At 52.9% G+C, this 113,353-nt stretch carries 123 protein-coding genes, 2 tRNA genes and 1 pseudogene (1 of these 126 cut by a window edge); 51 read left to right on the top strand and 75 right to left on the bottom strand.

The window, feature by feature from the left end; genetic code table 11:
- Positions 1–199, top strand: the final stretch of a protein-coding gene (locus G523_RS0115455) for a LysR family transcriptional regulator (RefSeq protein WP_022695972.1). The gene continues 740 nt to the left of window position 1, outside the view; the window shows 199 of its 939 coding nt (coding positions 741–939); the start codon falls outside the window, past its left edge; it ends in the stop codon at positions 197–199.
- A gap of 87 nt (positions 200–286) precedes the next feature.
- Complete coding sequence (locus G523_RS0115450) at positions 287–592, top strand: hypothetical protein (protein WP_022695971.1); 306 nt, start codon at positions 287–289, stop codon at positions 590–592.
- 44 nt (positions 593–636) lie between these two features.
- Here G523_RS0115450 and G523_RS0115445 read toward each other — a convergent pair whose 3' ends face one another.
- The 5 genes from G523_RS0115445 to G523_RS19605 form a co-directional block, all read right to left on the bottom strand.
- Positions 637–1,242 (bottom strand): hypothetical protein, encoded by a 606-nt coding sequence (locus tag G523_RS0115445; RefSeq protein WP_022695970.1) that lies wholly within the window; start codon positions 1,240–1,242, stop codon positions 637–639.
- Positions 1,243–1,330: 88 nt separating this feature from the next.
- Entirely contained in the window at positions 1,331–1,849 is a 519-nt protein-coding gene (locus G523_RS0115440; RefSeq protein ID WP_022695969.1) for a hypothetical protein, read from the bottom strand.
- The gene (locus G523_RS0115435; RefSeq protein WP_022695968.1) at positions 1,833–2,186 is read right to left on the bottom strand and encodes a DUF1428 domain-containing protein; all 354 of its coding nucleotides are present in this window, start codon (positions 2,184–2,186) and stop codon (positions 1,833–1,835) included. Before G523_RS0115435 ends, G523_RS0115440 begins: the two co-directional genes overlap by 17 nt.
- Positions 2,187–2,266: 80 nt before the next feature.
- The gene (locus G523_RS0115430; protein ID WP_022695967.1) at positions 2,267–2,770 is read right to left on the bottom strand and encodes a type III secretion system chaperone family protein; all 504 of its coding nucleotides are present in this window, start codon (positions 2,768–2,770) and stop codon (positions 2,267–2,269) included.
- Positions 2,771–2,890: 120 nt separating this feature from the next.
- Positions 2,891–3,136, bottom strand: coding sequence for an accessory factor UbiK family protein (locus G523_RS19605; RefSeq protein WP_022695966.1), 246 nt, complete (start codon positions 3,134–3,136; stop codon positions 2,891–2,893).
- 91 nt (positions 3,137–3,227) lie between these two features.
- Here G523_RS19605 and lgt point away from each other — a divergent pair, with 91 nt between their 5' ends.
- The 3 genes from lgt (at position 3,228) to G523_RS0115410 (ending at position 7,045) form a co-directional block, all read left to right on the top strand.
- Positions 3,228–4,250, top strand: a complete 1,023-nt coding sequence (gene lgt / locus G523_RS19600; protein ID WP_022695965.1) for a prolipoprotein diacylglyceryl transferase — start codon at positions 3,228–3,230, stop codon at positions 4,248–4,250.
- 4 nt (positions 4,251–4,254) lie between these two features.
- On the top strand, positions 4,255–5,322 hold the full coding sequence (locus G523_RS0115415) for a class I SAM-dependent methyltransferase (RefSeq protein WP_022695964.1): 1,068 nt from the start codon (positions 4,255–4,257) through the stop codon (positions 5,320–5,322).
- 115 nt (positions 5,323–5,437) lie between these two features.
- Positions 5,438–7,045 (top strand): SulP family inorganic anion transporter, encoded by a 1,608-nt coding sequence (locus G523_RS0115410; RefSeq protein ID WP_022695963.1) that lies wholly within the window; start codon positions 5,438–5,440, stop codon positions 7,043–7,045.
- A 57-nt stretch (positions 7,046–7,102) separates the two neighbouring features.
- On the opposite strand, the gene G523_RS0115405 is transcribed toward G523_RS0115410, so the two are convergent.
- On the bottom strand, positions 7,103–7,414 hold the full coding sequence (locus G523_RS0115405) for a hypothetical protein (protein ID WP_022695962.1): 312 nt from the start codon (positions 7,412–7,414) through the stop codon (positions 7,103–7,105).
- Between the two features lie 157 nt (positions 7,415–7,571).
- On the opposite strand from G523_RS0115405, the gene pgeF reads away from it, so the two are divergent.
- The 4 genes from pgeF (at position 7,572) to G523_RS19590 (ending at position 10,623) form a co-directional block, all read left to right on the top strand.
- Complete coding sequence (pgeF, locus tag G523_RS0115400; RefSeq protein WP_022695961.1) at positions 7,572–8,363, top strand: peptidoglycan editing factor PgeF; 792 nt, start codon at positions 7,572–7,574, stop codon at positions 8,361–8,363.
- Positions 8,364–8,462: 99 nt separating this feature from the next.
- The gene (locus tag G523_RS0115395) at positions 8,463–9,395 is read left to right on the top strand and encodes a ribose-phosphate pyrophosphokinase (RefSeq protein ID WP_022695960.1); all 933 of its coding nucleotides are present in this window, start codon (positions 8,463–8,465) and stop codon (positions 9,393–9,395) included.
- A 25-nt stretch (positions 9,396–9,420) separates the two neighbouring features.
- A complete protein-coding gene (locus G523_RS19595; RefSeq protein WP_022695959.1) occupies positions 9,421–9,996 on the top strand; it encodes a GNAT family N-acetyltransferase in 576 nt (191 codons plus the stop codon).
- Between the two features lie 51 nt (positions 9,997–10,047).
- Positions 10,048–10,623, top strand: a complete 576-nt coding sequence (locus G523_RS19590; protein ID WP_022695958.1) for an NnrU family protein — start codon at positions 10,048–10,050, stop codon at positions 10,621–10,623.
- A 3-nt stretch (positions 10,624–10,626) separates the two neighbouring features.
- Here the strand turns inward: G523_RS19590 and G523_RS0115380 are convergent, their stop codons facing one another.
- Positions 10,627–11,187 (bottom strand): TetR/AcrR family transcriptional regulator, encoded by a 561-nt coding sequence (locus tag G523_RS0115380; protein ID WP_022695957.1) that lies wholly within the window; start codon positions 11,185–11,187, stop codon positions 10,627–10,629.
- An 82-nt stretch (positions 11,188–11,269) separates the two neighbouring features.
- On the opposite strand from G523_RS0115380, the gene G523_RS0115375 reads away from it, so the two are divergent.
- The 3 genes from G523_RS0115375 (at position 11,270) to pth (ending at position 13,226) form a co-directional block, all read left to right on the top strand.
- Complete coding sequence (locus G523_RS0115375) at positions 11,270–11,734, top strand: SRPBCC family protein (protein ID WP_022695956.1); 465 nt, start codon at positions 11,270–11,272, stop codon at positions 11,732–11,734.
- A 131-nt stretch (positions 11,735–11,865) separates the two neighbouring features.
- A complete protein-coding gene (locus G523_RS0115370) occupies positions 11,866–12,486 on the top strand; it encodes a 50S ribosomal protein L25/general stress protein Ctc (RefSeq protein ID WP_027441807.1) in 621 nt (206 codons plus the stop codon).
- 131 nt (positions 12,487–12,617) lie between these two features.
- The gene (gene pth, locus G523_RS0115365) at positions 12,618–13,226 is read left to right on the top strand and encodes an aminoacyl-tRNA hydrolase (RefSeq protein ID WP_022695954.1); all 609 of its coding nucleotides are present in this window, start codon (positions 12,618–12,620) and stop codon (positions 13,224–13,226) included.
- Between the two features lie 419 nt (positions 13,227–13,645).
- Here pth and G523_RS0115350 read toward each other — a convergent pair.
- Positions 13,646–13,721, bottom strand: a tRNA-Ala gene (locus tag G523_RS0115350).
- A gap of 81 nt (positions 13,722–13,802) precedes the next feature.
- Complete coding sequence (locus G523_RS0115345; protein ID WP_022695952.1) at positions 13,803–14,306, bottom strand: TIGR02300 family protein; 504 nt, start codon at positions 14,304–14,306, stop codon at positions 13,803–13,805.
- A gap of 107 nt (positions 14,307–14,413) precedes the next feature.
- Between G523_RS0115345 and aroA the strand changes: the two genes are divergently transcribed.
- The 3 genes from aroA to G523_RS0115330 all read left to right on the top strand — a co-directional run bounded on the left by aroA (position 14,414) and on the right by G523_RS0115330 (position 17,051).
- On the top strand, positions 14,414–15,733 hold the full coding sequence (gene aroA / locus G523_RS0115340) for a 3-phosphoshikimate 1-carboxyvinyltransferase (RefSeq protein WP_022695951.1): 1,320 nt from the start codon (positions 14,414–14,416) through the stop codon (positions 15,731–15,733).
- A 4-nt stretch (positions 15,734–15,737) separates the two neighbouring features.
- Positions 15,738–16,325 carry a YfbM family protein gene (locus tag G523_RS0115335; protein ID WP_081648854.1) on the top strand — a complete coding sequence of 196 codons (588 nt, stop codon included), beginning with the start codon at positions 15,738–15,740 and terminating at the stop codon, positions 16,323–16,325.
- Between the two features lie 135 nt (positions 16,326–16,460).
- Positions 16,461–17,051 (top strand): glutathione S-transferase family protein, encoded by a 591-nt coding sequence (locus G523_RS0115330; protein WP_022695949.1) that lies wholly within the window; start codon positions 16,461–16,463, stop codon positions 17,049–17,051.
- A gap of 73 nt (positions 17,052–17,124) precedes the next feature.
- Here the strand turns inward: G523_RS0115330 and G523_RS0115325 are convergent, their stop codons facing one another.
- Positions 17,125–17,919 carry a crotonase/enoyl-CoA hydratase family protein gene (locus G523_RS0115325; protein WP_022695948.1) on the bottom strand — a complete coding sequence of 265 codons (795 nt, stop codon included), beginning with the start codon at positions 17,917–17,919 and terminating at the stop codon, positions 17,125–17,127.
- A gap of 162 nt (positions 17,920–18,081) precedes the next feature.
- Between G523_RS0115325 and G523_RS0115320 the strand changes: the two genes are divergently transcribed.
- Both G523_RS0115320 and G523_RS0115315 read left to right on the top strand, forming a co-directional pair.
- Positions 18,082–18,684 (top strand): TetR/AcrR family transcriptional regulator, encoded by a 603-nt coding sequence (locus tag G523_RS0115320; protein ID WP_081648853.1) that lies wholly within the window; start codon positions 18,082–18,084, stop codon positions 18,682–18,684.
- A gap of 91 nt (positions 18,685–18,775) precedes the next feature.
- A complete protein-coding gene (locus G523_RS0115315; RefSeq protein WP_022695946.1) occupies positions 18,776–19,360 on the top strand; it encodes a carboxymuconolactone decarboxylase family protein in 585 nt (194 codons plus the stop codon).
- Between the two features lie 85 nt (positions 19,361–19,445).
- Here the strand turns inward: G523_RS0115315 and G523_RS0115310 are convergent, their stop codons facing one another.
- The gene (locus G523_RS0115310) at positions 19,446–20,114 is read right to left on the bottom strand and encodes a hypothetical protein (RefSeq protein ID WP_022695945.1); all 669 of its coding nucleotides are present in this window, start codon (positions 20,112–20,114) and stop codon (positions 19,446–19,448) included.
- Positions 20,115–20,216: 102 nt separating this feature from the next.
- Here G523_RS0115310 and cmk point away from each other — a divergent pair, with 102 nt between their 5' ends.
- From cmk to G523_RS0115280, 5 genes are all read left to right on the top strand, one after another.
- Positions 20,217–21,365: a (d)CMP kinase gene (cmk, locus tag G523_RS21235; RefSeq protein ID WP_022695944.1), complete on the top strand. Its 1,149-nt coding sequence runs from the start codon at positions 20,217–20,219 to the stop codon at positions 21,363–21,365.
- 134 nt (positions 21,366–21,499) lie between these two features.
- On the top strand, positions 21,500–23,191 hold the full coding sequence (gene rpsA / locus G523_RS0115295) for a 30S ribosomal protein S1 (RefSeq protein WP_022695943.1): 1,692 nt from the start codon (positions 21,500–21,502) through the stop codon (positions 23,189–23,191).
- 84 nt (positions 23,192–23,275) lie between these two features.
- Complete coding sequence (locus tag G523_RS0115290; RefSeq protein ID WP_022695942.1) at positions 23,276–23,575, top strand: integration host factor subunit beta; 300 nt, start codon at positions 23,276–23,278, stop codon at positions 23,573–23,575.
- 292 nt (positions 23,576–23,867) lie between these two features.
- Positions 23,868–24,641: a Crp/Fnr family transcriptional regulator gene (locus G523_RS19580; RefSeq protein WP_022695941.1), complete on the top strand. Its 774-nt coding sequence runs from the start codon at positions 23,868–23,870 to the stop codon at positions 24,639–24,641.
- Positions 24,642–24,762: 121 nt separating this feature from the next.
- The gene (locus G523_RS0115280; RefSeq protein ID WP_022695940.1) at positions 24,763–25,140 is read left to right on the top strand and encodes a response regulator; all 378 of its coding nucleotides are present in this window, start codon (positions 24,763–24,765) and stop codon (positions 25,138–25,140) included.
- Here G523_RS0115280 and G523_RS20470 read toward each other — a convergent pair.
- The 10 genes from G523_RS20470 to G523_RS0115230 form a co-directional block, all read right to left on the bottom strand.
- Positions 25,137–25,943 (bottom strand): response regulator transcription factor, encoded by an 807-nt coding sequence (locus G523_RS20470; protein WP_022695939.1) that lies wholly within the window; start codon positions 25,941–25,943, stop codon positions 25,137–25,139. The two genes, G523_RS0115280 and G523_RS20470, sit on opposite strands and share 4 nt — an antisense overlap.
- Positions 25,940–26,758 carry a sensor histidine kinase gene (locus G523_RS0115270; RefSeq protein ID WP_022695938.1) on the bottom strand — a complete coding sequence of 273 codons (819 nt, stop codon included), beginning with the start codon at positions 26,756–26,758 and terminating at the stop codon, positions 25,940–25,942. The genes G523_RS20470 and G523_RS0115270 overlap by 4 nt, the downstream gene beginning before the upstream one ends.
- Before the next feature lie 3 nt (positions 26,759–26,761).
- A complete protein-coding gene (locus G523_RS20465; protein ID WP_162141062.1) occupies positions 26,762–29,701 on the bottom strand; it encodes a PAS domain-containing protein in 2,940 nt (979 codons plus the stop codon).
- A gap of 193 nt (positions 29,702–29,894) precedes the next feature.
- Positions 29,895–30,365 carry a PTS sugar transporter subunit IIA gene (locus G523_RS0115260; RefSeq protein WP_022695936.1) on the bottom strand — a complete coding sequence of 157 codons (471 nt, stop codon included), beginning with the start codon at positions 30,363–30,365 and terminating at the stop codon, positions 29,895–29,897.
- A gap of 38 nt (positions 30,366–30,403) precedes the next feature.
- Positions 30,404–30,988 (bottom strand): ribosome hibernation-promoting factor, HPF/YfiA family, encoded by a 585-nt coding sequence (gene hpf / locus G523_RS0115255; protein ID WP_022695935.1) that lies wholly within the window; start codon positions 30,986–30,988, stop codon positions 30,404–30,406.
- 270 nt (positions 30,989–31,258) lie between these two features.
- Entirely contained in the window at positions 31,259–32,758 is a 1,500-nt protein-coding gene (gene rpoN, locus G523_RS0115250; protein WP_022695934.1) for an RNA polymerase factor sigma-54, read from the bottom strand.
- A 10-nt stretch (positions 32,759–32,768) separates the two neighbouring features.
- Positions 32,769–33,503 carry an LPS export ABC transporter ATP-binding protein gene (lptB, locus tag G523_RS0115245; RefSeq protein WP_022695933.1) on the bottom strand — a complete coding sequence of 245 codons (735 nt, stop codon included), beginning with the start codon at positions 33,501–33,503 and terminating at the stop codon, positions 32,769–32,771.
- 109 nt (positions 33,504–33,612) lie between these two features.
- Positions 33,613–34,143: a lipopolysaccharide transport periplasmic protein LptA gene (gene lptA / locus G523_RS0115240; protein WP_022695932.1), complete on the bottom strand. Its 531-nt coding sequence runs from the start codon at positions 34,141–34,143 to the stop codon at positions 33,613–33,615.
- A 2-nt stretch (positions 34,144–34,145) separates the two neighbouring features.
- Positions 34,146–34,787, bottom strand: coding sequence for an LPS export ABC transporter periplasmic protein LptC (gene lptC, locus G523_RS0115235; RefSeq protein WP_022695931.1), 642 nt, complete (start codon positions 34,785–34,787; stop codon positions 34,146–34,148).
- Positions 34,788–34,946: 159 nt separating this feature from the next.
- Entirely contained in the window at positions 34,947–35,564 is a 618-nt protein-coding gene (locus G523_RS0115230) for a ribonuclease D (RefSeq protein WP_022695930.1), read from the bottom strand.
- Positions 35,565–35,889: 325 nt separating this feature from the next.
- Here G523_RS0115230 and G523_RS0115225 point away from each other — a divergent pair, with 325 nt between their 5' ends.
- Positions 35,890–36,969: a hypothetical protein gene (locus G523_RS0115225; RefSeq protein WP_155802832.1), complete on the top strand. Its 1,080-nt coding sequence runs from the start codon at positions 35,890–35,892 to the stop codon at positions 36,967–36,969.
- Between the two features lie 2 nt (positions 36,970–36,971).
- Here the strand turns inward: G523_RS0115225 and G523_RS19565 are convergent, their stop codons facing one another.
- Both G523_RS19565 and G523_RS20735 read right to left on the bottom strand, forming a co-directional pair.
- Positions 36,972–37,721 (bottom strand): metallophosphoesterase, encoded by a 750-nt coding sequence (locus tag G523_RS19565; protein WP_022695928.1) that lies wholly within the window; start codon positions 37,719–37,721, stop codon positions 36,972–36,974.
- A 50-nt stretch (positions 37,722–37,771) separates the two neighbouring features.
- Positions 37,772–37,915, bottom strand: coding sequence for a DUF2256 domain-containing protein (locus tag G523_RS20735; RefSeq protein WP_081648851.1), 144 nt, complete (start codon positions 37,913–37,915; stop codon positions 37,772–37,774).
- A gap of 106 nt (positions 37,916–38,021) precedes the next feature.
- Between G523_RS20735 and rmuC the strand changes: the two genes are divergently transcribed.
- Genes rmuC through truA form a run of 6 tightly spaced genes read left to right on the top strand, consistent with a single transcriptional unit; the run spans position 38,022 to position 42,487 of the window.
- Positions 38,022–39,560, top strand: a complete 1,539-nt coding sequence (gene rmuC, locus G523_RS19560) for a DNA recombination protein RmuC (RefSeq protein ID WP_162141061.1) — start codon at positions 38,022–38,024, stop codon at positions 39,558–39,560.
- 31 nt (positions 39,561–39,591) lie between these two features.
- Positions 39,592–40,116 (top strand): peptide deformylase, encoded by a 525-nt coding sequence (gene def / locus G523_RS0115210; protein WP_022695926.1) that lies wholly within the window; start codon positions 39,592–39,594, stop codon positions 40,114–40,116.
- A gap of 4 nt (positions 40,117–40,120) precedes the next feature.
- On the top strand, positions 40,121–40,309 hold the full coding sequence (locus G523_RS0115205) for a hypothetical protein (RefSeq protein ID WP_022695925.1): 189 nt from the start codon (positions 40,121–40,123) through the stop codon (positions 40,307–40,309).
- 4 nt (positions 40,310–40,313) lie between these two features.
- Positions 40,314–41,243 (top strand): methionyl-tRNA formyltransferase, encoded by a 930-nt coding sequence (fmt, locus tag G523_RS0115200; protein ID WP_022695924.1) that lies wholly within the window; start codon positions 40,314–40,316, stop codon positions 41,241–41,243.
- Complete coding sequence (locus tag G523_RS0115195; RefSeq protein ID WP_022695923.1) at positions 41,243–41,749, top strand: GNAT family N-acetyltransferase; 507 nt, start codon at positions 41,243–41,245, stop codon at positions 41,747–41,749. Before fmt ends, G523_RS0115195 begins: the two co-directional genes overlap by 1 nt.
- Complete coding sequence (gene truA / locus G523_RS0115190; RefSeq protein WP_022695922.1) at positions 41,750–42,487, top strand: tRNA pseudouridine(38-40) synthase TruA; 738 nt, start codon at positions 41,750–41,752, stop codon at positions 42,485–42,487.
- Here the strand turns inward: truA and G523_RS0115185 are convergent.
- The 10 genes from G523_RS0115185 to rpmH form a co-directional block, all read right to left on the bottom strand.
- Complete coding sequence (locus G523_RS0115185; RefSeq protein WP_022695921.1) at positions 42,481–43,002, bottom strand: hypothetical protein; 522 nt, start codon at positions 43,000–43,002, stop codon at positions 42,481–42,483. The two genes, truA and G523_RS0115185, sit on opposite strands and share 7 nt — an antisense overlap.
- A gap of 159 nt (positions 43,003–43,161) precedes the next feature.
- Positions 43,162–44,307 carry a succinyl-diaminopimelate desuccinylase gene (dapE, locus tag G523_RS0115180; RefSeq protein ID WP_022695920.1) on the bottom strand — a complete coding sequence of 382 codons (1,146 nt, stop codon included), beginning with the start codon at positions 44,305–44,307 and terminating at the stop codon, positions 43,162–43,164.
- The gene (gene dapD, locus G523_RS0115175) at positions 44,300–45,130 is read right to left on the bottom strand and encodes a 2,3,4,5-tetrahydropyridine-2,6-dicarboxylate N-succinyltransferase (protein WP_022695919.1); all 831 of its coding nucleotides are present in this window, start codon (positions 45,128–45,130) and stop codon (positions 44,300–44,302) included. The genes dapE and dapD overlap by 8 nt, the downstream gene beginning before the upstream one ends.
- 23 nt (positions 45,131–45,153) lie before the next feature.
- A complete protein-coding gene (locus G523_RS0115170; protein ID WP_027441803.1) occupies positions 45,154–45,858 on the bottom strand; it encodes a pyrimidine 5'-nucleotidase in 705 nt (234 codons plus the stop codon).
- Positions 45,855–46,856: a DUF1036 domain-containing protein gene (locus G523_RS0115165; protein WP_022695918.1), complete on the bottom strand. Its 1,002-nt coding sequence runs from the start codon at positions 46,854–46,856 to the stop codon at positions 45,855–45,857. Before G523_RS0115165 ends, G523_RS0115170 begins: the two co-directional genes overlap by 4 nt.
- 10 nt (positions 46,857–46,866) lie before the next feature.
- Entirely contained in the window at positions 46,867–47,775 is a 909-nt protein-coding gene (gene argB / locus G523_RS0115160; RefSeq protein ID WP_022695917.1) for an acetylglutamate kinase, read from the bottom strand.
- Between the two features lie 15 nt (positions 47,776–47,790).
- A complete protein-coding gene (yihA, locus tag G523_RS0115155) occupies positions 47,791–48,426 on the bottom strand; it encodes a ribosome biogenesis GTP-binding protein YihA/YsxC (RefSeq protein WP_022695916.1) in 636 nt (211 codons plus the stop codon).
- Complete coding sequence (gene yidC / locus G523_RS0115150; protein WP_022695915.1) at positions 48,423–50,234, bottom strand: membrane protein insertase YidC; 1,812 nt, start codon at positions 50,232–50,234, stop codon at positions 48,423–48,425. The genes yihA and yidC overlap by 4 nt, the downstream gene beginning before the upstream one ends.
- A 45-nt stretch (positions 50,235–50,279) precedes the next feature.
- Positions 50,280–50,627 carry a ribonuclease P protein component gene (rnpA, locus tag G523_RS19555; RefSeq protein WP_022695914.1) on the bottom strand — a complete coding sequence of 116 codons (348 nt, stop codon included), beginning with the start codon at positions 50,625–50,627 and terminating at the stop codon, positions 50,280–50,282.
- A gap of 8 nt (positions 50,628–50,635) precedes the next feature.
- Positions 50,636–50,773: a 50S ribosomal protein L34 gene (gene rpmH / locus G523_RS20730; protein WP_081648850.1), complete on the bottom strand. Its 138-nt coding sequence runs from the start codon at positions 50,771–50,773 to the stop codon at positions 50,636–50,638.
- A 210-nt stretch (positions 50,774–50,983) separates the two neighbouring features.
- Between rpmH and G523_RS19550 the strand changes: the two genes are divergently transcribed.
- The 4 genes from G523_RS19550 to G523_RS19545 are packed head-to-tail and all read left to right on the top strand — an operon-like array spanning position 50,984 to position 55,500.
- A complete protein-coding gene (locus G523_RS19550; protein ID WP_162141060.1) occupies positions 50,984–51,799 on the top strand; it encodes a DUF547 domain-containing protein in 816 nt (271 codons plus the stop codon).
- Between the two features lie 23 nt (positions 51,800–51,822).
- On the top strand, positions 51,823–52,569 hold the full coding sequence (locus G523_RS0115135; protein WP_022695912.1) for a TVP38/TMEM64 family protein: 747 nt from the start codon (positions 51,823–51,825) through the stop codon (positions 52,567–52,569).
- An 18-nt stretch (positions 52,570–52,587) separates the two neighbouring features.
- Positions 52,588–54,021 (top strand): dihydrolipoyl dehydrogenase family protein, encoded by a 1,434-nt coding sequence (locus G523_RS0115130; protein ID WP_022695911.1) that lies wholly within the window; start codon positions 52,588–52,590, stop codon positions 54,019–54,021.
- Between the two features lie 30 nt (positions 54,022–54,051).
- Positions 54,052–55,500 carry a sensor histidine kinase gene (locus G523_RS19545; RefSeq protein WP_022695910.1) on the top strand — a complete coding sequence of 483 codons (1,449 nt, stop codon included), beginning with the start codon at positions 54,052–54,054 and terminating at the stop codon, positions 55,498–55,500.
- 3 nt (positions 55,501–55,503) lie between these two features.
- Here G523_RS19545 and ggt read toward each other — a convergent pair whose 3' ends face one another.
- Positions 55,504–57,282, bottom strand: a complete 1,779-nt coding sequence (gene ggt, locus G523_RS0115120) for a gamma-glutamyltransferase (protein ID WP_022695909.1) — start codon at positions 57,280–57,282, stop codon at positions 55,504–55,506.
- Between the two features lie 65 nt (positions 57,283–57,347).
- Between ggt and G523_RS0115115 the strand changes: the two genes are divergently transcribed.
- The 3 genes from G523_RS0115115 to G523_RS21015 all read left to right on the top strand — a co-directional run bounded on the left by G523_RS0115115 (position 57,348) and on the right by G523_RS21015 (position 58,984).
- On the top strand, positions 57,348–58,346 hold the full coding sequence (locus G523_RS0115115; RefSeq protein WP_022695908.1) for a P1 family peptidase: 999 nt from the start codon (positions 57,348–57,350) through the stop codon (positions 58,344–58,346).
- Positions 58,347–58,444: 98 nt separating this feature from the next.
- A tRNA-Arg gene (locus tag G523_RS0115110) sits at positions 58,445–58,521 on the top strand.
- A gap of 229 nt (positions 58,522–58,750) precedes the next feature.
- Positions 58,751–58,984, top strand: coding sequence for a hypothetical protein (locus G523_RS21015; protein ID WP_027441801.1), 234 nt, complete (start codon positions 58,751–58,753; stop codon positions 58,982–58,984).
- Between the two features lie 30 nt (positions 58,985–59,014).
- Here the strand turns inward: G523_RS21015 and G523_RS21360 are convergent.
- The 7 genes and pseudogenes from G523_RS21360 to G523_RS0115075 form a co-directional block, all read right to left on the bottom strand.
- Positions 59,015–60,046, bottom strand: a pseudogene (locus G523_RS21360) (recombinase family protein); the annotation flags it as partial.
- A complete protein-coding gene (locus G523_RS0115100; RefSeq protein ID WP_022695907.1) occupies positions 60,043–60,357 on the bottom strand; it encodes a hypothetical protein in 315 nt (104 codons plus the stop codon). The pseudogene G523_RS21360 and the gene G523_RS0115100, both read right to left, overlap by 4 nt.
- Before the next feature lie 5 nt (positions 60,358–60,362).
- Positions 60,363–60,698, bottom strand: a complete 336-nt coding sequence (locus G523_RS19540) for a hypothetical protein (RefSeq protein ID WP_022695906.1) — start codon at positions 60,696–60,698, stop codon at positions 60,363–60,365.
- Between the two features lie 86 nt (positions 60,699–60,784).
- Entirely contained in the window at positions 60,785–61,090 is a 306-nt protein-coding gene (locus tag G523_RS0115090; protein WP_022695905.1) for a hypothetical protein, read from the bottom strand.
- Positions 61,091–61,108: 18 nt separating this feature from the next.
- A complete protein-coding gene (locus G523_RS0115085) occupies positions 61,109–62,725 on the bottom strand; it encodes a type IV secretory system conjugative DNA transfer family protein (RefSeq protein WP_022695904.1) in 1,617 nt (538 codons plus the stop codon).
- 77 nt (positions 62,726–62,802) lie between these two features.
- Entirely contained in the window at positions 62,803–62,934 is a 132-nt protein-coding gene (locus G523_RS21305) for a hypothetical protein (RefSeq protein ID WP_022695903.1), read from the bottom strand.
- 18 nt (positions 62,935–62,952) lie between these two features.
- A complete protein-coding gene (locus G523_RS0115075) occupies positions 62,953–63,264 on the bottom strand; it encodes a hypothetical protein (RefSeq protein ID WP_155802829.1) in 312 nt (103 codons plus the stop codon).
- Positions 63,265–63,562: 298 nt separating this feature from the next.
- Here G523_RS0115075 and G523_RS0115070 point away from each other — a divergent pair, with 298 nt between their 5' ends.
- On the top strand, positions 63,563–64,255 hold the full coding sequence (locus tag G523_RS0115070) for a hypothetical protein (protein WP_022695901.1): 693 nt from the start codon (positions 63,563–63,565) through the stop codon (positions 64,253–64,255).
- On the opposite strand, the gene G523_RS0115065 is transcribed toward G523_RS0115070, so the two are convergent.
- The gene (locus G523_RS0115065; RefSeq protein WP_022695900.1) at positions 64,252–64,614 is read right to left on the bottom strand and encodes a hypothetical protein; all 363 of its coding nucleotides are present in this window, start codon (positions 64,612–64,614) and stop codon (positions 64,252–64,254) included. The genes G523_RS0115070 and G523_RS0115065 overlap by 4 nt on opposite strands.
- A gap of 177 nt (positions 64,615–64,791) precedes the next feature.
- On the opposite strand from G523_RS0115065, the gene G523_RS0115060 reads away from it, so the two are divergent.
- The 4 genes from G523_RS0115060 to G523_RS0115045 all read left to right on the top strand — a co-directional run bounded on the left by G523_RS0115060 (position 64,792) and on the right by G523_RS0115045 (position 68,144).
- A complete protein-coding gene (locus tag G523_RS0115060) occupies positions 64,792–65,358 on the top strand; it encodes a recombinase family protein (RefSeq protein ID WP_022695899.1) in 567 nt (188 codons plus the stop codon).
- A gap of 137 nt (positions 65,359–65,495) precedes the next feature.
- Entirely contained in the window at positions 65,496–65,966 is a 471-nt protein-coding gene (locus G523_RS0115055; protein ID WP_022695898.1) for a hypothetical protein, read from the top strand.
- Between the two features lie 234 nt (positions 65,967–66,200).
- The gene (locus G523_RS21000; protein ID WP_155802827.1) at positions 66,201–66,557 is read left to right on the top strand and encodes a hypothetical protein; all 357 of its coding nucleotides are present in this window, start codon (positions 66,201–66,203) and stop codon (positions 66,555–66,557) included.
- Between the two features lie 342 nt (positions 66,558–66,899).
- Positions 66,900–68,144 (top strand): HlyD family efflux transporter periplasmic adaptor subunit, encoded by a 1,245-nt coding sequence (locus G523_RS0115045; RefSeq protein ID WP_022695896.1) that lies wholly within the window; start codon positions 66,900–66,902, stop codon positions 68,142–68,144.
- A gap of 77 nt (positions 68,145–68,221) precedes the next feature.
- On the opposite strand, the gene G523_RS0115040 is transcribed toward G523_RS0115045, so the two are convergent.
- From G523_RS0115040 to G523_RS20995, 3 genes are all read right to left on the bottom strand, one after another.
- Entirely contained in the window at positions 68,222–70,369 is a 2,148-nt protein-coding gene (locus tag G523_RS0115040) for a peptidase domain-containing ABC transporter (RefSeq protein ID WP_022695895.1), read from the bottom strand.
- 152 nt (positions 70,370–70,521) lie between these two features.
- The gene (locus G523_RS0115035) at positions 70,522–71,202 is read right to left on the bottom strand and encodes a hypothetical protein (RefSeq protein WP_022695894.1); all 681 of its coding nucleotides are present in this window, start codon (positions 71,200–71,202) and stop codon (positions 70,522–70,524) included.
- A gap of 27 nt (positions 71,203–71,229) precedes the next feature.
- A complete protein-coding gene (locus G523_RS20995; RefSeq protein WP_155802825.1) occupies positions 71,230–71,553 on the bottom strand; it encodes a hypothetical protein in 324 nt (107 codons plus the stop codon).
- Positions 71,554–71,786: 233 nt separating this feature from the next.
- Here G523_RS20995 and G523_RS0115030 point away from each other — a divergent pair, with 233 nt between their 5' ends.
- Positions 71,787–72,008 carry a hypothetical protein gene (locus G523_RS0115030; RefSeq protein ID WP_022695893.1) on the top strand — a complete coding sequence of 74 codons (222 nt, stop codon included), beginning with the start codon at positions 71,787–71,789 and terminating at the stop codon, positions 72,006–72,008.
- Here the strand turns inward: G523_RS0115030 and G523_RS21355 are convergent.
- Positions 71,981–72,460, bottom strand: coding sequence for an SH3 domain-containing protein (locus G523_RS21355; RefSeq protein WP_407674763.1), 480 nt, complete (start codon positions 72,458–72,460; stop codon positions 71,981–71,983). The genes G523_RS0115030 and G523_RS21355 overlap by 28 nt on opposite strands.
- Before the next feature lie 319 nt (positions 72,461–72,779).
- Here G523_RS21355 and G523_RS0115025 point away from each other — a divergent pair, with 319 nt between their 5' ends.
- Positions 72,780–73,097, top strand: coding sequence for a hypothetical protein (locus tag G523_RS0115025; protein WP_022695892.1), 318 nt, complete (start codon positions 72,780–72,782; stop codon positions 73,095–73,097).
- Here G523_RS0115025 and G523_RS0115020 read toward each other — a convergent pair.
- On the bottom strand, positions 73,094–74,722 hold the full coding sequence (locus G523_RS0115020; RefSeq protein ID WP_022695891.1) for a winged helix-turn-helix domain-containing protein: 1,629 nt from the start codon (positions 74,720–74,722) through the stop codon (positions 73,094–73,096). The two genes, G523_RS0115025 and G523_RS0115020, sit on opposite strands and share 4 nt — an antisense overlap.
- A gap of 184 nt (positions 74,723–74,906) precedes the next feature.
- On the opposite strand from G523_RS0115020, the gene G523_RS20985 reads away from it, so the two are divergent.
- On the top strand, positions 74,907–75,098 hold the full coding sequence (locus tag G523_RS20985; protein ID WP_155802821.1) for a hypothetical protein: 192 nt from the start codon (positions 74,907–74,909) through the stop codon (positions 75,096–75,098).
- A gap of 116 nt (positions 75,099–75,214) precedes the next feature.
- Complete coding sequence (locus tag G523_RS0115010; RefSeq protein ID WP_051134874.1) at positions 75,215–75,598, top strand: helix-turn-helix domain-containing protein; 384 nt, start codon at positions 75,215–75,217, stop codon at positions 75,596–75,598.
- Between the two features lie 147 nt (positions 75,599–75,745).
- Here G523_RS0115010 and G523_RS0115005 read toward each other — a convergent pair whose 3' ends face one another.
- Positions 75,746–76,249, bottom strand: a complete 504-nt coding sequence (locus G523_RS0115005; RefSeq protein WP_022695888.1) for a hypothetical protein — start codon at positions 76,247–76,249, stop codon at positions 75,746–75,748.
- A 184-nt stretch (positions 76,250–76,433) separates the two neighbouring features.
- Between G523_RS0115005 and G523_RS0115000 the strand changes: the two genes are divergently transcribed.
- On the top strand, positions 76,434–77,690 hold the full coding sequence (locus G523_RS0115000; RefSeq protein ID WP_155802819.1) for a hypothetical protein: 1,257 nt from the start codon (positions 76,434–76,436) through the stop codon (positions 77,688–77,690).
- Positions 77,691–77,708: 18 nt separating this feature from the next.
- Here G523_RS0115000 and G523_RS0114995 read toward each other — a convergent pair whose 3' ends face one another.
- Entirely contained in the window at positions 77,709–78,782 is a 1,074-nt protein-coding gene (locus tag G523_RS0114995) for a hypothetical protein (protein ID WP_155802817.1), read from the bottom strand.
- A 475-nt stretch (positions 78,783–79,257) separates the two neighbouring features.
- On the opposite strand from G523_RS0114995, the gene G523_RS0114990 reads away from it, so the two are divergent.
- Entirely contained in the window at positions 79,258–83,538 is a 4,281-nt protein-coding gene (locus tag G523_RS0114990) for an NACHT domain-containing protein (protein ID WP_155802814.1), read from the top strand.
- Positions 83,539–83,610: 72 nt separating this feature from the next.
- A complete protein-coding gene (gene wecB, locus G523_RS0114985; protein WP_027441800.1) occupies positions 83,611–84,765 on the top strand; it encodes a non-hydrolyzing UDP-N-acetylglucosamine 2-epimerase in 1,155 nt (384 codons plus the stop codon).
- On the opposite strand, the gene G523_RS19535 is transcribed toward wecB, so the two are convergent.
- From G523_RS19535 to G523_RS0114970, 3 genes are all read right to left on the bottom strand, one after another.
- Positions 84,752–85,507, bottom strand: coding sequence for a WecB/TagA/CpsF family glycosyltransferase (locus tag G523_RS19535; protein ID WP_022695883.1), 756 nt, complete (start codon positions 85,505–85,507; stop codon positions 84,752–84,754). The genes wecB and G523_RS19535 overlap by 14 nt on opposite strands.
- Complete coding sequence (locus tag G523_RS19530; protein ID WP_022695882.1) at positions 85,507–86,616, bottom strand: prenyltransferase/squalene oxidase repeat-containing protein; 1,110 nt, start codon at positions 86,614–86,616, stop codon at positions 85,507–85,509. The genes G523_RS19535 and G523_RS19530 overlap by 1 nt, the downstream gene beginning before the upstream one ends.
- Positions 86,617–86,760: 144 nt before the next feature.
- The gene (locus tag G523_RS0114970; protein ID WP_022695881.1) at positions 86,761–89,301 is read right to left on the bottom strand and encodes a glycoside hydrolase 5 family protein; all 2,541 of its coding nucleotides are present in this window, start codon (positions 89,299–89,301) and stop codon (positions 86,761–86,763) included.
- Between the two features lie 454 nt (positions 89,302–89,755).
- On the opposite strand from G523_RS0114970, the gene G523_RS0114960 reads away from it, so the two are divergent.
- Both G523_RS0114960 and G523_RS0114955 read left to right on the top strand, forming a co-directional pair.
- Positions 89,756–90,271 carry an antirestriction protein ArdA gene (locus G523_RS0114960; protein WP_022695880.1) on the top strand — a complete coding sequence of 172 codons (516 nt, stop codon included), beginning with the start codon at positions 89,756–89,758 and terminating at the stop codon, positions 90,269–90,271.
- A 1-nt stretch (position 90,272) separates the two neighbouring features.
- A complete protein-coding gene (locus tag G523_RS0114955; RefSeq protein WP_022695879.1) occupies positions 90,273–90,563 on the top strand; it encodes a hypothetical protein in 291 nt (96 codons plus the stop codon).
- 7 nt (positions 90,564–90,570) lie between these two features.
- On the opposite strand, the gene G523_RS0114950 is transcribed toward G523_RS0114955, so the two are convergent.
- The 21 genes from G523_RS0114950 to G523_RS0114845 all read right to left on the bottom strand — a co-directional run bounded on the left by G523_RS0114950 (position 90,571) and on the right by G523_RS0114845 (position 105,326).
- Entirely contained in the window at positions 90,571–91,311 is a 741-nt protein-coding gene (locus G523_RS0114950) for a hypothetical protein (protein ID WP_155802811.1), read from the bottom strand.
- Positions 91,259–91,552 carry a hypothetical protein gene (locus tag G523_RS0114945; RefSeq protein ID WP_022695877.1) on the bottom strand — a complete coding sequence of 98 codons (294 nt, stop codon included), beginning with the start codon at positions 91,550–91,552 and terminating at the stop codon, positions 91,259–91,261. The genes G523_RS0114950 and G523_RS0114945 overlap by 53 nt, the downstream gene beginning before the upstream one ends.
- Complete coding sequence (locus tag G523_RS0114940) at positions 91,536–91,907, bottom strand: hypothetical protein (RefSeq protein ID WP_155802808.1); 372 nt, start codon at positions 91,905–91,907, stop codon at positions 91,536–91,538. Before G523_RS0114940 ends, G523_RS0114945 begins: the two co-directional genes overlap by 17 nt.
- 146 nt (positions 91,908–92,053) lie before the next feature.
- Complete coding sequence (locus G523_RS19525; protein WP_022695875.1) at positions 92,054–93,334, bottom strand: relaxase/mobilization nuclease domain-containing protein; 1,281 nt, start codon at positions 93,332–93,334, stop codon at positions 92,054–92,056.
- On the bottom strand, positions 93,331–93,744 hold the full coding sequence (locus tag G523_RS0114930; protein ID WP_022695874.1) for a plasmid mobilization relaxosome protein MobC: 414 nt from the start codon (positions 93,742–93,744) through the stop codon (positions 93,331–93,333). Before G523_RS0114930 ends, G523_RS19525 begins: the two co-directional genes overlap by 4 nt.
- On the bottom strand, positions 93,741–93,917 hold the full coding sequence (locus G523_RS20980; RefSeq protein WP_022695873.1) for a hypothetical protein: 177 nt from the start codon (positions 93,915–93,917) through the stop codon (positions 93,741–93,743). Before G523_RS20980 ends, G523_RS0114930 begins: the two co-directional genes overlap by 4 nt.
- 7 nt (positions 93,918–93,924) lie before the next feature.
- A complete protein-coding gene (locus G523_RS19520) occupies positions 93,925–95,016 on the bottom strand; it encodes a tyrosine-type recombinase/integrase (RefSeq protein ID WP_022695872.1) in 1,092 nt (363 codons plus the stop codon).
- Positions 95,013–95,219, bottom strand: coding sequence for a hypothetical protein (locus G523_RS0114915; protein WP_022695871.1), 207 nt, complete (start codon positions 95,217–95,219; stop codon positions 95,013–95,015). Before G523_RS0114915 ends, G523_RS19520 begins: the two co-directional genes overlap by 4 nt.
- On the bottom strand, positions 95,212–95,874 hold the full coding sequence (locus tag G523_RS0114910) for a hypothetical protein (protein ID WP_022695870.1): 663 nt from the start codon (positions 95,872–95,874) through the stop codon (positions 95,212–95,214). Before G523_RS0114910 ends, G523_RS0114915 begins: the two co-directional genes overlap by 8 nt.
- A gap of 81 nt (positions 95,875–95,955) precedes the next feature.
- Complete coding sequence (locus G523_RS20975) at positions 95,956–96,129, bottom strand: hypothetical protein (protein WP_022695869.1); 174 nt, start codon at positions 96,127–96,129, stop codon at positions 95,956–95,958.
- Entirely contained in the window at positions 96,122–97,171 is a 1,050-nt protein-coding gene (locus G523_RS0114900; RefSeq protein ID WP_022695868.1) for a phage portal protein, read from the bottom strand. The genes G523_RS20975 and G523_RS0114900 overlap by 8 nt, the downstream gene beginning before the upstream one ends.
- Entirely contained in the window at positions 97,158–97,727 is a 570-nt protein-coding gene (locus tag G523_RS0114895) for a hypothetical protein (protein WP_022695867.1), read from the bottom strand. The genes G523_RS0114900 and G523_RS0114895 overlap by 14 nt, the downstream gene beginning before the upstream one ends.
- Before the next feature lies 1 nt (position 97,728).
- On the bottom strand, positions 97,729–98,298 hold the full coding sequence (locus tag G523_RS0114890; RefSeq protein ID WP_022695866.1) for an HK97 family phage prohead protease: 570 nt from the start codon (positions 98,296–98,298) through the stop codon (positions 97,729–97,731).
- Entirely contained in the window at positions 98,298–99,551 is a 1,254-nt protein-coding gene (locus G523_RS0114885) for a phage major capsid protein (protein ID WP_022695865.1), read from the bottom strand. Before G523_RS0114885 ends, G523_RS0114890 begins: the two co-directional genes overlap by 1 nt.
- 1 nt (position 99,552) lies before the next feature.
- Positions 99,553–99,870, bottom strand: a complete 318-nt coding sequence (locus tag G523_RS0114880) for an HNH endonuclease (protein ID WP_233347316.1) — start codon at positions 99,868–99,870, stop codon at positions 99,553–99,555.
- On the bottom strand, positions 99,867–101,384 hold the full coding sequence (locus G523_RS0114875) for a terminase large subunit domain-containing protein (protein WP_022695863.1): 1,518 nt from the start codon (positions 101,382–101,384) through the stop codon (positions 99,867–99,869). The genes G523_RS0114880 and G523_RS0114875 overlap by 4 nt, the downstream gene beginning before the upstream one ends.
- An 88-nt stretch (positions 101,385–101,472) precedes the next feature.
- A complete protein-coding gene (locus G523_RS0114870) occupies positions 101,473–101,721 on the bottom strand; it encodes a hypothetical protein (protein WP_022695862.1) in 249 nt (82 codons plus the stop codon).
- Positions 101,722–101,906: 185 nt separating this feature from the next.
- The gene (locus tag G523_RS19515; RefSeq protein WP_022695861.1) at positions 101,907–103,124 is read right to left on the bottom strand and encodes an AAA family ATPase; all 1,218 of its coding nucleotides are present in this window, start codon (positions 103,122–103,124) and stop codon (positions 101,907–101,909) included.
- A complete protein-coding gene (locus G523_RS21115; protein ID WP_456107079.1) occupies positions 103,121–103,753 on the bottom strand; it encodes a DUF7146 domain-containing protein in 633 nt (210 codons plus the stop codon). Before G523_RS21115 ends, G523_RS19515 begins: the two co-directional genes overlap by 4 nt.
- Positions 103,754–103,991: 238 nt before the next feature.
- On the bottom strand, positions 103,992–104,357 hold the full coding sequence (locus G523_RS20970; RefSeq protein WP_022695858.1) for a hypothetical protein: 366 nt from the start codon (positions 104,355–104,357) through the stop codon (positions 103,992–103,994).
- 336 nt (positions 104,358–104,693) lie between these two features.
- Positions 104,694–105,326: a hypothetical protein gene (locus tag G523_RS0114845; RefSeq protein WP_022695857.1), complete on the bottom strand. Its 633-nt coding sequence runs from the start codon at positions 105,324–105,326 to the stop codon at positions 104,694–104,696.
- 147 nt (positions 105,327–105,473) lie between these two features.
- Between G523_RS0114845 and G523_RS20965 the strand changes: the two genes are divergently transcribed.
- Positions 105,474–105,719 (top strand): hypothetical protein, encoded by a 246-nt coding sequence (locus tag G523_RS20965; RefSeq protein WP_022695856.1) that lies wholly within the window; start codon positions 105,474–105,476, stop codon positions 105,717–105,719.
- 382 nt (positions 105,720–106,101) lie between these two features.
- On the opposite strand, the gene G523_RS0114835 is transcribed toward G523_RS20965, so the two are convergent.
- On the bottom strand, positions 106,102–106,524 hold the full coding sequence (locus G523_RS0114835; protein WP_022695855.1) for a hypothetical protein: 423 nt from the start codon (positions 106,522–106,524) through the stop codon (positions 106,102–106,104).
- Between the two features lie 22 nt (positions 106,525–106,546).
- A partial coding sequence (locus G523_RS19510) for a LysM peptidoglycan-binding domain-containing protein (protein ID WP_033233393.1) occupies positions 106,547–113,353 on the bottom strand: 6,807 nt, incomplete at its 5' end.

The following is a 113,353-nucleotide window of genomic DNA, read 5'->3' as shown; positions in this document are numbered from 1 at the left end:
TCTTGCGGCTTACCAGGCAAGCTTCCAGAATGTTGTCTATCGCGAAGTGCCGAAAGAGATGCCAAGTTTCGATCTCAATGTGAGCATGATCTGGCACAATCGCCTGACAGCAAATCCGGCTCACCGCTGGCTGCGTGAGCTGCTGAGCGATGTGGCCAAGGAACACCCTAAATATTCCAGCAGAGAATACTCTCAATAAAATCTATTCATTAGGCGAATAATGGGACATCGCCTAGTTTGATCACGTGGCCAACGAGACCACGGAAATCATTCAGGAGATGTTCTCATGAAAACGAAACTTGCTTGTGTTGCTATCGCCCTTACTGCTCTCGCACCTGTAGCTGTTGCCCAGGACGCAACACCAGTCCGTGCAGAATTCAAGTTCGAATCTAACCTCTCCACCGAAGCTAACTACGAAGCGATTGAATCGCGCGCAAACACAGTTTGCCGCAACGCTGCTCGTCGCTCCGACACTTTTGCACCAACCGATACAGCAGAAACAGTTGCTAACTGCCGTTCAGAGCTCGTTGACGCAGCAGTTGCTGCCCTCGGCGTCACTGAACTGAGCGACATGCACGAAGCTCGTTCGTAACACCTTTTCCTCAGCGTCCCGATTTGGGGGCGCTTCCTCCCTACCTAAACAGCCGCTGAGAAATCAGCGGCTTTCTTTTTGCCGAAAGGTCCAAAGCTGAAAGAACTGAAACGCTCTGCCCAGCCATCAATATCGCGGAGATCACGATCCAGCTGAGCCATTGTGCGCGTAAAGTCCTCGCCCTCTTCCTTGCGCCATGCCTGTTCGGCCCGGAACAAAATACCGCTCAGCACAACAGATTTTGGTCTCAGAAAGATATCCTGCTTCTCACCAGCTAGCGCCAGTATCCAACGGGCAGACTTCACCCGTCTTTTTGCTGCTTCTACGCGCTTGAGTGGATGCATCAGCCAGCTATCCTGCCACGCCATGGCGCCGTCCCGGTGGTCTTCCATCGCCTCGAAGCGAAGCATGGCGATATCAAACAGACGCTCCCGGAGGCTCTCAGTCTCATCGACCGGTTCAGACGCACAAGTGCGATCCAGATAATCGACGATCAGCGTGTTGAAACTCGGCAGGTTCAGGAAGTCGCCGACAGGCCGGTCCAAATGAGCCGCAAGCTTTGGAAGCGTGATGTCAGAGAATGCCATCTCTTCAGCAAGCGACAAAACAGCCTTTGCAGCATCATCGTGAAAAGCAGTTTCCTGGGTCATCTTCAGCCTCCTGAGGAATAGAGCGTACCATACATTCAATGAGATGCGCGCCTCACGGGAAATATCAAGCGCGTTACCCTGCGCTATTTCAGCCCCGCCCCCTTGCCCGCACACCACGCCAGACAAGCGCAATGAGAGCCGTCAGGGCTATCAGGGCAGCCAGCGCATAGAGCCCGAACTTCAACAGGGTCACTGCGCTTTTCATATAGATCAGGCCATCGGTTCCAAACAGCATGAACGTCTGAAGGGTGTTTTCTACAATGTCTGAGGCAAAAGCCACGCGAGGTACCCAGATCAATATCCGTGCCTTCGCTGGCAATCCGCGAACGATCAGCCCGCCAAACAGGCCCCAGTAAAACAGCGGATATGGCAGATCGAGCAACCAGCTCGCCCAGATATGAACTTCCTTCTGACCAGGTGTCATTGTGTCGAGCGCCGCGCGAACGTCATCCGGCGCGATCAGCGTATCAAGGAAGACAAACTCCCAATGAACTGCGACCGGCAGGAAGGCGTATCCAACCAGCATGACGCCAAGCGCGCAGATAATCAGGTACAGAGCGCGCGTTCGGAGTGGTAGCGCCGATGAAACGTCAGGCGCGTTTGTCATAGATCGTCTCAAAGCCACCAAAGATGAGACGTGTTCCGTCAAACGGCATAGGCACGTTTTCCATCTCAGGGTCTTCCATCATCAGAGCTTCAGCTTTGTCGGCTTCTTCTTTTGATGCCCATTCAGCCCACGAGAAGACAACCACCTCGCCGTCTTCCTTCTTTACAGCGAGTGGAAAAGAGGTGCTTTTGCCGTCCGGCACGCTGGCGCCCCAGTTTTCGACAACCCGCGTCGCGCCGTATTTCAGCATAAGGGCGCCCATGATTTCGGCCGCCTTCATATACTCATCCTTAGCGCCCTCAGGCACAGGAATGACGTAACCCGTAACGTAAGACATGGCTTTCCCTCCCACCATTATGGCCAGAGAGTACACTAAAAATGGGGCTGATTATATGGGGCGTGAAACGCAGCGGCAGATCAGGCTTCGCCAATTGTCTCGAACATCGCCATGTCCATTGCATCAATCGCGCTCTTACCTGCCCAGATGACGTAGTTCATTGAAGGCACGAACTTTTCAGCTGAAGCGCAGGCTGCATCAATAACTGCGGAGATTTCAGTCGCTTCCGGCCCGATACGTCCCGTCATGGAGATTGCATGACGGAAGGTCACCAGATCATCGCCCGGCCAGTAATCAAAATGCCCCAGAGACATTTTGTCATTGATGAGAATGACGAGGTCAGCCAGCTCTTCACGGCGCGAAGGCGTCGGCTTCACGTCCAAAGTCAGCGAAAACTGAAGCGACTGATGAGGCTCGCGGATCGAGAAAACAGCGCCCATGTCACCCCATCGCGTCGGCACAATGCAATGCACTGTGTTGCGTGTATCGCGCTCATAGGACCAGTCCGCGTCTTCAAGAACGCGTTCCACCTGTTCCATGGAGTTTTCGGCGATATCACCTTGAGATGAAGCGTTTAAAGGCATGTTTCCCCTTGAATATAAAAGACCCCTGTCGTGCCGGACTAACACGAGTCATCCCGCCCTATCAAAGGGGTAAGGCAGTAAGTTGTGAGTTTTCTGAGACCCGTGTTGCGTGAGACGCAGTTAGTCTTTGCCGGATTCCAGCTCGGCGACGCGCTTTTCAAGCGACTCGACACGCGCCAGCGCGGACTGAGCGAGCGCTTTCAACGCTTCAACCTCATCACGACGTGCCAGATCCATTTCAGCAACAAACTTGTCGCCCTGTGCGCGCATGACTGTTTTGGCTTCTTCGCCTGCAGACTGCGCGGCATCCATCATTCCGGTCATGACTTTCGCCATGTCATCTAGGAGTGGATTTCCATGTGTCATTCGATTACTCCTTCAGGCAGCAGACGCGGTTTACCGCGAATTGTTCGAGTTGGCTATGTGACCTCTCAACAAGGTCAGGAAAAGGGGACAAATGACCGCCGCTTTCAATTTTCCGGAACTTTATCCGGCCGTCATATCGATTCCTCAGTTTTCGATAGGCGGGCTGACACTCGGACCGATTAATGTTCTCTGGTACGCGATGGCCTATGTGCTGGGGCTTGTGCTGGGTTGGCGCTATGCGGTGGCGCTGGTCAAACGCCCTCGCCTGTTTGGCGGCACATCACCCGCCAGCGTAGAAGTCATTGACGACTTTCTCTTCTGGGCCACGGTCGGCGTTATTCTCGGCGGTCGCTTCGGCTATATTTTGTTCTATCAGGTGCCATATCAGTTTGATGCACTGGCTGCGGACCCGCTCATGATCCTGCGCGTCTGGGATGGCGGCATGGCCTTCCATGGTGGCTTGATCGGCGTTGGCCTTGCCACCTGGCATGTCTGCCGCACGCACAAGATTCCGCTTCTGCGCATGACAGACATTGCAGCAGCTGCCACGCCAATCGGCCTTCTGCTCGGGCGGTGCGCGAATTTCATCAATGCCGAGCTCTACGGCCGGCCAACCGAATCCGGCTGGGGCGTCATCTTCCCGCAAGGCTATGGCTCTGGCGGGCCGCCACAAGCCTTCGACTGGGAAACGAAAGAGTGGCAATACATTTGCGATCCTGATCTCGTGCCGCTTGCCGAGCGCACAGTTGAGAACTGTAGCGTTCGCTTGTCTGACGGCTCCATCATCTCAGAAGTGCCACGACATGCCAGCCAGCTGTATGAAGCCGGTATGGAAGGCCTTATCCTGTTCATCATCATTGCGATTGGCGTATGGGCATTCGGCGCACTGAAACGCCCTGGCCTCGTCACGGGCATCTTCCTGCTCGGCTATGCTGCAGGTCGCTCCATCGCAGAACAGTTCCGCCTGCCGGACGCCTTCGTAGACGGTCTGCCAGACTGGCTGACTATGGGTACGCTGCTATCAGTGCCGATGGTTCTGCTGGGCGCTTACCTTGTCTGGCGCGCGATTAAGAACAAATCCGGCAACCCTTCTGATATGGCAGCTGCGGAGTAGTCAGGTGAGGCTGAAAGACCGCCTTATCCGCATGATTGAAACAGACGGGCCAATGCCCGTCTCGCTCTACATGCAGACCTGTCTGCATGATCCGCAGCACGGATACTATGCGACCCGGCCCGGTGTTGGCGAAGACTTCACAACCGCACCGGAGATCAGCCAGATTTTTGGTGAACTTCTCGGCCTGTGGGCGCTGCATGAGTGGCAGGTGATGGGCATGCCCTCACCGTTCACTCTGATGGAAGTCGGCCCCGGTCGCGCCACGCTCATGCGCGATGCGCTGCGCGCCATTTCCGGCGTGAAGGCAGGCGATGAGTTTCTCAAAGCGATGAATCTGAAATTGGTTGAGGCAAGCCCTGCCCTGCGAAAGGTTCAGGCTGAAGCACTCTCGGAGTTTGAGCCTGATTTCCTCAACCAGATTGATGATGTCGAAGATGGCCCGCTTATCCTGATCGCCAATGAGTTGCTCGACTGTCTGCCTGTCCGTCAGTTTATCCGTGACATAGAGAAGAACAGCTGGGCGGAGCGCAAAGTTGGTGTTGCCGAAGGCGAGTTGATCTGGGGCGCGGAACCTCTGGATGACCTGCCGTTTTTCACGCCCGACCTGAAACGCCTCAAAGGCTTTGAGCTTCAGCCCGGCCTTGAAACCATGGCCCTGACGCTTGCCGGCATTGCCGAGCGCGGACATCCGGTGCGCGCCCTTCTCATAGACTACGGTCCTAATCATCTGCCGCCGGAAGACACGCTTCGCGCCTTCTATAAAGGCGAGCAAATCGATCCCTTAGCAATGCCAGGCGAATGCGATCTGACTGTGGATGTCGATTTCGCGCAATTGCGTCATCAGGGCGAGAAAGCAGGCCTGACAGTGCACGGGGCAGTCCATCAGGGACCGTTCCTTCTGAGCCTTGGCGCTGAAGCCCGCATGCAGCAGCTCACTCAGGCAAACCCAGAAACTGCGCAGGCCATTTTCGAAGCAGCTGCCCGACTGGTCGACCCGAAAGATATGGGTGACCGGTTCAAAGTCATCTGCTTTTCATCGGGGCAACTGCCTGCCCCGGCGGCCTTTTTCTAGGCCCAGACTTGCTGCACTGCAAAATTGCCCGTATTAGAGCGCGGGGAAATCAAAGTCGCGCTGCCAGATATAGCGCGTCCTAAAATCACAACAGACTGATCCATTGGAGAGAACCTTGACCGCTCGCGCCGAGGAAAAGACCTCTTTTATTCCGGTTAAGCTGACACCTGACCGCATCAAAATCGAACTTCTGGCTGGCCTGACGGTTGCGCTGGCGCTCGTTCCTGAAGCCGTGGCTTTTGCCTTTGTCGCGGGCGTGAACCCGCTTGTCGGTCTTTATGCTGCCTTCTTTATTGGCCTGATCACGGCCGTTTTCGGCGGCCGTCCTGGCATGATCTCCGGTGCGACCGGCGCTCTGGCGGTTGTTATGGTCAGCCTCGTTGCCGACCATGGCGTTGAGTATCTGTTCGCGACCGTCGTTCTCATGGGCATTATGCAGGTTATCTTTGGCGCGCTGCGCTGGGGTAAGTTCATCCGCATGGTCCCGCACCCCGTTATGCTGGGCTTTGTCAACGGCCTCGCCATCGTGATCTTCCTTGCCCAGCTAGGGCAGTTTCAGATCGGCACAGGCGACGCTTCGGGCGGTCACGGCCCGGGTCTTGGCGGCGAATGGCTGCCAGCACCAGATCTTATCATCATGCTGGGCCTTGTGGCCCTGACCATGCTGATCATTTGGGGCCTGCCAAAATTCACGAAAGTTATTCCAGCACCGCTCGCGGCCATTCTGGTCGTTTCGTTTATCGTGATTGGCTTCGGCGTTGAGACGCGCTCTGTAGGTGACCTTGCCTCTATCGCAGGCGGCCTGCCGCAAGTCCACATTCCCATGGTGCCGCTGAATTTTGAAACGCTGGAAATCATCTTCCCTTACGCCCTGATCCTGTCGGCCATTGGCCTGATCGAGAGCCTGCTGACACATAACCTCGTCTCCGACATGACCGGTACAAAAGGCGGCGCATCTAAAGAATGTGTCGCTCAGGGCGCCGCGAACATCATCACCGGCTTCTTCGGCGGCATGGGCGGTTGCGCGATGATCGGCCAGTCCATGATCAATGTGAAGTCCGGCGCGCGTACCCGTATCGCGGGCATTGCGGCGGCGCTTTTCCTTCTGTCATTCATCCTGTTCGCCTCCCCGCTGATCGAACAAATTCCGGTCGCAGCACTAGTCGGCGTTATGTTCATGGTGGTCGTCGGCACATTTGCATGGCGCTCGTTCCGCATTATGCGCAAAATCCCGCTGACGGACGCTATCGTAATCATTGTCGTGACAGTCGTCACAGTCTTCGCAGACCTCGCCGTCGCGGTTGTCGTTGGCGTCATCATGTCTGCCCTCGCTTACGCATGGAACGCAGCCAGCCGCATCTACGCAGGTACGGGCGTCAGCAAGGAAGGCTGGAAAGTCTACCGCATCGAAGGCCCGCTCTTCTTCGGATCGTCTACTGGCTTTGTTGACCTGTTCGACCCTGAGAATGATCCGGAGGACGTGGTTGTAGACTTCATAAATTCGCGTGTTGTCGACCATTCCGGTATTGAAGCCATTGAGTCGATCGCTGCGAAGTACCGCGCGGTGAACAAGCGCCTTCACCTTCGCCATCTGTCACCAGACTGCGAGCGCCTGCTGGAGAAGGCTGGCGACATGGTGGAAATCTCCGTTCTCGAAGATCCGGACTACTCCATCGCCGTCGACTATGGCGACCGCTTCAAAGAAAAGCGCCTGACCTCATAAAACAAAAAAAAGCCCGCCGGACTGGCGGGCTTTTCTTTTGGGCCGAAGCCAGGATGCCTAGTGCGCGAGGTGCGCAAGACCTGCATCAATCTCCGCCAGCTTTTCATTTGTCAGCTGGTCCGGCGCATACATCTGAATGTCGTGCAGGGTCATTCCCGCAGCCATGCTGATCTGCGGATTATTGACGATCTCGGGAATGTGCTCGTTCAGTACCGCCAGCGCGGCTTCATCAGCCATCAGCGCATCTATCGTTGTATTCGATGTTGTCATCACGTGCGCAGCTTCACCCTCTTCATGACTGTTGGCAAACGCAGGAGACGCTGCGCCCAGAGCTGCGCCGATAATAAGTGTCGTGATAATTTTCTTCATGGCTTCCTCCTGATGGATATATTTTATACAGCGTAAACTAGCTGAGAATGACCTAGTGTCAAAGTCGGATTTCAGTTGCCAGATCACATTTACCAGTGCCCGAAATTTGCTATGGTTTCCGCTGGCTCTCCTGCCCAAACCATCAGAAAGCCCGATCATGACAGCACACCCGCCATTCATTCAGTCCAGCCATTTTTCACCGGCCGGACGGGTATCGCATGGCTTTTTCGGGCGTGAGGGCGGCGTGTCCTCAGGCGACTATCACAGCCTGAATGTGGGCCCCGGTTCTGATGACAGCCGCCCCAATGTTGAGGAAAATCGTGCCCGTGTCGCCAATGCAGTTGGCGCCCCGTCCGAACCGCATCTGGTATCACTCTATCAGATACATTCACCCAACGTGCTGACGATTGCGGAGCCCTTCTCATGGGAGGATCGCCCGGAAGGCGATGCGATGGTGACCAATGTAGAAGGCCTTGCGCTTTGTGTACTCACCGCCGATTGCACACCCGTACTGATCGCGGACGAGACAGCGGGTGTAGTCGGCGCAGCGCATGCAGGATGGAAGGGCGCGCTTGGCGGCGTGATCGAAAACACGGTTGAGGCCATGGTCCGGCTTGGCGCCGATACCGACAACATGATCGCAGCTATCGGACCCAGCCTGTCCCAGCCCTCTTTCGAAGTCGGCCCGGATCTTCGCGCCCCCTTCATGGAAAAACACAGCTGGTGTGAACCGCTATTCCAGCCCGGCGAAGGTGACCGCGCCTATTTCGATATCTGGAAATTCTGCGAAGGCGTTCTCCTCCGCGAAGGGGTGAAATCTGTCGAATGTGTTGGCGAGGACACGTTGAGTCAGCCAACGCGTTATTTTTCAAACCGGTATAGAGTAAAAAACGGACTATCCGATTACGGACGAAATGCCTCTGTGGTGATGCTGAACAAGAATCTCTGATTCACTGGTTGCGCCACGGCGTTAATGTCCTAAAAGGCCAGTAAAACCCCAAGGCAAAAAGAGAATCCTTTCAGGGGTATTGGGCAATGGCGGGTCATCATGAAACTTATCACCGGTAATGCGAATCCGAACCTTGCGGCGGACATCGCGAAGTATCTCGATATTCCTCTGACAGACACAGAGTTCCGACGTTTCGCAGACAATGAGATTTTCGTTCGCATTAACGAAAACGTTCGCGGCGAAGACGTCTTCGTGATCCAGTCTACCTCATACCCGGCAAACGACCATCTGATGGAGCTGTTGATCGCCATGGACGCCCTGAAGCGCGCGTCTGCCAAGCGCATCACAGCGGTGGTTCCTTATTTCGGCTATGCCCGCCAGGACCGTAAAACCGATGGCCGTACACCAATCTCTGCCAAGCTCGTTGCGAATCTGGTCGCGACCTCAGGCGCTGACCGCGTCCTGACCATGGACCTGCACGCCGGACAAATTCAGGGCTTCTTCGATGTCCCGACTGATAACCTGATCGCAACACCGGTCATGGAACGCGACATTCGCGAAAATTATGGCGCTGACAAAGTGATGATCGTTTCGCCTGACGTTGGCGGTGTGGTCCGCGCGCGCGCCCTCGCGAAACGACTCGACTGCGACCTCGCTATCGTCGACAAACGTCGCCCGAAAGCCGGTGTGGCGGAAGTCATGAACATCATCGGTGACGTTCAGGACCGCGCATGTATTCTGTACGATGACATGTGCGACTCCGGTGGCACGCTCTGCAACGCGGCTGCTGCTCTGATGGAGCAAGGCGCGAAATCTGTTTCAGCTTACGTCACGCACGGCGTTCTGTCCGGTTCTGCTGTTGAGCGTATCGAGAAATCCGTCCTGAAAGAGATTGTCATCGCAGATACAATTGCACCGGACTCCAACGCGGCTAAATCCAAAGCAGTCCGCGTTCTCAGCGTCGCGCACGTTATCGGCGAAGCGATCCGCCGTATCGCGAATGATGAGTCCATCTCCAAGATGTTCGACTAAGACATCTGATTGCGGGAGGCTGGTCATGTATTTGCTTCCCGCGCTCACCCCCAACGCTATCCCGGTCATCGAGACAGACAGGTTTCGCTTGCGTGCGAACACGCTCGACGACTTTCAGCCTATGTTCGACATGTGGCAGACACCCGCATTTTACGAGCATATTGGCGGCAAGCCTCGCCCTTCCGGCTATCTCTGGGCCCAAATCCAGAAAAACATCGGCAGCTGGGCCATGTTCGGCTTCGGCTACTGGACTATCGCCGACCCAGAGACTGACCGGTTTATCGGCGAGTGCGGTTTTACGTTGTCCAGACGCTCGGAAATCGATCCACCGCTGAAGAATATTCCCGAGGCTGGCTGGGGCATCCATCCAGACTTTTGGGGCAAGGGCTATACCAAAGCTGCGATGAGAGCCGCATTGAACTGGGCTCTCTCCCAGGACCCGGACTTTCCCTGCCAGTGCATTATCAATGAAGGTCATCGCGCGTCTGAAGCCGTGGCCAGATCGCTCGGCATGGCAATCGTGCGGACGGTTGCCTTTGACGGCGATGAAAACGAACCCGTCAATGTGTGGGAGAGCGTCACAGCCGCGCGAGCGAGCTAGGCGACCCGTTCGATCTGTGCTTCTCTGCCCGCAAAACTTGCGGGGAAAGACATGACATTGTTTCTGATTGGCCTGATCGGCTTTCTGGGCGTTCATTTGATACACGCTTTTGCGCCAGGATTTCGCGCAGGCATGATTGCCAAACTGGGCGCAATGCCATGGAAAGGCCTTTACGCCCTACTCTCGCTCATCTTCTTTGTACTCATGATCCTCAGATATCCTGACGCGCAGGCCTCGACGATATATTTCGGTGAGCCTCCACAGGGCATGAAGCATATCAACTCAATCCTGATCCCGATTGCGCTCGTCCTTGCCGTCGCAGGCAGCCTGCCGCGCGGCTTTATTGCGAAGACTTTCAAACACCCGCAGCTGGTCGGCGTGAAAATCTGGGCGCTGGGCCACCTCTTGGTGAATTGGGACCTGACCAGCTTCATCTTCTTTGGCGCATTTCTCGCGTGGGCAGTCATGGTACGCATTTCCATAAAGAAGCGTCCGGCGACCGAGCCGAAAGCGCCAAGCGCGCTGTGGGATGGTCTGGCCATTCTTGGTGGCGCTGCAATCACCGCCTGGATCTTCATGGGCGGTCACGTCGCCATGACAGGATATCCGCCTGTACCGGGCATGTAACCGTCAACTCGAATATCGGGTTGCGCGGTCCATATAGTCTATGAACTGGCGGATCTCGATACGTGCTTCCGCCTCTGTCAAGGCGGCGTCCATGATACCGTTGACACTCCTAATAAGGATACGGGCCATTTGCTCTGCTTCGGAGTCATTCGCCGTGCGCTCGAGACAGAGCTTCTGGACATAGCCAAAGAAAGCATCATTCGTCGCCAGAACCTCGCCCCCGCATAGACGGTTTTTCTCGTCGATCAATTCGCGGCCGTGGGGTGGCGAACTGAGTAACTCAAATACCCAGACAAGTCGTGCCTCCATCACATTCTTGAGCCGATCCTGCCAGTCGCCATCTGTATCGACCGCCGTCAAAACGCCTGCACGCACATTTCGATTGATGCGCTGGCTGATGGATTTGAAAATGGATTCCTTGGTCGCGAAGTGATTGTAAAGCGCCGTTCGCGACAGTGAAGCTTCCCTCGCAATATCTGACATGGAGGTCTTGGCCAGACCATACCTCAGGAATAACGCCAAAGCGCTATCGAGAATCAGTTCTTCCGTGTCGGAAAGGGCCATCATCCGCCCACTTTACAAGTTGGACATTTGTTGTAAAGTTTACATTATGAACTTCATTTGTAAACTTTGACTGGAAGCTTGCATGACCAACAGACTCCGCATTGTACATCAGAAGGTGATCCTGGATGCGCCGATCCATGATGTTTTCGATTACATTTCAGACCACGAAAACTACGCGAACTGGTTTCCAGGCGCCGAGGGAATTGAAGCTCTGAAGGATTTGCCAAAAGCGCAGGAAGGACAGGTTTACAAGGAGAGGCTGAAGCTGCCCTCCGGGAAAGAGGTAGATATGTTGATTACAGTGGTTTCGAGTGTTCGGCCTTCGCACTTCGAAATGACAGGTGACTTCAAACCCCTGCATACCAACCTTCTGTATGAACTTGACGCAATATCTCAGGAGCAAACCCGGATGACGGTCAGCTTTTTCACGCGTCATCCGATATCCTTCGTCAGATGGCTTCTACGCCTTATGATACGAAGACGACTGAACTCGTCCTTTGCAGTAGCGCTGAAGACCCTGAGTACCAGATGGGCCGCCAAGGAATGATGGTGAGGCTCGCCTTGCCAACCCCGCCATTATCCCGTATAGCCGCCGCTTCCGCGCCGTAAGAAGCGCGTGTCGGTCAGGTTATCACTCGGATGGGCCGGGCGGATTCCAGGACAAAGGATATTGAAATTATGGCAGATCTCGTTCTCACAGTTGAAGTGCGTGAGCGCACAGGTAAAGGCGGCGCTCGTGAAGCTCGTCGCAACGGCATGATCCCGGGCGTACTGTACGGTGGTGGCCAGGACCCGGTTGCGATCAACCTCAAGAACAACGAAGTCATCAAAGGCCTCAACAACGGCAAACTGCTCGGCCACATGATTGAACTCAATCATGAAGGCAAAACGCAATCTGTGATCTGCCAGGACATCCAGTTCCACCCGGTTACAGACACTCCTGAGCACATGGACCTTTACCGCGTTGACGCGAAGCAGGTCATCTCTGTTGAAGTGTCTGTTCACTTTGTTGGTGAAGAGAAATCTCCGGGCCTCAAAAAAGGTGGCACGCTTAACATTGTTCGTCACGAAGTCGAACTCAACGTTCCAGCGGGCAAAATCCCTGAATTCATCGAAGCAGACGTGTCTGCTCTCGAAATCGGCGACAACGTCAAAATCTCTGACATCAACCTCCCAGAGGGTGCGTCTCCGACCATCGCAGACCGCGACTTCACAATCGCCACAATTGCAAGCCGTGGCGGTGCCGTTGAGTCTGACGATGGTGAAGAAGAAGCAGAAGGCGAAGTAACCGAAGAATAGGTTTCTGGCACAATCAGAATTCAAAAAGGGTCAGGCTCACGTCTGGCCCTTTTTTCTCATCTGCTTTCACGCCATAAGCTCATCTTATGTTCGGATTCTTCAAACGCTCAGGCGACAGGAAATTTTCACCCATGCTTATTCTGGTTGGACAGGGTAACCCCGGCGACAAATACGCAGGCAACCGTCACAATATCGGCTTCATGGCCATCGATGAGATCGCCAGCACGCATGATTTTGGCCCGTGGAAATCCAAATTTCAGTCTCAAATCGCAGAAGGCAATATTCTGGTCGATGGCCGTCCGGTGAAAACGCTGCTCATGAAGCCGCAGACCTTCTATAACGAGACCGGCCGTGCCGTTTCCGAAGCAGCCCGCTTCTACAAGGTGGATGCAGAGAACATTGTCGTCTTCCACGACGAAATCGATCTGGCACCCGGTCGTTTTCGCATGAAGCAAGGCGGCGGCCATTCCGGCAATAACGGTATGCGCTCCATCATCAGCCATATGGGGCAGGATGTACGCCGAGCACGTATGGGCGTCGGGCATCCGGGCGACAAATCACGCGTTATGAACTATGTGCTCGCCGACTTCCCTAAAGCCGATCAGGAGTGGATGAAAGCGCTTCTGGATGCGTGCGCCCGCGCGGCAAATCATCTGGCAGCAGGAGATGACGAACGCTATCAGACAGAAGTCCTGCGCCTCGCGCCAGCACCGAAAAACGACCCACGCAAGGCAACATAAAATTTTGGTTAGTTTGCAGGATTTATAGTTAACACAACTTGGACGAATCAATTCCCTTAATAATAGATTCTTTAAGTATATTCAATTTAAGGGAATTATTCTCGCATGAGGCGAGCAGGCGGGTTTTTCAAGAAAAACAAGGCCCTGAATAGCACAAGGGCGGCCCAGAAGGACCGCCCCGCACTCAACACTACTCTACACATCAAGTGCATCTCCATACAGGAGCTCACCCGATTTGGTGATAATTAGCACAAATGTATTAACAAAGAAAGAGTATGACGCAGTCGTCACGAAATGATCACAAGCGTTTCTTTAAACAGAAATCGCGTGAATTCTTGCCTATTTTGGTCATTTATTTGCGGCACGAAACCGCGAACATTCAGACCATCAAAGGATCAATTTTCGGAAAATCAGAAAACTGGTGGAGCTAAGCGGAATCGAACCGCTGACCTCTTGAATGCCATTCAAGCGCTCTCCCAACTGAGCTATAGCCCCAGTTTTCAGAGGGGCGAGGCTTACGCTGAAATCCGGTCGTTTTCAAGACCAAAAAATTCTGCGAAGCCCCGGCCGTAAGTCTTAGATTTTGTCGTCGTCTTCGTCGTCAACATCATCATCGACATCATCGATGTCTACGTCTGCATCAAGGTCGAAGTCTTCTTCGTCATCGTCGAGAACAACGTCATCATCATCATCGTCGATTGAGTCTTCTGAGAAGCCTTCCGGCACAGCACCTGGCGTGTCGTCGTCGTCATCATCATCGCCAGTTGGAATAGGCGCATCCTGATCTACTTCGTCGATTTCAGGCGTATCGTCTTCTTCTTCGTCGTCATCATCGTCAGACTTGGACTTGTTGACATCCTCGATGTCATCTTCGTCTTCGTCCTCATCATCATCTTCCGGATCTTTCGGCTTAGCTGCACCGCGTGGCGCTTTAGCCGGTGTGATGTCTACTTCTTCGAAGAATGACAGCGGGTACTCCTTACCCGTGTACGGAGAGACGATCGGATCCTTGTTGAGGTCGTAAAAGTTCTTTCCCGTTTCCGGGCAAGTACGTTTGGTTCCCAAATCTTTTCTTGGCACAGCGGCCCCCTTAGGCGATCTATTTGTTTTCGTTTGGGGCGAGCGCTTGCCATGATCAACTCGCCCTGTCAAAGCAGTTTTGTAACCAATAACAGGTCGACAAGTTTATGGTCTGGATTTCCACCCCTGTAAAACGCATTTCGGGACAAATTGTACCTCCCGGAGATAAAAGCTGCTCACACAGGGCAATTATGTTCGCTGCAATGGCAGAAGGCACCTCATATATAACGGGTCTTCTGGAAGGTGATGACGTTCTGCGAACAGGTGAAGCCTGCCGTCAACTTGGCGCAAGTGTCATCAAAACCGGCAAAGGCGCATGGACGGTTCAGGGGCTTGGCCGCTTTCAGCAACCTGAAAATGCTATCGACTTCGGAAACTCCGGAACAGGATCACGCCTGATGATGGGTGCCATGGCCGGCTACCCGATTCGCGTGAGCCTGTGCGGTGATGCAAGCCTGTCCTCCCGCCCGATGAACCGCGTTCTGAACCCGCTGCGCGACATGGGCATGCAGGTCACACAGATCGGGCCGCATGAAGGTCAGCTTCCGCTGGCCATCACTGGATCATCCGAACTGAGAGCGATCGACTACACACCGCCTGTCGCCTCAGCGCAGGTTAAGTCCGCTGTTCTGCTGGCTGGTCTTAATGCCAAGGGCACGACAATCGTTCGTGAACCGCGCAAAACCCGTGATCACACAGAACGTATGCTGGAAGGCTTTGGCGCAGAGCTTCAGTCTGCAGACGAAGGCGAAGGCCAACGCGTATCCATCGTAGGCGGCCAGAAGCTGCGCGCCGGCGACTTTATCGTGCCTTCCGACCCGTCCTCTGCAGCCTTCCTGCTCGCCGCCGGTCTCATCTCTCCGGATGCGGACGTGACCATTGAAGGCCATATGACCAACCCGACGCGCTCGGGCTTCCTCGAAGTCATTAAGGGCATGGCCGATCTCGACATCACCAACCAGCGCCTCGTCAGCGGCGAAGAAGTGGTTGATGTGCGCATTCGCGGCAAAGACCGTCTGGTTGCGACTAACCCGCCAGAAGAGCTGGTGCCGGCTATGATCGACGAATTCCCGATCTTCGGTGTGCTGGCGGCATTTGCTAAAGGCGAAACACGGATCACCGGCGCAGAAGAGCTGCGCGTGAAGGAAAGCGACCGCATCCGCGCGACCGTCGACCTGCTCCGCGTGAACGGCGTGGAAGTCGAAGAACTGGAAGATGGCTTCATTGTTCAGGGCTGTGACGGCAAAGTGCCAGGCGGCGGCACCGTTGAGACCCGTCATGACCACCGCATCGCCATGTCCGCGCTCGTCATGGGGATTGCGGCGCAAAACCCAGTCGCCGTTGATGATGTGGCTATGATCGCAACGAGCTATCCGGAGTTCTTCGAGCATATGGCCCAACTCGGCGCGGATATCCGCGAGGGATAACTCCATGGGAATGTACTGCCACGGCATGTCCGTCGCTGATGAACATCTCGATGAGATGTTGCGGCAGCGGACCCGCGCGTGGTGGATCGACTGTAAGAGCAAGCATGTCGTCACGGCGAGGGCCAAGCATGTTGGCTGGCTGGAACGCCTCTTCGGCGGGCGCCCCACAGAAGTACAGGAAACGCTGATCGTGCTTGATCCATCACGCGGCGAAGGTGTCGAGCTGGATATTGATAAAGCGTGGTCGGGGATCAATTTGCTACTCACCGGCGAAGTCTGGGCGGGCGAATATCCGATCGGCTTTTTGGTCGATGGGGGCATTATTCTCAATGACGACAGCAAAGATTTTGCCGTTCGAGGGTTTCGCGCTTCAGAAGCTGCGGAGATTCTCAACGCGCTGAACGCATTTGATCATGACATGCTGAAAAGCCGATATGATCCGCAGGCTTTTTGCGACCGCGAAGTTTACCCCGCACTGGATTGGAGCGATGCCGACTTCGAGGACTATCTCTGGCCTTATTTTCGGGACGTGATCACGTTTCTCGAAACCTGCCAGAAACACCAGTGCGGCTTCACGCTGCTGATCGGGTAATTTCATTGTCTACCGCAGCACGCGCTGCCAATATATGGCCGGGTCCGGGGCGGACATCCACGAACGCTACTGCCACAATGCTGTCAGCAGGGGCATGTCAGTAAGCTGTCGGCAAATACGACAGGAAACGACACTATGCTGACCTTATTTCACTCACCCCAGAGCCGGTCCACTCGAGTTGTTGCGCTGCTTCACGCTATGGGCGTTTTGGATGACATCCAGATCAAGACCGTTACGATCCCCCGCAGCGACGGCAACGGCAGTACTGACACCGAAAACCCACATCCGGAAAAGAAAGTGCCAGTGCTGAAACACAACGGCGAGCTGATCCGAGAAACGTCTGCGATCATGATCTATCTGACAGATCATTTTAACAGTCCGCTCGGCCGTCAGGTCGGTGAACCGGGACGCGGAACTTATCTATCCTGGATGGCGTATTATGGCGGCGTCGTAGAGCCGGTTATTGTCGGCAACTTCATCGGCATTCAGGAGGAACCGACCTTCACTGCGACTTTCCGAGGCCTGACAGAAATCCAACAAACGCTCGAGGCGGCGCTTGCAGATGGCCCATTTCTAATGGGCGATAATATTACGGCAGTCGATTTTATAATGGCTTCGCCGTTTCAATGGGCACCGCACGTCACGCCAGAACATCCCGCCATAAGAAACTGGGTAAAACGCGTATCAGAGCACCCGAGCTCAGTCTGGGCGGCGTGTCTTTCATAACCAGACCATCGGCTGAGATTTACGCTGTTGAGCCGAATTCGCGCTCAGCAGCGTAAAACCAGTAATGTCTGGATTACCGCCCTTTCCAGACAGGGACGCGTTTTTCGAGGAAGGCGCGCGGCCCCTCTTTGGCATCTTCGCTGGAGAAGACGACTGCAGAGGCTTCGTTCGAAGCCTTCCAGAGTTCTTCCTCAGTGCCATCATAGGCCTGACGGGCCACTTCCAGGCTTTTACGAACGGCCAGCGGCGCATTCGCCCCGATCTGGGCAGCAAGGCCTTTTGCTTCGGCCAGCACGTCCTCAGACGGCACCATGCGGTTTACGAGCCCCAGTTGATACATGCGCTCAGCTGGCAGAGGGTCACCTGTCGCAACGATCTCGAGCGCGATATTGCGCGGCAGAGCACGTGGCAGACGGAAGACACCGCCGGCACCCGCAAAGATGCCTCGCTTCACTTCCGGCAGACCGAAGCGTGAGTTATCCGCCGCGACAATCATGTCGCAGGTAAGCGGCAGTTCGCAGCCACCAGCGAGCGCATTGCCGCGCACAGCCGCGATCCATGGTTTGGAGCGGCTCGATTTCACAAACCCCGCAAAGCCGCCATCCTTTGTAGAGAGTGCGCGTGCATTGCCTTTGGAAATCTCCGAAAGGTCAGCGCCTGCGCAGAAGGTTGATTCCAGCGATGAGGTGAGAATGGCCACGCGCACATCTTCATCGCGCTCTACCTCTTTCACGATCCAGTCCATCGCCGATGCGACTGCGCCGTTCACAGCGTTACGCTTATCCGGCCGGTTCAGCGTGACCACAGCGATATGGTCTGCGACCTCGTAAAGAACTTCCTGACCGACTGATTCCGGTTTGTCTGACATGTCTCTCTCCCGTCATAATTTTCAGACATGATTGAAGGGAAAGCTGACGCGCGCAAGATCACGCTGGGGCAAGCGATCACGCGTGCAGAATGCTCCTGAATTTTGCAATCAACTTCCCGTCAATCCATGGACTAACCGGTCGGTTAGGCTGATAATCAGTCTATGACAGATACCCGAACTAAATTGCTGAGCACCGCCACCGATTTGTTTCTCGGCAAAGGGTTTGGCGTGGTTGGCACGGCGGAGATCTGCAAATCCGCAGGCGTCAGCAAAGGAACTTTCTATCACTTTTTTGAGTCAAAGACCGACCTCCTGATTCACGCCGTTGAACAGTATGCCAACGTCTTCAGATCAGAATTTGATGCGATCGCGCAGTCAAACGTGGTTCCAGATAAAAAGCTCGCTGCTCTTTTCGACGTACCTGCACAGGCAAACCGCAGTTGGAAGGCTTCTCACGGTTTTGCCCAAGGCTGCCTTGTTGGAAATATGACTCTGGAACTCGGTTCGGTGGATGACTCAGTCAGACGCGCCGTATGTGATGCGATGGCATCCTGGCAGCACGCAATCGCACCTGTCATACGCGAATTGATTATTGGCGGCCAAATTCCGGATATTGACCCGGCTTCGGGAGCAGAAGCAGTCATCACCATGATCCAGGGTGGCCTCATAATGGCAAAATCGCAGAACAACCCGGAATTGGTCTCATTACTGGCACCGTCCGCTCTGCCAGCGCTGTCCGGAATACAGCGCGCAACGTCTTCATAACAATTTACCCGCTTCAGGATGGTCACAAACTTGTGCATTGAATTGGACCGACCGGTCGGTATACTGTGGTGACACAATATAGGAGCCCACCATGGTCAAACTTTCTGCAATCGCACCCGACACAGCATCAGAAGATGCAAAAGAAGCGTTCGGCGAGGCGCAACAACAATTTGGCGCTGTAATAAATCTGTTCCGGGTCACCGGACATGCACCCAATGTTCTGAAAGGAATTCTGGCTTTGAACAAACATGTGGGGGATGGCACCGAGCTAAGCTCAGCCCAGGTGGAGCAAGTTGCGATGCTGGTATCTGCGCTCAACCGCTGTGACTATTGCGTCAACGTTCACATGCAAGTCGGCAAAGGGGCAGGACTGAGTGAGAAGGCGCTACTGGATGCCATGGCCGGAACAGCAGATGATCCCAAAGCGCAGGCGCTGCTGGATTTCACAAATGAGGTTGTCCGCAATCGTGGTCTCGTGAGCGACATCACCGTCACTCGCGCCAGACAGAACGGACTGTCAAACAAAGCCCTTTTGGAATGCATCGGGATCATCGGAATATACACGACGTTGCAATACGTTCGACACTTTGCAAATCCCGAGCATGACTTTCCTATGGTGACGGCATTCAATGCGGATCAGCACGGATCGGACGACGGACCGCTTTACACGAGCTAAAACATCAGCCTGACGGGCGTCGGAAAAATAAATCACTCTATGGCCCGTTGTATGTTCTGAAACCTGCGCGCTTCAGATCGACGTTCTAAATGCTCACCGGCTGTAGCTGCTCTTCAAGAGCGGAGACAGCCGGAAAACCATCCTTCGGCAGTGTGATTTCTGTTCCGTCTTTCAGCGTGAGGTTCAAACACTCTGCCTTTCGTCCGCCGTGCAGAATCGCCATGCCCACGCCTCGCGGCCCGCCAAACGCAGCCAGCAGCGCCCAGCCCCAGTTCGGCATTTTAAAGACATGGGGCCTCGCTTCGACGACTTGCGACAGATGAAATTCGTGTACGGTCTTGATGTCAGCCAGCTTTACGTGGCCGCTATCCAGCGACAACCAGAGGCAGGCATTTCGCGTCGCCATCCAGTAAAGTACGAGCCCGGCGACAATCATCGGTGACGTGAAGATGAATACCATCCACCAGCGCGGCATGCCGTCATTCCCGATCAACGAATAGACAAGCGCCAGAAGCGGCAGGGCCAGAACGCTCGCCCCGACATCGACGCCAATCACGCCCTCGCCGTAGGACATATGCTCTGATGTCGAAGGCAGCTTCTCTTTCGGCAGGAAAATGTAAGCGAGAATACCAGAGGCAATCGAGATCGCGCCGATAACAAAGTGCTGGCCTTGGAATAAGGCCGCACCACCCGCCAGAACGCCCGCGACCAGCAGAACGCGGCGCAGCACTTCTATATAAAACCAGTATCGCATATCGCCCTCACCGTCTCAGAAACACGGCACAAAGACCATATAGTATATATGGTTTTATCTGATTAACTTTCAAACACCCATTTTAAGGCGTATTCTGCCGGTATGCTGCACATCTATCATGGCAATATTCTGGACCTTGAAGTCGACGCAATCGTCAACGCGGCGAATAAGTCCCTGATGGGCGGCGGCGGTGTTGATGGCGCAATCCATGCGGCTGCTGGTCCGCAGCTAAAAGACGCCTGCCGGCCACTTGCGCCCTGCCCGACCGGAGAGGTGCGCGTGACTGAAGGCTTCGGGCTCGCGCCCCGGCTCATCTTTCATACTGTTGGCCCGATTTTTCATGATGGCCAACAGGGTGAAGAGGATGATCTTGAAGCCTGTTATCGCAACTGCCTGCAGGAAGCGCTCCGCCACGGCGTGAAATCGATCGCCTTTCCTGCCATCTCAACGGGCGCATATGGCTTTCCGGCCCTGGAAGCCGCCCAGATCGCGGTTGAGACCTGCGCAAACCACGTTAAAGAGCATGACACTGAAATCTATCTGGTAGCGTTCGATCCCGACAACACCACTGCCCTAAGAGAGGCCTATTCAGAATTCATGGCTCAGAACCGTTTAGTCATTGCCGTTGATGGCACGCTCGCCTCCGGCAAAGGTACACTCTCCAAAGGCCTCGCAGCAGACTTAGGCCTTCCTCACCTTGATACGGGTCTTCTCTACCGCGCTACGGCTAAAGCCTGCCTTGATGCTGGCGTCTCTCCTGATGATGAAGCTGGCGCAGCAGAACTTGCAGCCACGCTCGATATCAATGCCATGAAGCCGGACGAACTGCGCACTGCAGAAGTTGGTCAGGCCGCCTCGCGCGTTGCAGTGCATCCGGACGTGCGCAAAGCCCTTTTCCAGCTGCAGCGCGATTTCGCCGCTCAGGCCGGAGGCGCCATTCTGGATGGTCGCGATATCGGCACGGTTGTCTGCCCTGACGCCGACATCAAATTCTGGGTAGACGCAGACGTAGAGGTCCGCGCGGCACGACGCGTGGCGGAACTGAACGCCAAAGGCGACCCGATCACACAGGATGAAATGGTCACCCAGCTCAAAGAACGTGACGAGCGCGACAAGAACCGCGCTATAGCACCAATGAAACCGGCAGAAGATGCCCACTTGCTAGATACGACTCATTTGTCTATAGACGCGGCACGAGAACACGCCCGGCTCATTGTCGATCAGGTCAGGGCACGCATCGCAGGTCGTTAGCAAAGCCCCCGGGCAGCTAAAATCCACCGGCCCGCACCTTGGTCGACTGAATTCACATCAACTTTAACCGACACTCGCAGTGTCATTTGTCCTATGGCGCAATCCATGGGGCTCGCAGAAATTTTGGAGTCTCAATGTCTGCTGAAACTATGAACCCATCTACGGACGATTTTGCGTCCATGTTTGAATCCAGCTTTGCTGGAAGCAATATGCAAGAAGGCCGCGTTGTACCGGCTACTGTCATCTCTGTCGAAAACGACGCTGTCATCGTTGACGTCGGCCTGAAAACTGAAGGACGCGTTCCACTTCGCGAGTTCGGTCAGGACGCAACACCTGGCGCTGGTGACATTGTAGAAGTTTACCTTGAGCGCATCGAGAACGCGCTCGGCGAAGCTGTTCTTTCGCGCGACAAAGCCCGCCGCGAAGAAGCGTGGACCCGCCTCGAGAAACTTCACGAAAAAGAAGAGCCTGCAGAAGGTGCAATCGTTGGCCGCGTCAAAGGTGGCTTCACAGTTGACCTCGGTGGCGTCAATGCGTTCCTCCCGGGTTCTCAGGTTGATATCCGTCCAATCAAAGACGTCGGCCCGCTTATGGGTGTTGCTCAACCGTTCGCGATCCTCAAAATGGACCGCCCACGTGGCAACATCGTTGTGTCCCGTCGTGCAGTTCTCGAAGAGAGCCGCGCAGAGCAACGTGCAGAGATCGTCGGTGAACTGGCTGAAGGTGACGTTCGCGAAGGCGTCGTCAAGAACATCACCGATTACGGTGCGTTCGTTGACCTCGGCGGCATTGATGGCCTCCTCCACGTCACAGACATGTCCTGGAAACGTATTTCTCACCCAAGCCAGGTTGTGAACGTTGGCGAGACTGTCAAAGTTCAGATCATCAAGATCAACCCGGACACGCAACGTATCTCTCTCGGCATGAAGCAACTCATGTCTGACCCATGGGATGGTGTTGAAGCGAAATACCCACTGGGCGCGCGCTACACAGGCCGCATCACGAACATCACTGACTACGGTGCGTTCGTTGAGCTGGAAGACGGCGTTGAAGGCCTCATCCACGTATCTGAAATGTCCTGGACTAAGAAAAACGTCCACCCGGGCAAAATCGTCTCTACTTCTCAGGAAGTTGACGTCATGGTCCTCGACGTTGATGCAGACAAGCGTCGCATCTCCCTCGGTCTCAAGCAGTGCATGGACAACCCATGGGATGCGTTCCTCGTTGACCACCCGGTCGGTTCTGAACTCGAAGGCGAAGTTCGCGGCATCACCGAATTCGGTATGTTCGTTGGCATCGGCCCAGACCTCGACGGCATGGTTCACATCAACGACATCGACTGGAACCGTCAGGGCGAAGAAGCCATCGAAGACTACAACAAAGGCGACACCGTCAAAGTTAAGGTCCTCGAAGTTGACGTTGAGAAAGAACGTATCTCTCTCGGCATCAAACAACTCGGCGACGACCCAATGGCTGGCGGCGACGTGCGCAAAGGCTCAACCCTCACAGTTACCGTCACTGAAGTTGCTTCCGGTGGTATCGAAGTTGAGCTTCCAGAAGGCCTCAAAGCCTTCATTCGTCGCTCTGACCTTTCCCGTGACCGTTCAGAGCAGCGCCCGGAGCGTTTCGCTGTTGGCGACACAATCGACGCGAAAGTCACAAACTTCGACCGCAACTCTCGCCGCGTAACGCTCTCCATCAAAGCTCTGGAGATCGAAGAAGAGAAAGAAGCAGTCGCTCAGTACGGTTCTGCTGACTCTGGCGCATCCCTCGGTGATATCCTTGGTGCGGCCCTCAAAGGTGATGAGGAAGAAGGCAAAGAGTAGAAACTTTGCCCTCATACTAAAAATTCAATCACAAATTCGCGGCGAAGCCTTTGGTTTCGCCGCGAAAACGTATATGGTGGGGGAATGCTACGCTCAGAACTCGTTCAGAAACTGACTGATGAAAATCCGCATCTCCGTCCACAGGACCTGGAGAAGGTCGTCGATGTTATTCTGGAAGAGATCACCTCCGCCCTGGAAAACGGGTCTCGCGTAGAACTCAGAGGTTTCGGCGCATTTTCAGTGCGTAAGCGTGATGCGCGCGTTGGCCGCAACCCGCGCACAGGCGAAACTGTGCAGGTCGAAGAGAAGTTCGTTCCATTCTTCAAAGCCGGTAAAGAACTGCGCGCTCGCCTCAATGATGGCGTCGATCCGGAAGACCGCTAAACACGTACACCCCTATCTTGGTGATCCGTCTACGGTACTATCAAAAATAGAAATTTGGATTTGCCTGGAAAAACTTCCCTTTTCAGGGGAGCTGCTGCTATTTACCCCACATATCGCGGCGCCGCAGGCTACCTCCCAAGGGCGTAACGCGGGTAAACTGCCAAATAAGGCAGCATTTTCCTTCATTAAAACAGAGACCTAATGCTCAACTGCAATTGATATGCAGAAATCTGTCACACTTTAACCTAGGTTATGGCGGAAACTTCGAGCTGGCGATACGCGTTTCTTCCTTATGGATATGCCTGTTTATACATTCGAAGGCCGTGAGCACGCGCAGACAGCATCTTGTCTTGCTGCAAAGCTTATGAAGCTTACGCATCTTAGCAACCGCCATGTTGAGCTGCTTGCGCGTCTGGAGACCAATGCTGTTGGCCTCCCACGTGGCCATGTTCTTCTGACTGAAGGGCAGCCCGCTAATGAGCTCATCATCCTGAAATCAGGGTGGGTGAGCTCTGGTAAACTTCTCAAAGACGGCGGATCAAGCATCGCGCAAATTCACCATCCAGGTGACGTTGTCGGTTTCGAGAATATCGCATTCTCTTCCGTCAAGAACACCTGCGTGGCCGAGTCCGACCTGATTGCCTGTAAAATCCGCACAAGCGATTTGAATGAAGTATTTAGTGAAAGCCCTCGCCTCGCTGCGCTTATAACGGCGCTAGGTGCGATAGAGCATGCAATAATCTCGGATCGGGTGATGATCTCGCGTCGCAATGATGGCGAGATGCGTGTGGCGCTGTTCCTGTTGCAGACGCTGAGCCGCCTCAGATTAATGAACGATACCGCTCAGAACGGTTTTATGTGCCCGCTGAGACAGCAGCAGATTGGTGATGCAACCGGTCTGACAAGCGTTCACGTAAGCCGTATGCTCAAGCGCCTTGAGGATGGAGGCTTCATTCGAAGGAGCCGCCAGTTCATCGAAATTGCCGACGAAGAGGGTCTTTCGCAGATGATCGACTATGTCGACCGTTATCAGGATCTCAATCTGTCATGGTTGCCAGAGGACTGATCACAGTCTTCAGTTGCTTTAACTTCGATCAAATACGCGGCGTCTTAAGTGCGTTAAGCTGCGATATACAACCGTACCCGCAACACTGAACGCCCGAGCGGGCGAGGATCGGAGCAATGCTATGACCGGTCCCTTCTCTGGACACGCCTTATTGGTCGAGGACAACACAATCATCGCACTGGACGTCGCTGATATGCTTGAGAGCATGGGCGCGGCGCAGGTGCATGTCGCAAATAATTGCGACGAAGCCATGGATATCCTGAACACCTATCCCATCGCCTACGCGGTCGTGGACGTCATGCTGGACGGCCAGACGTGTGAACCGGTTGCTTTAAGCCTGAGCCAAAAGGCCATTCCGTTTATATACGCATCGGGAATGAACGAGCTTCAGGCAAGCCTGCCTGAAGCTCCGAACGTTGCTAAACCTTATTCGCCGGATGCGCTTTTGAGCGCATTAGAAAACAGCATCCGGCAAGGATGGGACTTGAAGCCAGCCTAAATGTAAGCCGAGATCGTTTCCTCGATATCCGCTTCCGTCGCGCGGTCGAGTGAGATCACGCGTGTAAACTTGTCCCAATAGCTCATATCCTGAGCCGCCTTGGAATCCTCGATCAGCAGGAACTTCGGAATGCTCAGCTTCGCAAACTGCTGGCTGCGTTTCAGAATTGTGAGTGCCGTCTGATCATTCGTATTCTGGGACAGGATGACAGCTGAATACGCCTTCTCCGCCAGATATCCGTCGATCTGTGATCCACGATGGTGAACGATGAATGGCACGCCCATCTTGCGAAGCGAGCTCTCGATATCGTCGATATCCTGCCATTCTGCAGCAATGATCAGCGCAGGTTTGACGCGGCGCTCCTGCTCAGGCTGAGCCATGAAGGAGTGGTAGAGCTTGACCATTTGTTCTTCTTTTTCAGCGGTCATGCGCTCAACTTCACGAAGACGCGCCTCAACCGTTGCCAGAAGCAGCTCAAAATCGATTGGCTTGGTGACATAGTCATCCACGCCCATCTTCTTCCCCTGAATGATATGACGGCGGTCCGCCAGAGCACTCAGAAAAACGATTGGAGTAGACGAAAACGCCTTCAGCTCGCGAAGGCCTTCCAGCATGCCATAACCGTCTAGCACCGGCATTGTAATGTCGGACAATACAAGCTGCGGCTTAAAATCCTGAATCAGTTTCAGGCCTTCAGCACCGTTGCCGGCACAAGCCACTTCATATCCCTCGTCTTCCAGTTCTTCGACGATCAGGGACCTGATTTCCGCCTCGTCTTCTACGACTGCGATACGCGCGCTCATTTCACAGTTCCTTCTTTGTGAGAGTCTGAGTTGTCTCCAGGCATATAGAGCAGTGGTTTCTCGCACTCCTCGTCATGCCCGGCAATCGGAAGCCGTATCTCGAACTCGATACGGTCTTCACAATCTTCTATGTCGAGCTCACCTTCATGCTGCTCTACGAGCAGACGGATGAGCTTCAGGTTCACGCCGTCAGGCAGCACGGTAGTGGCCTGATTGCGGTCTGCTTCCAGTTTCTCTGAAAGATCGCGAACATCGACGAGCGAACGCGCCTCAAAGATAGCTTTCAGAGTGATATTGGCCCAACGCCCCTCAGACCACATAACGAGATCAAGGCGACCACGATTGGTGATGAGATCACCGCCGATGGTGAGAAGCTTATCGAGGATCAACTCAACGAGCCTGCGATCACCAACAACCAGATCAGGGCATTCTGTAAGCCAGGCGACCAGATTGACGTCAGGGCGTACAGCCTGATGTTCCCGCGTAATGTCTTCCACGAGCTCGCGCAGCATGACGTTCATCACCGGGTCCGGCTTGATGCAGGCAGCCATTTGCGTGAGCTCGATAGAGTGCTCCACCAGCTCAACCATTTTGTCGACAGTTGCCCGGATTATCTCGGTTCTCGCCTTGACCTCTTCGGCTGACACCTGCCCCGCAAAGCGCTCCAGGCGGCGTGCATTGCCATCAATTACGGTCAGCGGCGTGCGCAGGGAATGGCGCGTGAGTTCCGAGAGGCGTTCTCTCAGCTCCTGCAGCTCCTGACTGGCAATGTCCGACATTTTTGGCGATCCAATATCGTGTTTGAAATTTTGCATAATTTATCCCCCGGTGCCCGTAGCAGCCTCAATACCTGCTCCCCCGAGCTCCCCGTCTTCTTCATCCAGCTCCGACATCATCACCCCTGTTTCCAGCGGTGACTGCAGTGGCAGCCGGATCGTAAATTCAGTCCATTCACCCTTTACGCTATCCAGCTCCACCTTGCCGTGATGCATATCAACGAGGCTTTTCACGAGGTTCAGGCCGATGCCTGTGCCCGGAATGCCGGTTGATGTGCTGGCGCGGAAAAAGCGCTGGAAAATCTTCGGCAATTCTTCTTTCGGAATGCCAATGCCGGAATCGCGAACCCTGAGAACGGCGTAATGGCCTTCAGTCGTGCCAAGGACGCTGACATGCTTGTTCTCGCCAGAGTATTTCACGGCATTTGAAATCACATTGGTGAAAACGTTATCCATCAGGCGTGCATCGCCAAAGAGTTCTTCTGGATAATCGCTCACATCCACATCAATCGTGTGAGCTGACGCGACTTCGCGCTGACGGGCACAGACCTCATTGATCAGTTCGCGCAATTTGAACGTCTCTGGTGTTAGTTTGATGCGCCCCGATGAAAGGCGCGACGCATCCAGCGTCCGCTCCACCAGCATGGTCATACGCTTCACAGTGGCTCGCAGGGTCTGCGCCTTTTCACGAACGTCATCGGGCGTAAATTTGTCCGCGCGTTTATCCAGACGCCGCGCAACTCCATCGATAATGGTCAGCGGAGTACGGAACTCATGGCTGGCCATGGACACAAATTCGGTCTGCATACGGTTGAGTTCACGTTCAGATGCCAGTGCTTTTTCGAGCTCCAGCGACTGGTTCATGATTGTCTGTGTGCGTTCTTCAACGCGCGCCGCGAGCTCGTCGCGGTTGGAAATCAGAGCCAGCTCAAGCGTTTTACGCTCGGAAATGTCACGGTGAACCACGATGTAGCCAGTAAACACGCCCGCTTCATCGAAGAACGGAGACAGAATGGCCTCAATCCAATACTCTGAACCATCTTTACGATAGGCAAGGAACTCACCAGAGAATGGCTCGCGCAAGCGTACGGTCGAGAGCATATCCGCCACATCTTCCGCGTTGGTTTCGATTCCGCGCAGCAGTTCGTGTAGCGAATGCTTTTTGATCTCGTCGAAGCTATAACCTGTCATCTTCTCAAGTGACGGGTTCATCCAATCGAGTTCCATATTAGCGTCTAGCAGCGCAATACCATCAGATGCGTGACGAACAACAAGAGCGAGGCGTTCAGCTTCAGCCTGCGCCTTAACAAGGTTGTCGCGCATTTCGCGCTCCTCTGTCACGTCATTAAGAACGTGTACAACTTTGCTGAGACGACCATTCTCGACAACGGGCGTGATTGAACCACTCATCCAGAAATCTGATTCGTCCTTGCGCTGAGAGAGCACTTCAATCTCTACGGGCTTGGCGTTGCGTATAGATTCGAAAACTTTCCGAATTTCTCGCTGGTTTGCCTTCGGATTCCTTACCTTCTGTAGCAATGTGTAGCCTTCAAGCTCGCTGAACCGAAAGCCGGTCATGTCGCAGAAAGCATCGTTACACCACGTGATCTGTCCACGACCATTCGTAAGCACAATGCCCTTCGTCGTATGCTCTGCGCAAAGCGCCAGCTTGTAGATTCGAGCTTTCTCAGCCTCCAGCGCATCCAGTGCCTGAATTGTCGACCGATGCGCTGGCAGAAATACGCCCATCGCCAGGAACAAAACAATAAGAAACCCGCCCAGCAGCGCCATGTCGCGGATCAGTTCCTGCGATTCAGAGGCACCGCGCGCCGTCGCGATGATCAGGTTGGAAAACTCGTTCAAACGGCGCTCGAACATAATCTGGTCGACATCGCTGATTTCTACTGGCGACACCTGCAGTCCAAACTCGGACTTCATGAATTGATAGAACCGGTCAATCTCGTCCGCGAGCGTTACTGCTGCGTGTTCGTGGCCTTCATGATGGATGTCTTCATGATAGAAACTTTCAATCGCGTCCTGAACATTGTTCTGGCCCATCAATCGATCAATACGGCTTGCAGCCGCGTAGTAGGTTTCAAGGTTTCGAAACACATCTGAAGGCACAGACTGGCGCATGGTTCCGTCTTCGCCGGCTTCATACTGAAGGTATTTCACATAGAGCGCAGAACGATTGCCGTTCAAAGACTCAACCAGTCGCGCCAGTTCGAAATGCGTGTTCGAATATCGCAACGACAGGTCATTCGCTGTGAAGACCGTGATAGACGCCAACGAGACCAGAATAGCCGTTGCCGCGAAACGGCGCCAGTGCTGACGGGGATTGTTCCCCATAACGGCCCCGAGGCCGACGCCAAGCACGCCGGTCATCAACAGGAACACTTCCAGCCAGAAAGCGTTCTTACCGCCGTGATTCAAAAGTGCCAATTCGGTCAGCTCGAAATGCATGTTCAGCGAAATGACGTATTGCGCAACGATCACCGATGCGATCATCAGGCCGATACTGAGGAGGGCGAGTGTTTTGTTGCGCCGGGAAAGTAAAGTCCGGTGCAGCGTTCCATTGATAAAAATGACCGCTAGTGCCGATGCCCCGACCGCAATCCAGTCGACTGAAACGGGAAGCTGTGGGTGAGCCATCAAAGGCGCAGCTATTGTGAGGCCAATAACCATCGCTGAAGTACAATAGCCAGAAAAACGCCGAAACTTGAGGGCGTCAGGACTACCTGCCATCCACACGCTCGTACCAGCAGCACCGATTGAAAGAAGTAAAATGAGACCAATTTCAACTTCGGACAGGTGTATCTGATCTTGCGAATAGAGAGCCAACGTGAACAAAAGCGTGTGGCTGAAAATCACATGCCCCAGCAGAATCGTCAGAATGAACGGAAAGTCACTAACGCCGTTGCCAGCCTGACGTAGATTGTAACGGAACGTCAATGCCATCACGCTCATGCTGACCAGACTCATGAGGAATATCCCCAACATCAGGGGATCTACATAAATACGATCTGAAAAAGGCAGCAGGTCAGGCATGAGGAACTCAAGAGATTATTCCCCTGAATTCAATCACAAAGATTTTAAGAAGCGTCCTTGTTGGACACTCAGGTTTTGCAAATATCGTTAACCTGCAATTAGGGCTGTGCTTAAAGGTCTATTGAAATCAGGCTGCCGAGCTTGTGATCGAAGCACCGAATATATCACGTATATCCTGCTCGGTCGTCGCTTCACGCAGCTGGCTACGAATGCTGGATTGTCGCATAACACGCGCAACTTTCGCGAGCGCCCGCAAATGGTCAGCTCCATCACCATCTGATGCCAGAAGCATGAACACGAGATCGCAGGGCTGCTCATCTACAGCGTCAAAATCTACTGGAGAGATAAGACGTGCAAATCCACCAATCGGGCTCGCAATACCAGGGAGGCGCGCGTGAGGCAGCACGACGCCATGGCCCACAGCGGTTGAGCCAAGCTTCTCACGCTCAAGAATCGCGCGCTGGATATCGCGTTCGGACACACCTGTCTTATCAGCCATAGCATTAGACAGTCGTGAGAAGACCTGTTTCGCGCTTGAGCAATTCAAGGCGGGCAAAACAGGTCCACCCGATAGAAGATCTGAAAGATCTCTTGTCATTTAAACCTCAGTTTCGGCCGCGTAGGTCGCGATCAGGACTATTTTCCCGGATCGACCCAGCCGATATTGCCGTCGTTGCGGCGGTAAACCATGTTAAGGCCGCCATGTACAGCATTACGGAACATCAATGCCGGAACTTCTGTCAGCTCCAGCTGCATGACTGCCATAGAAGCGGTCATTGTCTTGATGTTGGTCTGCTGTTCAGCGATCACCGCCGGAGCGTCTACCGTATCTACGTCGCCGGAATCAACCTCTGATTCGTCCTCATCTGAAGTCGAGAGCACGGAGTAAGAGACCATCTCCGCTGGCAGAAGGCTACTGTCTGGTCGGTGATGGTCACGAAGACGACGCTTATATCGACGTACACGCTTCTCCAGCTTGTCCAGAGCCAGCTCGAAGGCGGCATACGGATCATTAGCTTCTGCGCTTGATTGTAGAGATATCCCTGAGGGGAGCGCGACCTGACATTCGGCCTCATACAGATGGCCATCCTTGACCATACTCACATTACCTTCCGTCGCTCGATCAAAATACTTTGTTACTGCGTCCTCAAGCCCGCTTTCGATGCGGTTTTTGAGAGCTTCGCCAAGATCGATGTTCCGTCCAGCAATCTGAATTTGCATGATGGGTCCTCTTTATTTATCTGCCCCTACACCTAAGTCTGCAGCATTCGACGGTCTTGTGGCAAGAATGAGGGCAAATACGAATGTCCTGAAAACCTGCCGTCAGAGAAATCTCCTGCTTCTACTTACGTAATGTCGACGGCCTAGTCCGCCAGATATGTAAGAGAAGATTGTCATGAAAACATGTTAACAGGCAACCAAACTTATTGACGCAACTTAGATCCCGATATCGTCCGGATAGCAGTAGGAAACTATCGATTTATCAGGAATTTAGGCTGACTGACGCAGTGCACGGCGGCGCTGAACTGAAGAAGGAATACGTAAAAATTCGCGATACTTTGCGACCGTACGCCGCGCAATTTCGATCCCGAAACCGCGCAACTCCTCAACCAGCTGGTCGTCGGACAGAACCGTCGCCAGCGTCTCGCCATCAATGAGCGTTTTAATCCGGTGGCGGACGGCTTCAGCCGAGTGCGCCTCACCCTCACCTGTCGATGGAATAGCAGCGGAGAAAAAGTATTTCAGTTCGAACAGGCCACGTGGACTCGCGATGTATTTGTTCGATGTGACGCGCGAAACCGTAGATTCATGCATGCCAATCACATCAGCCACCTGCTTCAGATTCAGCGGGCGGAGATGGGCAACGCCGTGCACGAAAAACGCATCCTGCTGGCGCACCACTTCCTGAGCGACCTTCAAGATTGTACGCGCTCGCTGGTCGAGGCTTTTGATCAACCAGTTCGCATTAGCGGCGCACTCTTCAATAAATTCCTTATCCTTGTCGCGCATCGGCATTTGCGAAACTTCGGCATAATAGGTCCGGTCCATAAGCACACGCGGAAGGGTATCAGAATTCAGCTCGACACCGAACGCGCCGTAAGGGAGCTCGCGCACAAAAACGTCTGGCTGGACAGCCTGCGCCGCATCCCCTGCAAACGAAGCACCCGGACGCGGCGTGAGCGCTTTGATCTCCGCGATCATGTCGAGCACATCGGCGCGGTCGACACCGCAAATCTGCGCCAAACCTGACAGGTCATGCTTGGCCACCAGGCCCAGATTGTTCAACAGCGCTTCCATGGCCGGGTCGAACCGGTTTTGCTCTTTCAGCTGAAGCGCCAGACATTCTTCCAGAGAGCGTGCCATCACACCGGTCGGTTCAAACCCCTGACACACATCCAGAATGCGCAACACATGCTCTTGTTCGACGCCAAGCGTTGCAGCTGTCTGTTCAATATCCCCGCGCATATAGCCGCCATCGTCCGTCTCTTCGATGAGCTGGGAGGCGATCAGCTGATCGACCTCATCAAGGCCGGACATAGCGAGCTGGTCTTTGAGGTGTTCACGCAGCGTCTTTTCCGATGAAAGAACAGACTCAAAGTCAAAATCTTCACCGCCGCCACCGCCTGAGCCTGACTGCGTACTGCCAGCCCCTGAGCCCGCGCTCGCAGACCCGTGCGCCTCAACGGCGTTTTCGGAGGGACTATCCGCTTCATAGGTATCTTCGCGCGGCGCATCGAGATTGTCTTGCGCATCCGCTAATTGGGTATTCTCTGCTGACGAGCCGTAATCATCAGTCGCTTCTGATGAGCCATCGTCACTACCGTACTCGGAGTCGTCGCGCTGAAGGAGCGGATTCTTTTCCATCTCCTGATCGACATATTCAGCGAGTTCAATATTGGATAGCTGCAGCAGTTTGATTGCCTGCTGCAATTGGGGTGTCATGACCAGAGACTGGCCCTGACGTAACTCTATCCGCTGTGAAAACGCCACCGCGTGCCTCCTAGGCCGCGAACCTTTCACCCAGATAAACCCGGCGCACTTCCTCGTTTTTGAGGATATCTTCAGGTGTGCCTTCGAAGAGAACTCGGCCATCATAAATGATGGAGGCGCGATCAACGATCTGCAAGGTCTCACGGACCTGGTGATCTGTAATCAATACGCCGATGCCGCGCTCTTTAAGATAGCGCACCAGATCGGAAATATCCGATATGGCCAATGGGTCGATCCCGGTGAACGGTTCGTCCAACAACATGAAACTCGGCCTTGATGCAAGCGCGCGCGCGATCTCCACCCGGCGGCGTTCACCACCTGATAGCGACATTGCTGACTGCGATCTGATGTGCGTGATGTTCAGCTCTTCCAGAAGACCTTCAACCGCCTGTTTACGCGCTTTCTTGTCTTTCTCGATCAGCTCAACAACGCTCATCACGTTTTCCTCCACAGTCATACCGCGGAAGATTGATGTTTCCTGTGGCAAATACCCCACCCCGAGACGGGCACGCTGATACATTGGCAGCGAGGTTACATCCTCACCGTCAATCTCAATATGCCCTTCATCGGCCGTGATAAGCCCCATCATCATATAAAAGCAGGTTGTTTTACCTGCACCGTTCGGGCCGAGCAGGCCTACCGTTTCACCGCGTTTCAGAGAGAGTGATACGTCGTGAACCACCCGTCGTTTTTTGAACGACTTGGCTAGGTTCTTAGCGACGAGACCTGACTGGTCAGTGCTCACAAAGTTTCTCCCGTTTCGCGCGGCTTTGGTTAGGCCCGCGGCCCCAAACTTGCATACGATCATTAAAAGCCTGTTGAAGTTTCCGAAAAACTTCGGCTTCGATCAATTTTTATTCCTCGTCAGTACCGTCGGTAATAATAACGGTTCGAACGCGGGTGCCCTGAGTGCGCCCTTCAGAAGTCACAGTCGAGCGACCATTCGCAAGATCAACAACCAGCTGATCACCGGCAATCACGTTTTCACCGCGAGTCACTGTGACATTGCCGGTCAGTGTGATCGTATCTGCTTCATAGTCATAGACACCGCGATCACCGCGCGCGCGCTCGCTGGGTGTAAGGTAGTAAACCTCACCTTCAGCGACGAGGCGCTGAACATCGCCAACATTGCCGCCAAGCGCGGTAGCAGAACTGCCATCTTCAGAACGTTGCTCGAAATAAATCGTCAGGCGCTCGGCACGGATGCGCGCATCGCCCTGAATCGCATCGACATTGCCGATATAAACAGCGCGCGCTTCGCTATCGATGAAATCGAGCTGGTCAGCTTCAATCTGGATCGGGCCACGTTGGCCGCTGAGTTGTGCAGAGGCGCTGAACGTCAGCGCCGTCATCAGGCCTGTGGCCAGAACAAGTGACTTCAACATTCCTATTCTCCTGTCTCCTGACTGGCTGGCTGAATTTCCGTCCAGACATTCCCCCTGAACGTCACCCGGTCACCACCGTCATTAATCTCATAACTGTCTGCGCGCAAACGTCCGAACGGGCCTTCGCCTTCGAGAGGCTCAAGACCGACAACGCGATTTTCCTGAACATACATACGCGCATGAGTCGTCACAAACCGATTCCCGCTCGCATCCATCAGAACCACATCTTCAAAGAGTTCCAGATGCTGGGCGTCCTGATCGAATACGCCGCGAGGGGCCTGAACCGTACCATTGAGACCATCATCAAGCGCAGGGTTCTGCAACTCGATAAGAGAGGCATTTGCCCCGTTCCGTTGGGCCGTATCAGCTGTAATCACATAAGGCTGACCGTTCGCATCGCGCCCCGTAAAGCGCGGATTCAGCATGGTCACGACCTGCGTCGCGGTATAATCCGCGCGCGGGCCATGACCATTCACTATGCTGACAATAAAGCTACCCAGCAGTGCTCCAGCTGACAGCGCTGCACCGGTGATAAACAGCATCCGCAACAGACCAACGAGATCAGACCGCGACCGCGCCTGTTTCAGAGACAGGCGGCGCTTTGGGGCCCAGATGTCATTCTGTTGTGCGGACAGGCTGCTCATGATCGCCGAGTGTGGTCTCCGTGTGTGAATAAATCACCTAGCGAAAGCTGTGAGGCGAAACTAGGGCAAATCTACGATGCACGATGTTTTATCAGATTATTTAGCCGTGAAGCCTGCTTTTAACGCAAGCTGTCACCGCCAAACCTCGCACCAGCCAGACTAGCTGTGCGCGAAGATATCCGTATCCGGCCAGCCTTCCAGATCGAGTCGCGCACGTGTCGGAAGGAAATCGAAGCACTCACGCGCCAGATCCAGACGGCCTTCGCGGTCCAGCATGCCGATAAGGCGATCGCGGATTTCGTGAAGGTGAAGCACGTCAGATGCAGCATAGGCGAGCTGCGCTTCGCTGAGCGTTTCTGCGCCCCAGTCAGAGCTTTGCTGTGCTTTGGACATGTCTACGCCGACCAGCTCGCGAGACACATCCTTCAGGCCGTGACGATCTGTGTAGGTCCGCGCCAGCTTGGATGCGATCTTCGTGCAAAACACAGGCGCACAAGTGACACCGAACCACTTTTGGATCATGGCAACGTCAAAACGTGCAAAGTGGAAAATCTTTTCAACACCCGTATCAGCGAGCAGAGCTTTCAGGTTCGGCGCGTCATATGTGGAGCGATCAAGCTGCACAACGTGCGCGGTCCCGTCTCCAGCCGAGAGCTGAACGACACACAACTTGTCGCGCACCAGAGACAGGCCGAGCGTTTCAGTATCGACAGCTACACTATCACCGAATGTAACACCTGCAGGCAGATCGCCCTTATGAAGCCGGATTTTGGTCATGGCCGTATCTCTCTTCTGACCTGTCTGTTGAGAAAACTGTTACGGGTGTTTTCCTGCGCACGCAGCTGGAGTCAAGCCAAGCGCCATGCCGAACGCAATCTATTGAATTTATTAAGCGGACTTGGCCCCGAATTTACCTTTTAACATCATGATCTAAAGAAAAGGACCAACGATGGTTTTGGGAGCCGATACGCCTTTTGAAAATGAAAATAGCCATTCTGGTGCAATCAGATTGGTCCGTTTATCTGTGCCGAACTCTCTGGAGTCGACGGATGAGCTAAAGAAAACCATCGGGAGTTACTCCAAGCGCTTTCTTGAGAGCACCGTGAAGCTTCCTTTCAAGTTTCACATTCTTGAGCAAACGGCGTTCTTGATCTCTGCTGAGGGCCGCGAAGGCGAGTTGGACGATTATGTTGTCTCTCTTCAGATGCGCCTTACCGAGTTTCTATTTGGAACGCAGGTGCAGGATACCGGCGGGCTGGAAGTTTTGAGCTATGCAGGTTCAATGGATTCTGTCCGCGAATTTCTAGCTGCTGATCCAGAAGAAGCCCGCCGTATGTCACGGATTTTTCGGGAAGAAAATGAGGCGGAGAACCGCCGTCAGCTACGTGGCAAAAAGAGTTGGCGCTACAACTGGCACACACAAACGCAAATCGCTGACGAGCGGTTTCGGTTCCGGGGAATCCTTCATTGTAAACAACGCATTATCATCGCCCACGCCCTGACCGCTATGGATATGTACGGCGCACAGGGCTATGATGACATTCACCTTGGACGGTTTCTCAGGGTTCGCGAGCAGAAGACAATCGACTTCGAAACTACGGCATTCCGTCATGCCGTCGAGCGCGTAAAAATAGCGCGCGAAGCGAAACAGCCTTTGGTGCTGTTTGCGCCAGTGACCTATTCAACTCTTCTGTCTGCGGAATCGCGCAGCAAGTACCTCGCTGCCGTGAGAGAAGCGCCAGAATGGATCGCCGATCAAATAGGCATAATGGTATTTTGCGGGCCGGATGCCCCGAGCTTCGACGCCATTATGCATCTCGCAACTGATTTCAAACAGTATTTCCGGTTTATGGACTGGCAAGTAACGTCCTCCCAAATCTCAACATCAAGCTTCATGAATAGCGGCCTGCACACAGTTACTTTTGATATGCATCAGATTATTAACGAGCGCATCGGTGAGGTCGAACGCTTTGGTGAACATATCGCCGAGCTGCGAAAGATGAAGATTCGCGGCGCTATTACAGGCATCAAGACACGTGATGAGCTTCTTGCCGCGATCAGAGTTGGCACGTCGTTTGTTTCCGGTCCGTTTGTGACCACCGCTCTGAGGTCCCCACTCAGTCCAAGACAGATTTCTCCTGCAGAGCTACCGCTATCAGATATGGAGCTGGAATCTGCCTAAGGTCACGCAGGTATCTGCAGGAAAGTTGGCTTGCCGACTGGAGGCAGTGCGACAGCCGTTAAGGGGCCGCCATAACACGCACCGAGGTCCACATTGATACGCCGCGCACCATTGTGCTCAACGATTTTCGTTTCTTCTACCGGGGTATGGCCATGAACCACAGTATAGCCAGCCAGCTTGGGACGTCTGGACCAGCGCGATACGTCGAAGAAACGTTGCGACCGTGTCCACAGATGCGGTTCCTGTCCGTCATCCGGAAACATGGCAGGCTCGACGCCGGCATGAACGAAAACAAGCCGTCTGTCCTCAACAACGAAAATATCAGGCAGGCCGGACAACCAGCTCAAATGGTCCTTCGGCATGTTCAGCATAATCTCGTCGAGGTCTTCATCGCCCTTGCGATAGCTTTCAAGCGTATCGCGACCGCCATTACGCAGCCAGGACACAAGATAGGACGTGTCTCCGGCGAGCGCCTCAAGCATCATTTGCTCATGATTGCCAAGAATGGACTTCACGGTCAGCCAGTCGGCCTCTTCAGTTTTAGCCTCAACCGCCCAGATCGCCTCAATGACACCTTTGGAGTTACTCCCCCGGTCGACGTAATCGCCCAGATGGATGATACACGCCGGCGCTCCGGCATGATGCACGTCATGATGATTGAATATCTCTGCGTGGAGGGCACTCAGCCGATCGGCAAGTCCGTGGATGTCGCCAACTGCATAGAAAACAGTCGCGTCAAAAGTTTCTGGCATAGGGCAAAGGATCGTCTGAAAAATTCTGGAAAACGGACCGTAACACAAAGTCAGCGCACTGACTTCTTTTCGCGCCGACATTTTTCAGAACAATACACCACCTCGTCCCAGACGCGTTCCCACTTCTTGCGCCAACTGAACGGCCGTTCACAAACAGGGCAGGTTTTCTGGGGCAGGTCTGATTTCTTGCGCATGTGCTCAAACTGGGGTGCCCCCCGTTCCCTTCAATAGTCGTTGATCGCTAAATATGTTTATGTTTTGTTCTGAGAATTCGAATCCGGGTATGCTGAAATGATGACAATGTCCGTAATTACCATCGGCGATGCGCAGTTTGATCTGCTGCATGTAGCGCTTTTCGCTGCCCTGTTTCTCAGCGGCCTTCTGATTTATTCGCTCTGGCCACACCGTAAGCGTGCGAATGAGAGCAATGAAAGCCTCAACCAGATGAATGGCAGGTACGCGTCTTTGCTGACAGAAAATGCTACCAACCTCTCGCGGGTAAAATCGCTGGAGGAGACGCTGGAACATGAGCGTAAACAGGCCGAAGTACGCGCCGACTATGTCGAGCAACAGCGCAAAACCCTGCAGGCGCGCCTTGAAGAAGCCGAAACCAAGCTCAGCCGCGAAGAAGCCCGCACCGAAGAGCGCGACCGCGCTATGAAGGAAGAACGCGAACAACTGACGGCTCTGCGTCAGGAAGTCGAAGACCGCTTCAAAGAGATTGCGCATTCTGCCCTCAAACAATCCCAGAGCCTGTTCCTCGAAACGGCGAATGAGACCTTCGGCAAGCAGAAGGAAGCGGCAGAAGGCAATATCAAATCCCTGATGAGCCCGATCCGCGAGGCCATGGGCAAATTTGAACAACGCGTCGAAGGCATGGAGAAAGTCCGCGCCGAAGACAAATCTGCGATTTTTGAACAGGTCAAAAATATTGGCGAAATGCTGAATCGCAATCAGGCTGTTACCTCTAAACTTGTCTCTGCCCTCTCATCTCCGAAAGGCGGCGGTCGCTGGGGCGAGGAAAGCCTTCGCAATGTGATGGAAATGGCCGGCCTCTCGGAACATGCCGACTTCACCGAACAGGATGGCAGCGGCGGGGACGGGCTGCGCCCTGACGTCATCATACGGATGCCCGGGGGCCGCGAAATCGTGGTCGACTCCAAAGTCAGCATTGATGACTTCCTGCAAGCCGCAGATGAGCCGGACGAAACGCGCCGCAACACTTTCCTAGCTGCACATGCGCGTAAGATGAAAGACCATGTGAAGCGTCTCGCCAGTAAGGAATATTGGAAAGCCTTTGAAAGCCGTGTGGACTTTGTCGCAATGTATGTGCCGGGCGAGAATTTCTATGCCGCAGCGCTTCAGGTGGAACGCGGCCTGTTTGATTATGCAGCCCGCAATAAGGTTCTGATCGTCACGCCGTCGACTCTGATCGCGCTCGCCAAAGCCGTCGCCTATGGCTGGCGTCAGGAAGAGGCGGCAAAGAACGCGCTGGAGGCTGCACAAATGGGCCGCGACCTGCACAAGCGACTTGCGACCTTCACGAACCATATGGAACGCGTCGGCACGAGCCTTGGCCGCTCAGTCAGCGCCTTCAACCAGATGACCGGCTCTTACGAGCGTATGGTCATGCCACAGGCCCGTAAGTTTGAAACGCTGCAACTCAGCGATAGCGGCACCGAAATCAAAGATATCACCCGTATCGAGGAATTCCCGTCGAACACAAATCCGGGTCAATTCGAAGAACCTGGTCTGACAACAGAAACTCCGGAAATCGAAACTGAGAACGAGGCTGACACCTCACCTCAATTGCCACTTGATAATGATCAGGAATATTGACGAAACGGCGCTCTGACCATACTTACTGACCATGGCTATTCGTGAAATTCTGACTATTCCAAACCCTATCCTCAAACAGGTCTCAACCCCTGTAGAAGGCGGCGTGACTGATGAAGTCCGCGCGCTGATGGATGATATGCTCGAAACCATGTACGCAGCGCCGGGCATCGGCCTTGCGGCTGTACAGATTGGCGTACCGAAGCGCATTATCGTGATGGATCTGGGCGGCCCGAATGACGAGAAGCAGCCAAAATACTTTGTGAATCCGGAAATTCTCGAAACGATTGAAGAGACCCAGCCTTATGAAGAAGGCTGCCTTTCAGTACCGGACTATTATGACGAAGTAGAGCGCCCTGCGCGCTGCCTTATCCGCTATCTCGACTATGATGGAAATCAGGTCGAGGAATGGGCAGAAGACCTCTATGCCGTGTGCATCCAGCATGAGATGGACCACCTTGAAGGCACACTGTTCATCGATCACCTCTCACGCCTGCGTCGTCAGCGCGCCGTTGAGAAAGTGAAGAAAGCCAAACGCCAAAAAGAACGCGTCGCTTAAGCAGGTGTCAGCCTGGAAGCGCTGGTTGTTTGCGCTGCTCGGTTCTGCAGTGATCTGCGCCATCGTGCTCGGCGTCTTCTTCCTGGCGACCGAAATCGGCGAAAGCTCTGCACGCTCCACCTGTCTGGAAAATGACGGCGAGTGGGACTATACCGCTCGCGACTGCCAATTTTCTGTCCCGGAGGACCTCTGACCCAATGCGCTTAGCCTTTATGGGATCGCCCGACTTCGCTGTACCGTCTCTCAAGGCGTTTATTGCAGCGGGCCATGACATTGTCTGTGTGTATTCCCAGCCGCCCCGCCCTGCCGGTCGTGGCAAACAGCTGCGTAACACGCCAGTCCATGACGCGGCGCTGGACGCAGGCATTGAAGTCAGACACCCCGCCTCTCTCAAATCTCAGGAAGAAAAAGACGCGTTTGCGGCCCTGAATCTGGATGCCGCGATTGTTGTCGCCTACGGGTTGATCCTGCCGAAAGCCGTGCTGGCTGCGCCGAAATATGGCTGCATCAATCTGCACGGCTCGCTTCTGCCACGCTGGCGCGGCGCCGCACCGATGCAGCGCGCGATTATGGCCGGCGATCTGGTGACAGGCGTGCAGACCATGCAAATGGAAGCCGGTCTTGATACTGGCCCCGTCTATCTGACAGCAGAGACGCCCATCACCCGAAAGGATACAGCAGGTTCGATCCATGACCGCCTCGCTGAACTAGGCGGCCCGCTTCTACTCGAAACGCTGTCGGGTCTCGATGCAGGAACGCTGGAGGCCGAACCGCAGGCTGAAGACGGCGTCACCTACGCACATAAACTCGGCCCTGAAGACACACGTATCGACTGGACGAAACCAGCCGCAGAAATCGATTGCCAGATACGCGGTCTGTCGCCCTTCCCCGGCGCATGGTTCGAAATCGAACAGAACGGCAAGCGTGTGCGCGTTAAAGCGCTTATGTCGGAGCTGACCGACGGTAAGGGCAATGCAGCCAGCGTGACCGATGACCAACTGACGATTGCCTGCGGCGATGACTATGCAGTGCGCCTCACCCAGGTACAGAAAGCCGGTAAGAGCGCCTGCAGCGCTGAAGACTTCCTGCGCGGAAATCCACTTAAAGCTGGCGACAAGGTATTCTGATGAGCGACCACGATATCACGCTGCGTCTGGCCAGCGAAGACGACCTTCCGGCAATCCAAGCCCTGAACGACCTCGCCTTCGGGCAGGAAGATGAAGGCCTGATCGTCGAGCGCCTGTATGAAAACGACGAAGCTCTTCTGGCGCTGGTCGCCGAACGCGATGGCGCAATCGTCGGGCATATCCAGTTCTTCCCGATTGATACTTCCGGCATGCTGCCTGCAAAATTCGCGGGGCTCGGCCCGATGTCTGTCCATCCGGACCTTCAGGGCACGGGCCTTGGCGGAGAGTTGATCGGCGCAGGCCTGAAAGAGGTCAAAGCGCTCGGCTTTCAGAAAGTCTTCGTGCTGGGTCATGCCGAATACTATCCGCGCTTCGGCTTCTCCGTGGACGAAACCGCGGGCATGGCAGCCCCCTGGGGCGGACCGCATTTCATGGCGATTGAACTTAATCCCGGCAGCCCGCCACTTGCCGAGCTCCACTACCCGTCTGCATTCTTCGAGGGTTAGATGCCGCGCTATAAACTCACCATAGAATATGACGGCCGCCCTTTTGCAGGCTGGCAACGTCAACCGGACCAACCGAGCGTTCAGCAGGCATTGGAAGATGCTGCCGCGAAGGTAAACGGCGCGCCGGTACAGGTTCAGGGCGCAGGCCGCACGGATTCAGGCGTGCATGCTACGGGACAAGTCGCACATATCGACATGCAGAAGGCCATGCCAGCCGAGAAGGTCATGGATGCCATCAATTTTCACCTGAAGCCAAACCCTGTCTCCATTCTGAAATCGATCGAAGTGGACGAGGACTTCCACGCACGTTTCAGCGCGAAGGAACGGTTCTATCTCTACCGAGTTTCAAACCGTCGCGCGCCGCTGACACTGGACAGAGGATTTTCATGGCGGGTTGGTGCTAAGCTCGACGCCGATGCCATGCATGCTGCCGCACAGGCGCTGGTCGGCACACATGACTTCACGACATTCCGCGACAGCCAGTGTCAGGCCGAAAGCCCGGTGAAATCGCTCAATGCTATTTCAGTGACCCGCCTTGGCGAAGAGGTGCATGTGCGCTGTCGTGCTCTGTCCTTCCTGCACCGTCAGGTCCGCTCAATGGTTGGCACGCTCGTCGAAGTGGGACGCGGCAAGGAAGACGTGCGCTGGGTAGGCAAAGTGCTCGCTGCCGCAGACCGCACCCAATGCGGCCCCGTGGCGCCACCTGATGGTCTACACCTCACACGCGTGGATTACTGATCATCGCTGCAGATCAGGTCTGCCAGTTCAACACCCTCAACGTTGAGGACAATATTCCAGGCGGCGAGGCTGTCAGCATCGGTCATGTCCAGCATGGTCGAGAAAAGATGCACATAGTCTGCGCCTTCCTCGCCACTGGTTTCAACGAGCAAATGCGTCATGCCAGATTGCGTCTCTGTTGCCTCGGACCGCCCCATCAGAACAGAAATACCGTCCCGCTCGCAGGCTTTACGCGAGGCTGAGGTCAGGTTGAGTTCGTCGATTGTGCTGCCGTGATAAACGCCAAACACCTCAACGGGATTAGCGGGCGCAGAGATACCATCCAGGACCTGGTAAATCACAAAATCGCGGAAATGATAGGAATTCACACGCCAGCCGACAGGTATCTGCCCGGCGAATGCGTCATTGCCCACCCTCTGCAGTGCAGGGGCGCTCTGGTTTGCCTGAGCCGCACTCATTCCGGTCAGGAGAAGTGCCGCCATACAGGCTGACGATATGATTTTTGAGACCTTCATTACCAAATAGAATCCCCGCGTCGGTGTATTCTACTTCAAACAGAGATAGTCAGGAAACCGGATTCAACAGTTACGGGTAGATTTGACGCAAGGGAAAGAAAACGAAATGAGTAACTACAGTCTTCAGGGCGGCTAAATTCCCGCCCTGAACTTCTATTACTATCCGAAATAACGGGCCAGAATGCCGGTATAGATATCGGCGAGCTGTTCCAGTTCGGAGACTTCGGTGAACTCGTCCACCTTGTGCGCGGTATCGTTTTTGAGGCCGAGCTCCGCCACCGGACAATAGTCCTTGATAAAGCGCGCATCAGATGTGCCGCCGCCCGTGGTGAGCTCAGCGTCCACACCGGTAACGTCTTTCACCGCATCCACAATCATGGAGGTGAAATCGCTCGGCTGGGTGTAAAAGCTCTCACCCGTGACTTTGAGATCCAGATCAATCTCGCAGCCTGCCGTTTTGCTTTCAACGGCGAGACGCGTGATCTCGTCTTTCAGTGACTGACCGGTATGGTTCGTGTTGAAGCGAATGTTGAACTTCGCCTCAGCGCGCGCCGCGATCACATTATGCGCTGCATTGCCCACATCCACGCTGGTGATTTCCAGATTGGTCGGCTGGAAACCCGGCGCGCCATCGTCCAGATGCCAATTTTCAAGCTTATGCAGGAATTTGAGAAGCGCAGGCACGGGGTTTGCCGCCTTGTCCGGATAGGCAACATGGCCTTGCTTACCAGTCACAACGACTTTCGCATTCAGGCTGCCACGGCGGCCGTTTTTAATGACGTCGCCGAGCGTTTGCTCTGATGTTGGTTCCCCGACAAGACCGTGAGACAGCGTCTCGCCATCCGCCTCGATGGCTTTCAGAAGCTTGATCGTACCGTTTACGGCAGGGCCTTCCTCATCGCCTGTAATCAGGAATGAGATAGAGCCTTTCGGCTCGCCATGTGCTTCAAGATGACGGGCTACCGCGGTGACGAACGCAGCGATCTGGGATTTCATATCCACCGCGCCGCGTGCAATCAGCTTACCATCGCGCACTTCAGCGCCGAACGGGTCAACGCTCCAAGCGGCAGCATCGCCAACCGGCACCACATCGGTATGCCCTGCAAAACAGAAGTTCGGTTCTTCTGTGCCGAGGCGCGCATAGAGATTATCGACATCTTCAAACGGGTAGCGTTTGCAGTCGAAGCCGAGCGTTCTGAGCGCGTCTTCCAGCACGCCGAGCGCGCCAGCATCTTCCGGTGTGACAGAAGCACACCGGATCAGGCTTTGCGTCAGGCCAAGCGGGCTGGAGGTCAGGTTAGTCACGAAGCAGCTCGTTGATAGACGTTTTCGCGCGTGTGCCTTCGTCGACCGTTTTCACGATGACAGCACAAGCCAGAGATGGGCCGCCTTTAGGGTCTGGCAGCGTGCCCGGTACGACAACTGAATATGGCGGGATGCGGCCATAGCTGATTTCGCCTGTCTGGCGATTTACGATTTTCGTAGACTGAGTGATGAACACGCCCATTGCGATGACAGAGCCTTCGCCGACGATCACCCCTTCAACGACTTCCGAACGCGCGCCGATGAAGCAATTGTCTTCAATAATGGTCGGGTTCGCCTGCAGAGGCTCCAGAACGCCGCCAATGCCTGTACCGGCAGAGATGTGGCAGTTCTTACCAACCTGCGCACAAGAGCCGACAGACGCCCATGTGTCGATCATTGTCCCTTCGCCGACATAGGCGCCGATATTTGTGTAAGACGGCATCAGAACCACGCCTGGCGCAATGTATGCGCCGCGACGGACCGCTGCCGGAGGAACAGCACGAAGACCAGCCTTCTGGAAGTCTTCAGCCGTCCAGCCCTGAAACTTGGATGGCACCTTATCCCACCAGACACCGCCATTGACGCCATCGGTCATAATTTCATTCGGGTTGAGGCGGAAAGACAGGAGAACCGCTTTCTTCAGCCACTGATTCACAACCCACTCGCCATCATCGCCCTTCTGCGCCACGCGAGCCGTACCGGCATCAAGCATAGCGAGCGCTTCGTTTACAGCATCACGGACTTCGCCGGTTGTTTCTGTGCTGATAGTGTCACGCGCGTCAAAAGCGGCTTCGATCACGGACTGGAGATCGGTAGAGGTCATGTTTTTCAGGTCCTGAACTCGGTTTAGTTTTTAGGTTTCGACGTTTTCGCCGCCTTTAGAAACGTTGTCAGGCAATCCGTCAAATGATGAATGTGGTCTGCGGCATCCTGCGCCCCTGCAGGACGGGCGCCTTCGGGTTCATGGCTCCAGTCTTTTTCGGAGTGAACCAGCACTGTGGTGTAGCCCATATCATAAGCGGTTTTCAGATTACGCGGCAGGTCTTCAAACATCACCGCCTCATCCGGTGTGATGCTGAAACGCTCATGCATACGGTCGAAAGCGACGCGCTCCGGCTTTGGCAGGAAACCGGCGTCTTCAATGCCAAAATAGCCGTCAAACACACCGGTGAGGCCTAGCTTCTCCACGACGCGGTCAGCATGCTTCTGCGAGCCGTTGGTGAAAACAATCTTGCGCCCGGGCAGGTCTTGAATGGCAGAGCGCAGCTCTTTCAGTTCCGGAATGGGCGTCAGATCAATGTCATGGACGAAATCGAGATACGGCATGGGATCAATGCCATGCACGCTCATCATACCGTTCAGCGTAGTGCCGTGCTCTGCGTAGTATTTTTTCTGCAGGCGTCGCGCTTCATGATCTGGGAGCTTGAGCGTGTCGGCGACGAACCGCGTCATGCGCACATCAATCTGCGCGAACAGATCGCATTCAGCCGGGTATAGGGTGTTGTCGAGGTCGAACACCCATTGGTTTGCATGCGATAGGTCTGCGCTCACTGGTCTTCGTCTTCCGTTTCTACGTACTCGAAATCTCGGTCGAAGAACTCGTAAATCAAGAGGCCATCCTCGGGAACATCTGTCTCGATAAAACCGGCTTCTTCGTAGAAATTGGCTTCGCAGGTTTCACGGCCCAGAATAGCGAACTGCGAGTGCGAGATGCAGAACCGGTCCACACCGCCCGTAAGAACTTTCCGGCCCTCCTCTGTATCCATTTCTGCGTACACAAAATGGGAGGCCGATATCAGGTCCTGATCAATCACACGTTCGCACGTATCAGAGGCCAACGCCCACCAGCCGCGGCTTTCCCAGCCTTCTCCACGCCGGCGGCCAATCGCCGCCCAGATGCGTTCTTCGGTGCGGTTGCAGATCGTGAAACCAAGGTTTCGGGACCGCTCAATGGCAATCTGTTCAAGATAGTCGATCAGTTCTTCATCCGTCGCGTCGCTCGGCAGGTTCTGCTCGGAAAGAAAGGTGCGGATGGCCGCGCGCGTGCGACGCCCGATATAGCCGTCAATGGAACCGGACTCGACGCCGGCATCAGCCAGCAGTCGCTGAATACCTGCCGCCTGCGCGTTAGACTGAGGCCAGCGCGCCGTCTCGCGCAGAGTCGTTGTCCAGCTTGTGCGGTCTTCAATCGTAATGGCCTGAAAGCTACGTGTTTCGAGGCCCATAGCTGCACAGTCAGGAGGGCTCTCTACGGAGAATGTACCCTGCCCGTCGACACAGAATTCATAGTCGCCTGTCCAGGACTGCTGCCCGCCGCGATGTGCGCGCGAGGTCCGGCCGTAGAGGAAGTAAGGCGCGCCAACGCGCAATGGCGCCTGCAGCACAACGCGGCACTCGCCCGGGCGCACGCGGTTCCAGCCTTCAATGACGACATCATTATTGACCTGACGGCCTGTCGCGAGCTCTGCAATCATGCTGGTCTCATTGCAGATTGACCAGCCTTCCTGCTCCTGAGCCGCCGCACTTGTAGCGCCCAGGAAACCGGACATCAGAAAGAAACTAAGCGTTGGCAGAATTCGAGATAAGCGTGCCTGCACCATGATCCGTGAACAACTCCACCAGTAGGGCATGAGGTTTGCGGCCATCCAGAATGACAGCGGCTTCAACACCATTGCGAACGGCTGATGATGCCGTCTCAAGCTTTGGAATCATACCACCTTTTGCAGTGCCATTGGCAATAAGCTCGCTGACATTTTCCGCGGTGACAGAGCGGATAAGTTCACCCTGTTTGTCCAGTACGCCAACCACGTCTGTCATCAGAAGTAGGCGCTTCGCACCGAGTGCACTGGCGATAGCACCGGCAGCGCTGTCTGCGTTGATGTTGTAGCTTTCATGGTTCGGCCCAACGCCAAGCGGCGCGATAACCGGAATGAAGCCTTCAGCTGCTGTTGAGAGCGTCTTGATTATGTCAGGATTGACGCTGTCCGGCTCGCCAACGAAGCCAAGATCGACCACGCGTTCAATCGCAGAATCCGGATCGCGGACAGTCCGTTCAAGCTTTTTGGCACGCAGCAGATTACCGTCAGCGCCGGAAAGGCCCACCCCCTTGCCGCCTGCCAGATTGATAGACCGGACGATATGCGTGTTGATCGATCCACCAAGCACCATTTCCACAACAGACAGGGTCTTCTCGTCTGTCACGCGCTGGCCGTCTTCAAACGCAGACTTAATGCCGAGCTGGTCCAGCATCCCGCCAATTTGCGGGCCACCGCCATGCACCACAACAGGATTGAGCCCAAGCTGCTTCAGCAGGACCACATCGCGCGCAAAGCCTTTGGCGAGCGACGGGTCGACCATAGCATGGCCGCCGAATTTGATGACGACAGTCTGGCGATGATAGCGCTGAATAAACGGAAGCGCTTCGGACAGTGTTTTGGCAGACAGATAGCCCGGATCATTATCAGTCATTGGCTCATCCTCGGATCAGCGAAGTGTTGCGATTTCGGCGCGAAGCTCGGCAACGCCGAAGCCTTTCTCGCTCGACGTTTCCATTACAATCGGGTGAAAGGCAGGACGCTTGATCAGGCGGGCTTTGACCTTCTCCACCAGACCTTCACGCTCTTTGGCCTTAAGCTTGTCCGTCTTGGTCAGCACGACCTGATAAACGACAGCTGTTGTATCCAGAAGCGACATGATCTCTTCGTCGGATTCCATAACGCCCCGACGTGAATCGATCAGAAGGAAAACGCGCTTAAGCGTTGGGCGGCCCTGAAGATATTTCAGCGTCAGCTTCGTCCAGCGTGCAATGTCCGTCTTTGACGCACGCGCATAGCCAAAGCCCGGAAGGTCAACGAGGAACAGTTCTTCATTGAGGTTGAAGTAGTTCAGCTCGCGCGTACGGCCTGGCTCGTTCGATGAACGGGCGAGGTTCTTGCGGTTTGTCAGCGCGTTGATCAGGCTGGACTTGCCCACATTGGATCGGCCGGCGAAACAGATTTCAGGATAGTCCGCAGGCGGCAGGCTACGCATGTCCGTAACCCCCATAACGAAATCAACAGGAGCGGCAAATAAAAGCCGCCCCTGTTCAATTTGTTTGTCCGTGTATTCGACTTCGCTCACTCGCTCGCTTCACCTTTTTTGCTGAACAGACGTTTGATCAGCTTATCAACCTGGGTTTCCTGACCGTGGCGGCGCATGATCACGTATTGCTGTGCAATCGAGAGAATGTTCGACCAGCACCAGTAAATGACCAGACCAACCGCGAAGCTTGAGAAGACGAATGTCAGGATGATCGGCATCATGCCGAAGATCAGCTTCTGCGTGTTGTCTGTCGGAGGCGGGTTCAGAGACTGAAGCGCCCACATTGTGATGCCGTAGAAGATTGGCAGGAAGCCAACCGTCAGGATCATCGGACCGATCAGCGGCACGCTTTCCAGCGCAGCGTTAGAGATCGGAATGAGACCGAACAGGTTGCCGAGCGCGGTTGGGTCCGGCGCGGACAAATCCTGAATCCAAGGCAGAAGTGGGAAGTCTTCATGGCGCATTTCGATGGTCACGAAGAGCGTTTTGTAGAGACCGTAGAAGACAGGGATCTGAATGAAGATCGGCAGACAGCCCGCAAGCGGGTTCACACCGGACTTCTGATAAAGCTCAGCCAGTTGGCGCTGCTGCTCCTGCTTGTCTTCAACCGTCTCACGGATGCGCTTCATAGGCTCGGAGAGTTCGCGCATTTTCGCCATGGACTGGTACGCTTTGGTCTGGATCGGGAAGAACACAGCCTTCACGAGAACCGTCAGGATCAGAATGGAAATACCGAAATTACCGACAATGCTGTTGATCCACGAGAGCAGGAAGAAGAAAGGCTTGGTGAGCCAGAAGAACATGCTGCCCCAGTCGATCGCGTCCTGGAAACGGCTGATACCGAGTTCTTCTTCATAAGCACGCAGTGTGGACGACTCTTTCGCACCACCGAAGACACGGTTCACAGATGTGATCGTTTCACCCGGCGCCAGCAGAGAAGCTGCACCATCCATACGCGCCTGCAGGACTTGTCCAGAGTCGCGGTTGATTGTGCGGTAGCTGACATTGAATGGCTGGCTCTGATCCGGAATGAGCGCGCCCAGCCAGTATTTGGATGTCAGACCAATCCAACCGCCTTCTGAGCTATCGCGGCCAAAGCTCGCGCCCTCTTCCAGCTTCTTGTACTTCTCAAGGTGAAGCTCGCCGCCGGTCGCAGCAACGAGGCCTTCGTGAAGAATGTAGAAGTTTGCCAGATCGTCCGGCGCACCGAACTGGCGAAGGACACCATATGGCTGGACGGAACGCTCACGGCCCGATGTATTCGTGACGGTGTCTGAGAATGTGAACATGAAGTTCTCATCGATAGACACTTCGCGACTGATAGACAGGCCATCTGTGTCATAGCCGATTACAATTGGCGTTTCAGGTGTCAGCTCGTCGCCTTCAACCAGTTGCCATGGCGTTTGGGCGTCCGTGATCGCCGCGCCTTCAGAGTTCGTCCAACCAAGAGAGGCATAATAGCCGTCGCCTGTGCCCTGAGGCTGGAAGATCGTGACTTCGCCTTCAGGATTCTCAGCTTCGCGATCTTCCAGCGTCTCGTAATAGTTACGCAGGTTCAGCGTATCGACACGCGCACCACGCAGAAGAATGGAGCCGTCCATTGCAGGGCCGGAGAAAGGTATACGGACATCTTCGTAGACAGGTTCGGCAGGGAGCGTCTCAGCAGCGCCTTCAGTCGCCGTCGTGTTAGCCGCTTCGACCTGCTCGTTAGCGGCCTGACGCGCTGCGAGCATTTCATTGCGGGCTTCCTGTTCAGGACCCCAGAAGAAGATCTGCCAGAACAACATGATCGCGCCGATTGCCACCATCGCAATGATCAGATTGCGCAGACTGGTTTCCTGTTGCATTTGCTGCTGCCCTGTTCCTCTGAGCGCTCTCGCCCATCTAATCTACTATTGTGCGGATTTATCCCAGTGGAGCCTTATCAACGCTGTTTCCACATCGTCAAGCAAACGTTCCCATGGTGCCGCAGCTGTGCCTGCACGCGCAATGAACACATAGTCGTATCCGGGCTTTGCGTATTTTGGCAGCAGTTCACGTGCCGCGACACGCAAACGGCGCCGAGCCCGGTTTCGGACAACAGCGCCGCCAATCTTTTTCGTCGTGGTAAAGCCTTCACCGACATGCTGTTGACCGTCGCGACGATCAATACCCTGCACCACTACGAGATGGCGCCGGGCTGCGTGCCCTTTCGCCGCCTTCAGAAACTCCTTACGGATTTTCAGACGGCGAATCTGCATCGTATCAATTAAGATACGCCCAGACGCTTACGGCCCTTGGCACGGCGGTTTGCAAGAACTTTACGACCGTTCTTGGTTGACATGCGGCTGCGGAACCCGTGGGTACGGGCACGCTTCAGTCGGCTTGGCTGGAATGTGCGTTTCACGGCTCACGCCCCTTTGTGTTAGAAAGCCCGCGCTGATACGGGCTTTAGCTGGCATCGTCAAGCACAATCGACAGAAAAATATCCCCTGAAACAGAGATAACATCTTCCGTGACTGGACCTCACGTGCGTTTGAAGCGCTGATACTCAACGTGAGGCGACATGGCTAGACCTCACACATATATAAATGTCTCAGTTTTATGGAGAACCGGCGTGACATCCTCACCCGTTATAAGAAAAGCCTTTATTGCGCTGATGCTTGCAGGAACGACCGCAACGCTGCCTGCACAAGCGCAATCTGCTCAAACAGAGACAATGGGCGCGCAGGACCATTCCGCATGGACCGCGATCCTCTCTGATTTCGTTGTGGATTCAGATGATGGCGTGAACCGCGTTGACTATGCCCGTCTTAGTGACGACGCTTCAGCGCGCGCCAGCTTGAACGCGTATATTGAGTCCCTCGCCACTCAACCGATCTCGGCCCTGCCTGACGACGCGCAATTCGCAGCCTGGGCTAATCTTTATAATGCGCTCACCGTGCAGGTAATCATCGAGAATTACCCGGTCGATTCGATTCGTGATATTTCATCCGGCCTGTTCAGCCGCGGCCCCTGGAAACAGGATGTAGTCACGGTAGAGGGCGAAACGCTGTCCTTAGATAATATAGAGCATGACATTTTGCGCGTTCGCTTTGATGATCCGCGCGTGCATTATGCCGTTAACTGCGCTTCAATCGGCTGTCCGAACCTGCAAACACAAGCCTGGACAGCGGACACGCTGGACGAAGACCTGAATGCCGCGGCGCGTGACTACATCAATCATCCGCGCGGCGTGAGCTTCCGCCGGGACGGTCGCCTCGAAGTTTCCAGCATCTATCGCTGGTTTCGCGAAGACTTTGGCGGCACGGAAAACGGCGTGATTGCGCATCTCCTGCAATTCGCAGACGATGACCTCGCTGAACGCATCAATGCCCGCCCCGATATTGCCGGTCACGAGTATGACTGGTCCCTCAACGACGTTGCCTCCTAACGGCCGAAACGAGACGTAAAATAATGACGCACACAGACACGCCAACACAGGCAAAGAAAACAAATTGGGCGTTACGCCTTCTGCCAGTCGCAATTGTGATTGTCGGGCTTGTTGCCGCCTACATGGCCGGCCTGCACAAATACCTCTCGCTTGAAACGCTTGAGACACAGCGTGCTGCGCTCAACGAGTTCGTGACCGAGAATTTCGCACTCGCTTTTGCAGCCTATATCGCTGTCTACGCACTTGCGACGCTGTTCATGCTGCCGGGCGCGCTCTGGATTACGATTGCAGGCGGCTTCCTCTTTGGCCTCGTCGGCGGGTCCGCTGCTACGGTGCTGGGCGCAACGCTTGGTGCGACAGCGCTGTTCAGCGTTGCCCGCACCTCCATTGGCGAGCCACTTCGCCAGCGTGCCGGGCCCTTCCTGAAAAAGCTGGAGGCAGGCTTCCGCGAAGATGCGCTCAGCTACATGTTCTTTCTGCGCTTTATGCCAATGGTGCCGTTCCCTGTGGCGAATATCGCCCCTGCCCTGCTCGGCGCCAAAGCGCGTGACTTCATCTTATCAACTTTCTTCGGAATTATGCCGGGGGTCATCGCTTACACATGGGTCGGCGCCGGACTTGGCGGCGTATTCGACCGCGGTGAAGATCTGAACCTTGGCGGCTTTTTCTGGCAGGTTGCGCCACCTATGGCGGCACTCGCCGTGGTGAGCCTGATACCTGTCATCCTGAAACGCTTCCGAAAAGTTCCGGCAGCACCTGCAGAAAACTAAGACGACCGAGAAAAACAAATGTCCAAAACAAAAATCAAAGCAGACCTCGTCGTCATTGGCGCCGGATCAGGCGGCCTCTCGGTTGCCTCCGGTGCAGCCCAGCTTGGCCTGAACGTCGTTCTTTTTGAAAAAGGCGAAATGGGTGGCGACTGCCTCAATACAGGCTGTGTTCCATCCAAAGCGCTTCTGGCGGCGGCCAAAACGGCCAAGACCATGCGCAATGCCGCCAAATTCGGCATTGCGCCTGCCGAACCGCAAATCGACTGGGACGCTGTCAAAGCGCATGTAAACGGCGTCATTGAGCAGATTGCTCCGGTCGACAGCCAGGAACGGTTTGAAGGTCTCGGCGTCAATGTCATCCGCGAATACGCTAGCTTCAAAGACGAAAACACCATCGAGTCCGAAACGACAGAAGTCAAAGCGCGTCGTGTCGTGATCGCAGCCGGCTCACACGCCTTCGTGCCACCGATTACGGGCATGAACACGCTGCCTTACGTGACGAATGAAACCCTGTTCAGCCTGCCAGAATTCCCGAGCCATCTGGTGATCCTGGGCGGCGGCCCGATCGGCGTTGAGATGGCGCAGGCCTTCCGTCGGCTCGGCGCTGACGTGACTGTGATCGAGATGGCGAAAGCGCTCGGCAATGCAGACCCTGTTCATGCGGCTAAAGCCATCGAAGCGCTTCGGGCTGAAGGCGTAACCATTCTGGAGGGTCACAAGGCCGTCGAAGTCTTTGGTCAGCCGGGTGATATTTCGGTCAAAGTCGAACATGATGGCGAGAAGAAAACCATTAGCGGCTCACACCTGCTGGTCGCCGTTGGACGCGTTTCCGCGCTGGATGGTCTGAACCTTGAGGCCGGCGGCGTCGAGCACACACGCGCTGGCATTACGACAAAGCCGAACCTGCGCTCTGTGTCCAATTCAAAGGTCTGGGCCGTAGGCGATATCGCCGGCCGTGGCCAGTTCACCCACCTTGCCGGCTGGCATGCGAGTATTTTTGTTCAGGCAGCGCTGATGAAACTGCCTGCCAAAGCCGTGAGCGAACAGATTCCCGCCGTCACTTATATCGAGCCAGAGCTGGCACAGATCGGACTGTCAGAGGCAGAAGCCCGCGAGCGTGATGGTGATAATGTTCAGGTGATCGAATTTCCGTTCCACGAAAATGACCGGGCCATTGCAGAACGCGACACGGAAGGCGGTATCCGTCTCTTCGTTGGCAACGGCGACAAAATTCTCGGCGCATCAATTCTGGGCACTGGCGCAGGTGACATTCTTCAGATCCTGTCACTCGCCATGGCGAACAAGCTGAAGATGCGCGACCTTACAAAATACATCTCGCCTTATCCGACACGCGCAGAAGTCGTGAAACGGTCAGCGAGCGTTTATTTCCAGCCAAAAGTCTTCGGATCTATGGCGAAAACACTGGTCGGGATCACGCAACGAATTCCGTGATGACTTGTGTACTGCCGGGGGGCAACTTACATGCCATTCGATATGGGCACGCAAAGCGGGAATGCGGAGGGGCAGACCCTTAATAAGCCAGTCCGGCGTTGGGGCCTCGGACTGTCATCCCAGCTTTTTGCCTTAACCATCATTTTTATCCTTGTCGCCGAGATGCTGATCTTTTTGCCTTCGGCGGCAAAATTCCGCGATGACTGGATCAACGAACGCGTTGGCATGGCCCAGACGGCCGTAATGGCTCTGGAAGCCGCGCCGGAACGACGGGTGTCAGACCAGCTCTCCCGTGATCTTCTGGAACGCGCCCGTATCGTGGCCGTGGCAACCGGGTCTCCCACAGCACGCGAAGCCATTCTCACCCCCGCTATGGAAATGCGCGGCGAGTTCAAGATTATCGATGTGCGCACCGAAAGCTTTCTGCAGCGCTTCGCAGAAACGATGGGCACGCTGATCACACCTGAAGCCAGCTATTACCGCATCGTCGCCGAGCCCGAGTTTGAAGGCGACTTTATCGAAGTGGTCGTCGAAGCCGCACCACTGCAGACAGAGCTTCGCGAATACAGCCGCAGTATCATTCTGCTGTCATTCTTCATCTCTGCCTTTGTCGGGTTCTTTATCTATCTGACGCTGGTATTTCTGGTCGTGCGCCCGATGCGCAATATTACACGCGCCATCGAACATATCCGCGACGCACCACGCGACATGCAGCATTCTATTGAAGCGACAGACAGGACAGATGAAATCGGTCGTACGCAAAGTGCGCTCGCAGATATGGAAACTACGGTAAAGAATGCCCTGCGCGAGCGTGAACGCCTCGCCCAGCTGGGTGAAGCAATGGCCAAGATCAATCATGACCTGCGCAACTCTCTTGCGGCGGCACAGATCGTCTCTGATGGCCTATCCATGAGCGACGACCCGCGTGTCCAACGCGCAGCACCGCGGCTGGAACGCGCCATTGAGCGCGCCAGTAAGCTTGCAGAGGACACGCTCGCCTTTGGTCGTGCCGAGACGCCTGCCCCGCACCTCGGCATTCACGCGCTGGCGGACATCGTCCGTGAGGCTGCAAGTGAAGGGCTGGCCGTTTGCCCTGGCACCGGCTTTGAACAGGATGTCGATGACAGACTGACCGCGTCGATTGACCCCGACCATCTGCACCGCATTATAGTAAACCTTGTTCGCAACGCCGCGCAGGCGCTTTCAACCCATTATGAGACAGCCGGTGAAGGCCGAGTGAGTGTACGCGCAACGGTCACCGATAACTCAATCAATCTGAATATTGTCGATAACGGGCCCGGTATTCCCGAGCGCATGCGCGAAAGCCTGTTCAAGCCATTCTCGGGCACGCGCCGCGAAGGCCGATCAGGGCTCGGACTCGCCATTGCGCGCGAGCTTGCAGATGGGATGAACGCCCGACTGGACCTGATCAGCACAGGCCCGGACGGCACAACATTTGAACTGGTGCTTAAGCGGTAGAGATTACTCTACCGCGACAGCCACACCTTCACGGCGCGGGTCAGCCGCACCTTCCAGACCATCTTCACGCACGACAATCACGTGCAGACCTGAATTCTCACCCTCACGGTCCTGAACGCTATAACCGGCTTCGCGCAGCATCGCGCTGAGCTGTGTGCCCGGCTCGTACGTGATCTCGACACCGACTGTGTCCCCGCGCGCGATTACGTTCGGATAGTTCACCGCGTCCTGCGCACTCATGCCCCAGTCGAGAACGCCCACGAGCGTTTTAGAGACGTAAGCTACGATGGAGTTACCGCCCGGCGAGCCCGTCACCATGAAGAGATCGCCCTCATCATCGAAGACGAGCGTTGGAGACATAGAAGACCGCGGGCGCTTATTGCCTGCAGGCGCGTTCGCTACCGGTTGGCCATTGTATTCCGGATCACGAGAGAAGTCGGTCAGCTCGTTGTTCAGAACGAAACCGGATGCCCACCGCGAAGACCCGAAACCGGCTTCGACCGTCGCCGTCATTGAAACTGCATTGCCATAGCGATCAACCACAGACACATGCGTCGTGCCTGGCTCATGTTGCGTACCGTCATGGCCCCACATGTCGATCATAGGCTCACCACGCAGAACTGCGCCCGGATCACCCGGTGTGGCATGGCCATCCGGCGCAAACCGCTCGGTTGCACGGTGATCGAGATAGGCTGGATCAATCAGATCCGCCGTCGGCACGGTCACGAAATCCGCATCCGCAACATAATGGTCACGGTCAGCATATGAGAGACGCTGCGCATCGACGTAAGCGCGGACATGCTCATCGGAGTAACCGTTTGGCAGGTCTGCTGTGAACCGCTCGTACAGACCCAGAATAGCGTTCTGTGTTACGCCGCCAGAAGACGGTGGAGGCGCCGAACAGATCGTAAAGCCAAGTGCTTCACCGCACACCGCCTGACGCGTGGTTACTTCATAACTGGCCAGATCTTCGAGCGTCATCACACTGCCCAGCGGCTCTGCGGTTGCCGCAGCGATAATCGATTCAGCGATCGGACCGGTGTAAAACGCGCTCGCGCCTTCCTCAGAAACAGCCCGAAGCGTTTCTGCATAGTCAGGGTTCAGGCGCAGCTCACCGGCTGCAAGCGGCTCGCCCTCCGGATAGAAATATGCGGCCGTGTCAGGATTATCGTCCAGAAGCGAGAAGCTCCGGAAACGCTCGCTCGACAGCGAGCCATTTAAACGCGGTGAAACTTCAAAACCATCTTCGGCCAGCGTAATCGCATCTTCGAAGAGTGAGCTCCATTCAGCCTGACCGAAACGCTCATGCGCCTCTTCGTAAAGCGCAACCTGCCCCGGCACACCGATAGACAAGCCGGACTGCCACGACGTGATGAAGTCGCGGACATTGCCTTCTTCATCCTTGAACCAGTCTTCGGTAATGCCTGACGGCGCACGCTCACGCCCGTCCAGCATAGTGATGGTGTCAGTTTCATGCTCGTAGACCATCATGAAAGCACCACCGCCGAGGCCAGAACTTTGTGGCTCGACAAGCCCCAGAACGGAGTGAACAGCAATGGCTGCATCGACCGCTGTACCACCAGCCTCAAGCACGCGAACACCAGCAGCAACGGCGCGCGGGTCAGCCGCGGCAACCATGCCGCCATACGCCCAGTCAGTAGACGACGCCTCTATAGCCGCTTCCGGCGCGGGCGGTGCAGCTTCTGGCGTTTCAGCAGTCTCTGGTGAACAAGCAGCGAGCAGAGCAAGAGCAGAAATGGATGAGAGAGCGGTGCGCAACATGAAAAGTTCCTTGGCGACAGTTTGAATGCACCATACACCCTGAATAAAAGAGAGAAAGGCAGGTCATGGCAAAACGTGGACAACTTAATCTGATCACCGATATTGCCGGTCTCATGGTCGGCAATGCTGAAGATGAAGGCGTCCGCACAGGCGTCACCGTGATCAGGCCACAAAAGCGCGCCGTCTGCGCCGTTCACATTGCTGGCGGCGGCCCTGGGACGCGTGAAACCGACGCGCTTCAACTCGGAACGCTGGTCGATGATGTGGACGCCATCGTCCTGTCAGGCGGCTCTGTTTATGGTCTGGCCGCGGCTGATGGCGTGATCGCGGAGATTGGTGCATCCGGCAAAGGTTTCGCCCTGATGGAGCTGCCGGGCGTTCCAAAAAGCCCGATTGTTCCGTCTGCTATTCTCTATGACCTTGCCAATGGCGGCGACAAAGACTGGGGCACCAAACCGCCCTACCGCACACTAGGTCAGAAAGCGTTCGACGCACTCTCCAAAACATTCGACCTGGGCAATCGCGGCGCAGGGCTTGGCGCACGCGCAGGTGCGATGGAAGGCGGCCTTGGTTCTGCCAGCATCGTCTCCAATGACGGCTACACAGTCGGCGCCATCGTCGCGGTGAACTCCTTCGGCTCGGTCAAAGTTCCGAACTCTGAGTCTTACTGGGCTGCGCCTTATGAGATCGAGGGTGAGTTTGGCGGTATGGGTATGCCGCAGACCTTCGATTTCGACGCCGAAGACTGGGGCTCGGCCAAAGCCAACCCATCGCCGCGCACCAACACGACGATTGCCACGATTGCGACCGATGCCGCCCTCACCCCGAGTGAAACGCAACGCGTCGCAGATATGGCCGTCGCCGGCATGGCACGGGCCATCCGGCCTGTATTTGCACCGTTCGATGGCGATGTCGTCTTCGCGCTCTCCACCGGCGAGAAAGAGATATCAGAGCCGCGCCCGATGATGATTGCTCGCCTTGGCGAACTGGCTGCCAGCACGCTGGCACGGGCAATTGCACGCGGCGTTCATGCGGCAAATGCGGCACCTTATAACGTGGCTTAACGGGCCGCCGAAAAGAAAGTCAGAAAAACTGAATTTTTTCCGCTTCAGACGCTTGCCATGCTGGCCTGCTTTCTGTATTCACGCGTTCTTCTCGGCGCGGACTGGTAGCTCAGTTGGATAGAGTACTTGGCTACGAACCAAGGGGTCGGGGGTTCGAATCCTCCCCAGTCCGCCATTTTACCATCAGTCATATTTTCTCCTTTCATGATACTGAAAACACGGGCTATCCGTGGGGTTCGAAGTCCGCTTTCACGGCTATATTGAAGTCTGTCGGAAAGCACCAAACGAAGCACTGTTTTCTTCTCGGCCAATCCTCCATTTTTCCAAATATTACAGGGCCTTGAGAGGAACCCCATGGTGAGTTCGAACATCTCCTCAAAGGTACGCTTTGGCTTTGATGCATTTTGAAGCTTCTCACTAAGAACAAGCTTCTTACGTTCAAGCGTTTCAATGCGTTGCTCATAAGCCTGAATGACGCGCTCGCTGGTCGCATCAACAATCCGGTCAACAATTCCGTCAATCTGCTTTTCAAGCTTGTTCATCTCGACGCGGATGTTCTTCGCGATGATTTGCGCCTGCGCTTGTTGCTGATTCCATGCGTCGGCGAACATTTCTTTGATCATCTCAAACATGCCTGAGCTGGGACTCAGAGTCTCCAGCATGGCCTCAACCGCGCCCTCAAGGTCATCACGCCTGATAGATTTACGATAAGAAACACAGCCCTTGTGATGACAAAGATAGTATGGATGCAACTTCCCAGTTTTGCTTTTAGAAAAACATGCTGTCAGTGCATGCCCGCAATCAGCGCATTCGACTGCGCCGCGAACTGGAAAAGCTTCGTTTATATCAGCGCGAACTGGCGCGTACGCTTTTCCTGCTAGGCGCTCCTGTACCTTGTCGAAAGTTGCGACAGACACCAGCCCATCATGATATCCTTCCCGAAGCGTGACGCCCCATGGTTCATACTCGACCAAGCCCGCATAAACTCGGCGCGTCAGTATATTTTTGACTCGCTGGATTCGAACCTTTCCACGGCTATCCTTCGGAAATCCCTCCCTACTTTCGAAGAACCTCGCCACCTCGGCTTGTGTCTGGAAACGACCGTTCGCGTATCCCTCAATTCCTTCTTGGATAATTGAAGCTAAAGGCTCATCGCGAACCAGAACGTTTCCGTGCTCTTTGGTTTTAACATACGAAAACCCCCAAGGCGCGTAGAACGCCCAAAAGCCAGAACGCATTCTAGCCTCCATCCGGTGGCGAGTTGTTTCTTTGATTTTCATACGAAAATGCTGACTCACAGAAGCCAGCATATATTCAACGAGCTGACTGTCAGAATCATCACCAAATTCGTGACTAGGACTTTCTAGGATTCCTCCAGCCTTGGCGATCAGCACCCGTAGGGAAATGTGCGCCTCCAAACCTCTGGCCAGCCGGGATATTTCATCGATAAGGACGACGACCTTGTCTTTTTTATTTTTTCTAAGAAAAGAGAGCAGTTCTTTCATAGCGGGGCGTTCGACTAGCGAGCCAGAAACCGCTTTGTCCGCAAACACCTTTTCAACTTCGTATCCTCTCATTCTTGCAAATTCGGCACATCGTGCCGCCTGGCTCTCAGCTCCTTGTCCCCGGGCAACTTGCGCGGCAGAACTGACCCGCACATATGTTACAGCTCTCGTTTTCCTAAGCTCATCTCCCTTCATGTTTTGACTCCCTCCTGAAACACCTCCTGCTTAGAGACGTTTGTTGCTTCAATTTTTCTGGCTGCTTTGTGCTTAAAGGATACCAGATCGGAGCCGGAAACACTCAGATTTTTGGGACCACTCCAGTTGTTTTCAGGGGGTAAATCAGAGGCACTTAGCGCATGGTCAGGGGCACTCACGCCCCATCCCAGCGCCACAAATCCACAAACAATGCTCCAGTAGTCCTGGAGCATTTGGGCGATTTGCTCTTCGCTCAGCCCGCTATCAGCAAGAAACCTCGCATATTTTCCGAAATCGACTTCTGCCCTCATTCAGCCTATCGCTCCTGCTCTTGATCCTGCGTTCTCGCATTGCCTCGTTCAGCAATTTCCCGGCGGAGCTCATTGATACGGTTATGCGATTGGCGCAGAAGCTCGCCAGCAGGAAGGTTATCGCGCTCGCGGAGCGTACCCGTTTCCTGCCAGCGACCATCTTTATCCGTGTATGAACGTGTCAGCGTTGTGTTGAACATCGACCCGTTCTCCGTCTTTTGTTCCCAGATGGTGGCCTTCAGGTTTGAGGACCGCAGAACATCAGCCGGTTGCTTGCGCTGCGGCGTTTGTTCCGGCGGGCTTTGGCGCTCTTGGTCATTTCTTTGATTGTATTTACTCATGGTCTTCTCCTTTGTTATTGTTGAGATTATTAATAGGAATACTCTCCTATTATTCCGCTTCTGTCACTGCTGAGTACAGGCGTATGCTAACGCCCCTTATCGAACTGAGCCTTGGCAAAGCCTGCTCGAGAGTTCAGCGAATACTGCCGAGCCGCTTCCTGCTTTGCCTGCTCCAAAGCTGTTTTAAGCTGGCCAAGCCGCGCATGGCTTTTGGACGCTTCAGCGGATAGCACCTGCATTCGAATTGGACCTTTAGGAGTAAGTTGGCGCTGAGGCTGCGGCTTCGCCTTTGCGCGCTCAGCCTTCAGCTTATCCAGCTCTAATCTGGTTTTGATATCAGGCGCAGGAGCCTGACTTTGCGCGGTAAAACGCGCGCGAACACCATCAGACAAGACAGCGCTCCTTTTCTGCTAGAGGGGGTGGTCCTCTAACGATACTGCATGTCCAAATGCATATTGGGGGAAATAGCGATATTCTTCTGGAACAGGCCTGCGTACAGCTCTTACCCAGCGTGAGCGTAAGAAACCCCAAAGACGCACCTTATCGCGTGGTTCATGAGATGGATGGGGCAGATACCGCAGATTCATCTCACGCGATGCAGCCCGCGAGTAATATGGGTGCTTATCAGCTATGATCGGCGGAACGCCTTTACCGGAGATCAGAATGATAGCCTTGTCTTCTGGCATGCTCAAAATCTCCGCAGCACTCATTAATGGACGAGCCTGTTTATGGGGACGTCTGGACGCTTCTAGGTAGTGGATATAGTCGTTCGCGGCCTCCAGCGGACTTCGGCCGTCAATCACCTCCATAGCGATCTTACCGGCCTTCCGGCGCGCGTTTTCCTGTTCATGCTTTTGATGGATCTCATTGGTGGCCGTGCCCATCATGTTGGAGATCAATTGCGCGGTTTCGTAATCGCGAACGCCAAAGAACACCTTGGTCTCGCTGTTCCCGAAAAAGGTCTTCACGCCTGGTTTTGAGTAATGCTCTTCGATCTGTCCAATATCCTGGAACGTCACGATAGTGCGTACACCCTTGCCCCTTGAATAGGACATCGCAGTCTTCAGGGCATCGAACTTGGAGAGCTGCGCAGCCTCATCGATCAGCAGATTAACGCGAGGTGAACTGGGACGACGGCCTTTGTAAATCATGACCGCCTGGAAAAACGGGCGGACAATGCTGGCCATGTCTTTCAGAACATCACCGTCAATGCATAGATGCACGCGGACTGGATGCATCCCGTCCGTAAGTTCTTCGAGCGAAAATCCGCCCTCTAGCATTTTGCGCACGCGGGGTGATTTGAGAGGCTCTAGAGCGTTATTGATTTCGCCGAGCACACCGGAGAATTCTTTGGGTGCATCGAGAGACTTTTTGAACATTTCGGCTGCTGTTTTTCTGACCGGCGCATAGCGCGAGTTCAGCATCTGCTCTAAGTACGCCTCCCACCCATTGGGATCGCCGTCTATCATAGCAAGAATATCGTAAAGACGCGGCAAGGACGTTGAGCCATTGCTCTCCACATCAGACACCGCAATATCCGGCATCCAGTCCCTTGCGCGGTTGGAGAAGTATTTCTCGCCTGGGTTCTCCGCAATCATTGCCGAGATCAAAAGCCGCGCATTCTCAAACAGCGCCGGACAGTTTGGCTTTAAAATATCCAGTACATTGCAACCATGAGCCGGAATAACTCCCTCGTCAGCCATGAGATTGACCGTGTAGGTCCTAATTTCCTGGCGCGCATGCGTCAGGTGAGAGCAAGTGAACAGCTCACCTTTAGGATCCAAAACCAAGAAAGATTCCCGGCTAGGCATCGATAAAAGCTGCATATAGAGATCGCGCGACTTGCCAGAGCCGGAGCCCGCACACACCAGAACTGGCGCGTCCGATGAACTTTGCAGCGCGCGCCTTCCCCAATAGCCTAGGAATAATCCTTCGCCGCGCAAGAGACCCGCGCGCTGCACATCCCCATCATCTGCAAAACGCGCAGAACCATGCGGGAACTCAGAATGAAACTCGCGGTAATCCATAGTCACTCCACAACAGCAGGCACAAAAAAGGAGTGGCCGGAGACCGGACCACTCCCCTTGAAGGTCAGAGTTTGAGATTACCCGCCGCATGCGGAAGCGATGATCGCTACTACGACGAGCACAATGATGATGCCCGGCCAAGGATTAGGGTCTTCCTCGCGTTCCCAGAGCGGTGTGATCAGGACGCCTTTGCGCTTATATCTAGCCATTCGCTTTTTCCTTTTCCTCTAACGACGTGAGTTAACTGCACCAAACACCCACAAGATCGCAGCGCGCGTTCCGGTAGTGATTGAGAGTGTGCAGAAGGTGAAACAAAACAGGGCAACAATCGGGGCCCAGATGACGCGGATCATGCCGCCGAGCCCTTCGACATACGCTTCATCCGCATAGCCAGCCATCCAACCGACCGTGCCTCCATAGAGCTGCGGCGTGAGCAAAAACGCGATCACAATCCCCAGGGTACCGGCGGTAATCGTGCCGATATCCAGGACCCGCTTTTCCGTTTTACTTGTGCGATTTGAACTACTGAACATTTGCATGTCCTTTCCCTCGCATCACGAAACAATTTCCGTGATTTCGAGCCTTCAAGATACGAGCCGCGGAACTACCTTTCGGGGGAAATAGGAACATTTCTGAGTAAGAGCCGCTCCGTTTATCATGGTTAATGAAAAGTTAATACATTGTATTTATACTGGTTTATATGAATTTTAGCGGGATATATTTTTTCGAGAAAAGTTTCAGGGATGGCGGGACTAAGGGGCGCGGCTTCGTCAATTGTGCCCACGGTATAATTGACAGCGGGGGTGTAGCCCCGCGCAAAATTCGGCGGAGACGCGCATGAATGTCTTCACCGATGATAACAACGGCGCAGACATAAGCCGCACGGAACTTGCCAGAAAATCAATCGAAGAAGCAGGCGGAGCCGCTATGGGCGCTGACGCTCAGTTTGCCTCCCGCTCTAAATCCGAACGTGCACGCATCTCAGAGCAGCGCCAGCGTGAGAATATGACAGCGCTGCAAATACTGATGCTGAACACGCAATATCGCGAGCGCTACGAAGCCACCGCAGAGCGCTTGAACACTATCCAAGAAGACTTGGATGACGCCCTCACCGCAAACGCTGACACCTTAGAGCGTTTGCGAGAGAGCGCGGCAAGATCAGCCAGCGGCGACCTCGTCTTCCAAACCGGCACCGGCGATCTGGTTTATGCTGACGGGAGCGAAGCGGACGCATCCGAGATCAATATCCAACAGCGTGAGATGGCGAGCATCTCCAGCTGGGAGGAATACCAAAGCGCGCGCAACAGAGCCGCAGAGCTTTCGAATATCCAGTCAGATATTCTAGACCCGATGCATTCCCAAATGAATGATCAGAACGCACCGCCAAGTATGGAAGACTTGGAAAGTTTTGATGAACTGTTGGCCTCAGCTTCCCACGCTATAGATGAAAGAAACCCAGATGGCGCGGGTTCACAGCCGCTGCAGCAAGCTGCGTCCAACCTTCATGTCAATATAGCTCCAAATTTCTAAGTTTCTTCGCACACACTGAATGAAGCCGCATAGATCACAGCGCTCGCCCTAGCATCAGGATGCGTTCGAAGAGCTTCATCGATAAGAACCGCTCCATTCATGGAAAAATACCAATCCACGATACATTGCGCCCTACCAACATCCTGAGCTGCAATCGTCTGAGCTGTGGCACTCACAGCCCCGTGTATCCATGCGCTTTGTTCTCCGGCTGGTAATTCCAGAATGTGTGATGACAGCAGCTCTCTTGGCGGGATTGTGCCAATCCCAGAATGAACCAATGAGGCGTTATCATCGGCTTCCGCGCGGCCGATCAGTGCCAGCACGAAAAGCGCGCATACGAGCGTATGTCTCTGTTTCATAAAGGTTCCTTTATGAAACAGCCTCCGGTATTGTTGCAGGAAACGTGCGAAAGCCCGGAAATACGCAGCCGTAACTAACTAAAACCAGTCGGCTCCGGGCTTGTTCAAAAGGGAACCCTTTTGACACAGCAAATAACAGTAACAAACACGCCGCAAAGCGGCAGAAATGGCCCGGTTATGCGTATTGGCTATACGAGAGTTTCGACGGATAAACAGACGCTATTCCAGAGCGAAGAAGCGCTGCGCCAAGCTGGCTGCGATCAGATCTTCTCTGATTTCGCTGTTTCTGCTACCGCCAAGAAGCGCCCTGGGCTCATCGAAGCCAGAGGGGCTCTTAAATCCGGCGATACTTTTGTGGTGCTCTCAATCGACCGCGCATTCAGATCAACGATTGAAGGTTTAACCGTTTTGGATGAGCTGCATAAGCAAGGCATCACCTTTCATAGTATCTGGCAGAATATCGACACCACCACGCCGGAAGGGCGCAAATGGTTCACCTACGCCGTAGCTGACGCTGAATACGAAAAAGCCGTCATTAGCCGCCGCACCAAACTCGCCATGCAAGCTGCCAAAGAGCGCGGCGTGAAGTTTGGGCGCAAATCCGTGATGACACCTGCTAAACAAAGACGCGCATCCAAGCTCCTGACGGAAGGGTGTTCAGGATGTGAGATCGCCAAGAAACTCGACATCAGCAGATCAACCATGTTCAGATATGCCCGCGAAGCTGAATTATTGGCGAGCTGATGCGAGGTAGCTCACCCCAAACAATCTATCAATACCGACGCTCACAAAGCGGTTACCTGCAGTTGCTATTTGAAAAATATATTGATTAGGTAGTATAGAATGACTTGGTCATTCAGACTGAATGGGAGAACACGAAAATGCGTGAACTAGAATTGGCTGAAATTGGTAGTGTTAGCGGAGGGCAGACTGAACCCTTTGTGACGGAAGACGGACGACTGGGTACCCGGGTTATCGGTTCTGAAACTACCAGCGATCCGTTCGCAACAAGTATAACCCGCGAGCAGTTGTTGGCTGCCGGATACTCTTCGTTTGGTGAGTATCTGGAAGGCAGCTTTGGCAGCGTTCCACCTTGCGGGCCTAGCGATTTTGGTCCATGCCAGCTGCCTAGTGGAAACTACGTAATTGATGGTGTGGTACATGCAGAAACGACTGGTAACCTACCTGGCGAAGATATAGATTGGCTCGGGGTTGGAACCGATTTAACAACTATCAGCACGAGCGCTGCTGGCGGGATGGGCGCAGCTAGTATTGGCGCAGCAATCATCATACCGATAGGATCAGGCGCCGCGACAATTGAAGAGCTACGAAATATGGACGACGAGCATTAGTGGCATTCTCCGCCGCAGCATAAGCCAGTTATGCTGCGGCAAATTCTGGAGAGAGTATGAAAAAAATTTTCTTAATCGCTTGGCCATTGGTTCCTTTAATGCTGATGACTTGGGTGAAGTTTTTCACCGAGCGCGACGTTCAATTATATTATTTGATGCTGCTTTTTCTTGCCGCCTACTACATCAATTTGGTGATCCGTAGGAACAAAGAGAAAGACTAGCAGACACTGTAAAATGAAAACCACTCAAAAGACTTTTGTACTCACAGCGATTGGCTGGGCATTTTGTGCTGCGGGTAATGCTGAATCTATAATTGGAACGACAGTAACCGGAACCATCTCTGGCGAACGCCCGGAATTGGATACACCATGGGCTCTCTGCCTCGGAGCGGATCAAAACGTAACTTGGTCAATCGAAGGCGTACATAGAAGAGGCACGTGGTTGGAAGTCGCTCAAAATTCCGTCTGCCTTTTCATGGAGAATGGCATCAGTTGCTTTTCGTATGAAATCTCAGATAAGCAGGTGACATTGCGTTATGCCGCAGGAGAGCGTGTTGGATTCATATCGGGCACTGAAGAGAATGGATGTTGAGTGAATCGCTGAAGGTCTGAGAAAAATTTTTATGACCGGTATTCCGGAGAAATTTTGACTGGTCACATTCTCGCAAATTTCGAACCGAAACACGACCTCTTCGTGGACCTCACCACTCTTGAGCGTTGTGTTGCTGAAGTCAGAAAATTAGCAATGGCTCACCCATCTGCTAACATGTATGTCGGCTCTTCTATCGATTTTAGTTGTGATAAATCGCAAAATATTGTGATGCGGAGCGTGCTGGAAGTCCCGGGAAGGCCAAACACTTATTCGCTTTAATTGTCATCATATTCTGATGAAACACAAACCAAACTAGTGCCGTATTAAAGTATACAACTTCTCATGAGCCACGATTTATTCAGGAAAGAAGCTCTTCTAGCGCAGTCGAATGCAGCAAGCCAGCTCGGTGAACCAACCGCTGTACTGCCGATAGCCTGGGGGTGGATCACGGGGCTAATCACTTTCTTCGTCCTAGCGGCTGGAGTTTTTGTTTTCTCAGTCGATTTCGCACGCACTGAGAGCGTGCGTGGACGGTTACGACCAACCGCCGCAGAAGCGCGGGTGTACACTCTGGACAATGGAACAATTCGAAATGTGTTTGTGGAGGACGGTCAGTTCGTAGAGGTCGATGCTCCGCTGGTCGAGGTTTCGAGCGACCGGGTGCTCACAGATGGGACAGCGCTTAGCGAAGAAACTATTCAGAGCCTGCACCGGGAACGCGAGGCCTTGCTCGATTATCGCGGTGTAATCATCGAAAGCGCGCGCTTATCAGAAGCTGAAGCCAGGCAAAATCTGACAAACGCCAGACGCAGACAATCCGAGCTAGAGCAGCAGGTGGAAATTCAGGAACAAAGAGTTGAACTCGCGAGAAGACGAGCCGCTGACGGAGAGTTTTTTTTTGATGAGGGCCTCATTGGCGAGCCAGACCGATTTGCTCGCAGCGACGCTTACGTCCAGGCTCAGGCTGCGCTTTTGCGCCTGACTTCAGAGGTCGCCGAGACGAGGTCCGAACAAGACAGAATTGAAATTCAGATCGACCAAATTTCGGCGTCGGAGAGACGAGAATTGTCGGAATTGGATCAGCGTTTGATACAACTCGAAGCACAAATACAGCAAATTGAGGCCGATGCATCTTACGTTCTGGTGGCGACAACCAACGGCTACGTCACTGCACTTCAGGCACGCGCAGGTGAAGTTTCAAATCCAAATGTGCCGCTGCTCACAATTTCACCCGAAAACAGCGTTCTGGTTGCAGAGTTGTTTCTTCCGTCCCGTGCAATCGCATTTGTGGAGACCGGCCAGCAAGTTAACTTGCAGTATGACGCGCTTCCCTATCAAAAATTCGGCTTTGGAAGAGGCATTGTTTCAGATATCTCGTCTGCGACTCTCATGCCGCAAGAACTCGGCATTACATCTCAAAATCCAGAGCCTCTCTACCGCGTCTCGGTCCAGTTAGAGGACACGTCCATCGAGGCTTTCTCAAGCAATATCCCGCTGCAATCGGGAATGGAGCTGACCGCCGAAATCGTATTGGAAGATCGCCGACTGATCGAATGGTTGCTAGAGCCACTTTTAAGCACACGCTGAGCGCCTTTTACGCCTATGGAAACGAAAAAATTTTGCTGCTCCAACAGGCGGCGGAAAACTCAGACATTTTGCAATGATCAGGATAAGTCAATCGAAAAACGATTGGTGTTATCGCGATTTTCTACGTTTTGAGCAAATGGGCTATTCAAGGTACCACCTTCCAAGACGACTACGCGATCAGCGGCTCTCAGAGTTTCAGGCCTGTGGGCCGCCACAATCCGCGTCATGGTCAACTCCTTCAGAGCCTGATTTAAATTTTGTTCACGCGTTATGTCCAAAGCACTCGTGCTCTCATCCATGACAAGCAACTTAGGCCTGCGGTACAACGCCCTCGCGATCATCACACGTTGCTGCTGCCCACCCGATAAAGACGAGCCCATATCTCCAACGAGCGACTTGTATCCCATAGGCATATTCTGGATGTCTTCATCAATCTGCGCCAATTTGGCAGCCCAACGGATTGTATCGTGGTCTGGCCGGTCGTCGAATAGAGAGATGTTCTCTTCGATAGAGCCAGCAAGCAGTGTATCGTCTTGCATGACTACTCCGATTTGTCTGCGAAGATTCGATAACCCCCAGGACGAGACGGGATAACCGTCAAACAGTACTTCGCCGTAGCTTGGTTGATACAATCCGACCAGTAGACGCATCAATGTGGACTTACCTGAACCTGACGGGCCGCAAATTGCTACGAATTCCCCAGGCTCAATTTTCAAATTTATGTTTCTTAGCACTTCCTTTTCATGAGGTGCGTAGCGAAACATGAGCTTACGAACTTCGATTTTGCCGTCGAGGGGTTTGTTCATTCCCTGCGTTTTCAAGTGCTGTTCTTGCTCAGTAAGGCCAATGTCCGAAACGCGCTCTAAATGGACATCAAGCAACTTAAAGGCCACCCATTGATCAAGAAGCGTGGTTAAGCGGCCTTCGAATTGGCCTTTGTATGCCATTATGGCTGTGAGCATTCCGATCGTCATTTCGCTTTGAAAAATGGACTGCGCTGCAAGGTAAACTATGAGAACATTTGAGCCCGCCATCAAAAACTTATTCAGCGCTTGATAGCCAATATTGACATTGCCCACCCTAATTTGAGCGTTTAGGGTTTCAGCCGCTAAGTTTCTCCAAAGGTTTTCCCGTTCCACTTCCGCCCCTGACACCTTGATGGTTTGCATTGCGCGCAAGGTTTCCAAGAATTTGGTGTTCTCTTTTGCCTCAGCCACCAGAAGGTTTCCTGCGAGTTTCTTCGATATCTCTAAAAAACTTAGCCGAGCCAGCGCATATAATATCACCACTGCAAGCACGGTTAGCCCGAGGTAGAAATCGTACATAAACAAAATTACGCCGATGAAGATGGCAAGCACGCCGTCCAGCAAGGCCGCTATTGCGCCGTTCACAACGAAATCTCTGATAGGCAGAAGCGATTGAAACCGCTGTTGAATATCCCCGGTGTGTCTGCGATGAAAATAGGATAAGGGTAAGCGCACCATGTGGTGCAAAAGGCTGGCTTCCATATCGAAGGCCACCACATTGGAGAGAAACTGGAACACCAGGCCGCGCAGTACACCGGTCAGCATTTCGAAAAGAGCGAGCACCCCAAATCCCGTGGCGATCGCTGTTAGAAAATTCAGATTACCCTTTAAAATCGCATCATCAATGACGAGCTGCATATAATATGGGGTAAGCAATACGAATATTTGGAGAAACAAAGAGAGCAGAACGCCTTGGCCAAGTGCCTTCCAACTCTCTCCGCTCAGCCTGACAAGGCTGGTCAGTCGAATAGGGTTACGCTCTCTTTTTTTTACGAAATTCGAAGTAGGGGTAAGCTCTAGTGCGACTCCTGTAAATTGATCACTAATGTCTTCCATCTGAAAGCTCTGTCGTCCCAGCGCAGGATCGAAGATTTCCACTCTTCTCGATGTCGCCTTTTTAAGCACGACGAAATGGCTCATCTTCCAATGCAAAATCGCGGGCGTTCGCAGGTTTTTGAGCTCGGATAGCTCGCACCGAAGTGCCCTTGAGCCGAAATTCATTCCAGCCGCAATCTGGATCACATCGGCAAGCGTTGCTCCTTTAAGTGATATTGGAAAATCACGCCTCAGTGTCGGCAGATCAACTTGAAATCCGTGATACCCCGCGATCATGCCGACGCACGCCAAGCCACATTCCGCTGCTTCTGCTTGTCGGAGTAACGGCATGCTTTTAAATCCGGACAGATTGAGAAGTGACACAAGCGTTACCTAGTAGTTCAGATATAAGAATTGTCTTGGGATCTATCTGCATAAGCTCCCCAGCCACAAAGCGCGATTAGGTACATTCGCCGAGCACTTAAAATCCTTGGCCCACTTAATTCAGACCCGCCGTGCAAGCTGAACGGCAGAATTTATTCTGGAATTAGGTAAGAAGGCGCAGCGTCGTCCGGTGAAACGGATTGAGAGACAGATAAAATAATCAAAGCTTCTGTGTAGGCTTGAAAATAGTTTATGTTTATTTCTCCTCCAACGCGCCAAGCGAGGTGGTCACCGGATTCAGAGGAGTTCGGAAAATTTCGTACAACTTGCCGTGTGAGCGTAGGCTCGCCTGCAATCCTGTTTTCAAAACTCAACGACTGAAGATCACTAAAAGCCGGAATCTCTGCATTGAAAGAGAGAATACGACATCCTTTTGCGCCAATGATCGGGTTCGTTCCAAGCCCCAACACATCCGGCAATACGTTATCTGCGTTAATCGGACTGCTTGTCGTTTGATTTCCGGCGCGGTGCAGTTGTCTTTGTTGGCTGGTTATTTCGCCTTGAACCTCCCAGATCAAATATGCCTCTTCGTGCAGCCGATAAGCATAAATGTGAAATGGAATGATACCGTTCATGTATTCTGTTACAAACTCTCGTGGCACTACTTCAAGGTGGAACTGGCCAACCAAGTTCGAAAAATTTTCTGCGTCCATGTTTGTGTCCAAACAAAACGTTTGGAAGGCATCCAGCGTCTCAAGCTGCTGTTCGACATCCGAGTTGGCTGCATAACTCAGCGAAGCGAACAGCAGTGATAAAGTGACCAAATGGCGCATTAAACTAACTTAGAACCACTACCGACACTATGATATCGACGGGGCGGGAGGTAGCGGCGTAAATGAGTTCAAAAGATCAACGGGATCAGTACCGGGCACAGAATTTGTAGTTCCAGTAAAACCTTCCGAACGCGCCGGCTCGTAGCCATCCCATTCTGCATTTCCGTTTAAGTCAAAGAAGCCATCTTGGTGGATTAGGTAATCGTATGTTCCGTCCCCATTGGATGTTGCGGTAATTGCATCGTTATAGGGAGTGACGTCAGTATCAAAACCACCAAACGCAAACGGGTCGTCTTCATAAAAAACTCCCCCAGAAACAACGTTAATCTCTGCTGAATTTAGCGTGCGCATAACTTTCACCTGCCTCTGAATTGTTAATTTTAATTAACTCTAGCAGAAGATGATACTTATGCAAATATTTTTCTATTTAAAGTGCTTTGTTTGTTTTTTTTATATTCTGTCGACTGATGGATTCGAATGCATACGCCGCCGTCCAACACATCAGTATGAAAAGTTCTGCAGATCATTGGGCGTTTAAAGTGTTTTCTCGAATAGTATCGTGAAAACGTGAGCGAATGCACCCAATGCCAAAATTCGCGAAGTACATTCGCCAGCAAGAAGAACAGCTAGCGCGCCGCAAAGCAGAACGAACCAAGCTGCAGGAACGCGATGCTTCGCGCTTCCGTCAAATATGGCTTTCACTTCTGATCTTCTTCCAGCAGCGCGAGATTCAAGGCGCGCAAAAGAAGATAAAAACCATCCTTGAACGTGAGCGGTATCAAGGACGCGAAGAGATAAATGACTGAATCATGTTAGCTGTAACATCGCGCGGATAACAAAGCGGACTTGCCCCTCCGGGACGCGAATAAGCACTGCGACCGCCGCAGCGCCGACCGCCGCGATCATAGTTATATGGGCAAGGACACGAGCCACTATAACGTGACAAACTCTGAGACCGTAAGATTGCCGATATATTAGCCCTTGAGAGCAAACTGCGAGACAGTCCTCCGCCGGGCACACATGCCTCTGAGAGATAGCGCGTGGCCACATAACCAGTAACATTCAACGAAGCGACATTGACCCGCGACCACCCGCCGGAATTTTGGTATGCAAACACAATCTCGCCTTCAGGCAGAGTGGCCAAGATATCCGCGCTCGTGCTGCTCCAGCTTCTCAGGTTTACGTCAGTGGTGGTATAGCGCTGGTTGTTCCTGGGTGAGTGGCCGGAACAATCATGCTCTTCGCTCACAGCCTGCATGGGCCATCCTGCAAAAATCACAATACACGCAAAAATTATGAGAGTGAGCCTGCCCATTTAAGCTCCCAACCAGCCAAGCTTTTAGCACCAAAGAAATATACAATCTTCGATAGCTGAAATTTTTCGGATGTCCAACGCGCATTCGTCAAGGAGCGAGCTTAAACGCCGCTCAAAGCGCCGATCCGGCCCTTGAGGTAGCAATTTTCTCCTACATCAGCGAAATGATCCTAAAATTGGCGCTGTTCCGAAAAATTCAGGAACAGCGCCGCCCTTGACTTAATTCTATTTAAAGTAGTTTTGGTGGGGCGTTTTTTAGCGAATGGAGGCATACATGTCTGGTACAATTACAAAGCAACAGCTTCAGGATTTTCTTGACGGTCAAATCTCACCGGAAAAAGCAGAGCTGCTCAAGCAAAGGCTTTATGAGAAATTTTTCGCCAAAGCGATCTGGGCCATGGAAAACCATGGGATCAGTGAAGCAAATCAGCTCGATTTCGCAATTGAGGTGTCTCTTGATCCTCCTAAGGTAGCAGAGCGTTCAGAAGCGGAATCCTTGGGTGATCCGGATCAGATCATGGTTACACTCAATTGCTGCACCGGCGCTGGTTGCGGAATTTGTATTTCCTTTGGAATCTAATTCCTCATCGCGCTTATGATCGGTGCGGCGCAGCCAAGCTCAGATTCTAGCTGAACATCGTCGCCCGGTACTTCCAGTGAAGGTGGCCAGGCCTCCATGGCTAGTCGAAAAATCCTGCAGGCCTCATCACTTTGCCCGCTTTCGTGGGCAATCTTTGATGCAAGCATCCAGTTGTAGTGGAGTTGCGAAGCCAGATTGGCATTTCGCAAGACGGCAATTGCTTCGTCGTTATATCGCGCTCCGCGCTCCAGATCGCCGATTTCGAGGTATGTCGTAGCCAGATTGGTTAGAATAGCGTGCTGCCACGTTGGCCTGTGCAGCAAGCGCTCTAATGTTAGCGCTTCTGAGAACACTTCTATGGCCTCACCCCTCCGGTCCAATTGTTTGAGCATCAATCCCATCATGGACTTCGTTAAAGGGATTTCGTGAAAAGCTTCGCTTGCTTCTTGTGAGGCAAGTACGCTCCCCAACAGACCAATCCAACGTTCTAAATCATCAGGTGTAATTGCATTTGATACAGTCGCATTCAGCCACTCATAATTTACCTGATAGCGAAGCGCGTTAGCGGCCACCGAATACTGCTCCAAAGACTCAGCCTCCGTATGTACCCGCTCCAGTTGCTGCGCTGCTTCAGAGAAATCCTCAGCGCTTGCGCGGATGCGCGTCATTTCTAAGTCCAGACGGTCCGCCTGTGACAACGCGTCTGCTGCAAGAGCTTGCTCGATATAGGCTAGTGCCTCTCGTCTTTCGTTCTTAAGAACATAGAGCTTTGAGACTTGAGACAGCGCCAGCACATCATCCGGACTAAACAGCAAAATCTCGAGATACACCGCGATAGCCACATCACTTTGCCGGTCAAATGCAAGCGCCCCGATCTGATGCAAGAACTCAGTGTATTTCTCCGGTGTCAGAGATCCCATAGAGCCGTCCTGCGCTTCGCGCATGACTCTAATCGCTTCTTCAAAATCCTGATATTCGACGAGAGTTGCGACAGCGGTGTCCACCGGCATACCTCGGTCTAAAAGTGGCGACAGCGCGCTTCTGATCGCACGGCGATCTATCGCTGGTTGGCGCTCTGGGATTGCTGAATTGATCGTAGGAAAAATCTGCGCAGCCACTTGTTCCGGTGTCAGATGTTGCGCACTAACCGTCTCACTTGCATTGCCCGCAATCCACGCGGCTGATCCGATTAAGACAACAAACGCCAATGCCCCCAATATCAGTGCGCCGGGTCTTCGCCGCGAGCGGCTCTTTGCTTTATCGCTCGCGCGCCCTGGGGGCGATGACGGACAAGCGAGCTTTAGTTCCCCATCAAACCTATATCCTCGCCTTGGAATGGTCGTGATAAGATTGTTGAGCCCCGCCGCCGAGAACTCTCTACGAAGAACTGAGATTGCGCGGTTTAGGGAGTCCTCTCCAACATGAACATCGTCCCAGACGCGTTCATGCAACACGTCTCTGCTCACGACCCGCCCATTATTCTCCATCAGCACGCGCAGCACGTGCATAATTCTAAATTCTACTTTTGATTGACTCTTGCTTGTTTCTATAATACTGCGATAAAAATCAAAGCAAACATGTTCACATTGAACCGACTGATCTTCGAGATTTAGTAGGCCCGGCATACAATTTTCTCCCGTTTGCCCAAACTAAACGGCTTCTGGCGTGGTTGCCCGACCATGCCGGAAGTTATTTTTTCTGTATCAATACAAAGTACTCAGATTAAATCAGGCAACACTCAGCTACACATCAGGACAAGACAAGCAGTCTTGAGCGCAATGATAAAGCCAAAAAGGAAGGGGCTTTACCATGCAACCTAATCACGCACATGAAATGGAAAAAGAACTGAAGTCACTGGTTATGATGTCAGCACATATGCAGCAAATGACCCGCGATTTACTCGGCGCAGAAAATCAGGTCACTAAAACCGCTGGTGCGCTTAAGTACATCCTGATGCATGAACTTCTGACGCTTGAGCAGCCTGAGCCCGTCGACGCCTAATAGCCAATCTGCGTTAAGTTGCTCTGACCTCCCGTTCGCACTAACATCATCGCTTGGTGGGCATTGGCGGGGACAAAATGGGCACTAGCAGTAATGATCCTAAGGCAGTTACCAGAATGGATGAGGCTATAGGCATCCTCATCCGCACTGCCCGCAAGGAAATAAAGCTGACGCAAATTGATCTTGCGAAGAAGGTCGGCCTAACGTTCCAGCAAATCCAAAAGTACGAAAAAGGCATCAACCGAGTATCTGCGAGCCGTCTCGCAGAGATTGCAATCGCACTTGAAAAACCCCTCGAATATTTTTTCAATCACGAAGTTTTTCATGGCGTGGAAAATGAAGTGTTCGGCAAAAGCCTCACCCCACCCAAAGCCATGCAAAGCAATGAAATTTCCAGGGTCATCCTAGCACTCAACAAGATTGATGACCCCGCACTCCTCAAGACCGTCGTCGAAATAGTTGAGAAGCTTGCGGCTTTGAAGCACTCCACAGCCGATTAACTTTAAGTGCTACCCTTTTGTGATCATGATGCTGCAGCTCATCGAGAGGCATAAGAACGCGATAATGCCCACACCAGGTGATGCGGGCATTGCACATGATGGTCTCACAAAGCCACGGCTTTCCGCGCTCGAAACCCATTTCCTATCTTACGAGCTCTGCTGGCACTCCTTATCCGCACTATGGTCGTACCCGGCCCAGGCATTGATGCGTTGCAAAAACTCATTGCCCCACGTTTTTGCAACCCGAGGCTCAGCAAGCGCTACAACGGTACCGAGGGCTGACGCCAGTGGCTTGTACTGAGATTGCGGCGAATTTGTTACCCCACGTTTCCAATCTGAGAACCACTGACGGCGCTGCATCTCAAAATGCGCCTCTCCATACGCGAAAGCGAAGTCGCGCTTCATAAACCGCACATCGTTCAACACATCATCTGTCAACTCACTTGGACGGCGTAATCGACTCCAAAGGTACGGAGCAATCGCTTGCACGTAACGGCGTTCAGAATGTCGAGCAATAATCGTTTCTGCTTGATCGACAAACCGGCTAGGGATCATTGTCTGAATCGTAGCCGTCCCACCAATAAGGCCGAACAGGTCTAGGTTAACTTCAAAATCGTCCTCACGAACGATAGGACCAACTATACGTTTCATCTCAACACTCCCACAATTGATCTTGATAGGAGACTGAATTGACAGAATGGTATCTGGCTATTTGGGATTGAACTGTAAGAGTTGGATGGTCCATCTTCGTCTCCTGCTAAAGGTTACGAAATCGATATACTCAACCCCGAAGCTTGAATTCCTCCAGCTCTCCTCCAATCCGGTAACCATGCATATGCTTCAAGATGCCATCATCCGACGAACGCTTCACAATTATTATCTGACAAAGAAAGATCAGGATGGCCGAAGATTGTCCTGGCAAATGCTAGCGATAGAAGTCAGTCAATATTCTGACTGGGAAATCTCGCTGTCTGGACTTTCAGAAACTGAGGCCAAACAAAAGCTTAAGTCTGCCGGACTGAAGTTATCAAGGTTTTGCGAAGGCCGTCGAAAGAATTCATCTCCTTCAGGTTCAGAAGAAACACTGAATTACGTTCGCCAATTCCTAACCCATCCAGAAATCAGTGCATTGGATATCAAAGCAGTTCAGGATGGAGATTTTAATTTCATCGCTGCGATGCACATGGATATCTTTCTTCACGACCATCAAATTGAGACAGACTTAAACCAAAAAGTTCGGTTTTATAATGATATAGAGACTGAAGGAGTTATAGCAGTTCAAAGCTGGGAAAACTTTCGAGGGGCGATAATCGAGCAAGCTGTGAGCGTCAATCCTAGCTTTGTATTCAGGGGAGTATACATACCGGCGGAGTCCAACGGAAGGGATGGAATCGCCATAATGCGTGAGGTGTATTCAGGGGAGTTAAAACTCCTCAGAATTCTGGCTATCCCTGAGCTATCCGCAGATGGTTGCATCCTTGCTATTGATGATTCCTTCGGAGCTTTTGAAGTTTCAAAGGAAGAAAGTGCGAACTTTAAGCGTATAAAAGACAGATTAAACAGAAAAAAGGCATACGCTACCTCACTATTTAATCGCCTGTTCTCGAATCTATACACCATAGGCAAGACTATATATTTTGGTGAAACAATTAAAAAAGGAACAGTTTTTGACAAAATTAAAAAAGATAGGTATCTTTATTTAGATAATAATAAAAACATCAAAAGCAAAATATATAATTTGGACTTCGATAAATGTAACATTGATGATCTAGTTGAGGCTATTTTAGCCGGCAAGCATGACGCGCGTGGTATTTTAAGCGCGCTGAATACTAGACGGGATGTAGACATCATCTCAGAAAAGCACGGCATGAGCGCACTGCATGCTGTAATAGCGCGCGGCATGACAGAAAGCGTAAAGTCATTACTTGAACGTGGTGATTTGGATCTGTGGAGGCCAACCAGATCCGGCACGCTACCAGCAACGATAGCTTTAGAGTCTAACATCAGACCCAACGTCACACTTGCTCGGCTCATAGAGGACGCGATGCGCAAGCAATCTGGAGATCAGCCCGCCGAACACCTAGAGCCGTAGATGCTTCAACAAAAGCCCTTAATATTCACGGCGTTCTCTACGAAGCCGATTTAGTGAATCGAAAAAAAATTGAGCCTCTTTTCTGAAGCGCTTTACCTGAAGAATCTGCTCTCTCGGTACGGATGCGTTCAAGGATAAAGGCAAAATATGAAACTCTGCATAAGCTAGGTAATTGTCGAATCGATAGTTTGCTGGGGGATGTGAAGGAGTAGACTTATATGGATCGCTCATCAGTAGCGAAATGGTTGTTAGCGCCATCGCGCCTCCAAGCAACCCACTGAGTATTGATTGGGGCTGCATGTTGCGAAAGTTGAGTGGACTATCTGAAATTAGATTAAATGCGATCATATCAGGGAGGTATTCGTCGATACCGTCCTCCAAGTGATCTAGATTATACGCCAAAAGTTTGATTTGCTCTAAAGCCTTAACATCCAGGAATCTCAAATCGGTGTGCCCGAGCAGATGGTGACCCATTTCGTGACCAACAACGAACGCATCCGCAATCCCGGCTATACTCGTAGCGAAGTCATCTCCAATGCTGTATTTTTCACGAAAAGTTATTGTATCCTGCTGATCGATATTTGCAGCATTGGTTCTCCATTGGGAAAATACATCCAAGACCTGATGTAAATATCGATTACATTCTTTAGAACTGGCGCTTCCCCCTTTTAAGGATTGGCCAAAATATGAAAACGTGTCGGATGCGAAGATAATGGCCTGCATCAATCCATTTTCATACAAGCACAAGGCTCCATCATCTTCTGAATCACCAGGAACCGCTGATGCGCTAGCAATTGGCGAGTGTGTAACTCCAACAAACACCCTTTCAAAGAAATCTTGATCTACCCAACCGCCTGTTCTCGAGAAATTTTTTACAATCTCTTGAATGCCGCGATGATTGCTGTAGGTGGGATCGAAAGTATTCAGCTGGCTAATGAATAGTTCGATAGTTTCGACATCCAGACCTGAAGCTATTCCCTGCTGCCTAAGCACATCGAGCTTCTCGGCATCCGTGTTCAGATAATATGCAAAATCGTCTGGTGCCAGCATTTGAAAAAGTGAGCGTGCAGCATTTTCTTTTTGTTCAGTCATAGGATGGTGTAAACTCTATTCAAATTATGATTTTCTCGCCGAGTGTCATTCGGCTAATAGCTACGGACCGGAGAGCGGAACGCCTTTAAAAATGGACAGTGAGCGAGTTGTCAGATCATGTCTACAGCAACCACCAGTTAATTTTTTTGTGGCGTTAGGTTGTGCTCGTCAATCACGTATGAGTTTTGGAAGACTTGGATGTCGTGCGGGTGATCGTGAAGGACTGTGTGCAAGTAGTGTGTCCTAAAGGACTGTGTGCAAGTAGTGTGTCCTAAAGGACTGTGTGCAAGAGTGTGCCTTGTAGTGTGTTTCTCACACACAAGGCCTCTTGGCAGGGAGACGCTGCGCTCCCCCGTGCACCCCCACGCTGACCAAGTTTTTTACAACTTTGTTTTGAATCGTATAACTTGTTCGAAGTTTTGAAACCATATACTTTTCAATCATAATGAACATAGTTTCAAATCACCACATTCAGTTGGATCGTACTTTCCACGAGCTATCCAGCTATTCCCGAGAAAACGACGATATCGAGATCAGCGATGCGTTTCACATCGGTGATAGCCTCACCTGGAACGACGTGCTCCTCGAACGTAGGATTGTTATTCTATCTGAAGCCGGTTCAGGAAAAACCTCTGAAATATACAATGTCGCCAATCATCAACGATCACTCGGAAGGTACTCCTTTTTTCTTCGCCTTGAGCACCTTGCCGAAGATTTCGAGTTATCATTTGAAGTAGGAACACTCGCTGAATTCGAAGAATGGCAGGCCTCACTCGAAGAAGCATGGATTTTCTTAGATTCCGTAGATGAGGCGCGACTAAGAAGCCCTTCTGATTTTGAGAAGGCCATCAAGCGGCTGGGCCAAAAACTAAAGTCATCTAAAGAACGAGCTCACATTGTCATCACATCAAGGCCCTACGCTTGGAGACCAAAAACTGACCTCATTGTGTGTGAGCGATACTTGTCCGTCGGCCTTTCAAATTCTAGCACCACAATTGCCGGTCCTCCAGTTTCGAAGTCCGACCCGATTGAGAAGGTCTACGAACCTGACGAACCAAACGATAAACCGCTAATCAAAATATTAGTCATCGATGAACTTTCCCATTCGCAGATCGTTAAGTTTGCAGACGAAATAGGCGTTTCAAACTCTAAGGAGTTTCTAAACGCTGTTGAGAGAGCGGACGCTTGGCACTTCACAACGCGCCCTCAAGACCTAATAGAACTGACTGAGTTTTGGATAAACGAAGGAAGGATCGGTTCAAAACTTGAGTTGATACAAAACAGCATCCAAAGAAGACTATCCGAACGCGATCAAAGTCGCGCAGAATCGGCCTCAATCTCCATTGCGGATGCACGGCTAGGCGCACAAATGTTAGCGGCAGCGTCAACGTTGGCGGCTGAAGCAAACATACAAATTCAAGATGGAGCGCCGCTCAGTTCTAAGAGTATTGCGGTCCCCTCGGTCCTGCGCGAGTGGGACGACAACAAGCGAAATGCACTGCTTTCCAGACCCATTTTTGATGAAGCGATATATGGAACGGTTCGCTTCCATCACCGTTCAGTCCGAGAATACTTAACGGCCGAGTGGTTTGCGGAGCTGCTCTCGCGCAATACGTCGACGCGATCCGTCTATGACATACTGTTTAAATCTCAATACGGTCTATTCGTAATCCCACCACGCATTAGGCCCATTTTACCATGGCTTGCGCTGTTGAATGACGGCGTTCGAATACACTTGGAAAACAATTTTCCAGAGGTTTTACTAGAAGGCGGCGCCCCCAGCGAGCTACCACTCTCAACGCGAAGAACCGTGTTGCACGATGTTTGTAAAAAAATGTCGGAGGGAAAGTACCTCAGAGGCCAGTCCGATCTAGAAATGGCCCAAAGATTCGCGAGATGCGATCTCTTCGACGACATGCAGAAATTGCTCGGCTTTTACCGACACAACGACGATGTGATCGCGTTCCTACTAAGGATGATTTGGCTCGGAGAGATCTCTGGTCTTTCAAGCGAAACTATCAGAGTCGCAATAAGCTCGAGCTACTCTAAGTACACGCGGGTGCTAGCAATTAGGGCAATTTCTGCAATCGGCAGCAAGGAAGATCTAGCCCAGATAAAAAAAGCTCTATCGGATGATCAAGACAAGATAGAACGCACTATATTCAGTGAAGTTGTTGCATCGGACCTCTCGGAAGCGCGCCAATTGCACTGGCTGCTCCAGATGTTTCCCAAAGTAATATCGAAGGACAGATACGTCTCTGACGATCTCGACCACACGATTGCGGCAGCAATCGACAAAGCCGATTTGTCCGACCTTCCGGATTTCATAGTGGGGCTTTCCGCCCACTTGAGGTCAGAACCGAGTGTCGAAAAAAAGTTCTGCGATGTTTCGAGAGAGTATTACTGGCTTCTCCCTTATATGTTCTTTTCAATCAAAAGATTGATCGAGGCACGTAACCACTTTTGTCTGGAAGAGCCGTCACTCTCAGCTATTTCGATGTTATCTGATGCAAATTTTTATCAAAATGACGGTGTGGCCGCTGAGTTAAGACAATTAGTGCCCGAATGGCAGGAGCTTAATAACGCCGCTTTTTGGCACGACATCGAAGCGGCTCGGTCTGAAGATCACTCTTCGAAGCAAAGAGTCACCCATTTTCAGAGCGCGCGTCCGTTCTTGCGTTTCTGGCAATTCAATGAAAACAATTTCAACTATTTGCTCGAACAGATTTGCAAACAACCTCTGTTAGACAACAAGTTGGTTGCTCTGTCCCTTGCGTTCAGGTTGTACGCTGATCACGGTCGACCCAGAAAATGGCTGAATGCGTTAAAGAAAGCAGCCACTCCTGATACAGAACTCGTTGATCACCTCAATCAATTTCTGAAGCCACCACCTGCCAGCGAAGCCGAGAAAAAACTCCGACGGCAAGAAGCGCAGTGGCAAAAAAAGTCCGAACAGAGAAAAGAAAAAGAAGAAAAGTATCGACATGAATGGAAGGAATACCTGGAAAAACACATCGATGACGTAACGAACACCAGCTGCGTAAGAACCGGCGAAGTATCCAATGCTCAGTACTACATTCATGAGCGCATGCGAGAATTAGAACCCTCTCACAATAAATGGTCGTCATTGAATTTAATTCCTCTGCGTGAAGAGTTCGGGACCAGAATTGTTGCAGCTTTCCGTGAAGGTGCACTGCTTTTCTGGCGCTACCACAAACCCAAAATCAGATCCGAAGGTGCCCCTGCGAACCGCACCACGTTCTACACGATTTTTGGTCTCACCGGTTTATCTTTAGAATTTGAAACAGCGCCCGAACAGATAGTGCATCTATCAAAAAACGAAGTTGATATTGCATGCCGATACGCATCCCATGAACTCAATGGATTTCCAAAATGGTTTCCTCATCTGTTCAAAGCGTATCCCGAACAAGTTTCTGACTTTCTGCTTAGAGAAATCTTTTATGAACTTCGCTCAGCCAAGAAAAACAGCTGTTCATACTATATACTGAGCGATGTCCAATGGTCAGGCGAATGGGCATGGGAACATTTAGCTCCTCACATCCTAGAGTATTTGACAAATAGCGAACCAAAAAACTTTGATCAGCTTTGTCAGCTCATTTCTATCCTACAACGATCCTCCATATCAGATGAAACGTTAGCCGAACTGGCACGATCTAAATTATCTAAGCTTCGACGGCCAAAACACTTAGCCGCATGGTTTTCAGTTCTCGTGGGAACATCTCCTTCCGACGGCATCACCAAACTGACCTATTACCTGGAAAGAAAAACAGACGAGCAGGCCAGCGAACTAGTAATGAGATTTTTGGTCAACCTAATGGGGAAACTACGGTCTCCAGGTTTATCGGCGAGAAAATCCTATCTGCAATCCGACACCCTTAAGTCGTTATATTTTTTAGTGATCCGTTTCATTCGATTTGAAGATGATATCAATCGAGCAGGCAGGGGAGCTTATTCACCAACATTAAGGGACGATGCTCAAGAAGCGCGAGATCGAATTTTTACATTACTCACCGAGCAAAGTGGCAAGTCTGCATTTATCGCTCTAAACGACATAGCAGTTCAAAATCCTGAGCGTCCGTGGCTAAAAGGTTATGTGATCAACAGGGCGATAAAAGATTCCGAAATGGCACCATGGACCTGCGATCAGGTACTCCAGTTTCACAATAATCTTGACCTAACCCCTAAAGATCATCGCGAGCTGGCGAGCCTAACCAAACTCCGGCTCGAAGATTTAAAGCATCACTTAGAGCATGGGGACGATAGCATCGCAAACGTACTCATCCGCGCTGATCAGGAAACTGAACTAAGAAACTTCATTGGGCATGAGCTCAGAAGGTTTTCCAATGGCCGGTACTCAGTAACGCAAGAAGAAGAAATGGCTGACGCAAAAAGACCGGACTTACGGGTTACCGGGAATGGCTTCGATGCCCCGGTTCCGATAGAGTTGAAGATTGCAGATAACTGGTCCGGTCAACAATTATTCGAACGATTAGAAAACCAACTGTGCCGAAGCTATCTCAGGGATTCACGCTCTAAGTATGGCTTCTTCGCACTTATCTATCGCGGAGAAAAATCGGGCTGGGATGTCCCCAATAGCGAAAGCCGTTGCGATTTTAATGCACTCATACAGTGCCTCAGAAATCGTTGGATCGAAATTTCTAAGAATTTCTCTTACGTTGAAGATATCCACATTGTCGGATTGGATTTGACCGCGAGGAAGACCTTACCGCAGTAGAAAACGGATCATTGGAACATATCTTGAATGCAACACTGCATAGTGTCCCAACAAGGTGCAGTTGAATTCACGATGCCGCTTTTAGTCAAAAAAACAGCCCTCGTCTTCATCGGAACAAGGCCTGAGGCGATCAAAATGGCACCTTTGGTTCGTGAGCTAAAGCTGCAACCAAGCTTCAATGTCATTTTGTGCTCATCCGGCCAGCACGAAGACATGCTCAATCAAGCGCTGTCGGACTTCGACCTCGCCGCTGACATTGAACTGAATGCGATGCGAGGTAACCGTTCGCTCTCAAACCTAGTAGCAACCATGCTTGCTGATTTTCAGAGCGTCATTGGACGCGTGAAGCCTGACGTGATCCTCGTGCACGGAGACACGGCCACGACCCTCGCTGGGTCTCTTGCAGCATACTTCAATCAAATCCCGTTAGCGCACGTGGAAGCGGGTTTGCGTACTTACGATAAGCACTCGCCATGGCCAGAAGAGATTAACCGCAGAGTTGCCGACCTCACAGCTGACCTGTACTTCGCGCCGACCTCATCAGCGCGTCAAAATCTCTTGGATGAAGGCGCGCGCTCAAGCGACATCATCGTTACAGGAAACACCGTGATCGACGCTCTCCTGCTAACGGCAGAACGTCTTGATAACTCGCCTGATCTTCAGATGCATGCAGACGCAATTCTTCCCAGGCTTGATCCAGCAAAAAAGTTAGTTCTGGTAACATCCCACCGGCGAGAAAATCTCGGAGCCGGGCTGGAGAATATCTGCGATGCCATCAGGAATATTTCCAACCGCGATAACGTTGAGATCGTCTTTCCCGTTCACATGAACCCGAAAGTTAGAACTACCGTGGACGCGAAGTTAAGCGCGCTCCCTAATGTTCATCTAACCGAGCCGTTGAACTACCTGTCATTCGTCAGAGTGATGTCCAGAGCATACCTAGTCATCTCCGATTCAGGGGGCATCCAAGAAGAAGCCCCCTCGCTAGGCGTTCCGGTTCTGGTCACGCGCGATACAACTGAGCGCCCCGAGGCGGCGGAGGCCGGTACAGTTCGATTGGTGGGAACAAATACTGATAACATCGTGCGGAACGCAGACCGCTTACTCAGCAATCCAGCTGCACATCGTACAATGTCTGAAATCAAGAACCCATACGGCGACGGTACGGCTTCAAAGATAATTGTGAAAGAATTAGCGCGCCGGCTGACGGCGCTTATGCCCGCCTAAACCGGTGGGCAACTAACTCTGTTACAGCGCGCACAGTAAATACCGTATTGGTAACGGCGTATCTTTTCACAAGCCTGCGGGGCTCTTGAATCATTCGATAAAACCACTCGAGACCGCTCGCTTGCATCCATTGCGGCGCGCGTTTGCGAAGCCCTGACAATACATCGAAGCTTCCACCTACAGGAACTGCAATACGAACGCCCAAAGTATCCCAATACTTGGACAAAAACAGTTCCTGGCGCGGCGCGCCCATCCCAACAAATATGATGTCTGCACCTGACCGGCGGATTTCTCGTGCCACAGTTTCAGCTTCGCTATCGGAGAAATATCCATTCCGCGCGCCAGCTATTTTCAGGCCTTCTATCTTTGCCGATAAATGTTCTGAAGATTTTGAAACAATCTCGTCCTTCGCCCCGAGGAGATAAACGGACTTTCCCTGATCTCTTGCGAGGCGTGACAGGCTCTCAACCAGATCGATGCCAGTCACGCGCTCAGGCAAGGGCCGCCCGAGTAAATGAGACAGCCAGACAATGGGTTGCCCGTCTGCCAAAGTTAGCGCTGAGCGCTGCGTAAACTCCTTCAAAAAAGACCCCGGTTTCATCCCAACCAAGATCGCGGTGTTGACAGAAGAAAGCCATCCGCTGCAACGCCCCGCGAGAGCTTCTCTCGACCAGTCCAGAACTTGTCGCTGCGTCACGGCATCGAACTCGCATCCTAAGATTTCAGAACGAGTAAATCTCATCAGTTTTGCTCCCTCAAAATCAGCGCTTCCTTTTGGAGCAGGGCTTCGAGCAAAAATTTTGTAGCCCAATTCGGATATGCCAAAGGCGTATACTTACCCCAGAAAGGATAAGATCCCGCCAGTGCGCCGCGAACCCCTTGGTTCTTCGACCCGGTATTCTGGTGATGCAAAGCAAAAGAGAGCGCAGCATCGGCACATTCGAGCCAAAACCTATCGCCGGTTTCTTCAAACAGCTTGTACCAGATGATAGCCATCTGGCAGTTTCCGGTTAGGCAGGCGTAGCGCGTATTCGCCCCACCGTTTTCGTTGATATCACCGGGAAGAAAACCGTCTTTCCTCAGATATCCAGCTACCCGTCGCGCAGCGCGCTGCGCAGCGTCTAGATAATTTTGATCGCCCAGGTTCAAACTTCCTTCTAGCAATCCCCTGATTGCATAAGCGATTGTATGAGTGAACGCGCTGTCCCCGGGCGTAAATCCGCAGTTTTCAAATAAGTCAGTGTCGTTCAACTGCGTAAGAGCCCAATCCAAATTTTTACGAGCCGCGAGTTCGTAATTTGAGTTTGGATAGACCCGGTTTAGCTCAAGCACGGCCCAGGCGGTTCTGGTGTTATAGGTATGGACACATGAATTATGCGTATTTCTGCGCCATGCTCCATCTGGATCAAGTTTTTGGAGAAGCCAGTCAGCTGCGCGGCGCGCAGCAGTCAAATATTCTTCCTTGTCAGTGTGTTTGAAGGCAGCAACCAATCCAAACAGAACCTGACCAGTATCAAATACTATACCCTCATTTCGGGCATACCGATCATTTGAAAATGAACCGTCCTCATTTTGTCTTGTAAGAAGCCAGTTGGCTGCGCGCAGCGCACGCGCTCCATAGGATTCATCTTGCCCGCGCGCCGCAAGATCAAAAAAAGCCTCTGCAATATAACCTGTTGTTTCGATATAACTCTCGCGCCAGCCAAACTTCATTCTCGTGAAGGGAACGCCGCGAAAATAATAGCCATAGCTGAACCCGCCATCAAGCGTCGCATCTTGGGCATGCATGAGCCAATCCACAGCGAACTGTCTTCTCATGGAGATATTTTCAAACGCACTATTTAACTGCATTTCCACGCTCTCGTTTGTGAACCGCCCAAGGTTGAAACACTGGAATAATCAAGAGCAATAATTGCGCCACTTACAGCAAAAAAGCCCGCCAATTTGGCGGGCTTTCGCAGCTAGAGTTAGTTTCTGAGATACCAAAAACTCGAGTTATTGATTGTAGCAGGAACTCGGTTGGTTTGCGATGCATGCCTCCACAGCCGATTGATCTAAACTTCTGCGTTCGGGCGACACATATGAAATCGCGTTTTGAATATCACCGACATTATTAGTCGCGAGCGACCACGGCCACGCTCCCGCATATCCTTGATCCAAAATCACAGAAAGAGATGCCACGCTCCCCGGATTGCTCGGCACTTCGTGCACGTAGTACTCACCAATGATAATCGGCCTGTCGGCATTATAGACACTTGCCGACGTAGCATATGGCGGATTGCTGTAGCCATTATCGTAGAAGTGCAGCTCGTAGAAATCGAGCGTTCCTGCTGGATCAGCCCCATTCAAAGATGTCAGCGTTGCGTTGGAAAAATGATTATAAAAGTCGGTGTGTGTTGACGACGTAACCTTAACATTCGGGTCTGCCACATGAATAGCGGCGGCCACCCGGTTCACAAACAGCTGTGCCGCATTGAGAGACAGCGGATATGTGGCCGGGCACCATGTGCTTTCTTCAATACCGCTTTGAACTCCAGGAGAGGAAATCATTCCTTCAGGCTCGTTGAAAACCTCCCATGCAAACATTGCCGGGTGATCTTTGACACCCTGAACCATGGGGATAAGCGCGTTATCAATATAGGACTGATACTCGCTTACCAGCATGGTCCGGTGGCTCTCCATTTGCCAGACGCCCTGATACCCCCAATCATCACCATATTCGTCGCACAGCATATCGAACGAGAAGAGGCTGAAGGTGACAAGAATTCCGCGCGCCCAAGCGTCATCAAGGATGGTCTCCAACTGATCAATGACCACCTGATCACTCACCTGATCGCTCAGGCTTGTAACAACGCCGTTGGTTTGAATGTTCGGTGTGTTGTGCCCGGTCGTATGGAGCCAAATTCGAATAGAATTGCCCCCTGCAGATTCAACCTCACCTAAACGCTGTTGTATCCCGCTGAGATTGATTGTCGGCGTCCCAATTTCGATAGAATAGCGACTGGATTCCGACCAAGCCATGTTGGCACCGACCAGCGTAACCGGAACACCGAAATGTTCGAGCTGCCCCGTCCCTACGGAACCACCGCCGCCACCTGACACAAGATCATCCAGTGAACTCCAGACTTCTTCGCCCTGGAACCAAATTCCCTCAATAGAGTCTAAAATGTCGTACTCACCGTTTAGTTTATAGACAAACACCTCACCGCCGGACTGAAGCTCGAACGTATATTCTGAGCTGTAACCGGGGTAATCAACCTGATCATACGCATCGTATCCATAATAGGCGTATTGACCGGTCGATTGACCTTGGAACGTATCTTCGCCTGAGGTGCCGAACTCTTCCACATGCGACGGTGGCTGCGAGCCACCAGACAGCAGATCGGCGACCGAGCTCCAAACTTGCTCATCCTGGAACCAGATCCCTTCAATGGAATCCATGATGTCATACTCGTAGTTTGGTTTTGTTACTGTGACCGTACCGTCAGTTTGTTCTTCAAACACAAAGTCAGATGTGTAGCCTTCGTAATCGATCTGGTCGTAGGAATCATAACCAAAGTAAGCTGTTTGACCGGTGAGAAGCCCTGAGAACACATCTTCACCAGATGTGCCATGCACTTCGGTGTGCGTCGGCGTACCGCCGCCAGACCCCGTAGTTAGTTCTTCAATCGACTTCCAAACGCCTTCACCCTGAAACCATATGCCTTCAATGGAATCCAGAATATCGTACTCACCGCTCGCCTTGGTGACGAAGACCTGACCGCTTGCCTGTAACTCGAAGGTGTAATCCGACTGACCGCCCGGATAATCGATTTGGTCATACTCACCATAACCATAGAAAATGGTCTGCCCCGTAAGCGATCCCTGAAACACGTCCTGCCCGCTGGTGCCATATTCTTCAGTATGCGTTGGCGGGTTGCCCGTGGTGATCAGATCAGCGGTCCAGCTCCAATACTGGTCCCCCTGGAACCATACGCTTTCAATGGAATCGAACATATCAAAGCCGCCATTTGGCTTGGTGACTTTGATCAAACCACTGGGATGTTCCTCGAACACATAATCTGTCGACGCGCCTTGGTAATCGACTTGGTCATCTGAAGGGCCGCCATAATAGATGGACTGACCGGTATTGGAGCCAGAGAACTGATCCACACTGGTCGAGCCAACGACTTCGACATGGTCCAGGCTTCCTCCGTTTGCGATCAGATCGTCAACCGATCTCCAAGACTGTTCATCTTCAAACCACATTCCTTCAAAATACTGCACCAAGTCCATTTGACCGTCAGATTTGTAGACGTGCAGAAATCCGTTTCCGCCGTCTAAGAAAATGTAATTATAAGCATAGCCCTCATAGTTGATCTGGTCGTAACCATCATAGCCCCAGTATGCATGCCCATTCGCTAGATATCCCGGAAACGTATCATCTTCATTCGTTCCGTAAAAATGATTTGGCTTGGTAGCGTGGGCGACGCCAATACCTGACGCAGCAAGCGTCATAGCGGATGCCGCCAACAAAATTTTCTTCCCAAAACGCATAAGAATCCCCCTTTTGATTCAAGCTTCCAATAACAACCGGATAGAAATAATGGCCTCATAGGTCTAGCCTTGGTTGCAAACTTCTTGGGGAATAGTCTTAAAAACTTTATGCCCTTTAGATCTGGAAGCCTGTTCGGTCAAAAAGGATAAATGAGTCAGCCTAAAGACTTTTCATCAAAACAGCAGAAGCTAGCCATATTTGTTCGCACCAGCATCGCTGGACGGGCTCTCGTGAACCGAGCCGAGTTTTTCGTCTCGGCCATTCGGCTTTGATCCCTCGCGAAAGGCTTAGGGGCCAGCCCCTTCAGCGCACTTCGATGAAAACAGACGGTCTCCCGAGGCTCGCAGCCAAGCCCGCTGCGCCCGCCGCCGATTTTCACACTCCGTTTGCCCACCCCGTTCTCGGCGAAGGCCAGGGTTACATGCGCAACCCTTATCTGACGGAGGTTTTAAGATGAAAAACGAAGGAGAAATCAGAATCTATGTGGCGTGTCTGGCGGCATATAATAACGGTTATCTGCACGGGGCATGGATCGATGCCACACTCGGCGAAGACACCATCTGGGATCATATCAACGAGGTTTTGAAAACCTCGCCCATAGCGGATGCGGAAGAATGGGCGATCCATGACTATGAAGGCTTTGAAGGGCTGAATATCCCTGAATACGAGGGTATTCAGAGCGTCGTCGAAAAGGCCGAATTCATCGAAGAGCATGGCCGCTTGGGCGCGCAAGTTGCGGAATATCACGGTGATTTGGAAACAGCGCGCAAAGCGCTGAGCGACGATTATGCAGGTGTCTATAAATCTCTGGCCGAGTTTGCAGAAGAGCTAACCGAACAGACCACGCAAATTCCAGACTCACTGCAATATTACATCGATTACGAACGCATGGCGCGTGACCTTGCGGTCAGTGATGTTCTGGCCGTTGAGCTTAGCTTCGAAGAAATCCACGTCTTCTGGAGCCGATAAAATGAGTTACCAGACCTATGAGATAGAATGGCAGGGGATCAGGATTTGTGTCCGCTACGCCCCTGTCAAATGGAACGTCATTTCTCACATTGAGATCGAAGCTATCGAACCAGCGAGAGCGCCTTTGCCGGTCACGCCGACTGGCTATCTCTCTCATCATATTCCGATTGGAAGCGTCGAAGCTGAATTCGACAATGTCGAGGATTGCATATTGAGCTGGCTGGATGAGCGCGCCCAGTCCACCGAATGGCGTGAACATTTAGAAAAATCGGCGCAAGGTGAGCTGTTTTGATAGTTGATCAGCCTTGAAACAACCAACAGAGCACACCAGAAATCCATGCCAGTTTTGCGAAATAATCTCCCAACCAAGAAAAACTGGAACCAAGCGCCCCAACGATCAATCCTAAGTAATCAACAACGATCAAAGAAACAATACCAAACGCGAAGCTAAACAATGCGATCCGAACACGGCGTTTGTCATCAATATACTTGTCCGCCCAAAGATACTTCTGCTGCAAGTCAGCATTCAACTGCGCTATTGTTCCGTAAGTTTGGTGATAGTAAGCAGATGCTTCTTCTATCAAGATGTCCAACTTATCATTCCGCACGTCGACATCTTTTAAAATCCGGCTGTAATTGCCCGCGTTCACAAATCTAAATGCGATGGAACCCTCTGTAGGAATACCGTAGTGCATTGGAGGGATATTAGGGACTTTTTGGAGCTTTTTCCGCAAATGCTCAGAAATGCTTCTTTGTATTTCGAACTCTCGCTTTACAATGATATCCATCGCTTCAGCAGAGTCAGATACTAATTGCTTCACCGCCACCCTGAGACACTTCTTAAAGTGTCGCTCATCATTCAAGAGTTCAGGATGAGATTCAAGGTAAGTGCGAAATCGCCTCGAGACATAAGAATACGACAATCTCTGTCGAAGAGTGCGATCACCTTCATTCAATCCTGACAAATGACCATGAAGAAAATGAAACTTATCTGTGTAGTGCCGGATCAAATTCTCTGGATTGATCCACGGCGCGTTCATTCGATTTGCCCCCAAAGACATAACTCAAGAAACCCAACAAAGGGAACGATTTTCGCTTTTCTTTTGTATCTGGAAATGCCGCTCTGAAGCTTGCCAGTTGCTCCTCTTCGAGCTCTCTGATGATAAACTCAGAAAGCTCTTCAGAGGTAATATCGCAAAACGGTTTACCGAAATGACTCTCCATATCCCGGATCCGTTTTCTTGTATCGCTCAACTCTGTAACCTCAGACGTTTTCTCCATACATCACCCCCACTTCGTGAAGAACTTGAAATGCAACCTCTTCACTAGAAATATACGGATGATTCGCTCTAAAGTCATTAATTACGTCTTGACACTTCGGTGTCAGCGGAAACTGTATCGTCTTTTGTCCCTTGAGAGTTCCTGAGCTGAAACTTTCCCAGACATCACGTACGGGCATGTCATCACTTTTAGCCAACTTTGCTCCAAGGCACGTCTTCTCACGTCTAAGGACGGCAAGATCCTCATTTTTCTTACTGAAAAACAACAACATTTTGGAGTTTGATTCACGAGGAACTCTAAAGCTCACATGGCGTGTTTCATCGACTTTCGAATAAGCAAATCCAGTTCCCGACATCCTACCTAATTCTCCGTAAACAGATGTTGTGTGGCAGCAGCTGACTTTAAATAGAATTTTGGATAAGTTAAGCCCAAAAGCGCATAATTTTCATCTAGTAATGGTGCCCTGTTAATATTTCACCGGATAAGTAGCTGACCCACGTTCTAATAACTTCGCCCGAAACGATCTCGTATCGTTAAAGGCTTACCCAGCTCAGACGCATAACGAGCTTTCAAGTCTTCGAGTCTTGTCTTTTGCTGTGCCTGAGTTTTCTTTGTGCGCTCATGCTCCGCTCGAAGCCGTTCACGCTCTTCCTTCTGGGATAAGATCAATTCATCGCGGCGCTTTTGATCACGCTTTAAAGCGTCCCATGCCTCCCGCTCATTGAGCTTCTGAATGCGCGCATGTTCGCCGCTCACCCTGTCCCACATGCCACCAATGCCGCCTCGGAAACGTACCTGACGTGCAATCGCTGCGCACCGCTGCTCTTCTTCCACTCGCCTGAAGGCATTAGCGCGAAATAGGCGCTGTTCCTCCACCAGCTTTTGACGCGCCAGCCTCTGTTCCGCAATGCGCTTCTTTTCCTGATTTTCGCGCTCAGTATCAATGCGCGAAACCGTTTCGATCATTCGGCTCGCAACAATCGCCTTGGCATCTTCAACGCCTTGATACTTTTCGGGGGCACCCAGCCGCGCTTTGACGTCCTTTGCTTTGATGCCGATCTGCCGCGCCAGAGAGTGAACCTCCATGTCGCGGTCCAGAACCACAAAGCCGCGCTTATCGCCCTTGGCAAGGACATAGCCGCGCTCTTTTAGCGCGTGAGTGAAGGCCTCTTTGTTGTCCGAGATAGCCCAGGCATCCTGAATAGCCGCTTTACGGTCCCTTGGGTCCTTACCAAACCGCTGTGCTTGCTGCCACTCTGCGAAGGTAAAGGCCTTTGTGTCGGACTTGGAGCGATCAGCAAGACCGTCTGGCATTTTAATACCATGCACGATGTGCAGCTCCCGTGAAACTTCAAGCAGTTTGATTTTGGTATGAGACAGCCGAATGGCTTTCATCTCACCCGTGTCTATACGGCTCCAAACGGCGTGAGCATGTCTGCGGTTTACAGTGTCTCGTTCGACATTTTGCGCCGTTAGCTTTTCATGAAAGACGATTGCTCGCGGCTGACCTGTCAGGCCGAGCTTCGCTTCTGCCTTGTCGATTGCAGCGATGAACTGCTCCGTCGTTAGGTTTCTATCTGGGGGTGGGTTGATGCTGAGGCTGAACAGAAATTGCTTGCAGCGCGTGCCACGGCTGAGCGCGTCCGCTTCTTTGAAAGCATCATGGAGATTGTCGCTCGCAAAGCCCGACACCTCGTGGACGAGAACGTGATCGTTCTCGTCCTTCATGAGATGGTTTGCGAGATCAGTAGCTCCGCCGCGCTGGGAACCTTTCAGGATCATGCTGTTCTGGACTTTGGCTTCAAGCCGAGTGCTTTCACAAGCAGATCGCGCATATCCTGAATTGCATCACAAGCAGCAAAAAGTTCGTCTTCCAGTTCAAGGGAAACCGGAAGCGCGCCCATATTTGCAGCCTTGGCAATTTGGTTGAGGTTCGAGGCAAGGCGAGACTTGCCCAGCTCTCCCATGGATTTCGCAAGCAGCTGCATATTCTCATCAGGCCGACGAAGCTTGTATTGTCTCGGTGTTTGTTTATCTCCGAACAATTGTTCGCGGATGTAGGCACTGACGCTTTTGCTCTTCGAACGGGCCTTCAACATTGCGCGTTCTTCAGCAGAAAGCCGGAGAGAGAACGGCACATAGTCTGTCTCTTTCCGCATTGCAGATTCTAAATTGAAATTCTTGGAGATCATGCCGGACCTCCATCAAGATCAGGCTCATCCATTCCGCTATCCGGTGGCCCGAATTGCTTGTGGAAGTGTTCGGGATAATCCTCATAAAGGCACTGCAGCTGGGCTTCCCAATCGAGTAATTCTTCAAAAACGTCGTGCAGAGAGTTCGAGGTTAGTCCCTCCCTCTCCGCCATTCATCTTTCATTTTCCTTTGTTCTCAAAGGGCTTCGCGTCCGAATTGGCGAACCTGTTCTGGTGGTTAGCCAGATTATGTTCGCCATCCGTCCCATAAAGGCGTAAAAACGCCTGATCAGCGCCTCGAGCGCGGTCAGCCGCGTCGATATAGCGTTGAACCTCTTTAAGTGTTCTGTGACCTGTCACGGCCTGAATTTGTGGAGCAGTGCACCCGGCATCAGCCAAGCGAACCGCACAGGCTTTCCTCAAACCGTGTGCCGAGAACTCTTTTCCGATCCCCGCATTATTCAGCTTTTCGCGGAACCAATTCCCGAACGCTTTTGCTGATCTTTGTTGCCCGTATTCAGTTTCCACAAACAACATTTGCGTTTTAGGCATGGCGTCGATTTCAACACGCAATTCACCTAGAATCGGCACGGAAACAAATTCACTGGTTTTCTGTTGTGTGTACTCAAGCCGACCATTCCGAATGTGCTGACGCCCGAGCGCAACAGCATCAGACCGCCGAGCCCCAATGTTCAGCATCAATTCGAATATTCGCCGTTCACGGGTGCCAGATTCATACTTGGCGCGATACTTGGCAATTTCGCTTTCACCCCAAGTTCGAAATCCTTCGCTTTTGATCGGGAAAGGCTTGATCGAGATTGCCGGGTTATCATTCCGCATTTCGTGATCAAGCGCGACCCGCATCAAGATTTTCAGCAGCTTCAAAAGATTGTTCGCCGCCGAAGGTCGATCCCGCATCTTGTCGAGTATCTGGATAATGTGCTTGCGTTGCAGGCCAGACACTGAAAGCCGTCCATACTCTGAACGGAAGTTCTCAAGAATGCCGCGATATGTCGTTTTCGTGCTGTCTCGAAGTCGATCAAACGCCGCTGTCTGATAATAGCGATTTATCAGTGAATCGATTGAACCGGGTTTGACGGTAACGGTTTTCGGTTTCCCGCCTGCCCGGGCTTCCGCCAAGCGAGAAGCAAAGTCAGGATGATCAGGCGAAGGGAGAGAAACCGTTCGGCCTTTAGACCGATAGCGCCAGCGTGTTCGCCCGTGCCGATCCTGATATGATGAAACGCCTTTCAGACCGAGATTGCGGTTCATTTCAACACCTCATCCCAGTCGTTGTTATCAGGCTTGGAGATCGTCGAGGCTTCACCGATCAGAACTTCTATAGTTTCGCCATTTCGCGACTGACGAAAACAGCCAGGCATCCCTGCCGAACGAAATTTCGGAGCGTATTCCAGCGCCAAATCGGCCAGCGCCTTTTTCTCGTGTTTGGTAAAGACAGAACGGCGATCAGTCATGCTTCTGCACTTTCTGCTCGTCACAAGCGAGAGCAACGCCGAGTTGGAAAATTTGCCCGCTAACGCAGGAACGCTTCGTTCGAATACCTCCCAAAATGGGCTCAAAGCCATCGATGTGCTTAAAACCTGAATCGGTATTGCACATAACCTTTCCTTTGAAAGGCACGACCAATTCACCTACGATTTCTTGGCCATGCATCTCCCATCGGAACAACTCGGCCAAAACGTCAAAGTCGTATATTCTCAGGTGAAAGCCTTCATTCAAGAACCGACCTGAAGCCGCTTCAAGGCCCATCGTTCCGGGCAGTGAAATAATGTGCGCAAGCACCTCTTCCAGCGTCTGACCTCGAAACAACTCTGCAAATCGTTGCGGCGTGATCGTTTCATAGCCACGATAATTCTTTTTGAATTCTGGCGAGAAAGGTATCGCGCTAAAACGCTTAACCCGCTCTACACATTGCGAAGGGCCATCGGTGGTTAAAAGAGCAATGATCATCCGTGCGCCGTCGAGAGGTGTCATTTCAGGCGCGCTCCGCCCCCTTCCGCCGGTGGTCATCAATCCGGCCTCTTTCAAAAAGCGAGCATAAACAGTCACTGTTTTTAGTGGCTGTGTGAAAATGTTGGCTACCGCCTCATTAAACGCTGCTGCTTTCATGTCATTTGTATATCGTGCAAATCATGATCGATCAAGCTTCTTTTGTGTAAAATACAAAAGAAAACCGCCCTTGTTGATCGGCTAGTTTAAAGTCCCGATTTCATCAAACGGCTTACGGCCCGCTTCCTTACAGCCATGCTTGATCGAGAGAATTTCGAACCAAGCCAATGATCGAAGGTCCGGTGGTATTTGCACCATCAGCTCTGCGAGTTCACGTATCTGTTCAGGTGTTGCCGGGTTATCATCGTCAGTCATACTCATTTCCCCAATCTACCATTTCCATCGCTTGTTTAGGATCAATTCCAGCCTCTTTCGCTTGCGCCAGAGCGCCAATGATTGCTGTGATTGCACGAGCCCGACCGCCAGCGTCGAAGGCTTGTAATGGTCGCAATGTGTCGATTGAAATAGAGCCACCGAGCTTGGCGCTTGCCTCTTCTGCCATGAGCGCCGCAATGGGTTGTAGCTGCCATTGGGCAACATGCCTTTGAGCTTCTCTCACGAGCGGCCCGGTCGTCGCTGCATTGGCAAGGCCGGGCAGTACACCAAACGCCAGACAGATTGCGTCACGCGCCTGATTCAGCGTTTCTCGTGTCATGGCTTTAGACAGGTCTGGTGTAAGATCGTTTGATTTCCAATCGCTCATTGGCCCGGGACCACCTGCCGCCGTGACATTCATGCTTTCCCTGATCAGCACCTTGCCGCGATTGCCTCGAAACCCCCGTGCCAGCGCCTCAATGTCAGTTTCAGGAGCTTCAGGGAATGGCACAATCTGAGAAGCAATTGGGGCGGTCTCATAGACTTCAGACAAAGCCGTTTCCACGGCCTGTAATAGTCCCGCCGTGAGTTGAGCCCGCTTCAGTGGTGCCGTGCCGTAATAAGGCGCTGACACATCGGCCCCGATTCGAAAGTGAAGCACCTCACCGGCAAGTGCCGTTTCCGTGCGTCCACCGCCAGCTTCAGAAATTGAAACCCGATAGGCGAGCGGTTCAGCGTCACGGGTTTTCAGATCCCAATCAGAACAAGGAATAAGTCCGTCACGAATTAAAAACACCGCTTCGCCGCGCAAGGCCAAAGCCCGTGCGGTGAGCGCCAAAGTGCGCCGGTCCAGAAAGTCCGTTCCCTTAACATCAGCAAGGCTTAGACCGCCTTCCCACAATGAAACGCAACTTTGCACCGTTGCTGTAAGTTGCCCGATACCAGACCGGCCCGAAATATATGCTTCGCGAGCGGCCATGATTTCAGCCGTAAAGCCAGACGACGTAGACCGCTTTTCTTCTTTCCGCTTAAATGGCCACATTTCCGGCCCTCCGATACTTGCGCAAAAGATCAGCTGCCCCGCTCAATGACATTGCCTTTGCTGCGAACGCCGCAATGCGCGTCTCTCCGTCGCCATGGCCAATGTAAGCGAACGAATCTTTGAATTGTTCGGCAATGCCGCGCGAGTATTCGTGAAGCCGCCTGAAAGCTTCCTGCACCGCTTCCGGCGGGTCATCAGTGCTTCCAACCGTTGCCGTCACTCGATAGGTTTCCCCATCAGTCGTATCCAGACCGCCAAGCGGCCCAGCCGTCAGAGTTGTTTCGGCCCAGGCATCATCTTGCCAAACTTCGATTGTCGCGATGGTCGCTGGATACAGAGGCGCTTGCCACTCGCCCCCGCCTTGTACCGTCCAGATCACAGAGCGTTCGCCCCAACGATAGGCAATCCAGCTTTCCAGCCGTTGCCACACCGCCTCTACATTCACCGTTGCAACGCCGTGCCCTTCTACGCCGGTCGGAAGTTCCCAATGAGCGAATTGCGTGACTTCAGGACGTTCTGCCGGGATCGCTTCCTGTTGTTTTAGGGTCGTCGCCATGTCAGAGCCTCCAGCGGCTAAGATGAAACATCGTTGATGTCTCCAACGATGTTTGGGGATTCCAGTTTCGAGCCTCTACTTGCGCCGTCGGATAGGCAGGGCGAGTAACCGCCGAGAGTTCCACGAGGTTCGCCGCCATCACGGTTCGCAATAGGCCGTCTGAATCCCGCGTCACACGCTCGCCACCTTCCGGCACGGAGAAGCCGGGAGAAATGCCGCCGACCAGACCAGACGCCAAGGCCGCAAGGAAATCACGCACATATCCCACGCCGCGCATTTCCTGAGAGAGCCGCGCCTCAAAGGTCAGAGCGTCGTCTGTGTCTGTGACTTCCAGACTCCCCGCCAACCGGCTGGCTAATGGCCTGTCAAAGTCATGATGCACGAGGAAATGTACGTCTGAGTTTTCCGCAATCGATTTCCCGAATGCCCTTCGTTCAAACATTTCCCGGAGCCGTTGCCGACCGTCCCGCAAGACAGTTGGCACGGCATAAGGGAAGCGGCCCCCCAGGCAGGTCGCCCCATCTGCGAGGGATCGGACTTCAAGCCCGCCTTTGGAGCCTGCCCAGAGCATTATTGCAGTCCCGTCAGAACTTCGATTTGCACAGCCCGCGAAATCGTCACGTCCATAGTTGTCAGAGCCGTCAGACGAAGCCCGCCGGATTGCGCGTCGGAGAACGGATCGCGAATAAGATCGATTGCGCCCCATGTGCCGACATAGATCGGAGGAACGCCGCCGACTGAAGTCGTGAGAATGGCAGACGATTCAGCAGGATCGCCAGTCGGAGCCGCCAGCGCGTTGCTTGAAAGAATAACCTTCCCGATTTTCGCTGTCAGACGATCCCATTGAGACACAGCCGTTCCTGAAATCAGGTCAGCGTCCATTGAATCGAAGATTTCAGGGCGCAAAAGCAAATTCACGTTCTGAGTGCCGGACGCCGCATTGGCGGTCATGAAACGCACCGCCGCCGCCCGAAAAACCGAATAGTCTGCCGCTGCACTGACATCGGTTTCGGTGATGCTCCAACCCGACGCGCCCGCAAGAATGCCAGTAGGTTCGCCGGCCGATCCAGAGCCCTGAAACACTGCCGCGTCCAATGCCTCAGAAATAGCGCCGTTCATGTCGCGTCGTACCGCCTGCTCAAGCCCTGCACCGGATTGCTTGAGTGACTTTCGCGTCAAACGCATTTGAATGCCGAGCGTGTTATCAGGGGCGAGCGGGCGATCAACAGTCGCATAAGCAGACGGCCCTGCAACATTGGCGGTTTCACCATTTGCCCAACCAGCCGCGACTGACGACGACGTGACGGGATATTCCACCTCGCCAGAGTCGATATTGATCATAGATGCACCCATTTGTGCCGCCACTGACGACGCAAAAAGACGATCAATAATTGGCACTGTTCGGATAGGGTCAGGTGTGCCACTTGCTACCGTCTCACCGGCACGGAGTTCCAGAGCTTCCCAAGGAACGGGCATTCCCCGATAGCCGCCTTTTGAACGAAGTTCAGAGACGATTTCCGCAGTGCGGCCATCGAGTGAACGGCCTTCATCAAGAGCAAGTGCTACCTGCCGCATTTCGAAACCAGTCATCAAATTTGACCATTCACGGTCTGAGCGGGTTTCGAGTTCCTTCCCCGCTTCGCGTCGTTCTTCGTCTTCAGAAATCAGCGCCGCGCGATATTTGGTTTCGTTCTGGCGATATTCATTGTCCAAGCTTTCCATTGAACGGGTTTCGTCGTCAGTGAGTTCAGTTTTGCCAACGAGCGCGGCAAGCGACTGCCGAATCTCTGATTGGCGATGTGAGATTTTTACCGAATTGAGCATTTTAAAAGTTTCCTTCTGAGGGCAACTGCTTCTCCCGAAGCAGGGTTCGCCATTGCTGGCGTTTTGGAGAAAGCGGCTTGTAGCCGGTTTCAATTCTGGTTTTCTTTGCGTGGCATTGCCCGCACAAAGTCTGTAAATTTTCGAGTGACCATGCGAGGTCTGGCCGATCCCGCACTGGTTTAATGTGATCGATTTCGAGCCCGATTTTTTCAGCGCAACAAACGCATTTCCAGCCGTCGCGTTGAAGCGCCTGCACCCGGAGCGCCTTCCAGCGCGGCCCGCGTGTGATGTGCCGGGAATACCGTTTGAAAGATTTCATCCCCATGCCATGCGCCCCCCTTGGTGAAGAGGTCGCGCCATAATGCGGGCGCCTTCAGCAACTGCGATCACTGAGGCTTGAACCGGATCAATCCGGCCTCGTGAACGGCCTTTTGCAAGTTTGGCATTGTTCGCAGGATCGCGAAGCACTACCGCATCAGCAAAGGCAGATCGAAGCAGAAGCGAAGGCGTCGAAATGACCTGCCCGTCATAAGCGGCCCGCTGAAAACGTTCCACGTCTTCATTGCCATCGCGCCAGCCTGTACCGCGCCAGATCACCGGTGAACGAATGCCCACCGCCTGTATAGCCTCGCCAAGTTCAGCTTGCTTGAACCTGTCGGCAATGATCGCCGCAACCGTCTCACCTTCAACGAGAGTTATTGTGTGGCCGAGCCATGCTGCAATCGGCACTGTCTGATCACCAAGCGTTGCAAGTTCCCCGCGTCGGTTCATCTCCACATAGCGATCCCCAACGCCGTCGCGTTGCCCGCGATCCAGCAGACCAGGATTCGACGGGAAGGTGCCGACACATTCGAGACGGCCCGTTTCAGGCCAGTAGAACGCCGCAGCAGACATGGAAGCCGAGCCGCCTAAATCAATTCCGATCACGACTTGGCCTTGTCGCGCCGGTGGCTCTGAAGCCTCGCAGGCAAGCCATTCATCGACGGTCAGAACCACGTCCCGGTTCTCGTCTGAAACGCGCTCGTTTCGATTGTAGAGACGAAAGGAGGTCAGGGCAGAACCGCCGCGAGCGATTGCCCGCTTGACTTCCTTTTCCAGTGTTTTCAGGTTTGCACCAATTCCATATTTCGCGCCGGGATTCGCCTCCTCAAGGCTTGTCGGATCATCTGCCGGTATTCCAGCCGCCGGGCGATGTTCCTGAACATAGACGCCCTCTTGCGGTTCATCGAGCCAGCGTGAAAACGGGTGTGTATCGTCAGGGGCAGAAGTCGAAATAATGAGCGCCCGCCCGCCGCGTTTGTGCAAGCCAGAGATCAACGCCGCTTCCAGAGCGTCACCTTGTTCAAGCATCCAGTGACCGCGTTCATCCATGATAACGAGCGTCGGAGCCGTGCCGAGTGCCGTTTTACCATCCGCAGCAATACACCGGATGATGTGCCAGCTTTCCCCATCGTCATATTCGATTTCGAGACGTGGAGATTTGCGGATCGTGAACTTGGATTTCTCGTTGTCATCCTCGAGACTGCGAACGAAACCAATGACGAATTGGTAGCAGATCGCCGCCTGATCACGTGTGCGAGCGGCAATGATGATTTCCCGGCGAGGCTGATCATTCAAAACGCCAACCAGTTCAGCCAATGCCACACCAGCCGATAGCGCCGTTTTTGCGTTCCCCCGACCAATGGACAAACAAGCGATGTTAACGCCCTTGTCGAAGGCACCGCGAATGAATTGCTTTTGGAAAGGTGCCAACTTCAAAAGCTTGCCCGCTTTTGGCCCTTCTGGAATCTTCAGAGTTTCGAGGAACGATATGAGTTTCGTGCTGTCTTTCATCGCAGCACCCTCCCAATTTTCGAGAGAGAAACGACGAAAGGTGGGGTGACGGTTTCGCCCCTAGACAGAAACGCGGGCATTGGGACCATTATTCGCCCGCCTCGTCGTCTCGTGCTTCAGCGAAGTCTTTCGCATCCAACGAACGGATTGCAGCACAGGTTTCTGCCTGAAGGTCAGCTAGCCCTCGATAGAGCAACTGTTGCAATCCGACCGCCGCGTGATTGGTCAGTGCTATGCTAGCCACCGGTATCTTGCCCAAGCCGTCATCACACATGAAGTCGATGAACAGTTGACCACGGTGAGCCCGCACCACGGGAAAGGTGTTAGAATACTTCATGATTTCCCCACTCTGATTTGTGCTGTGACCTACCCACCCGCACCACCCCACCCCTTACAGGGTGGAGGTGGTGGGGCGGTACGGTTTCACACCGCACTTCCGCACCTTGTCGCACTATGGATTTGAAGGTGGAGACGCCCCCACTTCCGCACCTTGCCGCACTTCTGATTTCAACGTGGAGAACATCACACATCTTGCCATTCTCCCCGGTCCAGAACGGGGCGAGACTTGCCCTTTTCATCGGTGATTTTTGTTTCGATCAACACTCCAATCTTGAGCCAATGCGCGATCCATTTCTTAATCTTCGCCTTGTGTGCTTTATCGTCGGCATCGAACCCAAACACCTCTGCAATAGCGTAACCGGCCCAATCACTCGCCTGCACATTTGACCGCTTGTTCTGGCCTGCCAGAGCCTTCTGAACATCTCGCACAAGTTCGGGTGTCAGTTCGTCGAATTGGTTAGGCCAGGACCACGGCACCACCACGCCTACACTGTCGCCGTTCGCAAGCGTCTCGCTTTCCAGACAGTACCAGTCAGAGCGTTCAGCAGGTGGTGCAAGATTGCATTTGTCAGAGATAACGCGGAAAAAGCGCCGGTGATTGTCTACACCAGCTTCCGCGCCTTGTTCCTCAGTCATTCGGTTAATTGTCCGAACGTCGCGAGCTGCATCCGTGAGTGCCTTGCCACCTCGTGAACTTTCGGCGTTCACTTCCGCATCGCCTGAAGCCTTGCGGGTATGGTGTATCAGATGAACCGCTGCATTAGCCTTGTCGGCAATGCGAGCCCATTCCTTCGCGACCATATCAATTCCAACGTTGTCGTTTTCGTTGACCGCGTGAGAGCTGATAAAAGGGTCAATGATTACAACGTCAATTTTCTTTTCCTGCATCTCTGCAAGTACGGCTTTCGACGTGGCCTCATTGATCAAAGGCCGGTTCTTTTCGATGGAAGCCATCACAAGCCGCTGATCGCGCCCGCTATCGATGTAGAGCTTGCCCTTCAGGTCTTCCTGTTTCAGCCCGTAGTGTTGGATTGCCGCCGCAAAGCGCCGTTGGATTTCATCGAGTGGATCTTCAAGATTGAAATACCAAACGTTCAGAGGCTCTTTCACCCATTGCCCTAGCAGGTTTCGACAAGCGACCATTGCGAGGCTTTCTGCAATCGCCAGATTGGACTTGCCGACGCCCCCAGGCGCGACTGTGACGTGAAGATACTTGCGAAAGATATTCCGCCCATAAAGGCACTGTCGAGCTGGTAGACTTGACGGATCGATGACGATGAAAGGAGACGCCTTTACAGGACGTTCAACCTCGCGAGGCCGGACCGGTCCAGCCCCATCCATAACGTCGCGCACCGCATCAATTCCAAATTCTCGATGAATGTCGTTTACGTCGAGCGTCATGCGGCGGCCTCCTCTTCATCAAGAGACACCGTGCAGAGCACTTCAATGTCTCGCTCTGCCAATGCATAGGCAAGCGATCGCGCACCTTTGCGGCCCGACCCGTCATCATCAGCAACGATCGTCACGCATTCCACGAATGAGGGAACAGCAGCTGCAAGTGAGCCAAGCCGCCCCGCCGATCCTGCCACCCAAAGCCCCAACCCCGTTGCCTCTTGCGCAGAAAGCCCGTTTTCAATGCCCTCAGATATAATCAACCCAAGGGCATCGTTTGGCGGGACAAACATGATCGGAAAGCCCTTAGAAGGCCCGACCATGATCTTGTCCCGGTCAGTGCCAGCTTTTGCGCTACCGTCAGGTTTCAATAGTGTCAGGTGAACGCCCTGAACATTTTCAGCCGAGATTTCATAACGCCCGCATTCAACTTCTTCTGCCATTCCGAAAGCGGTAATCATTGCCGGGTGATGACCATAGCGCGCCGGTAGAAAGCGAGCTGTTAGTGGAATCTCGCCTCGATATCCTCGAGAACGTAGATACCGTTTTACGGTCTCTTCGGGTGGCACGGATCGCGACCAAAGAAATCTTGCTTTCTTACGCTGCTTGGCATCGTGATTAGGTTTCACCACCGACATAGAAGGCGAGCTGTGAGGCTTTCGGACTTCTCGCTTTCCATCAGGTAGGAAAAAACCGTCAGCGCCGCACCGAGCGCACGTATAGGACGCGAAACCGTCAGGCTTGACGAATACGCGCAGGACGCGCCGCACTCGGTTGTGAGCCGATTTCCGATCAGGTCCACAGAGGGGGCAAGAAACATCATGCGCCCCGACTTGCATACCAGTCGTATTCTCGATGAATTGCATCGTGAGAGCTTCAGACATGCGAGCGCCCCCGATAAATGCCACCGAACACCTTACAGAAACGATCCCACGGCTTTTCGTTTTGAAAGCCATGTTCATCGAGTTCACCGAGTTCAGCCGGATCGTGTTCGCGATCACCGTTGCATTCGAAATCCGGATCGCCTTCAAGTTCGTCCAGTATCTCAATGATGACGTGAAGCGCGTCCATCAGTTCGATAGAGAGATCAGTCACCGGCATTTCGTTGGCGATTGATTGCGCCTGCCTCATCAGGGTATAGAGAGAGGGTGCTTTTTGCTCTGCTTTGTGGATTGCACGTGCGCCGTTTCCCGCTGCAACGGGAGCGGCGCTTTCATGTTCAGAGGTTAGCCACCCCGTCACATACTGCTTTGATTTCGTTGAACCAGTTTTTGCAGGGTTAGCCCGCCTAGTTCTCTGTTTTCTTTGGGAAGCGTTAAGCCTCCCCAGTCCGCCATTTCTTCCCTGAAATAAGAAATACCCCGCGCGACCTGGTATGCGTCACTTTGTGACGCGTAGGGTGCATTAAGCGCAGCGAATGCACCAGAAAAATGACACCGAATAATACAAGGCAAGGCGTGGCAGCATGCTTCAGATTATTGAGTGAGTGTCTCTGGTGCATCCGGCTTCGCCCTTGATGCACCTGTATCGCCGCAAGGGATTCCCTGCCGCGCATACGTTTTGATTTGAAGATTGAAGTCAGATAGCTAGTGAACGGATAGACGCCGCACGGTCTGGCGGCGGCCAAGGCTCTTGCGGTGTCGCGACGTGACGACAAGGCGCGAATGCTGGTTCTACTGTCTCACCGAACGAACGGGAAGCGCGTTCTGCAGGCTCAAGATAAGCCAGCGCGCAGATGATCACACGAGCCAGATGGCTCGCCAGTGTTTCTGCGCGTTCAAAGTTTTTGATTGCGGTCTGCAGCCGGTCAGATAGCTCGGCCATTGAGATGAGCTCACTGCGTTGAGCCGGCTCTATGTGAGCATTTGATTCAAGAGAGACAACAAGACAGCCCTGAGCCGGCTCTATGTGAACCTCTGGTTCACGAGAGCAAACAAGACTATCCGCCCGTTGCCAGATGGGCGTACGCATCGCACTTGCTGCGTAAGTGAAACCAGCGCGATCAAGCTGGTTCGAGGCCAGCATGCGCACATAAGAATGCACCATAGCGTCGGTTGAGATCGCCATCTGAGCAAGATCACGCGGCGCGCGTGTTTCGCCAGACGCCTGAAGCCGCACGCACCAGGCATAAAGCCGCGCAAGGCTCAGCCCGATCAACTGACCAATGGTCAGCGATGTGTAGTCAGCGGCAGATGATGGCGCGGGGTTCATCCCTCAAGTTTAGGGTGATGTTCGGTGGCGTGGGATAAGAAAATGTAGGGCGGTGTTGAGCGCAACGCGCGATACCCGCCGGCGCGGGGATCTGTCGTTTTGATAGGTTTTCGCTCTTTCCCGCGAAGGCGGGAAACCGGACCAGCCATGTCAAACCAGATCCCTGCATGCGCAGGAATGAGCGAAGCACGACCTCGTGTCATCCCGGATGCTGTGCAGCATGACAATGATGCATTGCTGATCCGGGACCCGAAACATGCCGTTTCCCGCGATCAGGTCCCGTGTCTGCAGAGCATCGCTACGCGCTGCACTGCGCACGGGATGACAATGAAAACGGACGCTTCCAGTCTATGGGCGGCGTCCCATGACGTGTTCATGGGACCCAACTCCTGAAGTTTGCGCGCTGAGACTGTGGGAGATGGTCCCCGGTGACACGCACCGGGGAGACGCAGCCGATAGGTCAGGCCGAACAAAAGGGGGCCGACAAGGTGACGGAAACTCTCCCCGATACCGGTAACCCCGAACGCCGCACGGCGGTCCGGGGCCCCGTAAGTGTTTTGTCTGGGTCCCGGCTCGTCACTTCGCTTCGGGCGGGATTTCTGCTGAGAGATTGTGTGGAAACGCAACGAGCACCGACAGGCTCTCCCCCTTAGAAAGGGGGAGGTGGAGGGGGTTCTCATATCCGATAAGGCTGCGGATTGCGGCTTGGTTTACTGGCGCACTTCGCCCCTCAGCCCGCCCTACCCGATGCAACGCATCGGATTGCTAATAAAAATTATTTGTAATCTTCAAAAGGCTGCATGGATGGTAAAATCTCGTCCCATAAACCTTTCACAAAGGCGCCCACCGATCTTTGCGAGTCATTACCGTCATGGATTCCTGAAAATGAAACTCCGTACTTAGGCAGCACGACGATGCCATAATTTGATTTGGGTTCGCCGTCCAACTTACAAATTTTCTTCCACCCTAACGGATCATTAAAAATATCCACCCCCTCCAAAGTCACTTTTTGCGGATATGCGACTCCAATATCCACCACAATATTGTCTTTGAAGGTTACCTCAACCTTTCCATACCAGTTTTTAGTAGAATTACCCCTAGAAATGGAAGAATTTGGTCTGCCCAGTGCTGCTTCTACTTGTTCCAAAGAGTCACCGAAACAAATTTCGCCAACCGAGACAAATGGGACAATTTTCATTTTATCACCTGCTCTCAAAAAATTATTTCGCCAACTTACCAGTACCGTAGAAATAATCCAACGCTTCACGAATTCCCTGATTATAAACGCGCGGCGTACCATATTGAATTAATGACACTCGCCGCATATCCCTTATCTCAGTGGCCACCGCATCGCGAACTCGACCTTCGCCTATCATATTGCTTAACCTGCTTCTGTATTCAACAGCTTCCAAACTACGTCCCCAGCTAGAGGTCAATCGATGATCGACTGCCCACATTTGAACCGATGGTCCACTGTATTGCGTGAAAAGTCCTAAACTATCGGGAGGAAAATGATTTCGTTCAATACCCAAACCGGTGCCAAGCCGCCCGTACCTCCCACCTCTAAACGTCCACTGTTCTGGTACAAATTCGCCTACAATTCTCAAAGGATCGTTGGAAATTGCCACAAAAGAGAGGCTTTCATCGGAAAAACCGATAGTTGCAAGATCGCCAGAGATCACATGGAATTGTAAATCATCTTGTTTCAAAATGATTTGGTTAACCCCGTCATCGAATATATATTCACTATATCGCGATGAGGTGAAGAACACATCGTTATCAAAGGCGGAATTCAACCTGCCTATTCTTTGCCATTGCGGAGAGGAAATTGGTGAGGAGAGCCGTCTAGTTACAATCAATTCCGCTGCTGTAGTTACAACCCCTGCGGCGGCATACCCAGATCCATAATAATCGCCATCACCCCAAGCTTCCGTTGCAGGTCCGGCGGCGATCGTCAGAGTGGCATTGACAAAATCCGTGTCATTTCCCAGTTCCCAGTAATCACCTATCGCATCATAGGTCGCATCCATTCCCCCCACGAACTGATCGGCTTCCGATGTAAGGAAATGGTTCTCACGGTAAAGCGGCCCACCCGACATTAACCAAAATAAAGAGTTAATGGCGCCACCAACTCCATATAGGGCATCAATGGCGCCCTGGCCTATCCCGGCCCCAAGCCCGGCACCAAACTGATCCACCTTTCGCCAATTTGAAACGTCGTCTTCACCTGGAACCGGCCCAGTATTTCTCCCTTGAGGAACATCCTCAACCCCTACGATCTCCACTAATCTTCCATTCGCATCTGTCGAGAAAACTAATCCTCCAAAGGCAGTTTTTCCAGACGTCGCCGGAAAGTCGTAGTTAGGCCCAAGTGTCCGCAACGGAGAGTCTTCCAGAACCATCCCAGCCGGAACGACTTCATATCCCCGGTCTGCCAAAATCTCCTGTAAGCTAGGCGGGTTATCGACATTAATAACAGGGTCATCAGAACTTCTTCTGAGAGTTTCAATTATTTCGGAATATGGAAGGGATTCGGTCAGAAAATTGCCCAACGCCTGGCCAATAACATCCGGAATAGCAGCGCGGAGATTACGTTCAAAGCTGCCGCCTTCGATTGCTGTTCTGGTCGCAGCATTCGCGATTGCGCCAGCGGTGTTCGACGCAAGCCTGTTACCCCAATGCGCGACCCGGTCCTGAGTCGCGGCTCCGGGCAAATGTTCTGCCGCAAATTCAGCCGCGTATGATCCGACGCCCGCAGCCGCGACACCCGCCCAGCTGAATTTTCGCTGCATACCGGTGGCGACACCAATGCCCTGAACCAGAACGCTGTGCACCGAAGCGCGGGCCGCATTCGACAGCCTCGAAGTGCCCCCTACACCCAGCTCACTCCCACTGCCCGAAAGACCGCCCGACAGCGCGGCAAGCCCGACCTCATTCCAGGAGAATTTCTCCTGTATGCCTGTGGCAACACCAACGCCCTGCGACACGATGGAGCCAGCCGCGCCGCCAGCAGCACCTGCGGCAAACCCGCTCAGGCCACCGCCCGCAATGGACGAAAGAGATCCGCCTTGCACCAATGATGTGACGCCGCCCCAGAAGCCGCTTCCGCCAGCAAGCCCTGCGATACCGCCAGAGACAATGGTCGCAACGACTATCGCGATGGTTGCCAGAATAATCTGACCGGCGACGCCGCAGTTATTGCCGTTTTTCGGCTTCGGATTTGGCGCAGTCGGGGAAAGGTCTCCAATTGCGTCTGCCGGGTCATAAGGCTGGAAGGTGGAGGCGTTATGCGTGTTGCGCAGAACACCTGTCGGGATGCGCAGCGTCTGCCCGGCGGCGAGCTGGACATCCCCGCCAAGACCATTCACCCCGGCCAGCTTATACCAGAGCGAGCTGTCGCCCCAGAGCTGTGCCGCAATGGAAGACAGGCTCTCCCCATTGTTCTGAACGGTATAACTGCCCGCGCCAGAGCCCTGGAAATAGGAGGTTACAGCCTGCGGACCAACGGCAAAGTCCGCTTCGCTGCTCTCATCATCGCTGCCGTTATAGAACGGACCAGAGCCGGATGTAACCGTGCGATCATCAATAGATTTACTATAGGTCGCGCGGCTGTCGCCTGTGCCATTATTGGTGATGCTGCCCATTTCCTTACCGGAAAACCGGTAGAGAATTGAGGTCGGGTCGCCAACATCTGTATACCCGTTCACCTCATATTTGTGCAGAACCTGACCGGTCAGGTCATTGGTGAAATACACCGTCCGGTCGCGGCCATCATCGGTATGAGCATGGAGGATCTGACCCGTTTTACTCAGCTGAAAATGTGTAAAATCCACATCTGAGTTCACAAGCGACGGATTGGCCATAACAGCCGCAACGGTTTGCTGGTCCTGCGCCTGATTAACGCGATAATCGTCATCGAACACGGTTTTCGACTGTGTTGGTCCACTATGCCACTGATATTCGTTATAGGTGCGCGTATCCTTCGCATCGCCATCATTATTATTCTTATAGTTGATACTAGTGGAGATATTCACCGCACCAAGGGAATAGTCCGTCCCGGTGCCATAGTCATTCGTTGTTACGGCGCGATAAATATCATTGCCGCGCCGGGTCTCGGTGGTGATGCTATGGACCGTCCCATCATCGTTATAAGCCGTGGAAGCATCATAAGCGACCGTGGTGCCGTCCTGTAGATAATCAATCTGGCGCTTTTGACGGCCAAGTGTGTCATAATCAAATGTGGCACGAATTGTTCCCGGCCCGGAAGGCTCTTCGTACACATAACCACCCGCATTGGCATCATAATTGGCAAAGCGTTTATTCAGGCGAACAGCCGCAAGCCGGTTTGCCGCGTCATATTCGAAGGTTTCACGGCGAATTATTGGCTGCTGTTCCAAAGTGCCAGGCTGACCGCCTATCCCCCCCCCTGACGAAGTGCCTTCCCAAATCTCGTCAATACTTAGGGTTTCCGTCTGCAGCCGGTTGCCAGCTGCGTCGTATAATACTGACGCTCCTTGCTCTACACTGAACTTAATCTCACCATTTTCCAGAATGCCTTCACTCAGCGTGACCCGGTTCATTGCATCGAACAGATACCAGTTATCCTGTGTACTAATGTTCGTCACATTCCCGTCTTCATCAATATTTCTGTATATGGCAAATGTGTTGCGAATGTTGCCGTTTGCATCATATCTATAAGTCAGCGACGCTGCGGGAATTGCGTGATCAAACGGCACGACACCGTTAGAGTTTGCGTAAGTGTCTGCCACAGACCGGGTCGAGCCCCCCCCCTCAGTCCAGCTATCCAGACGACCCAGCGCATCATAGTGTGCAGTCTGGTCTTTCAGAGTATAGGCATTCGCCGTGAACACGCCTGTACTGCTGTTATAGCTTCCCGCCTGAAGATGTTCAGAGATGATCTGGCCGCCTTCGTCATAGCCGAACGTGCCGCGCAGACCGTAGGCATCCGGTTCATCATTGCGAATGGTTTCAGCCAGCAGCCCTGTATTCAGATAACTGTGCCAGATATCTGCCTCTGCAGGACCATTGGTAAACTTCAGTCGGCCTGCGTTATCGTAGAGATAGCTTGTGTTTCGCCCATCCAGGTCAGAGCTGACCATTACCCTGTCATAAACGTCCTTCTCTACCGATGACATCCGGCCATTTTCACGGATTGTCACCTCTTTCCAGCGCCCTGTTCCCCCCATGGAAGAGGTCGCTGCCCCGAGCCACTGATACTCATACTCTGTCACATCGCCGCCAAACGCGACCTCGCGGGTCACACGCCCCAGCGCGTCATAATCTGTTGTTTGCTTCTTGCCTGCGCCAAGCTGGTTATTCCATTCAGAAATTTTTTGGCCCAGCTCGTCATATTCATAGTGCACGAACAGCGCGAGCTGACTGCCGGCACCGTCAGGATCTTCATATTCTGTAGTGATGACCTGCCCCGCAGCGTCAACCGTGTATACCGTCTCCCTTTCAAGCTGATCAGACGACACACGCATATTCCCGAATACATCATACAGGGTTTTGGTATTGCCCTGGTCGGGATATGCTACAGAAACAACTTGCTCACTGCCCGGCTGATAACCTGTACCCTCCAGCAAGATTCTTTCAGTAAGCGAGCCGTTCGCGTCACGTGTTGCGACCAGACGGCCAGATGCGTCATAATACTGCAGGGTTATGAGGCGCTGATTTGCCGTCTCTGTGCCATCCGCCTCCCAGACGGACACAGCAGGAGTAGAGATGCTGGTTACCCTGCCGGCAGTGTTATGGGCGTAATCTACGCGGTAATCATCATTCGCGCCGACACCCGCCCATCTGGCGTAATTACGGGCATCCATTTCCCAGATAACTTCACCAAAAGCATTAAAACCACGTTGCGTGATCAGACGAGTACGCGCTCCACCTTCACTCAGCTCACGCTCAGGTTCCTGTACTTCAACCGCATTGCCCACACTATCATAAAGCGTAATTGTCGCATTGCGACCCTCTGAATAGATATTACCAATCCGCGACGTGTCGGCTCCCCAGATGGTGGAAACATCGGAAACATTTTCGATAGTTGAAAAGTTGTCGCCATCGCTTGTTACAGCGAGCGTCTGGTTGCCATTAGCGTCGTACATGAAAAACTTCAGTACGCCGTCGCCGCTGGTTGTTCGCCACACACGACCAGCAGCATCATAATAATTTTCAGAGACTGTAGAGCCTTCAATGGAAATGGATCGCACATCTCCGAACGCGTTATATGTTGTCTGCGTCGCGGCCAGATCGTCTGCGGCCTCAAAACTGGTGTCAGCACCATCAGACGATCGACTCTGGTTCCATATATTGTCGCGTAACTCGGCGACACCTTGCGAAACGACACGTCCTTCTACGTCATAAGCGTACCAGACCGCTTCACGGCGCGTTGTTCCGTCTGATAGTGTCCGATCATATTCTTCACGGATCACACGACCGAAGACATCGTATTTGTAGTCTTTTGTATATCCCAACGCATTCGTGGACTGAACGAGACTTCCACCAGAATCATACGTATTCTGCGCAACACGGTCTGGAATTCCATCCTGGGAAATACCCAACTCAGTTGTCTTTTTCAGATTTCCAAAGCTATCATACTCATACTGTATAGTTGGCGTGACCACACTGCCATGAATGGTGTGCTCGGAATTCAGAACAGGTCGCTTTTCTTCAATCAGCCAGCCGTTGGAATTATAGCTGTACTCAAAAAACTCGCCGGTTGCTTCCGTCTTTTTGGTGACCTGCCCACTCGCATTATACTCAAAGGTTACAGTGGCATCCGTTGTCGTGCTACTTCCTGAACTGCCAAAAACTTCAACGCTTTTTCGGGTTTCTGTCAGTCTGTTGCCGCGCTTATCATAGTCATATTCGGTTACTCTGTCGGCGATATCAGCATGCGCAGACGGAGATGCAGGTGGTGCAGCCGCCGTAACCATATCCGTTACAGCTTTCGCATACCTGGTCTCCAAGGTGACATTGCCGTAGGCGTCATACTCCCATCGCGTCAGATACTTTTCACCATCCAGTTGGTGTGTTTTACGCCCAAGATCATCATACCAAGCATGGATCTCACCACCATTTGGATCGATCGTTTTCACAACATTGCCAAGAGCATCGTATTCGTAGCTAGTGACAAGCGAGTCATTTACGGCAGACGTGAAGAAATCATAATTGCCATTCACATCTCTCCCATGACCAAACATCACGTTGAGAAGTCGTGACGAAACAAGTTGGCCTACCTTATCATATTCAAACTGCGTTACGCGATCGGGATCCTCAAGCGTTCCTGCGGGAGGCTCGACCAGATCGGAAACTGATGGCGGTGCACTGGGGCGCGCTGTATTCAAAATGCTATACGCAGAATTCAGAAGTCGACCATGGACTGTAGTCTGAAGGACATTCCCCTCTGCATCATATTTATGCTCAGTCCATGTTCCGCTCGCTGACACCTGATCCGTAAGCATGCTACGTGCATCATAGTAATACAACGATCTGGTAAGGACTTCAGAATCTACTCGGGTCCCTCGCTCCAGAACATTACCCACAGCGTCGTAAACAGTATAATCGACACGCACGACATCCGCTTCACCTGACACATCTGTTGCATCTGTGAAAACTGTTCTGGCCTGAGACTGTGTCTCAATCAGTCGGTTAAGTTTATCGAACTTAAAAGCCGTTGTAACATCATCCGCAGACGAACCCGGCACCGGACGGTTCACTTCATCATAACTGCCTGTCAGCTGGGTGGCGTATCGTGTCTGGCTCAGAACATTGCCGTTCGCATCATACTCAAACGAGGTCGCATACCCTTCTGCATCCACGCTCAGCTCAACGCGGTCCAGCCGATCATAATACAGGAAGCTCAAACCACCATTCGCATCCTGCGTCCGGATTACATTGCCACGCGTATCATAAACGTATTCGGTCTCGCCCTGCTCAGCGTCGATCTGTTTCGCAACCCGCCCAAGGTCATCATACTCGAAGGCCGTTGTAACATCATCCGCAGA

Source organism: Ponticaulis koreensis DSM 19734 (assembly GCF_000420665.1).
GTDB lineage: Bacteria > Pseudomonadota > Alphaproteobacteria > Caulobacterales > Hyphomonadaceae > Ponticaulis > Ponticaulis koreensis.
This window is presented reverse-complemented; position numbering and strand designations above follow the sequence as displayed.

Bases quoted from the DNA above. Each gene is read 5' to 3' on its own strand.
- G523_RS0115450 (WP_022695971.1), top strand. From the start codon at position 287: ATGAAAACGAAACTTGCTTGTGTTGCTATCGCCCTTACTGCTCTCGCA.
- G523_RS0115445 (WP_022695970.1), bottom strand. From the start codon at position 1,242: ATGACCCAGGAAACTGCTTTTCACGATGATGCTGCAAAGGCTGTTTTG.
- G523_RS0115440 (WP_022695969.1), bottom strand. From the start codon at position 1,849: ATGACAAACGCGCCTGACGTTTCATCGGCGCTACCACTCCGAACGCGC.
- G523_RS0115435 (WP_022695968.1), bottom strand. From the start codon at position 2,186: ATGTCTTACGTTACGGGTTACGTCATTCCTGTGCCTGAGGGCGCTAAG.
- G523_RS0115430 (WP_022695967.1), bottom strand. From the start codon at position 2,770: ATGCCTTTAAACGCTTCATCTCAAGGTGATATCGCCGAAAACTCCATG.
- G523_RS19605 (WP_022695966.1), bottom strand. From the start codon at position 3,136: ATGACACATGGAAATCCACTCCTAGATGACATGGCGAAAGTCATGACC.
- lgt (WP_022695965.1), top strand. From the start codon at position 3,228: ATGACCGCCGCTTTCAATTTTCCGGAACTTTATCCGGCCGTCATATCG.
- G523_RS0115405 (WP_022695962.1), bottom strand. From the start codon at position 7,414: ATGAAGAAAATTATCACGACACTTATTATCGGCGCAGCTCTGGGCGCA.
- pgeF (WP_022695961.1), top strand. From the start codon at position 7,572: ATGACAGCACACCCGCCATTCATTCAGTCCAGCCATTTTTCACCGGCC.
- G523_RS0115395 (WP_022695960.1), top strand. From the start codon at position 8,463: ATGAAACTTATCACCGGTAATGCGAATCCGAACCTTGCGGCGGACATC.
- G523_RS19595 (WP_022695959.1), top strand. From the start codon at position 9,421: ATGTATTTGCTTCCCGCGCTCACCCCCAACGCTATCCCGGTCATCGAG.
- G523_RS19590 (WP_022695958.1), top strand. From the start codon at position 10,048: ATGACATTGTTTCTGATTGGCCTGATCGGCTTTCTGGGCGTTCATTTG.
- G523_RS0115380 (WP_022695957.1), bottom strand. From the start codon at position 11,187: ATGGCCCTTTCCGACACGGAAGAACTGATTCTCGATAGCGCTTTGGCG.
- G523_RS0115375 (WP_022695956.1), top strand. From the start codon at position 11,270: ATGACCAACAGACTCCGCATTGTACATCAGAAGGTGATCCTGGATGCG.
- G523_RS0115370 (WP_027441807.1), top strand. From the start codon at position 11,866: ATGGCAGATCTCGTTCTCACAGTTGAAGTGCGTGAGCGCACAGGTAAA.
- pth (WP_022695954.1), top strand. From the start codon at position 12,618: ATGCTTATTCTGGTTGGACAGGGTAACCCCGGCGACAAATACGCAGGC.
- aroA (WP_022695951.1), top strand. From the start codon at position 14,414: ATGGTCTGGATTTCCACCCCTGTAAAACGCATTTCGGGACAAATTGTA.
- G523_RS0115335 (WP_081648854.1), top strand. From the start codon at position 15,738: ATGGGAATGTACTGCCACGGCATGTCCGTCGCTGATGAACATCTCGAT.
- G523_RS0115330 (WP_022695949.1), top strand. From the start codon at position 16,461: ATGCTGACCTTATTTCACTCACCCCAGAGCCGGTCCACTCGAGTTGTT.
- G523_RS0115325 (WP_022695948.1), bottom strand. From the start codon at position 17,919: ATGTCAGACAAACCGGAATCAGTCGGTCAGGAAGTTCTTTACGAGGTC.
- G523_RS0115320 (WP_081648853.1), top strand. From the start codon at position 18,082: ATGACAGATACCCGAACTAAATTGCTGAGCACCGCCACCGATTTGTTT.
- G523_RS0115315 (WP_022695946.1), top strand. From the start codon at position 18,776: ATGGTCAAACTTTCTGCAATCGCACCCGACACAGCATCAGAAGATGCA.
- G523_RS0115310 (WP_022695945.1), bottom strand. From the start codon at position 20,114: ATGCGATACTGGTTTTATATAGAAGTGCTGCGCCGCGTTCTGCTGGTC.
- cmk (WP_022695944.1), top strand. From the start codon at position 20,217: ATGCTGCACATCTATCATGGCAATATTCTGGACCTTGAAGTCGACGCA.
- rpsA (WP_022695943.1), top strand. From the start codon at position 21,500: ATGTCTGCTGAAACTATGAACCCATCTACGGACGATTTTGCGTCCATG.
- G523_RS0115290 (WP_022695942.1), top strand. From the start codon at position 23,276: ATGCTACGCTCAGAACTCGTTCAGAAACTGACTGATGAAAATCCGCAT.
- G523_RS19580 (WP_022695941.1), top strand. From the start codon at position 23,868: ATGGATATGCCTGTTTATACATTCGAAGGCCGTGAGCACGCGCAGACA.
- G523_RS0115280 (WP_022695940.1), top strand. From the start codon at position 24,763: ATGACCGGTCCCTTCTCTGGACACGCCTTATTGGTCGAGGACAACACA.
- G523_RS20470 (WP_022695939.1), bottom strand. From the start codon at position 25,943: ATGAGCGCGCGTATCGCAGTCGTAGAAGACGAGGCGGAAATCAGGTCC.
- G523_RS0115270 (WP_022695938.1), bottom strand. From the start codon at position 26,758: ATGCAAAATTTCAAACACGATATTGGATCGCCAAAAATGTCGGACATT.
- G523_RS20465 (WP_162141062.1), bottom strand. From the start codon at position 29,701: ATGAGTCTGGTCAGCATGAGCGTGATGGCATTGACGTTCCGTTACAAT.
- G523_RS0115260 (WP_022695936.1), bottom strand. From the start codon at position 30,365: ATGACAAGAGATCTTTCAGATCTTCTATCGGGTGGACCTGTTTTGCCC.
- hpf (WP_022695935.1), bottom strand. From the start codon at position 30,988: ATGCAAATTCAGATTGCTGGACGGAACATCGATCTTGGCGAAGCTCTC.
- lptA (WP_022695932.1), bottom strand. From the start codon at position 34,143: ATGTTGAAGTCACTTGTTCTGGCCACAGGCCTGATGACGGCGCTGACG.
- lptC (WP_022695931.1), bottom strand. From the start codon at position 34,787: ATGAGCAGCCTGTCCGCACAACAGAATGACATCTGGGCCCCAAAGCGC.
- G523_RS0115230 (WP_022695930.1), bottom strand. From the start codon at position 35,564: ATGACCAAAATCCGGCTTCATAAGGGCGATCTGCCTGCAGGTGTTACA.
- G523_RS19565 (WP_022695928.1), bottom strand. From the start codon at position 37,721: ATGCCAGAAACTTTTGACGCGACTGTTTTCTATGCAGTTGGCGACATC.
- G523_RS20735 (WP_081648851.1), bottom strand. From the start codon at position 37,915: ATGCGCAAGAAATCAGACCTGCCCCAGAAAACCTGCCCTGTTTGTGAA.
- rmuC (WP_162141061.1), top strand. From the start codon at position 38,022: ATGTCCGTAATTACCATCGGCGATGCGCAGTTTGATCTGCTGCATGTA.
- def (WP_022695926.1), top strand. From the start codon at position 39,592: ATGGCTATTCGTGAAATTCTGACTATTCCAAACCCTATCCTCAAACAG.
- fmt (WP_022695924.1), top strand. From the start codon at position 40,314: ATGCGCTTAGCCTTTATGGGATCGCCCGACTTCGCTGTACCGTCTCTC.
- G523_RS0115195 (WP_022695923.1), top strand. From the start codon at position 41,243: ATGAGCGACCACGATATCACGCTGCGTCTGGCCAGCGAAGACGACCTT.
- truA (WP_022695922.1), top strand. From the start codon at position 41,750: ATGCCGCGCTATAAACTCACCATAGAATATGACGGCCGCCCTTTTGCA.
- G523_RS0115185 (WP_022695921.1), bottom strand. From the start codon at position 43,002: ATGAAGGTCTCAAAAATCATATCGTCAGCCTGTATGGCGGCACTTCTC.
- dapD (WP_022695919.1), bottom strand. From the start codon at position 45,130: ATGACCTCTACCGATCTCCAGTCCGTGATCGAAGCCGCTTTTGACGCG.
- G523_RS0115165 (WP_022695918.1), bottom strand. From the start codon at position 46,856: ATGTCCGGTTTCCTGGGCGCTACAAGTGCGGCGGCTCAGGAGCAGGAA.
- argB (WP_022695917.1), bottom strand. From the start codon at position 47,775: ATGACTGATAATGATCCGGGCTATCTGTCTGCCAAAACACTGTCCGAA.
- yidC (WP_022695915.1), bottom strand. From the start codon at position 50,234: ATGCAACAGGAAACCAGTCTGCGCAATCTGATCATTGCGATGGTGGCA.
- rnpA (WP_022695914.1), bottom strand. From the start codon at position 50,627: ATGCAGATTCGCCGTCTGAAAATCCGTAAGGAGTTTCTGAAGGCGGCG.
- G523_RS0115135 (WP_022695912.1), top strand. From the start codon at position 51,823: ATGACGCACACAGACACGCCAACACAGGCAAAGAAAACAAATTGGGCG.
- G523_RS0115130 (WP_022695911.1), top strand. From the start codon at position 52,588: ATGTCCAAAACAAAAATCAAAGCAGACCTCGTCGTCATTGGCGCCGGA.
- G523_RS19545 (WP_022695910.1), top strand. From the start codon at position 54,052: ATGCCATTCGATATGGGCACGCAAAGCGGGAATGCGGAGGGGCAGACC.
- ggt (WP_022695909.1), bottom strand. From the start codon at position 57,282: ATGTTGCGCACCGCTCTCTCATCCATTTCTGCTCTTGCTCTGCTCGCT.
- G523_RS0115115 (WP_022695908.1), top strand. From the start codon at position 57,348: ATGGCAAAACGTGGACAACTTAATCTGATCACCGATATTGCCGGTCTC.
- G523_RS0115100 (WP_022695907.1), bottom strand. From the start codon at position 60,357: ATGAGGGCAGAAGTCGATTTCGGAAAATATGCGAGGTTTCTTGCTGAT.
- G523_RS19540 (WP_022695906.1), bottom strand. From the start codon at position 60,698: ATGAGTAAATACAATCAAAGAAATGACCAAGAGCGCCAAAGCCCGCCG.
- G523_RS0115085 (WP_022695904.1), bottom strand. From the start codon at position 62,725: ATGGATTACCGCGAGTTTCATTCTGAGTTCCCGCATGGTTCTGCGCGT.
- G523_RS21305 (WP_022695903.1), bottom strand. From the start codon at position 62,934: ATGGCTAGATATAAGCGCAAAGGCGTCCTGATCACACCGCTCTGGGAA.
- G523_RS0115075 (WP_155802829.1), bottom strand. From the start codon at position 63,264: ATGCAAATGTTCAGTAGTTCAAATCGCACAAGTAAAACGGAAAAGCGG.
- G523_RS0115070 (WP_022695901.1), top strand. From the start codon at position 63,563: ATGAATGTCTTCACCGATGATAACAACGGCGCAGACATAAGCCGCACG.
- G523_RS0115065 (WP_022695900.1), bottom strand. From the start codon at position 64,614: ATGAAACAGAGACATACGCTCGTATGCGCGCTTTTCGTGCTGGCACTG.
- G523_RS0115060 (WP_022695899.1), top strand. From the start codon at position 64,792: ATGCGTATTGGCTATACGAGAGTTTCGACGGATAAACAGACGCTATTC.
- G523_RS0115055 (WP_022695898.1), top strand. From the start codon at position 65,496: ATGCGTGAACTAGAATTGGCTGAAATTGGTAGTGTTAGCGGAGGGCAG.
- G523_RS21000 (WP_155802827.1), top strand. From the start codon at position 66,201: ATGAAAACCACTCAAAAGACTTTTGTACTCACAGCGATTGGCTGGGCA.
- G523_RS0115045 (WP_022695896.1), top strand. From the start codon at position 66,900: ATGAGCCACGATTTATTCAGGAAAGAAGCTCTTCTAGCGCAGTCGAAT.
- G523_RS0115035 (WP_022695894.1), bottom strand. From the start codon at position 71,202: ATGCGCCATTTGGTCACTTTATCACTGCTGTTCGCTTCGCTGAGTTAT.
- G523_RS20995 (WP_155802825.1), bottom strand. From the start codon at position 71,553: ATGCGCACGCTAAATTCAGCAGAGATTAACGTTGTTTCTGGGGGAGTT.
- G523_RS0115030 (WP_022695893.1), top strand. From the start codon at position 71,787: ATGCCAAAATTCGCGAAGTACATTCGCCAGCAAGAAGAACAGCTAGCG.
- G523_RS21355 (WP_407674763.1), bottom strand. From the start codon at position 72,460: ATGCAGGCTGTGAGCGAAGAGCATGATTGTTCCGGCCACTCACCCAGG.
- G523_RS0115025 (WP_022695892.1), top strand. From the start codon at position 72,780: ATGGAGGCATACATGTCTGGTACAATTACAAAGCAACAGCTTCAGGAT.
- G523_RS0115020 (WP_022695891.1), bottom strand. From the start codon at position 74,722: ATGCCGGGCCTACTAAATCTCGAAGATCAGTCGGTTCAATGTGAACAT.
- G523_RS20985 (WP_155802821.1), top strand. From the start codon at position 74,907: ATGCAACCTAATCACGCACATGAAATGGAAAAAGAACTGAAGTCACTG.
- G523_RS0115010 (WP_051134874.1), top strand. From the start codon at position 75,215: ATGGATGAGGCTATAGGCATCCTCATCCGCACTGCCCGCAAGGAAATA.
- G523_RS0115005 (WP_022695888.1), bottom strand. From the start codon at position 76,249: ATGAAACGTATAGTTGGTCCTATCGTTCGTGAGGACGATTTTGAAGTT.
- G523_RS0115000 (WP_155802819.1), top strand. From the start codon at position 76,434: ATGCTTCAAGATGCCATCATCCGACGAACGCTTCACAATTATTATCTG.
- G523_RS0114995 (WP_155802817.1), bottom strand. From the start codon at position 78,782: ATGACTGAACAAAAAGAAAATGCTGCACGCTCACTTTTTCAAATGCTG.
- wecB (WP_027441800.1), top strand. From the start codon at position 83,611: ATGCCGCTTTTAGTCAAAAAAACAGCCCTCGTCTTCATCGGAACAAGG.
- G523_RS19535 (WP_022695883.1), bottom strand. From the start codon at position 85,507: ATGAGATTTACTCGTTCTGAAATCTTAGGATGCGAGTTCGATGCCGTG.
- G523_RS19530 (WP_022695882.1), bottom strand. From the start codon at position 86,616: ATGCAGTTAAATAGTGCGTTTGAAAATATCTCCATGAGAAGACAGTTC.
- G523_RS0114970 (WP_022695881.1), bottom strand. From the start codon at position 89,301: ATGCGTTTTGGGAAGAAAATTTTGTTGGCGGCATCCGCTATGACGCTT.
- G523_RS0114960 (WP_022695880.1), top strand. From the start codon at position 89,756: ATGAAAAACGAAGGAGAAATCAGAATCTATGTGGCGTGTCTGGCGGCA.
- G523_RS0114955 (WP_022695879.1), top strand. From the start codon at position 90,273: ATGAGTTACCAGACCTATGAGATAGAATGGCAGGGGATCAGGATTTGT.
- G523_RS0114950 (WP_155802811.1), bottom strand. From the start codon at position 91,311: ATGAACGCGCCGTGGATCAATCCAGAGAATTTGATCCGGCACTACACA.
- G523_RS0114945 (WP_022695877.1), bottom strand. From the start codon at position 91,552: ATGGAGAAAACGTCTGAGGTTACAGAGTTGAGCGATACAAGAAAACGG.
- G523_RS0114940 (WP_155802808.1), bottom strand. From the start codon at position 91,907: ATGTCGGGAACTGGATTTGCTTATTCGAAAGTCGATGAAACACGCCAT.
- G523_RS19525 (WP_022695875.1), bottom strand. From the start codon at position 93,334: ATGATCCTGAAAGGTTCCCAGCGCGGCGGAGCTACTGATCTCGCAAAC.
- G523_RS0114930 (WP_022695874.1), bottom strand. From the start codon at position 93,744: ATGATCTCCAAGAATTTCAATTTAGAATCTGCAATGCGGAAAGAGACA.
- G523_RS20980 (WP_022695873.1), bottom strand. From the start codon at position 93,917: ATGGCGGAGAGGGAGGGACTAACCTCGAACTCTCTGCACGACGTTTTT.
- G523_RS19520 (WP_022695872.1), bottom strand. From the start codon at position 95,016: ATGAACCGCAATCTCGGTCTGAAAGGCGTTTCATCATATCAGGATCGG.
- G523_RS0114915 (WP_022695871.1), bottom strand. From the start codon at position 95,219: ATGACTGATCGCCGTTCTGTCTTTACCAAACACGAGAAAAAGGCGCTG.
- G523_RS0114910 (WP_022695870.1), bottom strand. From the start codon at position 95,874: ATGAAAGCAGCAGCGTTTAATGAGGCGGTAGCCAACATTTTCACACAG.
- G523_RS20975 (WP_022695869.1), bottom strand. From the start codon at position 96,129: ATGACTGACGATGATAACCCGGCAACACCTGAACAGATACGTGAACTC.
- G523_RS0114900 (WP_022695868.1), bottom strand. From the start codon at position 97,171: ATGTGGCCATTTAAGCGGAAAGAAGAAAAGCGGTCTACGTCGTCTGGC.
- G523_RS0114895 (WP_022695867.1), bottom strand. From the start codon at position 97,727: ATGGCGACGACCCTAAAACAACAGGAAGCGATCCCGGCAGAACGTCCT.
- G523_RS0114890 (WP_022695866.1), bottom strand. From the start codon at position 98,298: ATGCTCTGGGCAGGCTCCAAAGGCGGGCTTGAAGTCCGATCCCTCGCA.
- G523_RS0114885 (WP_022695865.1), bottom strand. From the start codon at position 99,551: ATGCTCAATTCGGTAAAAATCTCACATCGCCAATCAGAGATTCGGCAG.
- G523_RS0114880 (WP_233347316.1), bottom strand. From the start codon at position 99,870: ATGAAATCTTTCAAACGGTATTCCCGGCACATCACACGCGGGCCGCGC.
- G523_RS0114875 (WP_022695863.1), bottom strand. From the start codon at position 101,384: ATGAAAGACAGCACGAAACTCATATCGTTCCTCGAAACTCTGAAGATT.
- G523_RS0114870 (WP_022695862.1), bottom strand. From the start codon at position 101,721: ATGAAGTATTCTAACACCTTTCCCGTGGTGCGGGCTCACCGTGGTCAA.
- G523_RS19515 (WP_022695861.1), bottom strand. From the start codon at position 103,124: ATGACGCTCGACGTAAACGACATTCATCGAGAATTTGGAATTGATGCG.
- G523_RS21115 (WP_456107079.1), bottom strand. From the start codon at position 103,753: ATGTCGGTGGTGAAACCTAATCACGATGCCAAGCAGCGTAAGAAAGCA.
- G523_RS0114845 (WP_022695857.1), bottom strand. From the start codon at position 105,326: ATGAACCCCGCGCCATCATCTGCCGCTGACTACACATCGCTGACCATT.
- G523_RS20965 (WP_022695856.1), top strand. From the start codon at position 105,474: ATGTCAAACCAGATCCCTGCATGCGCAGGAATGAGCGAAGCACGACCT.
- G523_RS0114835 (WP_022695855.1), bottom strand. From the start codon at position 106,524: ATGAAAATTGTCCCATTTGTCTCGGTTGGCGAAATTTGTTTCGGTGAC.